Here is a 115343-nt window from a genome sequence, read left to right as displayed (position 1 = left end):
AATATTGTACCACTTCTTTTACTCTATCCAGCCATTCAGTTTTGATTTTTGCTGTTGCTGCATTTTCAAGATTCTGATTCCAAGAACACGGAATTCTGATCGCATTAAATCCGTTTGCTTTTACAGCATCAATTAAGGCTTTTGTCACTTTTGGATTTCCCCAAGCGGTTTCGCCTCCAGTTGCTTCTAAAGTATTTCCGATATTCCAACCTAATTTAATTTTTGCTGCCAATTCAACTGCAGAACTTCCCATTCCTGATGCATCGGCTGCAATTGGATTAGTGTTATAACTTGGATATAAACTTCCTGCTGCTTGAGAAACTGAAATTGCCTCAGAAGCAAGTTCACCGCCACTTAGTGTAATAACTGCATTTCGCAGAGCCGTAGTCGTATTTTCTAAAGCAGTAATTTTTACTACTGTTTGTCCCGATGTTCCAGTAGTCTGACTTAATTTTATCCAACTGGCAGAATTACTCAAAGTCCAAGTGACGCCATTAGAATTAATCGTTATTTCAATTGTATTTTCTTTGCTTTCAAAATCAATTTTGCTTGTAGTAGAAGAAAGCGTTTTTATAGTTGGAGGAGTCTCTTCTTTATCTGAACTGCAAGCTAAAACTCCTAAAAAAGCAAAGCACAGTATAAAGCTCAAGACATAATCTTTGATTGTTTTTTTCATTTGGTTTGGTTTAAGTTAAGTGTAAGTCTTTAAAATCAACGCCAGCTTTTTATGGGCTGGCGTTGAGAGTTTGGTTATTTTATAGCAACAACAATTTATTTAACTGTTACCTGAATTTCTTTTTTGATGTCTCTAGAAGAAGTTCCTACTTTAATAGTATATTTTCCTGGCTCAACTGTCCATTTTTTAGCAGCAACATCGTAATATGCTAATTCTTTTACTGGAACTTTAATGGTTACATTTTCTGAACCTCCAGCTTTAACAGCAACTTTTTTGAAACCTTTTAATTCTTGTGCTGCACGTGTAATTTTAGAATCTGATTTCGCAGTATATAATTGAACTACTTCTTTTCCGTCTACTTTTCCAGTATTTTTAACTTCAACAGAAACTTCAATTACATCAGTTTGAGCATATGAATCTTTATTCGATTTTGCATTATCAAGCGCGAAAGTCGTGTATGATAATCCGTAACCGAAAGGATATAATGGCGCTACGTTTTTAGTATCAAACCAACGGTATCCAATCAAAAGTCCTTCAGCGTAATTTACTGTTTTATCTCCAGGGAAACTGTTTGTTGCGTGTGCAGGAGAATCTTTTAATTGTTTAGGCATTGTCCAAGGTAATTTTCCTGACGGATTTACTTTTCCTAAAATAACATCTGCCAAAGCATTTCCTCCTTCAGATCCGTTAAACCAACTCCACACTAAAGCTGAAGTTTTTTGGCTCACTTCATTAATATCAAATGGAGCACCAGCAACCATAACTACAATAGTTTTTGGATTAACAGCCAATACTTGTTTGATTAATTCTTCTTGTCCAAATGGCAAGTGTAAATCTCTACGGTCTGAAGCTTCTGTTTCGTAATCACGGTTTGAACCCGCAAAAATAATCGCCACATCAGAGTTTTTAGCTGCTTCTACTGCTTCTTTAACTTTTGCTGGATCTAGTTCATCGATTGTAACCGGTCCATTAGCCGTAATATTTCCTAAATTTCCTCTGTTCTTCTTATCGTAACGCTCTAAATATCCTTCAGCATAATTAATTTTAATTGATGCAGGAAGTCTGTTTTTAAGACCTTCAAGAGGTGTAACTTCTCTTTTTGTTTTTACTCCAGCTCCAAATCCGCCAAGAGCATTTTTCTTTGTCGCATTGTTTCCAATCACTGCAATAGATTTTACTCCATCCAATTTTAACGGTAATGCATTGTTTTCGTTTTTCAACAATACAATTGCTTCAGCGGCAATTTTGTAGGCATCTTGGTAATGTGCTTCGGTTGCAATGCTTCCTTTTGCACGCTCGCCTCCGCCCATTGCTTTCACTTGGAATAAAACTCTTAAAATACGTTTTACATGCAAATCAATTTCTTTCTCAGAAACTTCTCCAGATTTAACTGCAGCGATTAATTTATCGGCCAAGAAAAATTCATTGAAAGGTTTTGGTGTTCCCATTTCAATATCTAAACCACTTTTCAAAGTTTTTGCTGTAGAATGAACCGCAGCCCAGTCTGAAACTACAACGCCTTTAAATCCCCATTCGTCACGAAGGATTTTATTCAGCATATAATCATTTTCACATAAATATTCCCCTCTGAATTTATTGTAAGCACCCATAATACTGTATGCTTTTGCTTCTTTAACCGAAGCTTCAAAAGCTGGAAGATAAATTTCGCGAAGTGTACGTTCATCAATTTGTACATCTACAAAATCGCGATTCGTTTCCTGATTGTTTGCTGCATAATGTTTTACACACGCCATTACATCTTTTTCTTGTAGACCTACAATCAAAGGCACCGCGATTTTTTTATTCAAAAATGGGTCTTCAGACATATATTCGTACGTTCTTCCTCCAAGCGGTGTTCTTACCATATTGATAGCTGGCGAAAGCAACATGTCTTTGTCTCTTGCACGTAATTCTTCTCCTAAACTGGTTCCGAAAGTATGCGCCATTTCAGCATTCCAAGTTGCTGCCAAAGCACCTCCCGCTGGATAATAGGTTGCAAAATCGTTTGTCCATCCGGCTGGAGCCCAATTATCTCTTGAGATTTCTTCACGAACTCCCAACGGACCGTCGGCCATTTTTAATTCTGGAATTCCTAAACGTTTTACACCTGCATTGGCAAACATGCTGTTTCCGTGAAGCATTCCAATTTTTTCTTCTAATGTCATTTGCGAAATCAATTTGTCGATTTCGGCATCGTGATCTGTGCTTATTTCTTTTCCAACGTATTCTTCGGTTTGCGCCGAATTTGAAGCTAAAGTTTGCGCATCATTTTTACAAGAAGTAAACAATGCAAAAACCAAAGCCGATGAAAGGAATATCATTTTGTTTTTCATAGATAGTTAGGTGTTTTTTGATTTAAAGATTTTTGATTCCTCACAAATCATCTTTAAATACCGTTAATACTATTTTTATGTTTGTGGTTTTCTCTTTATTATTGTTTAATTAAATTCAGCATTACAACATCATTTTCGTTGATTTTAAATTCTCTGCTGAAAGTTCCTTTTGCGTCAATTGTAATTTTTTCTGTTGAAATTGGCGCGCCGTTATTTTTTTCTTTTATGGAATTGACTTGCTCACGTGTTAACTGACTTGGTTTTTTCATCGACAGATAATCTGCGTAAGCGTCGTTTACTTTATAACCAACTTTGTAAATTTCTAAAAGATATTTTCCTTTCTGTATTCCGTCAATCTCCACTTTTACTTTTCCTTTTTCTTTTGATGGAAGATCCTGAATGTAATAAGTTTGGTTCCAAACTTTATCGCCGGGATGTGTATTCGTAAAATCCCATAATAAAACTTGTACATCGCCTTTTGCATTTTTGGAAGTCCAAGAAGCTTTATCACTGTTTTGAAGTTCTGTTTCTCCTAATTTATTCATTAAATAATAAGAGAAATATGCTGGCTTTTTAATTCCCTGCGTATTCAACAATCCGAAACCGCCGTGAAAAGGCGTGAATCTTGGTCCTGGTTCTTCAAAAACATCGGTAAAAACCCAATATGACATGGAGTTTGCCGCATTTCCAACTTGCTTGAGTTTTTGCAGAATGTAAGCTGCCGAATGATAACTGTCGTGAATTGGATCTGCTGGTGTATAAGAAGAACTCCACTCTGTGTAATGCAATTCTAAATTTGGTTTAGCCGAATTGGTAATCTGCTTACGCGAATTTATAACATCTCCGTTTACACTGTTTACATCTGGACTCAAAACTGTTCCAGAAGTTCCGAATTCATCCAAATATCCTTGGTTTACACCATAAGTATGTGTTGAGATAAAATCTAGGGGCACATTATTTTTAAAACAAAAATCAATTGTTTCCGGAACCCATCCAGCGCCTGCCGTTGCGGGTCCGCCGACTTTATATAATGGATTCACGGCTTTTACACCGCGAGCTGCATAATCATATAATTTGAAATAATCTTCCTGAGTTCCTGTCCAAAATCCTGGAGATAAATTCGGTTCGTTCCAAACTTCAAAGTACCATGTTTTTACTTCTTCGTCTCCGTAACGTTCCTTAAAATGTGCGGTTAGGTTTTTCACTAAATCTTCCCATTTTTTATAATCTTTCGGAGGCGTAACATTGCCGCGCCACCAAAAAATAGTTTCTTTTCCGCTTGCCAAAGCATTCGGCATAAAACCTAATTCAACAAACGGTTTCATTTTTAGACTCACAATATAATCGAACAAAACGTCTACATATTGGTAATTGTATTCTGGATTCCCTTTATTGTCTTCACGATAAACCGCCATATCATCCGACAATAAACCATGAAAACGGATGTATTTAAAATCACATTCTTTTTTCACCAATGCCAATTGCTGTTGCCAATCTGCACGAAGTCCTTCGTTTGCTCTTCCCGCACCGATGCATTCTTTGAACATGGTATTTAATTTTCCTGCTTCTTTTTTGAAATCTACTTTTATAATTCTGTTTTGAGAATCAGCGTTTGTTGTTTGTGCAAATGATTTAAAACTTGCCAAACCAACAAAAACAAATAGTATAATTAGACTTTTTTTCATGTTTAAGTTTTATTCTTTTACAATTATTTAGCTGAAATTTTCTTTTTCAGAAGTATGTTATCTGAAGAATTTCCTATCTGGATTTCGATTGTGTTTTTTTCAAGTTCGAACACTTGTTTAGCTGTATTCCAATATTCTAAATCTTTTGCTTTTACAATCAAATCAACATTTTTGGTTTCTCCAGCTTTAAAGAAAACTCTCTTAAATGCTTTCAATTCTTTTTCTGGCCGTTCCACTTTCGATTCTAATTGTTTTACGTAAAGCTGAACTACTTCGTCACCATCTTTATTTCCTGTATTTGTGATGGAAACTGTAACTTTTAATTCTTCATTTTTCGAAATAGTTTCAGAACTCGTTTCAATCGAATTGTATTTGAAAGTCGTATAACTTAATCCGTGACCAAAAGCATATAATGGTTTCTTTTTAAAATACATATAGGTTCTTCCATTTCGAATGTTATAATCCAATAATTCCGGAAGATCGGTAATATCTCTTACCCAAGTTTGCGTTAAACGTCCTGCAGGATTATAATCTCCAAATAAAACATCTGCCAATGCCGTTCCTGTTTCCTGACTATTCTGAGCCATGTGTACAATTGCTGGAACATTTTCCTGAGTCCAATTGATTGCATAAGGAAAACTGCTGATTAATGCGACCACCGTTTTCGGATTTGCCTGATAAACTACCTTGATCAAATCTTCTTGTTCTAAAGTTAGAGACTGGCGGTCAACCGCTTCTTTTCCTTCACTTGGAACTGGACAATTTGCCCATCCAGCATTACAAACAGGGTGATTTCCAACAATGACAATTACAAAATCTGCTTTTTTTGCTATTGTTGCTGCTTTTCCGTCAATGTTATTTTTTGCGACTAAAACTTCGACATTATTCCCCAGCTTCTTTTTTATTCCTTCCAAAGGTGTAATAACATAAGGAGGCGTTCCGCTGTACCAGTCTAAAAGCACTTCATCAGCCCGAGGTCCAATAACGGCAACTGTTTTTATTTTTTCCTTTTGCAAGGGCAAAAATCCCTTTTCATTTTTCAATAAAACAATAGATTTTTGAGTTGCCTCTAAAGCGATTTTCTTGTGCGCTTCTGTTTTCCAAGGATCGATTGTATCTTTATCTTTTCCGATTTTCGAATATGGATTTTCTTCTGAAGCATCAAGCATTCCAAGTTTTATCATTACTCGGTAATTTCCACGCAAAACTTCATCAAGATCTTTTTCTTTCAAATATCCATTAGAAAGAGCACCATAAATACCATCTATAAATTCATCCAAAAATTGGTTAATACCCGCTTTTACAACTGCAGCCGCTCCTAAATATTTATCTGCATAATATTTATGATCTGAAAGAAGCAATTTAAAAGCACCTCCATCGGTACAAATAATACCATTTTGGCCCCATTCTTTCTGCGTAATATTTTTAAGCATCGGATGTACCATTGCTGGAATTCCATTTACTTTGTTATACGCCGCCATATAAGCACGTGAGCCTCCTTCCACAACTCCCATTTGAAAAGGAAGTGCGTAATATTCTCTCCAGAGTCTTTCATCAAAATCAGATGATGTATAGATTCTTCCGTCTTCATTGCTGTTTGCCAAAAAATGCTTCATCAACGAAGCCGTTTGCCAGTATTTGGAGTTATTTCCTTGTAAGCCTTTTACAAAAGCAACTGTCATAATTCCGTTAAAAAAAGCATCTTCTCCGTAACTTTCTTCAGTACGTCCCCAGCGCGGATCTCTTGCAATATCTGCATTTGGAGCACGAACTACTAGTCCACCTCGATTGTATTTTTGCAAAGCAAAACGGGTTTCATAGCCTTCAACATTTGCAACTTTTTGAAGAAGTTCAACATCCCAAGTTTCTCCTAAACCATACGCTTGAGGGAAAGTGGTTGTTGTTAATGGCTTTTTATTTTTTCCTCCCCATTCACCTGGTCCGCCCAAAGCCAATCCATGTAATCCCTCTACATGACCTGTACCAATAAGTCCTAATCTTTTTACTGACGGATTTGTGCTTAGAGCCTGAACTTTTTCATCCAGCGTCATCAAAGACAGCAAATTGTCAATACGCTTTTCAGTATCTAAACTCGGATCCTGAAAAGGATATTGCTTTTGCTGTGATAACATCAAATTAGCAGATAAAAGAAAAAAGATATAAAGAATACTGTTTTTCATTTTTTGGAAGAAGGACTAATTTTTTTGGGTTGTGTTTTATAATACCTAACAGGTTTTAAAAACCTGTTAGAATATTCAAATCTCATCGTTGCGTAACGAAACCCGACAGGTTTTAAAAACCTGTCGGATTTTAGAAATTAATAATTACAATTTTTTAAATCTCACTGCTCCACCACCAGCTCCGCCTAATTTCAATTGTAATTTATCTGAAGCTTTTACTGTTTTCTTAGAAATTGCCACTGCTTCTGGATTATGCGTTTGATCTGTTCCTTCAGCATCTACATAAATCTGAGCTTCATAGGTTGCATTTGGATCTAAGAATGATAATGAAACCTCAACATTTCTTGGTTTTTCGTTGGTCAAAGTTCCTAAATACCAATCAGCGCTGTTTCTGTCTTTTCTTGCTGTTGTGATGTACTCGCCAATTTTTCCTTCTAAGATTTTAGTGTCTTCCCAATCTGTTGGAACGTCTTTTAAGAATTGTAAAGCTGGTTTTCCTTCATAATTTTCTGGAAGATCGGCTAACATTTGAATTGGAGAATAAATTGTAACATACAATGCCAATTGCTGTCCAACTGTTCCCTGAATTCTTTTTCCTGGATAGCCCTGTTTTACCTCAACATCAAAAATTCCAGGTGTAAAATCCATTGGTCCAGAAAGCAATCTTGTAAACGGAATAATACTTAAATGGTTTGGCGGATTTCCTTCGCTCCAAGCGTTATATTCTTGTCCACGCGCTGCTTCTCTCGAAACCATGTTTGGGAAAGTTCTTCTTTCTCCAGTATCTTTTATTGATTCGTGGTATAAAACCGCTAAATCGTATTGTGCTGCCTTTTCTAAAATGTATCTGAAATAATTTACTCCAAACTGTCCGAAGTGCATTTGTTTCATATTCAATTTAGAACCTACGTGACCGATTTTTACGGTATGGATTCCCAATTTTTTGTATAAAGCAAAACCTTCGTCAACTTCTTTTAAGTAGTTAATTAAGTTTGAACCTGTTTCGTGATATCCGATTAATTCCATGTTCTTTTTCTTTCCGTATTCAACCACTTTTTCTAAGTCGAAATTGTCTGCACTTTTTGTGAAACTGAACATGTGCATACGGTTTTCATACCAACCCGGTGTCCAGCCTTTATTCCAGCCTTCAATCAATAAATGGTTGAAACCTTCTTTTGCTGTAAAGTCGATATATGTTTCAGCATTTTTAGTTGTTGCGCCTTGTTTGTCGCTTTCCCAGAAAGTATATTTTCCAATGTGCATTCCCCACCAGATTCCTAAATACTTGTATGGTTTAAAATAGCTGTTTGTATTTTTTAATTTGTTTGGTTCATTTAAATTTAAAACCAAATAAGAAGTAATCAATTCACCTGGATTTTCTCCAATTTGAAGTGTTCTCCAAGAAGAAGTGAAAGTATCTTTTACACGAACTTTAACTCCGTCAGGCCAAGGCACCAAATCCGATTTTAGTTCTGTTCCTTTATTATTCACTAAAGTCATACTTGCAAAATCGATCAAGTTTGCTTCGTGAAAACTTAAAGCCAATCCGCTTTTGCTTTCAATTGTTAATGGCGTTAAAACGGTATCCAAAGTACTTACTGGCGCATCTTTAAAAAGATATTCGTCACGGTTTTCTCTGTTTGCGGGAATCCACCAAGCTTTTCCGTCTTCTTTTAAGTTAAAAGTTGTTTTTTCATCCATGATGAAAATACTGTCTTTTACATTTTGTTTTGGATACACATATCTAAAAGCAACTCCATCATCAAAAGCACGAAACTGAATTTGTAATTTTCTTTTGTTTCCTGTTTTTTGCTGTAAATCGACTACCAATTGATTGTAGTGATTTCTGATATTTTTCTTTTCTCCCCAAACTTGTTCCCAAGTTTCGTCAAACGTAGAAGTTTTTGCTCCTTTAATTTCAAAATTTGAACTTAAGTCTTCGTTTCCTTTCAATACAAATCCCATATCTGACGGAGAAATTACTTCAGTTTTTCCGTGAGAAACTGCATATTTTGGAGCATTTTTTACTAACTCAAATTTGATTTTGTTTTTTCCGTCTGGCGATGCCAATTCGTAAGCGTTTTTCGTTTTTTGACTGTAGCCTATTGCTATTGAAAACAATACGGCTGGGAGAATTAGATAGTTTTTCATGTTTTTTGGTATTATTTTTTTTGCCACAGATTAAAAGGATTTTTTTGTTTGCGGATTTTTTTCTCGCAGATTTGGCAGATTTTTGCAGATTTATTTTAATCTTTTTAATCCTTTAATCTGTGGCTTAAACTTTTTTAAACACATAGAATCATAACTCATTGGAAACTTAAAAAAAGGCGTTTCACTTGTTTAAACAAACATAGTTTCTATGTGTGAGAAACTAGTTTCTTTCCATTTTCCTTTTATTCACAAACAAAAACCTATGTTTCTATGTGTTTAAATATTTATTTTTTGCCACGAATTGCACCAATTATCACCAATTCAATTCGTGGAAATTCGTGTAATTAGTGGCTAACTTTTTTATTTTGCCCACTCGGTTTTAAAAGTGGTTTTTCCGTTTAATGGATTTGCAACTACATCGAAATTATTTCCATTTTTAGTAACTTTTATTTCTTGTACTGCGTCACCTTCTGGTAAAAATACTTTGGCTGTTGCCGAAGTAGTTTTATCGCTTGCGTAAACTTTCAAAGTCAATTTACTCCAATCCATATCTTTTGTAGACTGCGCTAAACCGATGTGTGGAATTGCAGTTCCATCTTTAATTAAAACGATAATTGGCACCTCGCCCGCTTTGATTTTATGCCAGCCTGACTGATACACTTTTTTAGTTTGATAATCGATCCAAGTTCCTTCTGGAAGATAAACGTCTCTTTCTTCAACCTCTTCAAAAAGCGGTGCAACCAACATACTCGAACCAAATAAATATTGATTATCTACTAACCAAGCTCCCGGATCGTTTGGATATTCTACAAAAAGAGCGCGCATCATTGGCAATCCTTTTTGAGAACTTTCTTTTGCTTGTGCGTAGATATATGGCATTAATTCGTAACGCATATTATCTGCTTTTCTAAATCCTTCTAAGAATTCTTTGCTGTACAACCAAGGTTCGCGAGGTGGTTCTCCGTGGCTTCTTACGTGCGAAGTAAACATTCCAAATGGTGTCCATCTTCTGTAAATATTCTCAGGAGATTTTGTTGCGAAACCTCCAACATCATGACTCCAGAAACTGAATCCGCTTAAACCTAATGAAAGTCCGCCGCGTAATTCTGCTGACATTGCTCCGTTTGAAGTTTCAGAATCTCCTCCCCAATGTAAAGGGTAACGCTGTGATCCTGCCCAAGTACTTCTTGCCCAAATTAAAGTGTATCCTTTTTCTTTTTGAGTGATTTCTGCAACAGCTTTATTGTAACGTAACGGATATAAATTGTGCTCATAGAAACCAGTTCTTCCAGAATGGTAAATTCCGTCTGGCGGTGCCGCTTCTCCAAAATCTACTTTGAAAACTGCAACGCCTTCATCAAATAATTTTTTCAATTTTCCTTGGTACCAAGTTACCGTTTCTGGATTTGAGAAATCTAAAACAGCGTCTTCGTACGGAAGATTTCCTTTTCTATCTCTTACCGCTAAGTTTTTATCCATGATTTCTGGGAACAAAGTATTCTTTGGCGTGAAATAAGGTAATTGCCATAAACAAACTTGGAAACCGTCTTTCTTTAAATCAGACATCATTTTTGTGGCATCTGGGAAACGAGATTTTGCAAACTCATAATTGCTTCTCCAATCTACATCAAACCAGCCTGTATCGAAGTGAATTACGTCTGTTGGGATTTTATATTTACGTAAATCTCTTGCTACTTCTCTTCCTTCTTTTTCAGAGAAATAAGTGATTCTACTCATCCAGAAACCGAAAGACCAAAGTGGCGGCATTGCAGCTTTTCCAGTCAAATTCGTGTATTGGTCTAAGATATCTTTTGGTTCTCCAATAAAGAAAAATAAATCTGCTTCGTCATCTCCAATGTACATTTCGTTGGCACTTGAAAAGTATTTCCCGAAGTCCACTGTAATTGGTGTTGAATGGTGCATGAAAACTCCGTAACCACGGCTGCTCATGTAAAACGGAATCGGTTTGTACATCGTTTCGTTTTGGATTCCATTTGCGTCATCCGTCCATAAAACTACTTTTTGTCCGCGTTTGTTGAATTGGGTAAATGATTCACCACAACCAAATATTTTTTCGTCTGGTTCTAAGCTGAAAGCTGCACCCATACTTCTTGAATAATCGCTGTTTCTGCGAACATAAGAAAACGGAAGTGTCGGCGTGTATGTATTTTTAAAATCGGTATCGTGAAGTGTGCTTGTCAGCAATTTTCCTTTTTCATCGTAGATTTTTACGTGCCAAGGTTTTGTCAAAATTTCAACTCTTCCGTGTTTACTTGTATAACTGTGACCGCCTTCAATTTTAGCATATTTCCATAATTCAGGATGATTTGGCGCAACGCCGTCAACCAACATTAAAGATGTTGCCTGTGGATGAAATTGCGGTCCAGAAGTCGTTTTGATTCTAACTGTTCTGTCTGAAACAAACTGAATTTCGAATGGCAAAACAGGAGATTCTGCATATTCTGTTGTTGGAAATTCGTTTGCTTTTTCAACATCTGGTTTCATCATCATGTTGTTGAAAGCCTGACGTGTTTTATAATTGTATCTCAAATATTTGATGGTTCCTTTTCCCGTTGCAGGATCAAAAGAAGCCAATTCGTCGGCAAAATAAAAAGTGTTCAGATAGTTCTGAAAATCTTTACTGATATCTATTGGAGCATTTAATACATCTGCATTTTGAATTTGAGCATTAGCATTTGGAACTGCTAAAAATCCAAACATAAGAGCAGAAAATAATGCGGTTAGTTTTGAGTTTTTCATTGGTTAATAATCTAGATGTTAGTTTATCCTAACAGGTTTCCAAAACCTGTTAGGTATTTATTTTTTTTAATATCTTAATTAAATATATTGATACCTAACAGGTTTTGGAAACCTGTTAGGATAGCGCAACTTATTATTCGGTTGTAATTACAATTGTGGATTGTTTCAATCCGTTTGCACTTGCGGTTAATTCCAATCTTCCTGATTTATCTCCAGATTGTACAATAACCAAGCATTTTCCAGCCAAAGCCGTATGTTTATTTCCTTTATACGATTCGTGACTAACTGGATCTCCACTGCAAACGCCTACGATTTTTCCGTTTCCTTTTAAAGAGAAGTTGATTTCGTTATTGGCATTTGGCGCTATCGTTCCATTAGCATCTAAAATATCTACAGTTACAAAAGACAAATCATTTTTGTCTGCTTTGATTGTACTTCTGTCTGCTGTCAGTTTTAATTGTGAAGGATTTCCAGCCGTTTTGATCTCTTTTTCTAAAACTACTTTTCCGTCTTTACGAGAAATGGCTTTTAAAGTTCCAGCTTCAAAAGGAATTCTCCACATTACGTGCAAATCGTCTCCTTTTTTACTTCTTTTTCCAACTGATTTTCCGTTTACGAAAAGTTCCACCTCATCGGCTTTATTGTAATATGCCCAAACATCAACAGTTTGTCCAGCTTTCCAATTCCAATGCGGGAAAATATGAAGAACGGTTTTATCTGTCCATTCGCTTTGGTACATATAATAAACATCTTTTGGGAAACCAGCTAAATCTACAATTCCAAAATACGAACTTACAGATGGCCATTCGTACGGAGTTGGTTCTCCGATATAATCGAAACCTGTCCAAACGTACATTCCTGCCAAGAAATCATATTTTTTGATGACTTTCCAAGTTGCTTCGTGTGTAGAACCCCAAGGTGTCTGTACTTGGTCATAAGCTGAAACCGTATTTCCAGGATTTCCTCCTTCAAATTTTTTATCCCAACTAACCGGCCATTTTTTGATGGTGTCTGAAACCGCATCGTAATAACCTCTTGTCTGTAAGCCTGAAGTGGTTTCAGTTGCGATAAAAGGTGTATTTGGGAAGTTCTTCAGATGATGTTCGAATGTCTGGTGCGCATAATTGTATCCAATTAAATCTAAAACTCCAGATCCAGCAAGCGGATTAATTGAAACATTCTTTTTCTCAAACTGCAAAGTCACTGCATCAATATTCATATTTACTGGCGGATTCATTCCCGCAGTAATTGGTCTTGTTTTATCATATTGACGTGTAATTGCCGCCAATTCTTTTGCAATTTCAATACCTGTTTCGTTCCACTGCTCTGGAATTTCATTACCAATACTCCACATAAAAATACTAGCATGATTTCGGTCGCGTAACAACTGATCGATTAGATCTTGTTTGTGCCATTTGTCCCAATCGTTAGCATAATCGTATTTAGTTTTGTTTTGTTTCCACATATCAAAAGCTTCATCCATGACAATGAAACCCATTTTGTCGCAAAGCTGTAAAAGTTCTGGAGCAGGCGGATTGTGAGAGGTTCTGATTCCGTTTACCCCCATTTCTTTCAAGATTTCTAACTGGCGTTCGATTGCACGCGTGTTGATTGCAGAACCCAACGGGCCTAAATCGTGATGCATACAAACTCCTTTTATTTTGACTTGTTTTCCATTCAAAATAAACCCTTTATTCAAATCGAATTTAAAATCTCTGATTCCGAAAGTGGTTTTGTATTGATCAATGATTTTATCGTCAAGCGAAATTTCGGTAACTGCTGTGTACAATTCAGGTTTTTCATCTGACCATAATGCAGGATTTTCAACTTCAGCTGATTGCTTTACAATTTGATTTCCATTTGCATTGATTGTTATATCTTGAGTAACCGATGTTACTTTGGTATCTTCTTTAAAAATAGTTGTCGTTACTTTTGCTTTTTTACCTTCTTTGTATTGATTTTTAATTGTTGTTTCAATACTTACAGAAGCTTTTTCAGCCGTAACTTTTGGAGTTGTAATATAAGTTCCCCATTGTCCAACGTGAAGTTTGTCTGTTGTTTCGATCCAGACATTTCTAAAAATTCCTGAACCCGAATACCAGCGTGAATTGGGTTGTTTTGAATTGTCAACCTTAACAATTATTTCGTTGTTTTTGTCTCCGTAGTTTAAGTACGGCGTAATTTCATATTGAAAACCAATGTATCCGTTTGGACGTTTTCCTAAATAATGCCCGTTTACCCAAACTTCGCTGTTTCTGTAAACACCGTCAAAAGTGATTGAAGTTATTTTTGTGCTGTCTTCTGCAGCAACTTTAAATGTTTTTTTGTACCAGCCTAAACCTCCGTTAAGAGATCCTCCGCCATAACCTGCAGGACTTTTTTCATCAAATTTCCCTTCGATGCTCCAATCATGCGGAACGTCTAAAGTTCTCCATTTTGTAGAAGTTCCAATAGTATCTTTATCTACAATACTATCATTTAGATGAAAGCTCCAATCTGCATTAAAAGAAACTTTTCGGTTTATAAATGCATCCTCCTTTTTTGAACAAGAATTCAAGAAAAAAACTCCAGCTGCAACTGCCCATAAACTTATGTTTTTTATGTTTTTTTTAATTTGCATAGGTACTTTTTTTGTTTTTGGAATTTGAAGATAGAAATAAAAATTGATTTCATTTATTTCTTAATAAAATAATTTAAGTCTCAGTCTTAAAGAACATTACAAAATGTTTTTAGGACTGAGACTTCAAAACTAACTAACTTACGATTTTGGCTTGTAATGGAATACAATTAAACAAACTCCTTCACCAGTTCTACTTTGATCTCTTACTACTGCTAATCTTAAAGATGTTTTAGTAATCTCAACCAATTTTACACTATACCAGTTACTGCAGTCTCCATAATAGTCTCCACCGTAAAGCATTTCGACACCACCATTAAAAACTAATTTATTATTTGCTATATCAAATGTGTATGTTCCAGTTTTAGTTGTTTGATTGTTGTTTGCAATCGCTGTTTGAGTAACAGATGTATTGTAATTTCCATTTAAATCAAAATACATTTCTCCCCAATTTTTATTTGGCATAACCCAAGAATTACTTGCGTAATCTGGAAACCAGTTCCAATAATCGCTTCCTGTTGGGTTGTAAGGATAGTCTAAACCAGCCCAGCCAATAGGATCAACAAAATCTAAAACCCATGTTTTTCCGTCAACTCCATTCGTCAACATTTCCCATTTAGGATCTTTAAAGTAAGTGTCATCATTTTCAGCGATATCAACCACAGTAGGAGCAGCTTCTACAGAACCTCCTCTTGTATAAGCCGTGAAATAAATAGTATATTTTCCAGCAAAAGGTAAAGTTACCTGATCACTACTTTTATTTGAGTGTCCTAATTCATTTCCAGCAGCGTCTACATATTTCCAATATGGAATAACTGTAGGGTCTTCGCTTTTAAGAATTACAATATTTTTGTTTGTTGCATCTTGAGTCACAGAATATTCAAGTGTTTCTGGTGTCAAGGTAACTGCTGGAAGGCTTTCGCGATCTTCGATAGCCTCGCAAGAAGCTAAACCTGAACTTATCGTTGCAGCAGTTAATAAAATATATAATATACGTTTCATAGTCATTTTGTTTTAAATTAATTCCAACCTGGATTTTGAGTTATAGAACCATTTGAAAGAATGATCTGAGATTGAGGTAATGGGAACCAACCTTGAGTCTCTGTTCTGAAAGTCACATTAAATTGAGAATCTCCCGTATTGTTGTCAATAGCAGATTTCATTGTAGTCATACCTTGTCTGATTAAATCAAAATAACGTAATCCTTCTAACGCCAATTCTAATTGACGCTCTTTCATGATATTCTCCTGAGTTGCAGTAATTCTATGAGACGTATTTTTAAAAGCACGATCACGTACTCTATCAAAATCTGCTTGTGCTACAGCTGGGCTCGATTGTAAATTCAATTCAGCAGCCATTAATAAAACATCTGAGTAACGAATAATAGCGTAATCTTGGTAGTTGTCAATTTGGAAGTTTCCTCCATTTGCTTCTACAACAGCTGTTCCTGCTTCGTTTGTAATTGGACAATATTTTTTCCAAGAATATCCAGTGTACTGACGTTGCTCTCTAGCTTGCGCATCAAAGTTTAATCCTTCACCAGCATAATCAATAAATGAAGCTGCTTTTCTAGTATCGCCTGCTTCATACAAGCTTACCAATTTAGGGTTTACAGTTGCTCCACCCCATCCAGTTGCATATCTTCCAATTGCTCCTCCACGTGGTGCGATGTTTACTTGGAAACGGTTTCCTTCGTGAAGATCCCAGTTTCCTTTTCCTGAACCATTAAAACGAACAGCCCAAACCATTTCTGTATTATCTTCTCCAGCAAAATTTTCAAGAGAAGCCGCTAACCAAAGATTAGCAAAATCAGAAACTAATGCGTGACCGCTGTTGTTTACAACATCATTAATATAAGTTGTTGCTTCCGCTTTTGTTACTACACCAGCTAAATCCGTTTTATTGTAAGTTCCTGTGTAAAACAAGAATGTTCTAGCTAAGTAAGCTTCTGCAGCCCATTTTGTAATACGACCGTAGTTTGCATTTCCTGCTTGTGAATAATTTTCGTTACCTAAATTATCAGCAGCAAATTTTAAATCGCTTGCAATTAAAGCGTAAGTAACTTCTGGAGCTTGTCTTGGCAATTCAAATTCTGTTGTTGAAACTGTATGATCCAATGGAATAATATCTCCAAACATTTTAGCAGCTGTAAAATGGAAATGCGCTCTTAAGAAACGTGCTTCAGCTTCGTAGCGCGTTTTCAAAGCCGTATCAGAACCCCAGTTTACATTGTCTAAATTTTCTAATAAAATATTAGCTCTGTAAATTCCTAAATAAGCGTTAGACCAAACATCTTTGTTCATGTCTTTATCTGAAACATATAAGAAACGATCCCATTCGATATCGGCTTGACCGTCAGCAATACCATAACCTCCAAAGCAGTTATCAGAAGCTTGTTCACTAATCAATAAAGGTCCGCCGTAAGCCTCGCGCTGTAAAACATCGTAAACCGCTACAAGACCTTCAAATGCATCAGAAGGTGTTTTATAAAAATTCTCAGTTACCTTATCTGTGTATGGTTCGTTTTCTAAAAAATCCTGCGAACAAGCACCTAAAACAAGTAAGCTTGAAAGGGCAAATAATTTTATATATCTTTTCATGGTTTTCAAAATTTAAAAGTTAACATTTAGACCCATCATGTAGGTTCTTGGCTGAGGATAGTATCCAACATCAATTCCTTTAGCCCAAGATTGATTTACGTTTCCGAAACCAATTTCCGGATCCATTCCTTTGTATTTAGTGAATGTGTAAATGTTATTTCCTGCCACATACAATCTAAATTTAGTGAAGAAGTTAAGCTTTGTTGTAAGCTTCGTTAAGTCACATCCAATTGTAGCATTTTTAATTCTGAAGAAATCTGAATCTTGAACATATAAATCAGAGAATTTAGTGTAATTCCCGTTTGCATCTGTTCCGTAAGTTACTCTTGGAACTCTGTTAGAAGATCCTTCAGTTGTCCATCTGTTCAACACGTCTGTTGTGTTGTTTGTGTAAGCACGAGTGTAGTCGTGAACTCCAAATACGTTTTGTCCTCCAGCGATACCGTAAGTATTAATAGAGAAATCAAAAGCTTTGTATGATAATTCTAAATTGATACCGTAGTTAATATCTGGATTTGGATTACCTACTTGCGTTTTATCGTTAGCATCGATTTGTCCGTCACCATTTAAATCTACAAAACGAACGTCTCCTGGCTGTGCATTTGGCTGAACACCCGCTGCAACTTCAGCCGCATTTTGAAAAATTCCGTCTGTTTTTAATCCGTAGAAATAACCCATTGGTTTACCAACTTCAACACGGTTCATCTCGTCTAAACCTTGGAATAAAACGTTTGTTTCTCCATGAATGATTCCTTCGTTGTTAGCAATTCTTAACACTTCGTTTTGGTTACGAGAAAGGTTTGCGTTGATTGCAAAATTCCAGTCTTTTCCAAAGTGTGTACGGTAAGCTAATCCAATTTCAAAACCTTTATTGCTTACGTCTCCACCATTAATGTAAGGTGCAGTTGCTCCAGCATAAGTTGGGATAGATGCCAATACTAACCAGTCTTTAGTTTTCTTGTCGTAGTAATCGAAAGTTAATGTAAAGTTATTGAACAATGTAGCATCAAAACCTAAATCTAACTGCTCAGAAGTTTCCCATTTCAAGTTACGGTTTGCTAATTGGTCAGGGCTTGAACCTACTAATAAAGTTTCGTCACCAGTTCCAAAGTGATATGTTTTATCTGTTGAGTTTACAGTTGACAAGTACGCAAATCTTCTACCAAATTGGTCGTTACCATTTTGTCCCCAGCTTGCTCTTAATTTGAAAGTATTTAAAACTTTGTTTTCTTTGAAAAAAGCTTCTTTATCTAAATTCCAACCCGCAGAGAACGATGGGAAAATAGCATATTTGTTATCTGGACCAAATTCTGATGAACCGTCACGACGAACTGTTGCAGAGAATAAGTATTTATTGTTGTAATCGTACAATAAACGTCCGAAGTAAGATTGAATAGAATAATCTTTACGATTTCCTTTTACCACATTTGATGTTGGATCTTTTGCGTTATCTAAATAAGCGTGTTCGAAATCATCAAAAATCAAATTTCTTCCTTGACCTTCCATATAATCTGCAGTATTCTGTTTTGCAGAAGTACCTACTAACACATCAAAATTATGAGAAGCAGCAATGTTGAATTTGTATTGAAGTGTGTTTTCAAAAATCCATCCTACAGATTTTGTTGAACTTTGAGTTACGCTAGAAACTGTATTATTATCATTTGAAGAAAGAGAATAAACAGGTCTGAAAGAACGGTAGTCACTATCTGTCATATCAACACCATAACTTGTTCTGAAAGTAAAGTTTTTTGCAAATTTTAATTCAGCAAAAATGTTACCTACATAACGATTTGTTTTCGTTTGGTTGAAGTTGTTATAGTATAAAGATCCAACTGGGTTGCTGATATCTTGAGAAATAATTGAATGAGCAAAATCGCCATTTTCATCATAAGCCTGATCAATTGGAGCTGCATTTAAGAAGCTTCTAATTGCGTTGCTATAAATACCATCATCTGCAACACCGCTTGATTTGATGTTTGATAAAGTAAAGTTTTCACCAATTTTCAAATGATCTTTAATTACTTCAGAAGTAGAGTTTACTGTAAAAGTAACACGATCATATTGAGACTGATTATTAGATCCTCCAATCATACCTTCTTGCCCGTAGTAAGATAAACCAGTCGCAATTGTAGATTTTTGGTCACCACCAGTAATCAAAAGAGAGTGGTTTTGTTTCATTGCACCTTCATTGAACAAATCATCTTGCCAATCGTGGTTTGGAAATGAAGCGATTTGAGCTTTAGTATATAATGGAGCATATCCAGAATTTACACGAGCTTCGTTCATAATTGTTGTATATTCCTGTGTATTCATCAAATCCAGTTTTTTAGCAATTTGCTGAAAACCTGTATAAGAGTTGAAAGACACATTCATTTTACCATCTTTACCTTTTTTAGTTGTAACCAAGATAACTCCATTTGCCGCTCTTGCTCCGTAGATAGAAGCTGCTGAAGCATCTTTCAAAACGTCTACCCTTTCAATAACAGATGGATCAAGGTATCCAATTCCGTTATCAACCACTACACCATCAACTACATAAAGAGGATCGCTATTTCCTGCTGTACCTGCACCACGAATATTTACCACCATATTCGCTCCAGGCTGACCAGAAGAAGAAGTTACAGAAACCCCTGAAGCCTGACCTTGTAAAGCATTTACAACATCAAGTGACGCTACTTGCTGAATGTCTTTTCCAGACACTAAAGAAGTCGCCGCAGTATTTACTTTCTTCTTTTGAGTACCGTAACCGATTACTACAATTTCTTTAAGTTCTGCAGTTTCTGGATGCAAAACCACATTCACTGTTTTTTGAGTTCCAACCGTAATATTTTGTGCTTTGAAACCCACAAAAGTAATTACTAAAACATCTCCTGTTTTAGCCTCCACTTTATATTTTCCATCAAAATCGGTAACTGTACTCGATTTTGTTCCCTGTACTTGTACAGTTGCTCCTGGAACTCCAAATCCGTCTTCGGAAGAGGTAATTGTCCCACTTACAGTTTTGGATTCTTGTGCAAATCCAAACTGCATCATAAATACGCTAAGCAGCACCGCCATTAAAAATGGAAGCTTTGTTGTTTTAATACAATTTTTGCTTTTCATAATAAGAATTGATTAAGTTTAAGTTATAGTTAGTAATTTCTACCCTAAGAGAAACTCCGGAAAACTTCCCAAGCAGGTCATGCCAAAAATGAGGGCCTGAATCTCATTTCTAACATTTAGTACTTGTCTGACTATAAGATGATGTTTTGAACATCAAAATCGACTCGAAAATCAATTTTTAAAAAAACATTTGTGGTAAGTTTAAGTTAAGTTGTAATTTCGCCTTTTTAAACTTATAGTCAATTTGAATTTATCTTATGGTAAATTTGACTACAAGTGTAAAACAAATTTTCTATATTAACAAAATATTAGGGTTATTTTTTTTCGATTCTAATAAATACTAATTCATTTTTATCAATGTTGTAAAATCTGAATTGAAATCGAAATAAAAAATATAGAAAAATCAACGTTTTATAAAATTGACAATCAGACGTTTAAGACTCACTTAAAACAAATACCATTTTCTGATGATTTTTAAACAGCTGATTCTCACAATTTTATTTCGTTAAAAAAAATATAAAGCTTTCAAGAAGGCTAATAATCATTTTATTTATTTAATTTGTCAAAATTTATCTCGAATATGGTTGAAAATGTAGATGACAAAACTGCTCCAAAAAATGAAAACAGTGCGATGAATGCCATCACAATTGACTGTGTTATTTTTGGTTTTGATAAGGGCAGCCTTGAAGTACTTTTGGTGCAGCATGGCGAAGGTATCAGCAAAGGAAAATGGGGTCTTCCTGGGGGATGGATTTATAAAAAAGAAAGCACAGACGATGCCGCTCATCGTTTATTGAATGAGCTTACGGGTCTTGACAACATATATTTGGAACAGCTAAAAGCATTTGGAGATCCAGATCGTTTTCCGTTGCGACGTGTTATCACAATTGGATATTATGCTCTCGTAAAAAGAGAAGACTATAATATTAAAGCAGGTTTCACGGCATCTGATGCTAAGTGGTATAAAATCAATAACATTCCAGATCTGATTTACGATCACAACGAAATTCTATCTTACAGTTTAAAAAACTTGCAAAACAGAGTTCGTCAAGCGCCAATTGGATTTAATCTGCTTCCTGAAAAATTCACTTTATTACAATTAATGCAGTTGTACGAAGAAATTTTAGGAATCGAAATGGACAAACCAAACTTTAGAAGAAAAATTCTTCACATGAAACTTTTGGCCGCTTTAGATGAAAAACAGCAGGATGTATCGCATAGAGCAGCGCAACTGTATAAATTTGATCCAGAAATCTATAAAAAACTAACCGAAAAAGGATTCAATTTTGAATTCTGATTTTCAGGTAAAATGAATTAAAAAAACCTTTTCGCATTTCGAAACACCATAATAAATTGACAGAAATAACTACTCATCATCAAAAACCAGCCGTAGACGGGATCACAATTGACTGTGTTTTTTTCGGATTTAACAAAGAGAGTCTCGAAGTTCTCTTAGTGCAGCACGCTCAAGGCGAAAGTAAAGGTAAATGGGGACTTCTAGGCGGATGGCTTCAATTGAACGAAAGTGCAGATGATGCTGCTCAGCGTATTTTACAAGAACTTACTGGACTTGAAGATATTTATTTGGAACAGCTAAAAGCCTTCACAAACCCGAAACGTGTTCTAGAAAGACGAGTTGTAACAATTGGTTATTACACTTTAGTCAATAGAGAAGATTATAATATTAAAGCCAGTTTACGAGTAATCGAAGCAAAATGGTATAAAATAAAAGATATCCCTGAACTGATTTTTGACCACAACGAAATTCTAGATTTCAGTTTAGCGCAATTAAGAAACCGCGTTCGTCAGGCTCCAATTGGTTTTAACCTTCTTCCAGAAAAATTTACTTTACTACAATTAATGCATTTGTACGAAGAAATTTTAGGAATCGAATTGGATAAATCTAATTTTAGACGAAAAGTGCTTCACATGAAATTACTCACAGCATTGGATGAAAAGCAAAAAGACGTTTCGCACAGAGCGGCCAAACTTTACAAATTTGACCCTGAAATGTACAAGAAATTAACAGAAAAAGGATTCAATTTTGAATTTTAATCCCGTTTTTAATTCTTTACGCTCAACTATCCTACATCAAGATTCCAGAATCCAAAACTTTGCGCTATCTTTGCGCCTTAATAACATGCTTTAAAGCAATTGCTTTAGGCCGTTTTACACCCAAAAAATACTAAAACTCGTTATAGAGAACTGATATATAAAATGAAGAAGATACGTAACTTTTGCATTATTGCACACATTGACCACGGTAAAAGTACATTGGCGGACAGATTACTAGGCGCAACACAAACCGTTACAGCTCGTGAAGAAAAAGCACAATTGCTTGACAACATGGATCTGGAGCGTGAGCGTGGAATTACCATTAAGAGTCATGCCATTCAGATGGAATATACTTATAAAGGTGAAGAATACATTCTGAACTTGATTGATACTCCTGGCCACGTAGATTTTTCATACGAAGTTTCAAGATCTATCGCTGCTTGTGAAGGAGCGTTACTGATCGTTGATGCTGCACAAAGTATTCAGGCACAAACGATTTCAAATTTATACTTAGCTCTAGAAAACGACTTGGAAATTATTCCGGTTTTAAATAAAGTTGATTTACCAAGTGCGAACCCAGAAGAAGTTAGTGATGATATTATCGATTTATTAGGATGTAAATTAGAAGATATTATTCATGCTTCGGGGAAAACTGGTTTTGGTGTGGAAAATATTCTCGCTGCCATTATCGAAAAAATTCCTGCTCCTAAAGGAAATCCGGAAGAACCATTACAAGCTTTAATTTTTGACTCGGTTTACAATCCGTTCCGCGGAATTGAGGTAATCTTTAGAGTTGTAAATGGGGAAATCAAAAAAGGCCAGAAAATTAAATTCATGGCTACGGATAATGAATATTTTGCGGACGAAATTGGAACTTTAAAATTAAATCAGGTTCCTAAAAATGTAGTTTCTGCTGGAGATGTTGGTTATTTGATTTCTGGAATTAAAGAAGCACGCGAAGTAAAAGTGGGTGATACAATTACGGATGCAAAAGTACCGACAACTAATATGATTACTGGTTTTGAGGATGTAAAACCAATGGTATTTGCTGGTATTTATCCTGTTGATACAGAAGACTACGAAGATTTACGTTCTTCTATGGAAAAACTGCAGTTAAATGATGCATCATTAGTTTTTACTCCTGAGAGTTCTGCTGCCTTAGGATTTGGTTTCCGCTGCGGTTTCTTAGGAATGCTTCACATGGAAATTATTCAAGAACGTTTAGAGCGTGAGTTTGACATGACTGTAATCACAACAGTTCCTAACGTTTCGTATTTGGCTTATACTAAAAAAGAGCCTGAAAAAGCATTAATTGTAAACAACCCTTCAGACTTACCTGAGCCTTCAAAGCTAGACAGAGTTGAGGAGCCCTATATTAAAGCAACAATCATTACAAAATCTGATTTCGTTGGAAACGTAATGAGTTTATGTATCGAAAAACGTGGTTTAATTACAAATCAAACATATTTAACAACTGAAAGAGTTGAATTGAATTTTGATATGCCTTTGGCGGAAATTGTATTCGATTTTTACGATCGTTTAAAAACAGTTTCTAAAGGTTACGCTTCTTTCGATTACTCTCCTATTGGAATGAGAACTTCGAAATTAGTTAAACTTGACGTTCTTTTAAATGCTCAAACAGTTGATGCACTTTCTGCATTGATCCACGAAGACAACGCTTACAACATCGGTAAAAAAATGACCGAAAAATTACGCGAGTTGATTCCAAGACAACAATTTGATATTCCGATTCAAGCAGCAATTGGAGCAAAAATTATCGCTCGTGAAACTATTAAGGCTCTTCGTAAAGACGTTACCGCAAAATGTTACGGTGGAGATATTTCGCGTAAGCGTAAACTTCTTGAAAAACAGAAAAAAGGTAAAAAACGTATGCGTCAGGTAGGAAACGTAGAGATTCCGCAAGAAGCATTTATGGCTGTTTTGAAATTGAATGACTAAATTTTAGTATTAAGATTTTAGTACTAAGTATTAAGATAGAACCCAATGACGAAAGTTGTTGGGTTTTTTATTTGTTTTTTATCTACCAAATTACAAAGTCATTACTTACAAAAACATTCAAATATTAACTCTAAAAATCGTTTTTTAACCCATTCGAGCAAACGCAAAGCCATTTTATAACAGAAAATGTATTTTTAATCTTACAACTTTAACATGTACGAACTATGAAAACCAAATTTTCTGTTATTTTAGCACTATTCGCATTCTGCTTTGCAAACGCTCAACAAGACCAAGTTGATGCAGAAATGAATTCTGCGAAAGGTGTCACTTTTCAAAAAGGTGATATGTTTTTAGAAGGATCTATCAAAATTAGTACAGGCGGAGACGCAGACTATTATGGCTTTAGCCCAAAGTTTGGCTATTTGCTAAATGATAAATTTGCCGTTGGAGCTAAACTAAATTACTCAAGTAACAAAGTGGAAACAACTCAAGTAAAAACTAATGTTTTTGGAATTGGAGCTTTTGCTCGTTACTATTTCTTAGAATTAGATAAAAAACGTTTTAAAACTTATGCCGAACTTGGTTTAGGTTACGGACAAAACAAAACTGAAATACCGCAAGTTGGCAGTGACACAGATAATAGCTTAACAGCTGATATTAATGTTGGTTTAAATTACTTTGTAACCAAAAACATTGCCGTTACTTTTGTTCTTGCGAATGTTTTGGCTTACAATAGCGTTTCTCCAGAAAATGGTCCATCGTCTGATACTTTTCAATTAAATATCAACTTATTTGAAAACATTTTCAATCAACCTCAATTTGGAGTTTTATATAGATTTTAATTTTTTTTTTTGCGATTTAATAATCGAAAGCTGTTTCAATTTGGAACAGCTTTTTTATTTGACAAGTAATTCTATTCGTTTTGGAATTTTCTTATGACAGAAGTGTTCCGCATATTCCTAATCCAATAAGCAAATATAATGCTCCAATAATAAAACAAACCTTTGCTCCATTGGGATGGTTTTTCTTAATTGCAAAACCAATAATTGCCATTAAAATTGGTGGTCCAACCATAATCGCTATAAAAAATGCGATCAAACCACCTAAATTACCTACTTCTAACGCTGTCATATTCTTTATATGTTAGTTCTTAATTCCTCTAATCTTTTTACTTTATCATCTCTGTAAAACAAATTCATGGTTTCAAAAGGAATTATTTTATTATCCTTATTGACAATATGAACACATGATTTTTTTATTGCTCTCACATCAAAATTATAAGCATCAATAAACTGCATTATAATAATTCGAAACAAATTGTCATAACCTAGTTCTGGCGCATCAATATTAGGAAGACAGCATAATATCGATTTCAAGTTTTCTTGCGCTACTTCTACAGAATTTCCTGTACTAAACAAATCTATCATTTTACCTCGAAGCACTTCATCCTGCTCATAAATAATAGTGTTTTTACTATTGTCCAATAAATCATTTGGATTAATATATCGCGTTAACGGAAAAACTTCGTCTCCTAATTTCAACGCATAACCCATTACTAGAGCGTCAGGATTACAAGGAACAGGAAGTAAATCATCTGAATTGAAAACTGTGGTTTGCTCCAGAATTTTTCTTCTTACTTCTGTTAATGTCATGCGATCGGTTTCTAAATTAAAGTTCTCCAATCTACCCGCTATTTGAGTCGGCTGAAATGTAACCCCTCGAACGCATTTTTGCTTTAGTGCAAACTCAACAATTTTACCTATTTCATGATCATTTAATCCTTTTTGAAGCGTAACAACCAAAGTTGTAGACAAATTAACTTCATTTAGATTTTCTAAAGCCTGTTTTCGTATTTCACTTAAATCGGCTCCACGCAATTCTTGCAATACACTATCTTCAAAAGAATCAAACTGAAGATAGATTTCAAAATCTGGAGCATAGCTTTTTAGCTTCTGAACGAATTCTCTGTCTTTTGCAATTTTAATTCCGTTTGTGTTTAACATTAAATGCTTTATCGGAATTGATTTCGCATAATCCAAAATTTCAAAAAATTCAGGATGTATGGTTGGTTCTCCTCCACTAATCTGCACTACATCTGGTTCTTTTTCGTTTTTAACAACCGTATCGAGCATTGCTTTTATTTCTTCGAGAGTTCTGTGTCTACCATAACTAGGCAATGAACCAGCATAACAAGTCGGACATGTTAGATTACAGCGATCTGTAACCTCAACAACTGTCAAGCAAGAATGCTGTTCATGGTCTGGACATAAACCACAATCGTATGGACAACCATAATGCGTTTTTGTATTAAAAGTATACGGCATCTCAGATGGTTTATTGTAGTTTCGGATATTCTTATAATACTGAATATCGTCAGCAATCAAAACCTTAGAACTTCCGTGTTCCGGACATCTTTTAAGCATGTAGACATTCTCGTCTTCAAAAACAATTTTAGCATCAATTCTCTTTAAGCATTCTGGACAAAGGCTTAATGTAAAATCATAATAAGTATATTTTCTAACTGGCATTTTTTACAAATAAATTTAAAATTGTTTTGTTATAATAAAGCAGACAAATCAAACATAAAATCTGAATTGAACTTATTTCGAAAATTAGGAAATAATTGGGTTTCAGAAATTCTACGAAAAAGCGAAATGTAAAATAGGCAATCATAAAATACTGAAATAGCAATCCGTTTTTTAATTTTTTGGTTTTCAATTTCTTCAAAAGAAAAAACAGAAAAATCAGAAAAATTAATTCGTATAAGGCAATTGGATGTCTTTTAATACTATCTCCAAGATTCATACCCATAAAAAAGGTCGTTTGTTTTCCATACGTAAACTCATTTGTGCCAGATAAAAAACAGCCAATTCTCCCGATAAAAATTCCTAAAACAATCGGAAAGGTAAACAAATCACCCGATGACTCTTTTTCTCCTATAATCTTCTTAGCAATTTCAACACCCAAAAGTCCGCCAAACAATCCTCCCATAATGGTCTTCGCATTGAAAAGGTCTAAAATTGATCTCGCATCAAGATGAAAAATAGGATTTTCTAGAAAGCCCATAATTCTAGAGCCTAAAAAAGCTCCAATTGCAGCTCCCAATATGATTGATAATCTATTGGAAGAAACAATAGTATCATTCGTTCTTTTTCTCAAAAAAACGTAATAACGATATCCTAAAAAAAATGCCAGATATTCTAAAACTAAATGGATATTGATTTCATAACCAAAAATAACTGGCTCAAAAGGAAACTTCATTTTTTACGCTAAGATTTAATACTATAATTCTGTAAAGATGCAAAAAAATGTTTAAATTCATTTGACTTATAAAGTAAAAGCTGTTCTAGTTTAGAACAGCTTTTTTTATTCTCTTTACTTTTTACATTTGTATCTTTGAATTAGCAAAAGACTTAGAATCTTAGCAACTCAGAACCTTAGAATCTTAAAAAAAATGCTTGACGAAACTCCAAAACGATTTGACCGAATTGTAGCTATTCTTATTCAATTGCAATCTAAAAAAATTGTGAAAGCACAAGAATTGGCCGATCGTTTTGAGTGCAGTTTGAGGACGATTTATAGAGATATTAGAACTTTGGAAGCATCTGGAGTTCCTATTTACAGCGAAGCTGGAGTTGGTTATGCGCTAATGGACGGATATCGGCTCCCGCCAGTTATGTTTACTCGCGAAGAAGTAAGCAGTTTTATCGCGGCGGAAAAACTAATGCAAAAGTTTACCGATCCTTCTTTGGGAACACATTATGCATCGGCGATGTACAAACTGAAATCGGTTTTAAGAAGTAACGACAAAGATTATCTTTCGAACATCGAATCGAGAATTGTAATGCAGGATGCGGAACCGATGTTTAATGATAATTCGCCCAATACTTTGGCCGTTCTTTTTGAAGGAATTGCAGAGAAAAAACAAATTCTTTTAACCTATAAAACTTTTGAAAAAGACGAAACCACTGAACGCAATCTTGAGCCTGTAGGAGTTTTTCATGACAATAATAATTGGTACTTTCTTGGATATTGTCATCTTCGAAAAGATTACCGTCAGTTTAGAACAGACAGAATTCAGGGAATTAAAAAAACAGATGCTGATTTTACGATCGAACACAATGCTCTAGAAACCTATTTAACCAAAACTGAAACCTGCCCCACAACAAAAGTTCGTATTTTAATTGACCGCAAAATAGCGAGATATTTAGCAACCGAGAGAAAATATCATGGCTTTATTTCGCAAAAAGATGTAGGTGAAAAAATCGAAATGACTTTTATGTCAAGAGATATTAATAATGCTTTTCCGAGATGGTTTCTTATGTATGGAGATTACGCAGAAATTCTCGAACCTGAAATATTAAAAACCAATGTCTTGGAATTATTGGAAATCAACAGAAAGAGACTTTTATAAAAAAACTCCTGAGAGTTGTATCTCAGGAGTTTTTTTCATTTATTTCTGTTTTACAACATTATAAAAATTGTAATCGGTGTTTGAAGCGTCTGTAATTCCGACATTTCGTCCCATGGTTACAATCTGGCCGCGATGATATGTTCCATGATTGATAACTTGGATTAAATATTCAGAAATTGGCAATTCACACTCAAACCACGGATTTACTATTTTAACTTCTTTCATTAAATCTTCTTCAGATAATGAGTTAATAAGATGTTTCAATTTTGTAGACGAATTTAATAATCCGGTAAATATTTCCTCTTTTGATAAATCGCTTTCTGCTTTCTTTTCTGATAATGAAGATTCGGAAATGACAGAAAACCAATATTCTTCAGTAGACCAGATATGATCGAGTGTTTTCATAATGGTAGAAAAACTCGAAGGCACTTCTGCATAAAGCAATTCATCTGACTTCGGCGAAAGCCAATTCACAAATTGTTGATTTACCCATAAATTATAATCTGCATAATTGGATATTATCTTCTTTAAACTCATAGTCTTAGTTTTAGATTTCAGATATTAAGTTAGTAAAAAATTATCAATTATCTCTCCCAGAAAAATGGCGGTTCGATATTTAAAGCTCTTAAATAAACATAAGCTTGTCCACGGTGATGCACTTCATTATCGATAAAATATAAGATATTCTGAATTACAGGAAATTCATATTGTCCAAAAAGATTAAAGGTTTCGCTAAAATCTTCAATCGATAATTGTTCCCAATATTTGTTGATTTCTGCTGTAGCCTCATCCCATTTTTCAAGATATTGTGCTTTAAAAATTAGTTTTTCAGCTCCTTCTGAGAATGGTGCAGTTTCTTTCGTTACAATTCCTTTTAAACCTGGAACTGCAATAGCCAAAAGCTCATCTACTAATTTTGAGAAAGGTCTCATTCCACCAATTGAAAATTCGAAGAAATCTTTCTCTGGAAAAATCTCAATTAAACGACGTGTAAGTGCTCTGTGTCCTTGCCAGTGTTTTAATAAATCTTCTGAAGTAATAACTTGTGCTTCTAATGTTTTCATGGTTTTAAAGTTTAAATATTTTTAATACTTCAAAAGTAAAATGGGCCGGTGACAACAGTTTGTCAGCAGCAAAAAAAAATAAATGAAATTTTTTTTTTTTTGCTGACAAACGTAGAGACGCACTGCAGTGCGTATACACACAGTATGTCTTAAACAATGAGTATATACAGGACGTAAGACGCACTGCGGTGCGTCTCTACAGAATAAAAAAACTTAGAACCTTAGCATCACAGAATCTTAGCATCTTTAAAAAAAACCTTTGTACCTTTGCACCTTAATAACTTTGGAACTTAACAGAAATGATAGAAGATAAAAATCAGCAGAGAACTAGTATAGCGCAATTAGGCGAATTCGGTTTAATTGACCATTTAACCAAAAACTTTGACGTTACTCAGGAATCTACTTTAAAAAGTATTGGCGATGATGCTGCTGTTCTTGATTTTAAAGACAAAAAAGTAGTAGTTTCAACCGATTTATTAATTGAAGGAGTTCATTTTGATTTGGCTTATATGCCGTTGAAACATTTAGGTTACAAAGCGGTTGTGGTAAATGTTTCTGATATTTGCGCAATGAATGCAAAGCCGACACAAATTACGGTTTCTGTTGCCGTTTCAAATCGTTTTCCACTTGAAGCTTTGGAAGAATTGTTTGCAGGAATTACACACGCAGCAAAAGAATACAAAGTTGATGTTATTGGCGGAGACACAACCTCATCTCAAAAAGGTTTAATTATTAGCATCACTGCAATTGGAGAAGCTGACGAAAATGAAATAGTTTATAGAAACGGAGCCAAACAAACTGATTTATTAGTTGTAACGGGAGATCTTGGTGCTGCTTATATGGGATTACAGGTTTTGGAACGCGAAAAACAAGTTTTCCAAGTTAATCCAAACAATCAGCCCGATTTAGATCCTTATACTTATTTGGTAGAACGCCAATTGAAACCTGAAGCACGAAAAGATGTTCGTACTTTGCTTCATGCTTTAGAAATTAAACCAACGGCAATGATTGATATTTCAGACGGATTATCTTCTGAAATTATTCATATCTGTAAACAATCTAAAGTAGGTTGTAATTTATATGAAGATAAACTTCCTTTAGATCCGCAGTTTATTTCTACTTGCGAAGAATTTAATATCGACAGCACGACGGTTGCCATAAATGGCGGTGAAGATTACGAGCTTTTATTTACAATCGATATTAATGATTTTGATAAAATAAAAGGAAATCCGAATTTCTCTGTTATCGGACATATGGCGGAAGAAAATGAAGGAATCCATCTTATAACTCGCGCCAACACAAAAATTGCTTTAAAAGCGCGCGGATGGGACGCTTTGACAGAATAGTTTGAGTTTTCAGTCACGGTCGCAGTGCGCAGCGGCAACATAAATTAAAAATCCTATCAGATTTTAAGAACCTGATAGGATTTTTTATTGCTAAATTTTGTTCTATAAATCTGAAATCTGAAATTTTAAAACAGCCCTTTACTTTTTGCTTCTTTGATCAAATCTTCATCAGAATCGTTTTTAATCTTTAGCAATTCCTTTAAATGTTTTTTTCGTTTCTCTACCGCATTTAAAGAAATCGGAATATTTTGCAGCATTTCATCTATGGTAGATCCTTTAGCTAAATGAATTAAAATCTGTTTGTCGTACTGATCAATTTCAATTGCATTGTGAGTAGATTGATTCAACATTTTCACAACCGATTGGCTATAGTATTTTTCGTTTTTCATTACTTTATCAAAAGCCAAAAGTAATTCATCAAAAGTAAGGTCATTTTTTATAATCAGACCATTTGGCTGAATTGTTCTAATAATCGTTTTTATTTTCAGCAATTCTGTATACATGGTCAAAAGAATAATCTTGCAAGAAGGCATTTTTTTCAAAAGCAATTTTGCCAAATCTTCACCAGAAAAAATCTCTCTTTCTTCGTAAGGCGGCATGCTGATATCTAAAAAAGCAATATCAAACGTAGGCGTGTTATCACTTTCAATTATATCATAACCAGACTGACAATCATGTCCTTGCGAAATTAAAAATTCATATTTCTTTGGATTATAACGTGTTATGGCATTTTTATATCCTTCAATAATAAATGGATGATCATCTACTATTAAGATATTCTTCTTAACTAATTGTGGAACTGAAGATGTTAAATCAAATGTCATTATTATGCAGGTTATGGTTTGGATCTATTGGGATTTTTATGGTGAGAATTGTTCCTTCACCCTTGGCAGATTTTATGGTAACTGTACCCTTACCTTCTGTTGCTCGATATTCTATGTTATGCAAACCTATTCCGTTTTTGGTCTTCTTGGTATTAAAACCAATTCCATCATCTTCTATAGTTAAAACCAAAATTTCATTTTCATTTCTAAGTTCTACTTTTATAATATCTGCTTTAGCATATTTATTACAATTTTGAAGTCCTTCCTGAATTATTCGGTACAAATTGATTTTCAAAGTATTACTTATCAATTCCCATTTTATATTAGGATCAAAAGTTGTAATTAGTTTAGAACTATATGTATTTCGCTGATCTTCAAATAGTTTACCTAGAATAGCAACAAAATTATTAATTAATTCGGATTTTTCTCTATTTAAATCGTGAGAAATTTCGCGAATGTCTTGCTCAATATTTTTCAGTTCGTTAAGATATTTTTTTCTCTTAGCAACTGCTTCTGTTTCATTAACCTTATCCAAACTGTCCAAACTAATTCTAATTCCAAACATACGGCCTAAAACTCCATCGTGCAGTTCCTGTGCAACTTTTTTCTTTTCTTTTATTCTCGCTAGCTCAATTTCGTTTTGCTGCGAAATCATCAAATTATAAATATTTTCATTTGCAATCTGCTGTTCCTGTTTAAAAAGCAGCTCACGGTTTTTAGCCTGCTGCGTTTTGTAAACATAAAAAAACAATCCGAGCAATGTACAAATACTAAAGACATAAACCAAAGTTTTATTTTTTTCCTGAAGATTCGAATTTTGGTCTTTTATTTCGTTGGTTTCATATTCGATTCGAGAGAATTTTTCTCCCATTTTGCGCTCTGTTTTCTGAAGTTTCTCATTGATTTGAATATACTCTTTAGAATATATTGAAGCATTTTTCGGATCAACTTGGGCAATTTGCTTTAAAGATTCCAATAAACTTGAAGGAGATTCACTAGAACGTGACAATTCTACTGCTTCTTTTGAAAATTTCAAAGCCTTAACCGAATCTTGTTTAAATGCAAAATATTTGGACAAATGTATTTTGTTCAAAATGACACCAGAGGTTAATCCAAGACTATCCCTAATTTTTAGGGCTTGGTAAAATTGTTCAGGAAGCCCGTCAGATTCTCGCATTCCAAGTTTTGCATAAGCCAGATTATCTAAAAGCATAGCATACAACTTTGTGTCGCCATGATACAAATTATCCTGTATTAATCCTTCATGAAAATAATATTTGGCTTTTCTGTAATTTTTCATTCCTAAGTAGACAAAACCTATATTATTAAGAGAAGTTGCTTCTAATTGTAGTTCTGCAGGAATCGATTTATCTTTTAATATTTCCAGTGCCTTATTATGAAACTCTAAAGCTTTATTGTACTCTTCTCTATCATTATAAAGTATTCCCAAAGTGTTATAACAATCGTACAATTGGTTACTTACATTTTTTAGTTTTTTTAAAATTTTTAAAGCCTTAAAAATTGTAACTTCACTTTCGAAAAGAGCACCTTCCTGATATTGAAGATTTGCTTTATTAGAATACGTTTTTGCAAGATTCAATTCATCATTAATACGAACATAAATCTTCTCAGCTGCATAATAGTTCATATATGCACTATCTGAAACAGACTTTAATAGATAATAATCTCCTAAATAAGTATATGCTTTTGCTAAATTAACCGAATCCTTACTCTTTTCTGATCTATCCAAAATCAGATATGAAGTGCTCTTATAGGAATCCCAGTCACTCATATTATAATATCTGTTGGCAATTTTAAAAAGATTTACTTTATTAAGAGAGTCATCTTTTTGGCCAATAATAATATTCAAAGCTTTTTTATTATATAACTGTTTTTCGTTATAAGAAAGGTTAACATCATTTGCCAACGAAAGGTATATAGATAGACTATCTGTTTGAACAGCATCACTATCATCAACACTCTTTTTTTTGGAACATCCAAAAAGAAGAATAAAAATTGAAGTAAGTATTAAGCATTTATTTTTCAATAGTCCTTTTGAATTTAATCAAAAGTACAAAACTAAAAGACATAAAAAAAGCTGCCAGAATTGACAGCTTATATTTTTTATTTAAACTATTTAATCAAGTTTAATATTTTTTCCAAATGATTGTCTATCAGAATTGAAAGATTTAGTTTCGTTAAAATCAGCATTGCTTGTTCCATAAACATCTAATTTCCTTCCATCTTGACTAGTTTTCTGACCGCCCTTACCATCTACTGGTAAAATTTTAATAGAATCGTTAGCCGCCAAATATGTTGGAACTTCTGTTGATGCAAAAGAAGTTGCTACTGCTACTAAAGAAAATAATCCGATTGTCAAAGCTGTTTTTTTCATGACCTGAGGTTTTAAGTGTTTGTTTAAATTTTTGGAGAATGACCGCTGTTTGCTAGCGAATCAGAGTGTAAAACTAACACCAAGGTCGAAAAGAATTTATACGAAAAAATGAGTTTGTGGTAAATCATACCCAATTGATAGTCAATGGATAGCAATTTTGTGTAAACGTCTAGTTTTTAGATTTCTAAGTAATTTCCAGTAGAAAAATCGGCAATAATCTGCTCGACATTTGCTTTATAAGTTTTAGAGAAAGGAATCTTTTTGCTGGAATTTTTAATGTAACAGATTGAGTTCCCGCTATGAATTCTTGAAATATAATTCCGATTAATTACATAGCTATTGTGAATACGAATAAACGGATAAGTCAAAACGCTTTCAAAATGCTTTAACGTTTTAAATGCTGTAATCATTTCACCGGTATTCAAATAAATATCTGTCGAGTTATTATCGGCTTGAAAATAGCAAATATCTTCAGCGTTGAGATATCGATAATCGCCATACGATTTTATACAAATCATTAATGGTTTTTCAATATTTTGAGGAATCGTAACGTTATTTACATTATCGATTACAATAGAAGTTGGTTCTTCTGTAAATGGAGCGGTTTTAGATTCTAAATGAGCTTTTTTAAGCTTCAAAATCGTTTTTAGAAGATCAATGTGCGCAACGGGTTTCAAAACATAATCAAAGACGCCATATTGAATTGCGTCGAAAGCCTTTTCTTTATGTTTAGTAGTGATAATGATTTTTGGGATTTCTTGAAAAAACCGATGCAGTTCGCTTATAAAAGCCAGCGATAAATGACTTGATACATCTTTAGGTTCAATTTCGAGAAAAATTAAAGCAGGTTTATGTTCTAAAACCAAATTTAAACCATCTTGAAAATTTGAAGCCGATGCTGCAAAAGCTAATTCTGAAAAACCTGAAGCGGTTGTTTTGGTTTTCAAAATACTCTCAGCGTCATCATCAATTATAATATAGGAATACTTTTTCAATTTTTGGTTTTGTTGCTTTTCTCACTTTGCAATCATAATCAAAAAATAATTTTAATTTGACTTATGGGTGAAAAAAATTGGTTTCGGTATTAATCCGATTTTAAAAATACGGATTTATAAATTTTAAACACTTCATTGTTAACACATTACAATAAAATGTTGATACAAAATGATGAAATGCAAAAAACATCGACAAAATGCGTGTTTTCTAAAATCAAAAATCCCAAACTCCTTTACGGAATTTGGGATCCTTATCTTAAATAGTAAAGATTACATTTTCATTAACCAGTTCTTCATCGAAACTTCGTTTTCGATAATACCTTTTAATTCCGTAATTTTTACACGATCTTGTTTCATTGTATCTCTATGACGAATTGTTACTGTTTCGTCTTCAAGTGTTTGATGATCTACTGTAATACAAAATGGCGTTCCTAAAGCATCTTGTCTTCTGTAACGACGTCCTACAGCATCTTTTTCATCATAAGCAACATTGAAATCCCATTTCAAATCTTCAATGATTTTTCTTGAAACTTCTGGTAAACCATCTTTTTTAACTAATGGTAAAACCGCCGCTTTAGTTGGTGCTAAAACTGCTGGCAATTTTAAAACTGTTCTTGTAGAACCGTCTTCTAATGTTTCTTCTTTTAATGAAGTTGCAAAAACTGCTAAGAACATACGATCTAAACCTACAGAAGTTTCTACTACATAAGGAACATAGTTTTCGTTTAATTCAGGATCAAAATATTGTAATTTTCTTCCAGAATATTCTTCGTGGGCTTTTAAATCGAAATCTGTACGAGAGTGAATTCCTTCCAATTCTTTAAATCCGAATGGGAAATTAAATTCGATATCAGCAGCTGCATTTGCGTAGTGAGCTAATTTTTCGTGATCGTGAAAACGGTAATTTTCTTTTCCTAATCCTAAAGATAAATGCCATTTTAAACGCGTTTCTTTCCAATATTCGTATGATTTCATTTCTTCTCCTGGACGCACAAAAAATTGCATTTCCATTTGTTCGAACTCACGCATACGGAAAATAAATTGTCTTGCAACAATCTCATTTCTGAATGCTTTACCCGTTTGAGCAATTCCAAAAGGAACTTTCATACGACCAGATTTTTGAACATTAAGGAAGTTTACAAAAATACCTTGAGCCGTTTCTGGACGAAGGTATAAATCCATTGCGTTTTCTGCTGAAGCTCCTAATTTTGTTCCGAACATCAAGTTAAATTGTTTTACCTCAGTCCAGTTTTTCGAACCTGTTTCAGGATCAGCAATTTCTAGTTCTTCGATCAAAGCTTTAACATCAGCTAAATCTCCGTTTCCTAAAGAACGTCCTAAACGCTCTCTAATTTCTTTTTCTTTAGCTAAATATTCAACTACACGAGCATTTGTAGTTACAAATTCTTGTTCGTTGAATGCATCGCCAAAACGAGCTTTTGCTTTGTCAATTTCCTTTTGTGCTTTTTGATGAATTTTTTCAGCATGGTCTTCAACCAAAACGTCAGCTCTATATCTTTTTTTAGAATCTTTATTATCAATTAATGGATCATTGAATGCATCAACGTGGCCTGAAGCTTTCCAAGTTGTTGGATGCATTAATATTGCCGCATCAAGGCCGACAATATTTTCATTCATCTGAACCATTGATTTCCACCAATATTCACGGATATTCTTTTTTAATTCGACACCGTTTTGTGCGTAATCGTATACAGCACTTAAACCATCGTAAACTTCGCTTGACGGAAAAATAAATCCGTACTCTTTTGCGTGCGAAACCACATTCTTAAATAAATCTTCTTGTTTTGCCATAGTGATGCAAAAATATAAAAAGTACCTTTAAAAAAAAGAAAAATAATAAAGTTTGAAGCATTGATTTTGTTATTTTTGTAAATAAAATCTTTCTTTTAGTGATTAATTATCTAATAAACCTATTTTTTCCAAAAGTCTGTGATGGTTGTCGTGGAATTTTACTTCAAAATGAAAATATTTTCTGTACAATCTGTCGACACGAAATGCCTCTTACTCAATATCATTTGAACCCAAAAAATGAAGCAATAAAAAAGTTTTACGGCAAGGTTGATATTCAATTTGCTTCGGCATTTTTGTATTTTAATAAAAAAGGAATGGTTCAGGAGCTCATTCACAACTTAAAATACAAAGGCCATCAGGAAATTGGAACTGTTTTAGGGCAATGGTATGTTGAAGATTTAAAAGAACTCCAAATGGAAGTGCCTTTTGATGCTGTAATTCCTGTTCCACTTCATAAAAAGAAATTTAAAGAACGAGGTTATAACCAAGTAACCACTTTTGGAAAAGCACTTGCATCGGGTTTTGAAATTCCTTTTGATGAAAACTTATTAATTCGAAAAGTATATTCTAAAACACAATCTAAAAAGAATCTTTTAGGTAGATCAGAAAATATCGAAAACATTTTTGATGTCGAATTTAATGAAACCAATCACAATAAACATTTCTTAATTGTTGATGATGTACTTACAACAGGTGCCACTATTGAGGCTTGCTCACGAGCTTTATTAAAAATCCCAGGAGTTAAAATCAGTGTAATTTGTATGGCAATGGCAAACTCTTAAAATGAAATTTTAAATAAAAAAAATCCAAATCCCAACTAGGTCTTGGAATTTGGATTTTAAATATTGATTTTTAAAAATCGTTAATTGATAATTATTTTTTTGACTGTTCTTCTTTCTCCATCTGCTACAGTAACTAGATAAACTCCAGCTGGTACATTTACTAATTGAATATCTTGAATAAAATATCCTGCACCTGAAAAAGTATTGCTGTAAACATATTTTCCTAAAATATCATGCACATACACTTTAATTTCTTTTAATGTATCTCTCTTGCATTGAATTGTAAATAAACCTTTGTTTGGATTTGGGTATAAAGCAAAATCCATGTTTTCGAAATCTGTGTCTCCTAGTGTAAATGTTTTATTGCAAATATTTACTGAAGCCGAATTTATAGTTCCAAACATACCTACAACAGCATCGCGAACTCTAAATGTCCAATTTCCTTGAGGATCTTCTCCATTAAAAGCACTTAAAGCGCTAGCAGGAATTACAATTTGGCTTGTTGTTGTACTGCAATTTAAAGCATTTCCGCTGTCATCAAATTGAAGTGTTAGAGTCGAATTTGTACTTCCACAACTTTTATTAAATAAAGAAACTACTGTTCCGCTTGGGCTTACAATCTGCATTTCAAGATCTTGAAATCTTTCGTGAGTAACATTAACCGAAACATTTACATCTGAAATAGTTCCTGTTGAAGCTGGCACTGTAACTGTTTTGGTAACATAAGATGAGCTTGTGCCAATTGAATAACCTCCATCAAAATTATAAGTCGAACAGCTAGTTGAAACAGAATATCCTACAGCAAAAGGTAAACGATTAAGAGCATAATAAATATTATTTACGGGCTGTATCATAAGTCTGCAATTTGTAGAAGCATCAATACCTGTTGGAACCAATACTGTTTCAGAACCATCATTTGGTGTATTAGCAGCTAAAGTGACAGGAAATGTTAAACCTCCGTCCAATGACAATTTTATATTAACCTCTGAAGATCCTTGCAATGTATTTGTATTATTTACACTCCAAGTAACAGTTTGCGTCGATCCTTTTGCCCAGCCAATATTTTCGACATTTTGTGAAGTCACAGCAAATGGTCCTGCAGCCGCACTTACCGTTACAACCATTGCATCTGTACTCGTTTGTGGTCCTTCCGCAGCGTTATCTCTTCCTGTCAAAGTAAAATTCATTGTCTTTGCAATTGAAGATACCGATTCCCAAGTTGTTGTTAATTGATTGTTTAGCACAGAACTTAATGCTGGCATATAACGAACTGGCGAAGTTGTTGGTGCAAAAGATCTAAACATTGGTCCGTCTGGCTTTGTTGGATAGGCAATACTATTTGCTCCAAAAGCTGTTGTTGCACTGTCAAATTGTTCCCAAGTATAAGTAATATCATTATTCTCAGGATCCGATCCTGTTCCTGTTAAAATAAAAGGTGTACTAATTGGAATCGTATAATTTTCTCCTGCACTAATCGAAGGAGGATTATTAGCAATTGCAGTTGTTACCGGACAGGTTTTTCCAGCTAAATTATTTTGTATTTGATTGATACTTCCATAAGAAAAATAATCGTCTGAGTTACTTTGCACATCATAATTTCGTGTAACACCAGCATATCCCATAATTGTTGAACCACTTCCTGGCTCATATTGCGTTCCTGTTCCTTCGCCTGAATGAGAAAATGTATGAGTTCCTCCAAGCTGATGGCCCATTTCGTGCGCAACAAAATCAATATCAAATGTATCGCCCTGAGGTATTGCATCTGCTGGTGAAGTATAAGCGCTTCCTTTTGCCAAAGGTTCATTTGAAGTTGGGTTTTCGCAAACACAGCCTATACAATTTGCATTTCCGCCGCCGCCAGAACCTCCAAATAAATGCCCAATATCATAATTAGCATTTCCAATTACGTTCGTTAAAGTTGTTTGAACTTCTTGTCCCCAAGTTCCTCCTGGGTCTGCTGTTCCAACTGCAGGACTAGAATACGGATCTGTCGCTGCATCTATATAAATAATCGCATCATTATTAGCAATTAAAACTAATTTTACAGAAAGGTCTCTATCAAAAACTCCATTTACTCTAGTTAATGTTGCGTTCATTCCTGCCAATGCAGCAGCTTTTGTCCCTCCAAAAAATGCTGCATATTGGTGAGTACAAGATAGAGCTAAACGAAATGTTTTTAATTGTTTAGTATTTGAAGCGGTTTTTGCAGTAGAAGAAGATTTTTTTTCTGAAACTAAATTGGATGTTTTACAATCTAAAAGCATTTTTGATCCTGCATTGTCTGCCGATTTAAACAAAACATACTCCGATTTGTCTTCTTGATTTTGTTCAATATATTCTGTTGGTTTAGCAACGCGAAATACCATTGTCTGCATTCCAATTGGCGCAACACTAAAATATATTTTAGCATTTTTATCATCTATCCCTCTTCCTTCATACGCTCTAATTTCAGGATATTTTGCTTGCAATTCTGGATCAAAATTTGAAGATTCCCAAACCGAAAAACGCTCCAAATTTCCATCAGTATTAGGAATAGTAATTTCTGATGTGGTACTTTTTGCCGTTTTACTTGATGCCGAAGCCAATTTTGAACTAAGAAGATCGGCATTTAATTTATAATATAATTTACCCGAATCAGAAGTGTTGGCTTTTCGCGAAAGCGAAGAAGAAGTAACTTTCTGCCACAAGATATCGCTTTGAGCATTAGCGCTCAGACAGCAAAAAACAAAAGATATATAAAGTAAAATTTTTTTCATTTTTCTGGGATATAATATCAAAATTAATTCAATTAATTTAAAATCATAACATATATACGACAATTAATACTTTTTCATCGACGAGTCATGTTATTTTTGCAAAAAGAAATTATACTACGAGTAAAATTCGATTTAGTATAGTATTAAATTTAAAAGAGAATAGTATAAATTTGCAGCATCTTAAATAATTTGTTTTGAAGCTCTTTCATTCTATAAACGATTTTCAGTCGACCAAGAAAACAATTTTAACTCTTGGCACTTTTGACGGCGTGCATATTGGTCACAAAAAAATTCTGGAACGAATTACACAAAATACTGAAAACGGAAAATACGAAAGTTTGGTTCTTACTTTTTTTCCGCATCCAAGAATGGTTCTTCAAGAAAAATCTGAAATAAGATTACTGAATACTATTGATGAAAAAGTAAAACTTTTGGAAGCTACTGGGATTGAAAACTTAATTGTTCATCCTTTTAACGAAAGTTTCTCAAGACTTACTGCCGAAGAATTTGTGCGTACTATTTTGGTAGAAAAATTTCAGATTCAAAAAATTATTATTGGGCATGATCATCGTTTTGGCCGTAATCGAACTGCAAATATTGACGATTTAATTGCTTTTGGAATTGAATATGGTTTTGAAGTAGAACAAATCTCAGCCGAAGAAATTCAAGATGTTTCTGTTAGTTCTACCAAAATCAGAAAAGCTTTGAATGATGGCAACATGGCTTTGGCAAACGAATATTTAGGATACACTTATTTCTTGAACGGAAGTGTGGTAAAAGGAAAACAACTTGGAAGAACAATTGGTTTTCCTACTGCTAATATTCACATTGAAGAAGATTACAAATTGATACCGAAAATTGGTGTTTATGTTGTAAAAGCAATTGTAAATCAAGAAACGGCTTATGGTATGATGAATATTGGTTTTAATCCAACTGTTAGCGGTGAAAAGCAAACCATTGAAGTTCATCTTTTTAATTTTGACAAAGATATTTACGATCAAAGTATTGAGGTTTCGCTTCTGCACTATATTCGTGAAGAACAAAAATTTAATTCATTAGATGCTTTAAAAGCTCAGCTTAACCAAGATCAAACTGAATCTTTGGCTTTTATAAATTCTTCTTTAAAAAATCTGACCGCATAGTTTTTACTGTTTTTAAATCATCGTAGTTATTTTTTTAGTAAATTTGATAGAACACTGTTTTTCAAATATTTACTATTAACTTCTTAAAAAATAACCACTATGAAACTACCTAAAGAAATTACCAACGGGTTTTTGATTTTTCTCGGAATTGGCATTTATTTTTTATTGATGAATGTATTAGGTTTAGCAGATTTGTTTTATTTAAGAGTACTCAACGTTTTCTTTATATTCTATGGTGTTAACAGGACAATGCAGATGAACATTCATGAAGGAGAAACCAATTTTGTATCTAATGCTGTTTCTGCCATGACTACTTCTGTAGTTGGTGTATGTATGAGTGTATTTGGCCTTTTGGTTTATAGCTATGCTCGAGGCGGAGATGCCTATGTAAAAACTTTATCTGAAACATTTTTGTTTGGAGGAAATCCATCAGTACCAACTTGCTGTATTTGTTTATTGTTTGAAGGAATCGCTTCATCAGTAATTGTTACTTTGATGATGATGCTTTATTGGAATAATAAATTGGCTGCAGATTGATATTTTGAAATTCTCAGATTAACTCTTTTTAAATTCGATTACATCAAAATTTTAGCTAAAAGAGTTCATTAATCTCATTAAATATTTTTAAATTGCTTATAACATACAGAGTTATAAGCAATTTTTTTTTAGTAAAATGAAGTTAAATCAAATTGAAAGGGTGAAAAAAATCTCAAAAGCTGATTTTGTTTCCCAATATGTAAAAAAACAAATTCCTGTTGTTATCGAAGAATTGACCGAAGACTGGCCAGCTTACAGCAAATGGAAATTATCTTATATGAAAGAAATCGCAGGAGATTTGGTCGTTCCATTGTATGACGACAGGCCTGTAAATCACGAAGACGGATTTAATGAGGCTCATACCACAATGAAAATGAGCGATTATATCGAATTGCTGGAAGAAAAGCCAACCAACTACCGTATTTTTCTTTATAATTTAATGAAAGAAGTTCCATCATTAAAAGACGACTTTTTATGGCCAGATATTGGCTTAAAACTAGTGAAGCAAATGCCAATGTTGTTTTTTGGCGGAGAAAATTCGAAGGTTTTTATGCATTATGATATTGACTATTCGAACATTCTTCATTTCCATTTTCATGGAGAAAAACAATGTATGATTTTTGCTCCTAGTCAGTCAAAATTTATGTATAAAGTACCTCACGCTTTGATTTCGCGAGAAGACATCGATTTTGATAATCCTGATTACGAAAAATTCCCCGCACTTAAAAATATAGAAGGCTACATCACTAATCTGAAGCATGGAGAAATGCTTTATATGCCAGAAGGTTATTGGCATTACATGAAATATTTAACGCCGGGATTTTCAATGAGTTTGCGTTCGTTTCCAAAAAACATTGTCAATTTATCAAAAGCCGCCTATAATGTTTTCATTATGCGTCACTTTGATATTATGATGCGAAAAATTCAAGGTCAAAAATGGATTGACTATAAAAATGAAAAAGCGATTACAAATACGCATGAAAATTTGCAACGCTCATTTTAATTAAATAAAAAAGCGGTTGAGTTTTAAAATTCTCAACCGCTTTTTATTATTGGAAAATTATCTTTTTCGAGACGGTCTTCCCATCTTCCGTAGTTATTTTTAAGAGCAAGACCTGAGGTCCCGATTGGAAATTTGTAATTGTCCATTCCCTATTATTAATGCCTTTCTTTTGATATAACAATTTTCCTCCAGCATCATAAATAGCAGTTTCTTGGAGATTTTCTTGATCTAAAGTAGACTGTAATTTTATATTTTTATCTCTTACAGAAACTATAATTCTGTTATCAGAACCTTCAAAATCATCATTCCCTAAAACAATTTCAGGGTTAATATATCGCAACATAAAACGATCAGGAAAAACTCCTGTAGTTGTCGAAAATGTGTAGCCACCAGATCTAAGATTATGTATAATATTTGCTGTCTTATCTTCAAGATAGATGTCTTGGGTACTCAAATTATCGTCGCTATTGTGTATTGCAATTGTGAAATCTCCTTGAATCGCCGATCTATATCCTAAAGTTACAGTGTCTGTTACAACAAAAGGAAGTGCACGACCTTGAATTACAAGTTTTTTACCTTCATTAATACTGTAAAAATCTAGGTAAGGATTTGCATCCATAGATAATGCATCGAAATTATTATCCCAAGAATTTGTTGCTCCAGCGGCATAACCTATTAGCAATTGTTTAAAAGCGCCTTGTGTATTGGTCATATTTAACCACACACGATGTCTTTCGATTGCCGTTACAGCCGAAGATTTATAAAATTGAGTATTACGACCCGGGACACGCATTGAGTTTGTAAAAACAACGCTTTGATTGGTTCTTGCTTTTGCAAAAAATCCTTGTCCAGCCGCTATGTAACCCGAAGGTGCTTCTTGATTTCCAGGAGTGGTTGCGCCTACACCTGTTAATCCGCCAACTGTTGTTTCTCCTGAAAGATTATAAATCGCAAAATCATCATTGCTATAAGAATAAACGTTAGATCCTGGACTTGCACTAGGAGGTGTATTATGTGTCCAAAAATATAAAGTCCCATAGATATTAGCTGCGTTATCATGTATAAACTGATCAGCATAAATTGCTGATGGATATGGATTTCCAAATAAATTAGATTTTTCTGCTACAGCAGCTGGCCCAGAAATAGTTCCATTATTAGGGACTCCAACAAATTCAGCTGTATAGATTTGAGTTGAATTTATATCATAAATTTGAGGAGCTCTAACATTGTATCCATTTCCTTTAACCATCTCTTGAGTTCCATTATAATTTATTATCCATCTTGCTACTGGATCATATTTATAAAATTTGTCATAAAGTGTATTTGGTGACAAATCATGTAAAGTAAACGCTGGCACACGAGTTATCGGAGAAGACCAATAGGTAAGATCATAACGTCTAACTGGTTTTGTATTTCTTCTATAGGTAATATTTCCAGTATTTACTGCATCTGAAATTTGAACTAAACTAGAATTGTTTTCAAAAATAAAAACTCCGTTTCCTACTACATTTACTTCATTTGTTACTGTAAGTGTGTTGGTGCTTTCTACTACTAAATAACCATTATTCTCAATAGTTATTCTATTAGCAAAAAAAGTTCCATCTGTTCCAGAAATAATTGGATTGGTTGCTACATCTGGAATTTCAACACAGTCTGAAGCAAGAGGAACTCCAGCTGGAGTCCAGTTTGCGGCATTTCCCCAACTGGCATCTACATTTCCATTCCAAACTTTACTAATTAATGGATTAATAACAATTGGAGTGGACGGCGATTCGCAACCTGATGCATTATTTTTCACTTTTACCGTATAAGAACCCGCCGCTAAACCTGTAAATATTCCCGAAGTATTACTAAAATCTACTCCATCAATACTATAAGAATAACCTGTTCCAGATGCTGGTGATGTCACGGTTATTATACCAAAATTATTCTGGCAACTTGGCTGTTGTGTTGCTGAAGCCGTTGGCGCAGCAGAAACAGCATTTACAGTTAAAGAAACTGCTTGATTTGCTGGACATCCATTTGCGGTTACAATTGTCATAACGCCATTATAAGTTCCAGCTGGCGTATTTGCCGGAACATTTACATTTACAATGTTTCCTGATCCTGAGCTAAAAACGAAAGGTGTAGTTCCTTGATCTGTTAAAGCAATCCAATCAATCGAATAACTTATTGGCGAATTAGTTGTTGCAGTATAAGCTAAAGAAGTTGTTTGAGCTGATGAACTTTGACAGACTGGAGTAAACGTTCCTGATGTTGTTATAGTTGGAACAGCATTGATTGTTAAAGAAACCGCTTGTGTTGCCAAACATCCATTTACTGTCGAAATTGTCATTACACCACTATAAGTTCCGGCAGGTGTATTTGCAGGTATATTTATATTATTTATACTGCCTGCCCCAGAAGTAAATGCAAAAGTTGTTGCTCCTTGGTCGGCTATAGTTGCCCAATCAATTGAGTAACTGTTTGGTGATCCAGTTGTCGCTGAATATACTAAAGAGGTAGTTTGTGCCGATGTACTTTGACAAGATACGGTCAAAGCGCCCGACGTTGTAATAGTCGGAAGAGGATTAACTACAATTGTAAATGTATTGACTGCTGAAACACATCCATTAGCATTTCGAACCGTTAAATTTCCTGTATATGTGCCTGCCGTTGTTCCTGCTGGAACTGCAATACTTATTGGACTTGCTGATAAAACTGCATTGGTAACGGCTGCAAAACTATTAGTAGGACTTGCATTCCATGTAATACTGTAAGTTGTTGGCGAATTTGTGGTAGCGCTATAACTAAGATTTGTTGTTTGTGCAGAAGCATTTTGACAAACTGCTCCTGCCGTTCCAAGTGTAATAGTCGGTAGTGGATTGACTGTAACCGTAAAATTATTAACTGTAGAGACGCATACATTTGCATTTTTTACTGTTAAGGTTCCTGTATACGTTCCTGCTGCTGTCCCTGCCGGAACTGCAATACTAATCGGACTTGCTGTTAATGCCGCATCTGTAACTGCTACAAAACTATTCGTCGGACTTGCATTCCAAGTAATGCTATAAGAAGTTGGAGAATTTGTGGTAGCGCTGTAAGTTAAATTTGTAGTTTGTGCAGAAGCATTTTGACAAACTGCTCCTGCCGCACCCAACGTAATTGTCGGTAGCGGATTGACGGTAACTGTAAAACTATTTCCAGCAGATACACATCCGCTTGCATTTTTTACTGTTAATGTTCCTGTGTAAGTTCCTGAAGCGGTATTGGCAGGTACAGAAATACTGATCGGACTTGCTGTTAATGTCGCATCTGTAACGGCTGCAAAACTATTTGTCGGACTTGCATTCCAAACAATACTGTATGTTGTTGGCGAATTCGTTGTCGCACTGTAAGTCAGATTTGTTGTTTGTGCCGAAGTGCTTAAACAAACTGCGCCAGCCGTACCCAATGTAATAGTCGGTGGCGGGTTGACCGTAACTGTAAAATTATTGATTGTAGAGACACATCCATTTGCATTACGGACAGTTAAGTTTCCTGAATAAGTTCCTGCTGCTGTTCCTGCCGGAACTGCAATACTAATCGGACTTGCTGTTAATGTTGCATTAGTAACCGCTGCAAAAGTGTTCGTTGGACTCGCATTCCAAGTAATGCTATAAGTCGTTGGTGAATTTGTCGTAGCACTATAAGTCAGATTTGTTGTTTGTGCAGAGCTATTAAAACAAACTGCTCCCGCTGTCCCTAATGTAATAGTTGGCAAAGGATTAACAGTTACTGTAAAACTATTTCCTGCAGATACACATCCATTGGCATTTTTTACAGTTAATGTTCCCGTATAAGTCCCCGCAGCTGTATTAGCCGGTACAGAAATACTGATTGGACTTGCTGGTAACGCAACGTCTGTAACGGCTGCAAAACTATTTGTCGGACTTGCATTCCAAACAATACTGTATGTAGTAGGCGAATTTGTTGTCGCACTGTAAGTCAAATTTGTTGTTTGTGCCGAAGTGCTTAAACAGACTGCTCCAGCCGTACCCAATGTAATAGTCGGTGGCGGATTAACTGTAACTGTAAAATTATTGACTGTAGAGACACATCCATTTGCATTACGGACAGTTAAGTTTCCTGTATAAGTTCCTGCTGCTGTGCCTGCTGGAACTGCAATACTAATCGGACTTGCTGTTAATGCTGCATTAGTAACCGCTGCAAAAGTGTTCGTTGGACTCGCATTCCAAGTAATGCTGTACGTAGTAGGCGTATTTGTCGTAGCACTATAAGTCAGATTTGTTGTTTGTGCAGAGCTATTAAAACAAACTGCTCCCGCTGTTCCTAATGTAATAGTTGGAAGCGGATTAACTGTCACTGTAAAACTATTTCCTGCAGATACACATCCATTGGCATTTTTTACGGTTAATGTTCCTGTATAAGTCCCCGCAGCTGTATTAGCAGGTACAGAAATACTGATTGGACTTGCTGGTAACGCAACGTCTGTAACTGCTGCAAAACTATTTGTCGGACTTGCATTCCAAACAATGCTGTATGTTGTTGGTGAATTTGTTGTAGCACTATAAGTCAGATTTGTAGTTTGAGCTGAAGTGCTAGAACAGACTGCTCCCGTTGTTCCAAGCGTAATTGTTGGCAAGGCATTGACTGTAACAGTAAAACTATTGGTTGCAGATACACAGCCATTTGCATTTCTAACCGTCAATGATCCTGTATATGTTCCTACTGGCGTTGCGGCAGGAACGGCAATACTGATCGGGCTAGAGGTTAACGTTGCATTCGTGACTGCTACAAAACTATTAGCAGGAGATGCATTCCACGTTATGCTATAAGTTGTAGGCGTATTTGTAGTTGCACTATAACTCAAATTAGCCGTTTGTGCTGATGCATTAAAACAAACCGCTGCCGTTCCCAAAGTAATAGTAGGAAGCGGGTTAACTGTTACTGTAAAATTATTAACTGCAGATACACATCCATTTGCGTTTCGTACTGTTAAGCTTCCTGTGTAGGTGCCAGCTACCGTTCCCGCTGGAATTGGAATATTGATTGGGCTTGACGGTAACGCTGCATTTGTAACAGCTGCAAAAGTATTTGTCGGCGATGCATTCCATGTAATGCTATAAGTTGTCGGCGAATTTGTCGTTGCGCTATAAGGCAATGTTGTACTTTGTGCACTTGCACTTGTACATACGGCAGTAGTAGCACCTAACGTTATTGTGGGTAAAGGATTTACAACAACAGTAAAATTATTTACCGTAGATACGCATGCTACATTGCTTACAGTAAGCGATCCTGTATAAGTTCCCGCAGCAGTTCCTGCAGGAATAGCAATATTGATCGGACTCGATGGTAAAGTTGCATTAGTAACAGCTGCAAAACTATTGGCTGGACTTGCATTCCAAGTAATGCTATAGTTTGTTGGCGCATTAGTAACCGCACTATACGGTAATGTTGTACTTTGTGCACTAGTACTCGCACATACCGCCGTAGTAGCACTTAAAGTAATTGTTGGCTGTGCTGATATTGCAATTTGAGTTGACATACCTATTGAAGAGGTACAATCTACTGATGTTAAAGTATTCACTACAATAGTACTATTCCCTGTATTGGTAAATCCTGTCGCAGTAAAACTTCCAGATCCTGCTGTTGTTACGACCATCGTCGCTGTTAAATTATTAGCAGAAGGGCTGCTTCTATGATAGCTTACCGTATATGTCCCAACTGGTAAACCAGCGGCTGTACTTGTCAATTGCACTTGAGAACTAGTTCCTATAGCCGTACAAACATTTGTAGCTGATAGTGATGTTATGCTGTAGGTTTTACAGGTATAAGTAACATTAACAGAACCTCTTGCACCACTTCCCCCAATCTGTGAAACATTAGCACTTACCGCTCCGCCTCCGCCTCCGCCGCTAGCTGCACCACTAGTTCCTGCTAAATCTGTTAATATTACGGTTGATTGCGCAACTCCTCCAGCTCCTCCTCCTGAACCAAAATTAGCTCCGTTTCCACCAGCACCCGACGTAAGAAGTAAGCTTAATGCTGCACTATTTCCATTTGTACCATTTGCTCCTGCGGCTGTTGCTAGATTTCCAATAGCTCCAGTACCTCCAGCTCCACCAGTTGGAGTAGAAGTCGTTGTGGTATTACCATTTCCTCCCGACCCCCCTGGCGCATTAAAAACCCCTGTAAATCCTGTTATATAAGACGGTCCTCCTGAAACCCCATTACCGCTTCCTCCTGAGGTAGCTGGTGCAACTACAACATCCAAACTTGAAAGTCCTGTTGTCGTAATAGTTCCTCTTGCGTAAGATCCTCCACCGCCTCCACCACCGCTTCGTCCTACTAAGGGTGTCACATTTGCTCCACCTCCAGCACCTCCAGCGCCCCAAGCTTCAACAGTAACGACATCCATACCTGCAGGAAGAGGAAGAGATCCGCTAGCTGTTAATGGGTGAGCAATTTGCGCGTTGGAAGTAGTATAAAAAATTGAGAAAAATAAAATTAGAAGAAATTTAAACTTCCAACTGGAATTTAATGTTTTCCCAATGTAAGTTCTTAAAGTTGAAATGCTGAAGAAATTCAGTGTAGTAAGTAAATCTTTTTTCATCTTGTGGCATTTTAGTAATTGAAAAATAAATTCAAACTCAAACAAGATTAATTGCTCACTCAGAAGGATTAAGGTTTTTTATAGAATTAAAGAATCCCTCCAATATTAGAATTAAACTTAGGCAGATAAAAAAACAGTATTAAAACTGCTATTGTAGAAGAAAAAAAATAGTATAAAACGGCTTGTACAAGTAAACATTTAATCGACATAAATTACTTTTAATCGACAAAATATCATAACAAGGTACGATTTTATTTACATTGAAATTCATCTTGTAGTATTAAACATATAATTTTAACACTCAAAACTTGAAATTCACAAAAAATAAGAAAAAACTGTTAATTTGAATTTTTAACAACAATAATTGCTTAATTATCAATATTTTACGCAATAAATACTGAATTTACAAAAACCTTTCACAAAATTTTGCGAAAGGCTTTAATGCGAACTTGTTCTATGGTTTAAAAAATCACTTTTTTTGAAGTTGAACTTCCATTTTCAAAAAAAACTTTAACTAATAAAACCTGATGAGAAGAAAACAGATTTTGAATAGAAAATTTATTTGTTTCGAGATTTTCTTTTCTATACAATTGGTTTCCCGAAATGTCAAATATTGCAATTTCCTTAAAATTCTCTTTGAAAGATTCAATCTGAATGGTTCTATTTTTAACTGAAAGTATTAGATCATTCAAATTCTTTTCAGGAGCTTTATTTCCTAAAGTATTATTGGCATAAATGATTAAAAAGCGACTATTAAAAGTTCCTATATCAGAGTCAAATTGATAAGCGCTTTCGCTAAGGTTATGAAGTTTATTTAAAGTTTTATCTACTAAAAATATAATTATTCCATTAAAGAATTCGTCTTCATGATCAAGCTCTAGTTTCAAACTGCCTTTAACGGTGCTTTTATACCCCAAAACAATAGAATCGTTTTCTGTAAATGGCCAAGCCTTGCCTTGAATGACCAATCTTTTATCATCAACAATACTATAAAAATCAACAACCTGATCTGAGCTTAAATAATTTGCATCATAATTTAAATCCAAACCATTTGAAGCGCCTTTTGCATAGCCAAGTAATATTTGCTTAAATGCCATTTCATCATTTTTTAGGTTCAGCCAAAAACGCTGTTTACTAGCTTCATCCTCAATTTTTGAATTTTTAGAAGGCTTAAAAAAAGCTCCATTGCGACCAGAAATTCTCATGCTATTATTAAACTCAACAAAACCAAGCATATTATTCTGCACAAAGAATGCCTGTCCCGAAGCTATCGTGCCATCTGGAGCATCGTTACTAACACCAGAATTCAAAGCCGGAGTTGTGCCAACACCACCTAAAAGGCTATATACTGCAAAATCATCTCTTGAATAATGATAATTTGCTGGTGGAGTATTGTGTGTCCAAAAATATAATCCTCCCTTAATTTTCTGAGAATTTTGCTTCAAGAATTCATCTGCACTAATCGCAGATGGATAGGGATTTCCAATTAAATAAGCTCCATTTTCTTTTATAAATTCAACTTCTACTTTGCCATTATTTGGAACTCCTTTAAACACTCCTTCAAATATTTCTCTTTCTGTTATCGAAAAATTCTGAGGAGCTCTTATGTTATATCCTTGTCCCGGAGCCATAACCATTGTCCCATTATAATTTATGTTCCAACGCGTATAGGGATCATACCAATAGAACTTATCTACAAGTGTATTGGGTGAGAAATCTATCATTTTTTGATTGTTTACTGGAGAAGACCAATAAGTGAGATCATAACGTATAACAGGTTTTGTTTTTCTTTTTAAATGAATAATTCCATTATTTACCATATCATCATCTGACTGATATAAACTAGCAGAATCTTCCAAAACCAGAGTACCAAAACCTGTGTAAGCAAATTCAATTCCTAAAGTATTTTTTTCTAACAATGTTACTGTTTTACCTTGGTCAATATTGCAACCGCAAACGGTAGTTGTAGTTAAATTAGGAAAGTTCTCTTTAAAATATACATCTTTTCCAGCAGAAGGAAATCCATTTGACCAAGAAGTTCCGTTCCAAATTGTCGTATTTACGCAAAGTTTTAAACGAGCAATTCTATGCTTTGAAATTCCATTAACTGAATTAAAATTTCCGCCAATTATCAATCTATAATCCTCAGAAAATTTCATTGCAAAAAGTGTATTGTTCAAAGGTGCGGTAAATGATTCATCACAAATTCCCGACGGAAGTAATCGCATCAATTTTGAACATTTGACATTTTTATAAGTTCCCGAAAATGCACCTCCAAGTAATATTCTATCATCAGGCTGTATCAAAATAGTGCGCACATCTCCTTTGGAAAAACCCGAACCTGAATCGAATGTTGTATCAAGGCTTCCGTTACTATTTAACCGAGTAATTCTCTTTTGCGAAACACCATCAAAAGTTAAAAACGAGCCTCCAACAATAATCTTTTGATCCGATTGTAAAGCAATGGCATAAACATACTTATCAAAACCGTTTCCGATATTAAACCTCTGATCAATACTTCCATCGTAATTTAGACGGACTAATCCCGCAAATGGCAATCCGTTAAAAAATTTAAAGTGACCGCCTAAAAGAATTTTTCCATCAGCCTGTACAACCGCTGTTTCAATAATATCATCGGCACCAGAACCAATATTAAACTGTAAATCTTTTGATCCATCGGGAAGGAGTCTTACAATTTTATTTGCATTTTCTTTTGATCCATTATACTTTGCAAATTTCCCTGCTACAATTATTTTTTGATCAGGCTGTATGGCTATTGTATAAACCTGCTCATCAAATCCTTCGCCAGCTCTGAAAGAATCATCGATTTGTCCATCTGCAAAAATCCTAACGATTCTATTATGAATCATATCATTGTACTTTTTAAATTTTCCTCCAATAATTATCTTTCCATCATCTTGCAATGCGGCTGCTTTCACCAAATTATCTGCACCTGAATTTCCAACATTAAAAGATGCATCTAAAGAACCGTCTTCTAAAAGACAAGTTATTTTTGAAACTGGCGCATCATTAAACTTATTAAAATTTCCTCCAATGATTATTTTCTTATTTGGAAGTGGTAAAATGCTAAGTACAGAATTATCAAAACCAATTCCTGAAGATAAGTAAGCAATATCATGTTCTCCATCATTACCAATTTTAGCTAATCTGCCCTGATTTTGTCCATTAAAAACAGAAAAAGATCCTCCAATGAACCAATTCCCTTCTTCGTCAAATTCTAGGCTCAAAACAGAAGCGGAACCTGGTCCTGAACCAATATCAAAATCTGATTTTAAAGTGCCATCTGCATTAAGAAAAACCAATCTATTAACTTCAGCACTATTATAAAAACCAGTGAAAGAACCTCCGACCATTAAGTCGCCATTTGAATTAATTTTTATTACCTGAACCCCTGCTTTACTAAAACCTGATCCTGATAAAAAGCTTTCATCTTTTGTTCCGTCGGCGTTTAAACGAATAATTCGATTGGCTGGACTACCATTAAAACTTGTAAAATTTCCACCTAGAATAATTTTATTATCCGATTGCAAAACAATAGCATTAACGTCATCGTCAAATCCGCTTCCAATATTAAAACTAGCGTCAAAACTTCCATTAGGATTCAAACGTATGATTCTATTTGTCGGAGTTCCATTAAAGGAAACAAAGTTGCCAGTAAGAATTATTTTTTCATCAGAAGTAATCTTTGCATGTGTAATATTTAATAGCGATCCATTGCCTGTAGAAAATGAAGAATCGAGTGTTCCATTTGGAAATAAACGTGCCACTCTATTTACAGTAACATTTGTGTATTTTGTAAAGCTTCCAACGATAATTATCTTTCCGTCAGATTGCAATGCAATATCATAAATGATTCCAGTTGTAGCTCCGATTGAGGTATTGAAAGTAGGATCATAAGTTCCATCTGGATTTAATCGAATTATTCTTCCTGCGTTTATTCCATTATAACTCGTAAAGTTTCCAGCTAAAATAATTTTACCGTCTTCCTGCAAATAGGAGGCATAAATTTTACCATTAAAACCAGTGCCTGTATTAAAAGTATCATCTATTGATCCGTCGGGAAATAAACGGGTAATATAAGAGACCGGATGCCCGTTTAAACTTGAATAATCACCGCCAACAATTAAATTACCATCTTTCTGTAAAAGAAGAGTTCTAACGGGATCACTGAAACCATCTCCATTTTGTCCATCATCAATCACATTAAAAGTATTATCTAGCTTTCCTTGCTGCGCTAATATCTGATTGCTCGCTAATAAAGGAAGTAGAATTAGAAAGCTGAGTAACTTTTTAATCAAAACAATATAATTAAAGTTAATATTTGTAAGAATTAAACTAAAATTAAAAAGTCTTAATAGTTTACACAATACCAAGATTTAGGGATATTTCAACCATAAAAAAGCCCATTCTAAAAAAGAATGGGCTTCAAAAAATATATTTAAAATTTATTATTTCAAGTTCGAAAAAATAGCTTTTTTAGTAAATGTATATCCATTTTCTAAAGTCACTTTTACTAAGATTACTTGATCAGTAGAATGTAAATTTGTAATCTGTAATTCTGATGCGTTCACTTTGTTTTTGCTGTATAACAATTGTGCTCCAATATTATAGACATTTACTTCTTTTATTGTTTCTTGAGAAGAAGTGATTTTTACTACTTGATTTTTTACAGAAACTAAAACACTGTTTTCAAGATTCTCAAACTCTTCATTCCCTAAAGTTTTATTGGTGTACTTAAGCGTAAAACGATCCGTGAAGGTTCCAATAGCTGTATTGAAAGTATAATTTCCGGCACGAAGATCGGTTACCGTTCCCGCTGTCTTATCTTCCAGATAAACTTCCTGGGTGTCAAAGAATCCGTCCGCCTGGTCAATTGCGATTGTCATATCGCCCGCAATGGCTGATTTATATCCCAGCGGAATCACTTCCGTATTGTCAAAAGGAAGCGCGCGTCCTTGGATAGTCAGTTTCTTTGTTCCGTTGATGGTGTAGAAGTCAACATAAGAATTTGATCCCATCGTTGCCGCATCGTAGTTGACGTCAATATCGTTTGTCGCTCCCTGCGCATAGCCAAGCAGAACCTGTTTGTAGGCCCCTTCGGTATTGCTCAGAGTCATCCAAAGGCGGCTCTTCTCCACACTCTCTGTTTTTGCAGTTTTGTAGAACTGCGTGTTATTGCCGTCCACACGCATTACATTGGTGAAGTTCAGAGTCGCAGTGGTCGGCTTGCAGATGAATCCCTGTCCCGCCGCTATGTATCCCTGGAACTGCTGCCCGTCAAGCTCTGCGCCTCCAGCACCCCCCAAAAGGTTGAAGACTGCAAAATCTGCACTGGCATAAGTGTATACATTGCTTCCGGCCTGTTTTGTAGGAGTCGAGTTATGCGTCCATAAATACAGCGCGCCTAAATCGGTATTGGCGTTTATTAAAGCCACTGCATCCACAGCAGAAGGATATGGATTGCCCACAAGGTTCCATTTTCCCTGAGAAACCGGCGCAGGTATGTCTCCGTTGTTTGGAATACCTGTAAACTCTCCTGTGAAAACTGACGGACTGTTGATGTCAAAAGTCTGAGGGGCTCTTATGCTGAATCCTCTTCCTATTGCCATATCCATTTTTCCGTTGTAATCGATCACCCATTTTAGATCGGAATCATAATAGTAGTATTTGTCATAAAGGGTGTTTGGCGAAAAATCGTGCAGGGTGAAGTTTGATTTCGTAACTGGGGTTGACCAGTATGTAAGATCATATCGACGCACTGATGTCTCTCTTTTGTAGACAATCTCTCCGGTGTTGACCGCATTGGTAGTCTGGATCAGACTTGAGTTATGTTCAAATATCAGCTGTCCGTTTGTTGTTACAGCATTTGTAATTCTTAAGGTTAATCCAGTTGGAACTGTAACTATTACTCCTGGATCAATTGTCAATGAACAACCATTTACAACTGGCGTAACAGTTGAGAAAGGCTGATTAGGAGTAACTGATGCAATTACAATACTTTTAGTGCTATCTGGATCTCCTTTAGACCAAGTATTACCATTCCAAACAGTTGAAGAGTTGTCTCCTATTACTACTGATCCCGTTGGGTTTGATACACAAGTAGTACTTGTTTCAACTGTAAAAGTATACGTTCCCTCGATTAATCCTGTAATAGTATAAGATGATCCAGAATTATTAATAGTTCCATTTACTGTTCCAGATTGATTGATTTTCCATGTTCCTGAAGGAAGACCGCTTAAAACTACAGTGCCTAAATTTGAACAATTTACTGCTGTGATTGTTCCAACTGTTGGAGTAGTTTCGATTTCGTTTATTGACATATTGATAGCATTCGATGTAGCTGGACTTCCTGTCAAACATGGTGATGCATTTGAGGTCATTACAACTGTAATTGAATTGCCATTTGCTAATGTTGTACTCGTATAAGTTGAGTTTGTAGCTCCAGAAATAGCTGTTGCACCATTATACCATTGGTATGTTGGAGTAGTTCCGCCATTGGTTGGTGTGGCTGTAAATGTTACTGAAGTTCCCGCACAGATCGCTCCGCTTGGTGAAGCTGCAATGCTTACGCTTGCTGGAATATTTGGATTTACTGTCATATTAATGGCATTCGATGTAGCTGGACTTCCTGTCAAACACGGTGATGCGTTTGAAGTCATTCTAACTGTAATTGAATTGCCATTTGCTAATGTTGTGCTTGTATAAGTTGAATTTGTAGCTCCAGAAATAGCTGTTGCACCATTATACCATTGGTATGTTGGAGTAGTTCCGCCATTGGTTGGTGTGGCTGTAAATGTAACTGAAGTTCCTGTACAAATCGCCCCGCTTGGTGAAGCTGCAATGCTTACGCTTGCCGGAAGATTTGGGTTAACAGTCATATTAATGGCATTAGATGTAGCTGGACTTCCTGTCAAACACGGTGATGCGTTTGAAGTCATTACAACTGTAATTGAATTGCCATTTGCTAATGTTGTGCTTGTATAAGTTGAATTTGTAGCTCCAGAAATAGCTGTTGCACCATTATACCATTGGTATGTTGGAGTAGTTCCGCCATTGGTTGGTGTGGCTGTAAATGTTACTGAAGTTCCCGCACAGATCGCTCCGCTTGGTGAAGCTGCAATGCTTACGCTTGCTGGAAGATTTGGATTAACAACTACAGTTATGGTAGTACCAAAGCTCGTACAACTTGCACTACTAACACTAAATGCCGCCGTATATGTTCCTGCAGCAACATTCGCAGGTACATTAATAGCGTTAGAAATTGAACCTGCTCCACCTCCAGAAGTAAAGCCTGGACTAGGCACAACATTCGTTTTATTTGCAAATCCAGCAGAAATTGCTGCAGCATCCCAAGCTATACTGTAATTTACAGGACTTCCAGTAGTTGCTGAATAACCAATTGCTACATTAGTGATAGCAGAAGGTTGACACATAGTAGAACTAAGTGTAGCTGGTGTAACTGTAACAGAAGTTGTATTATTTATTACGACTGGAGTTCCACAAGCAGTCTCTCCACATGCATTTTTATATTTAACATAATAAGTAGTATTCGCCGTCGGAGTTACTGTAAATGAACCGTTAGCCAGTGTTGATCTTCCGACCAAAGTACCGTTACAACTTCCTGAAGTCCATTCTGCATACCCTCCTGTATTTGTTCCCATATTACCTCCATTCACAGTTAATGTAATTGGTGTACCCGCACAAATAGTACTGGCAGTTGTTGATGCCGAAGTTGGAGCTGATATTTCTGCTAAAGTATTGGTAACTACAATAACAATAGTCTCATCCGAATAAATTCCAGATGTAACAGTTCTTCTATAAAAAGTTTTTTGATTAACTACTCCTGTAATGGTATAATCTTTTCCATTATTTACACCAGGAGCGGCAGTATATCCAGTAAGTGCACTAGTCGTACTTACTTCCCATAAATAGCTATAAGACCCATTACCTCCTGTTGGTGTAGATCCTGTAATAGTCCCAGGATTTGTTCCTGCACAAATAGGAGTAGAATAAGTTGCAACAACATAATATTTCTTTTCAATTCCATAACAAGGATCTCCAAATGTTGCATTATAAGAACCTGATGAAGGAATTGTTGCAGATGTATTACCCAATAAATCAGTAGTTACAGAACGGCTATTATATGCGTGACATGAACCAATAGTAAAATTTGGTGCTGTTCCATTTGGAAGACCATAACTTGCAAATTTCACATTGATAAAAATACTTCCAATAGGAGCACTTAAAGTTAATAATCCCTCATACTCACCTTTTACACCCGTTACTTGTCCAGTAGTACCATAAGATGCATAATTATTATCAATTGCTGGATATGGTGGTGTACCTGAAACTGTTATTCTACCTGTATTTCCTGTAGAGAAAAAAGTATCATTTGTATTTACAGCAGTTGGGTTTGAAGAAGTACTTCCCCATGTAGAAGTTAAAGGTCCAACACCAGCTAACGTCAATACTCCTGCAGTATGTGAATAAGATCCCAAAGCTGCTTTTGCACCTTTAGAAACAGACCAAAGTCCTGCCACATTCGTTGCCGCAGTAAAAGTTAATGTTCCTGAACCAGAGATTGCTAAATTATAAAAGCTAGTAACATTTGTTGATTGGTTTGTTCCGTTGAAAGTTACTGTTCCTGCTGTTCCAGGAGTAAATGTTCCGTTATTTGTAAAATTCCCGCTTACATTTAATAAAGCACTTGTACTATTAGCCATCGTTAGTGTTGCACCACTATTGATCGTTAAATTTCTAGTCAAAGCTGTTGTTGATGCAGCAATTGTAGGTTGATATGTTGTTCCTGATGGAATAACTACATCTGTTGTTGCCGTTGGTATTGTATTTCCACACCAGTTTGACGCTGTATTCCAATCTGTACTGGTAGCACCAGTCCAATAACCAGCTGTACAACTCGCTGTATTTACATTTAATATCCCAGTTGCACTCGTACCAAAGTAGGTACTATTTTTAAAAGTTGCTGCACTAACTGTACTTCCGTATGAGCCATTATTTTGCCCTGTTCCATTAAGTGTTAACGTTCCTGCAGTATGTCCTGTATTTGTATTTAAGTTGGCCAAAGTTCCAGAAGCAATTGAAAGATTGCCTGAAATTGCAACCGCTGAAGTAGGGAAAGTTTTTGTTCCTCCTCCTGAGAATACAAGATTATAAAAGTTAGTAACATTGAAAGATTGGTTTACACCATCCAAAGTAACAGTTGCTGTTCCAGGTGTAAAAGTTCCTGCATTTGTAAAATTCCCATCAATTACCAAGTTATTAGATCCTGCTGTAAGACCTCCTCCTGTAATAGATAAATTTCCATTTATTGTCAATCCAGTTCCTAATGTCGTTGTTCCCGAACTTACCGTTAGATTATTGAATGTTGTAAATATTGTTGTTGGTAAGACATATGTTCCTGTTAATTGCACTGTACCTGCTCCTGAATTAAAAGTATTACTTCCTCCATTTGCAACATAAAGACCTCCAGCAATTAAAGTTCCACCACTGGTCATAGTTATAGTTCCTCTACGATTATTATTACCAGCTCTACCAATAGTTACTAAATTTGTAACCGTTAACTGAGAACCACTATTAAATTGTAATAAAGCTATACCATTTCCATTTCCTACTTGAAGTGTGCTTGCAACTGCATTACTTACATTTACAGTAACTGTAACACCATCGCTTATGATAACATCATCTGCAGCAGTTGGAATAGGATTATTACCCCAAGTTGCCGTACTACTCCAATTACCGCTTGAAGTTGCAGTTCGCGTTGCCGCATTAGCAAAAGAAAACACAAAAAACATCATCAGGCAAAATAGCCCTAAACTTGGCGTATATGATCTTTGGGGAAAAGATCTTGAAAAATGGGACAATAAAAACGAGTAAAGTAGTTTTCTCATCATATGAAGTAGGTATTTGTATTAAATTTGTTTTTGGGTTGCTTAAAAAGCAGAAAATGGCATTTCTTCATCTCAAAAGAGAAGTACAACTTCTAATTTTAAACCTGAATCAGAATGTTAAAATGTTGACTTTTAGGCCAATCTGAAACTGTTAAAATCACATACAAAAATATTTAAATTAGCCTAACACGCAAGGTTATAATTTATTTCTTTTGTTTATTTCTTAACAAATTTTAGAATTATTTTACAACTAATTGACAATTACTACAATTAAACGTTAAAACACATGAAAAAACCGACGAATAACACTTTTACTCCCAAAGAAGCGCTACAAAAACTTGAACATTTTTGTGCCTACCAAGAACGATGTCATGAAGAAGTTATTGCAAAATTATATAGCTTAAAAATGACGCCGGATGAGATTGAAAGTATTGTCGTACAACTGATCGAGGGAAATTTTCTAAATGAAACTCGTTTTGCCTGCAGCTTTGCAAGAGGCAAACACAGAATCAAAAGTTGGGGAAAAATTAGAATTACAAACGAACTTAAAGCAAGGAACATTTCCTCGACGAACATCACTTTGGCTTTAAAGGAAATTACCTCTGAAGAATATTTTGAAACCTTTGAAAATCTTGCTGAAAGATGCTGGAATAATTTATCAGAAAGTGATACTCTAAAAAAGCGTAAAAAGTTCTGTGACTACATGCTACGTAGGGGTTTTGAAAGCAATTTGGTTTATGAAAAAGTGAAAGAATTGGAAGAAAATTAGCTTTCATTCTTATTTTTAAAAAGCTTCTCTACTAACTCTTTTAAAATCAAATATATCGATCTTGAAAATTATAATAAAATCTACTATTTCCTAAAACAACTTTTGGTTATAAATTATTCCCATTTTGCAGAATTTATAGCAAATCTGACGTTTTTTAGTCTAAAATCTCAAAAAACAGTCTAAAAAAACATCTTTTCTTGCGATTATTCTTATAATATTTTTTAACATTTTATAAGAAATATTGACTAATATTAAATTTTTCAATGTAGTTCATCGAGTTTTTTAACAATTCATCGATTATATATAGGTTATCAAAACCCTAACTATTCCCTGCTCGTAGATGTATCTATCTTTGCGACGGCTAAAAAATCTTATGCCAGCATAACAAACTGATAGAAAACATTTAACATGAAGAGAACTCTACTTTTATTTTTTTTATTGCCTTTTTTCGCGTTAGCTCAAAATGTTGATTTAGTAAAGTGGGATCAACCTAGTGGCTTTGCTCCAAACGTCTTAGTTTCGAACATTACTTCAGCTAATATGTCTGGAACCCATTTGACTACGCTTAACTATGCTGGTTTTACTGGAACAAACTGGCCTGTTGGAAATTTTATTAGTTCATCCGAATACATTCAAATTTCTGTTACAGCAAATGCTGGTTACAAAATAGATTTAGCCACTTTAAAATATGCATATAACACTTATGACGGAAGTAGCGGGCCAAGAAAATATCAAGTAAGATATTCTAAAGACAGCTCATTTCCTTCAAACGGAACATTATTGCTAGACGATCAAAGTCCAGTGCTTTCATCAAAAACCAACGTAACATTGTCATTCCCAACAGGAGTTGTTGTTCTACCTGGTGAAACAATGTACATTCGTTTTTATGGGTACGACCGAGGAAATACAGGGTGGAGTGATGCTAGATGGGCATTAATGAGTTCACATACAGACATTAATTCTGGAGGTACATATACAGTGCCAACAATAAATGGGAAAGTAAGCGCCTACGTTCCTACGTTGCAAGCTTATAACGATACTGCTACAACTATTCAAAACAATTTTACTTTTATTAATGTTTTGGCTAATGACATTCAGGCTAACAGCCCGATATCATCAGTAGCAATTGCAACTCAGTCAGCAAACGGAACTGCTGTTGTAAATTCAGATAATACAATAAAGTTTACACCAGCAACTGGTTTTACTGGATCAACTTCTTTTACTTACACGATTGGCGACGGAACAAACACTTCTACAGCCACAGTAAATGTAACGGTTACAGCGCCTGTAATATCTGATTTGGTTAAATGGGAAGGCACGACAACAACTACACCAACCATTTATGCATCTACAGATGCAGTGAGCGCAGAAAATTTAACGGGTGGCTCAGGTATAACTTTACAAGCTTTAAATGATGAAGGGTTTAAGGGAACTTCATGGCCAACTCAATTTAGCATTGACGAAAGCAAATATTTCCAATTAACAGCATCTGCTAAAACAGGCTATAAAGTTAAGCTAGCAAAATTTAATTTTACGTATAATGGCGACAGCAATCTTTACGTTCAGAGATATCAAGTGCGTTATTCTAAAGACAATTTTGCTACAAGTAATTTACTTATTGACGAAGCAACTAGCAGTGGTAAAGTGACTAAATCTTTAGATTTATCTAATATCACATTGTACGCTGGCGAAAAATTGACATTGCGTGTTTATGGCTATAAATTGAAATCTAATACAGATAATGGTTCTCCAATATTTTTAGCAAATACAAATACAAAAAGCACTGGTACTGTTCCTACAATTACGGGAACTGTTTTAAAATATGACACAACTGATTTAAATGCAAATGACGATATTGTTACTACACAAGAAAAAAGAGCTATTTCATTTAATCCATTAACGAATGACACGAATACAGCTGGCGCAACTATAACTTTCACACAGCCTTCGACGGCTGCTGGAACTGTTACTAGAAATAATAACATTTTCACTTTTACACCTGCAACAGCTTTCACAGGAACTACTTCATTTACGTACACTTTAACAAACGGAACTAAAACTGCCACTGCAACTGTTGTAGTATATGTTACTGAACTTAGTCCAAAATTAATTATTTGGAATGGTGCGTTGCAACAGCCTAAAGCTGTAGTTACAGATTCTAATATAATTGGAAATGATCTTACCATAACTGGCACAAACTGGAGTATGGGTATTTATAGCAATTACTTTAATTTAAGTGGATTGCAAAATAATGGCTCAACAGCAATTGATTACAACAGATATGTCCAGATGAGTGTTACGCCTAAAGCGAATTACAAACTGACACTTACACAATTCAAATTCATCTATTTCTCTCCTGCAGGAAACGGGAATGGGAATGGAAACGGGAACGGAAATGGCGCGAACAATGAAGGAGCATCTATGATCCAAGTGCGTTATTCTACAGACCCAACTTTCGCTGACAATGGTACAGTTTTATTAGGCGCAACAGCAACGGTAAAAGGAACCGATACAACAGTAACTCTAAACTTCCCTACTGGAACAACTGTTTCAAGTAGCACTAATCAAACATTTTACATCAGAATCTATCCATATGCAGTATCAAATCTTTATAATGGATATTTCAATATAAAAAATGATTATGGCGGAGAAGTTGGACCAACTCTTAGCGGTGTTGTAGAACCTTCGAACTTAATAACTGCTAATCCAGATACGGCATCTACAAATTCGAACACAGCTATTAATATTCCGATTTTATCAAATGACGAAAATTACACTCCGTTAGCATCAATTACAGCAACACAGCCAACAACTGGAGGAACTGTACAAGTTAATGGAACAACTAATATTACATTTACGCCAACACCTGGTTTTACAGGAACTGCTACATTTGAATATACAATTTCAAATGGTACAAATTACTCAACTACAACTGTAACGGTTAATGTGACTACTCCGCCATGTGCGCCGACTGGAGATCAAGTTGCTTTTGGAGCAAATCTTTGGAATGGATATGTTTATAAAATAGTAGATAATGCCGCTTTACCGCCAAGTATTACTTTCCCTGATTTACCAAGCAGCAGTATTGCCACTTATATTGGAACTGTAACTGAAAGTAAAAACTTTGATAGAAATAATGGAAGTGGCGCTATTTCGGGTGTAACTACAAATTTTGCCTGCGATACTGCTCCTTCAGATAGATTTTTTGTGCGATACAAAATGACTGCAACAATAACCGAAGCAGGTTTATATGGTTTTAACTTAGGAAGTGATGATGGTATTAGACTGTATATCGATGGTGTGCAAGTTTTTGCAAGATGGAATGGACACGGTTATGTAAATGACTATTTCACATCAAATTTAAGTGTTGGTGATCATCAATTTGTGCTTGAATACTATGAAGACGGAGGCGATTCAAGAACTACTTTTTACTTTGGTTTACCAAAAGGTGACCCAACTCAATACGGGGATAAAGTTTGGAATGTATATGGCTATGTTGGTAATGATTTAACTTTGACAAATGTTAGATATGCTGGAAATTATGTTGATCCGCATTTAAACATTTACTCAACTGCTTATTGGACAAGAGATAAATCTCCTTCATCTGCAACAATTTGGGAAGGAGCTCAAGTACCAAATGACAACTTTACAACGGTTTACAAACGTAAAGGTTTTGTTTGCGGACAATATCAAATAGAACATAGCAATCATGATGATGCTGTTGAAATTTATATCGATGATGTTTTGATATTTTCTCAAGACGGATGGAATAACGCTTCATTCTTAGTAAATTCTGGACAGCTTTATGCTTTAAACAGTAATTCAAGAGTAGAAATTCGTTTGAGAGAAGATGGTGGTGATGCTAATCTTGGATTTAACTTTATAAAAACTGATGCTGTTTATAACGGAACAGGAACTATTCCAAGCGGAAGTACTCTGGTAATTAACGGAAATACCACACTAAGTTCAGACATTTCAGTTTGTTCTTGTACTGTTAATGCAGGATATACGCTAACAGTTCCAACTGATGTAACATTGACTGTTGATGAGGATATCATTGTTGGAACAGGCGCAAAACTACTTATACAGAGTGGCGGAGCACTTCTTCAGACTTCTACAAGTAAAACTATGTTTAGTGGAGAAGCAACTGCTTTTGAATATCAAAGAACTATAAATGTAACTCGTTATGATTTGACTTATTGGTCATCACCAGTAGACAATCCAAGTTTTACATTGCATGATTTCTCACCAAACACCCTGTATGACAAATATTACTATTGGGATTCTAAATGGATTACCAATTACAACGGAACCATGGTTATGGGTGTTGGAGAAGGTTATAGTGTAAGAGCACCACAGACTTTTGATATCAATACACCAGCTGATTTTACAGGACAATTCTATGGAACCCCTAATAATGGAGATATTTCTGTTAATCTAGCAGCTGGAAAATCGAGCTTTATTGGAAATCCATACCCATCTGCAATAAATGCTTACGATTTAATTTCGAATAATGATGGTCTAGGAGCATTATACTTCTGGACACACAATACACCACCATCAAAAGCAGAAGGAAGTAATGTGTATACTTACGATAGTGCCGATTTCGCAACCTATAGCAAAATGGGTGGAGTTCAAGCAAATTCGGGAGGTGCTACACCAACAGGATATATTGCAGCTGGCCAAGGATTCTTTGTAAAACCAACGATAAGTTCTGTGTTATTTACAAACGACTTACGTCTTAAAGCAAATAATAAAACATTCTTTAAAACTACTGAAAGCTCTGAAAGAAATCGTTTATGGCTAAATTTAAAAAATAGCGAAAGTGCTTTTAAACAAACTTTAATAGGATATGCAGAAGGCGCAACAAACGGATGGGATATTGATTATGATGCAGCGACTTTAAACAGTAATACTTACGTTGATTTTTATAGTATTAATGAATCTAAAAAATTGACAATTCAAGGACGCGCGCTTCCATTTGACAATACAGAAGTAATTCCGTTAGGATATAAAACAACTATTGCTGGCGAATTTACAATTGCTATTGATCACGCTGATGGATTTTTTGACACACAAGCTGTTTATTTGGAAGACAAAACAACTGGAATCATAACTGATTTGCGTAGTTCAAATTATACTTTCACTACGGCTACAGGAACTTTTACAGATCGTTTTACTCTTAAATACACGAATAAAACTTTAGGCACTGATGATTTTGAAAATCTTGAAAACAGTGTTTTAGTCTCTGTAAAATCAAAAGTTGTAAAAGTAACCTCTTCTGAAAATATAGAAGAAGTACAGATTTATAACATTGGAGGTCAGTTGTTATACAACAAAAGTAAAATCGATTCAAACGAATTGCAGATAAGCAATTTACAATCGAGCAATCAAGTTTTATTAGTAAAAGTTATTTTAGAAAATGGCCATACTGTCACGAAAAAAGTAATTTTCAACTAATGAGATTATAATCATAATCAAAAATCCGACAATTAATCACTGTCGGATTTTTACATATCAAAACAATAATAATTAAAAAAAAGCTTACCAAAAAGAGACCCTTTATCAACTAATCTTAACCAACTTCATGAGCACAAAAAAGCCATCGAATTCTCGTTCTTTATTATTAAAAAAAATTAGTATTCTCGTTTTTCTGATATCTTTAAAAGTAACTAGTCAAAGTAACACGATCACCAGAATTCATACTGACTGGAATAAAAGTGGAACCAATTACTGGACTTCCAATGCAGCAACAGGAGTAGGAAACCGTCCTGATAATGTTAATAATTTACTAGCGTTTGAGTGGAGAGGAAAAACCTTTTCAACTGGTGTAGATGATAGCAAATTAACTGCTAACGCTGTTACTTTTGAAGCACAAAATTTTAGAGCCTTAAAAATTCAAACTTTAGGAGCAACTACAAATACATATTTTCTCCAAGGTTCAATGATAGATGGATCGGCAACTGCAACTGTGCTGACTCCTCCACTAGCAGGAACTGTACCTACTGGAAGCGAAAGAGCGTCAAGACTTACAGATGGCAATAATGGATTAAGCCTTGGAACAGGAATCGCAAATATTCCAAGTGGTTCTTCCGAATTTAAAATTGGAACAAACAATTTAAATTTAGTTGGAATAAATGATAATATTCCAGATATAATTGTTACTCAGGTTGCAGACACGGGAGGATCAGCAGACATTTTTAAATTTGTTGATGCTTCTGGCAATACTGTTGGTAATCAAATATCTGTTAATTTTAGTTCTGTTTCGGTTATTGGAACTTACAGTTTAGATTTATTTAGAGCAACTGATGGTGCAGTGTCTTTTACACCTGCAGCAACAAGAGATATTAGAATGCTGGGAATCGAAACGAGTGCGTTTGGTATTACTTCAGCAAATGCAGCACAAGTTGATCGTTTTGTAGTTGTCTTTTCAGGAAGTTCTGATTGCGCTTTTATTGCTTTCAATACAAGTTCACTTAAAATTGCTGATTTAAGTATGGTAAAAAAAGCTACATTATCATCATGCGGTAAAGCTGGCGATCAAATAACTTACAGTTTCGATATAAAAAATACTGGACAAGTTCCAATTACTAATATCAGTGTTTCAGATCCACTGCCCGGAATTGTATTTTCGAGTAATTTAATTTCTTCTCTAGCAGTTGGTCAAACAGCAACAATAACTGCAACTTACACCATTACTGCAGCAGATGTTGCAGCAGGAAGAATTATTAATTCGGCAACAGTTACTGGAACTGATCCCTCTTTAAATACCGTTACAGATATTTCGGGAGATGATTACAACAATAATAATGCGACTATAACTATTTTACTTGCACCTCCTACTGTAAGTGCTACTCATAATGTAACCTGTCCTAGTGCAGGAAGCGTTGATTTAACTAATCTTCCGGCTTTAGGAACTTGGCAGATAACACAAACTGGAACTGCTTCTGCAACTTATAATGGTAGCGGAACCACGTTTACAGTTCCAAATTTAGCTGTTGGATCTTATGCGTTTAGAGTGAGTGTTGGCGGTTGTAATTCTCCAACTACATCTAGCGTAACAATAAGCAATGAATCTACAACTACTTGGAACGGATCAGCATGGTCAAGTGGTGCTCCAGATTTAACCAAAAGAGCTATTATTGCATCAACAACACCAAATCAACCTTTTACAGCAAGCACTTCTATGTGTGCCTTAACTGTTAATTCTGGTGCTATTGTTACAATTCATACAGGCGTAACTTTAAGAATTACAAATGCTGTAACAACAAACGGACAGCTGATATTTGAAAACAACTCAAGTCTGATCCAGACTACCAATGCAGTCAATACTGGAGAGATTATCTACAAAAGAGAAACATCAGTTCGCCGATATGATCTTACATACTGGTCAACCCCAGTTACGAAATCAAACTTCACCCTGCACGATTTTTCGCCAAACACCCTTTATGACAAATACTACTATTATGATTCTGATCTAAAATGGGTGATCGATTACAACGGGAAAATGGATATGGCAATAGGAAGAGGATTCAGCATAAGAGCCCCTCAGACTTTTGACATCAACAGTCCTTCAGTTTTCACAGGGCAGTTTACAGGTATTCCAAACAATGGAGATATACCTGCGCCGGTTTCTCAAGGGAAATGGAATCTTGTGGGCAATCCATATCCTTCTGCTGTGGATGCAGTGGCTTTAATAAATGCCAATACCGATTTAGGCGCGCTATATTTATGGACGCATAACTCGACTCCGACAAAACAGGCAGGAAGCAATGTGTACACTTACGCCAGTGCAGATTTTGCAGTCTTCAACCTTTTGGGAGGTGCCGGAGGCGCAGAGCTTGACGGGCAGCAGTTCCAGGGATACATTGCGGCGGGACAGGGATTCATCTGCAAGCCGACCACTGCGACTCTGAACTTCACCAATGTAATGCGTGTGGACGGCAATAACACGCAATTCTACAAAACTGCAAAAACAGAGAGTGTGGAGAAGAACCGCCTGTGGATGACTCTGAGCAATACCGAAGGTGCCTACAAACAGGTTCTGCTTGGCTATGCGCAGGGAGCGACAAACGATATCGACGTAAACTACGATGCGGCAACGATGGGATCAAATTCTTATGTAGATTTCTACACCATCAATGGAACAAAGAAATTGACTATTCAGGGACGCGCGCTTCCATTTGACAATACGGAAGTGATTCCGCTGGGATATAAATCAGCCATTGCGGGCGATATGACAATTGCAATTGACCAGGCGGACGGATTCTTTGACACTCAGGAAGTCTATCTGGAAGACAAGACAGCGGGAACGGTAACCGATCTTCGTGCCGGAAATTATACTTTCAATACAGCTATTGGAACCTTCACAGATCGCTTTACCCTTAAGTACACCAATAAAACTTTAGGGAATGAAGAGTTTGAGAATCTTTCTGATGGAATAACAGTTTCTGTAAAAAACAAAGTAATCAAAGTTTCTTCATCAAAAGAATCGATTAATGATGTGGTGATTTACAATGTTCTTGGTCAAGAAATCTTTAGCAAAAAGAAAATCAACAGTACCGAATTACAGATTTCTAATTTACAAACAGGAAATCAGGTTTTATTTGTAAAAGCCAATCTCCAGAATGGCTACGTTTCTAAAAAGAAAATTATACTTCATTAATATTTTTAGCTATAAAAAAACCCATCTTAATGATGGGTTTTTCTTTTTTATTCTTCTTTCAATTCGTCAATTACTTTTTTTATTTCTTTGGCATATTTTCCATAAAACTTTTGAACCCACCATTCTAAAGAAATTCCCATAGATAGCACTGTAAAAACAACAATCGCAAAGAAACCTATTAATTGTCCATTAGAAAATTCAAAATTTGATAAACCCGAAGTCTTAGAGAGACCGTAAAAATAAAATCCTAATAGATAAATAACCAAAAAGGGAGTTAGCGAAAACCCAAATGTTTTATACAATTCCATATTTAGTCTAATATCAAAATAAGTCTCATACAAACTGTCTTTTGTTTTCAAAGTTGTTGCATTTAACCGTTTAAAAAAGAAATATAATTTTACTAAATAATAAACGCAAACCGCCAAAAACAAACTATAAATCAAATAATACAAAAAAAACATTTGTGCATTAAAATGACAAATCAGCGGAATAGTCCCCAAAAAAAACATAGATATTATTTGATAAACAAATTCATTTTTAAGATTTCTTCTGATTTTATCCAATGGCATATTGGCCGATTGAATCTTTTCTAAATTTTTTGGTAGAATAACGTTTTCTGGCTTTTCGTTATTCCATGCATTTTGTATATCGTTAAAATCCATATCCCTGATTTTTTATAATTTCTTTTAATTTTTCCTTGGCTCTATTAAGTTTTACTCTCGCATTTCCTTCAGAAATTCCTAAGTTCTCTCCTATTTCTTTATGAGAGAAACCTTCTAACTGATAAAAAATTATGGCCTTATCTATTTTTTCGAGTTTCTGTACCGCTTTGTAAAAATGATCCAACTGACTTTCTTTTATATGAGAATCACCTTCATCATCTTTAACATTCTCCGAAGTAATTTCATATTTATCTACTTTCCGTTTTTCTTTTTTCAGAAAGACAATTGCTGTATTTACTGCCACTCTGTACATCCAAGTCGAAAACTGGCTTTCATTTCGAAAAGACTCATAAGATTTCCAGAGCTGGCATACAATTTCCTGAAACAAATCCTGCTGGTCATCAGAATTATCCATATACATCTTAGAAACTTTATACAAAATTCCTTTATGGCTTTCTATCCGATTTAAAAACTCTTGTTCTTTCTCTCTCAAAACAGATTTAATTCATTACAGGTTTTACAGTATATCCTTCTTTTCTCAATAAATTAATAACTCCATACTCACCTCCTAAATGCGCCGCTCCAACTGCTATAAAAACACTATTTTGCTTTGTTAACTCCGGTATTTGTTTTACCCAGTTTAGATTTCTGTTATCAAGAATCTGCTTTTTAGTTTTTTCACTTGTAAATCGTTTATCTGTACTAACTGCATACATGGCTTCGATATTTTCATTTTTATAAGCATCGACCAATTCAACTGTTTCATCAGGAGTTGATTCTTCTAAAAGCGCCAGCATTTCATCATTAGAATAAGCATTTTCAAAAATTTCAAATTGAGATTTAACAGATTCTAATCCCGCAATAGAAACATTTCTTTTTTTGGCTGCATCCGAGAATTCCATTTCATAAAACTTTAAATCTGTACAGCCAAAACTCTTAATAGAAATCAAACTCAAAACAGTCAAAAGGCTAAAACTATCTACTTGCTGAACCGACATTCCTGTACTCTTTTTCAAAATTGAATCTAGTTTAGCCAGCTGTTCTGGAGTTAGCTTTTTGCTCAACGGCTCTTTTCCCATCGCCAATTGCTGCATTTGGCTCATTTCGTTCGGGTCTGTAAAGTTGATTTCTAAAAACAATTTATCCGATTTTTCAAAAGCGTTTTTGGCTTTTTCAGATAAAAAATAATCTTTTGAACAGATCATATGAATTGTTCCGTACAAATAAGAAGATTTTTGAAGTCCTTTTCCCGAAACCTCCCAAAGAAGAGAATTTTCAAGTTTTGGAGTTTTTGTTTGGGCTGAAATAACACAAACAAAGAAGAATGCAAGTACTGTAACTATAAATTGAAATCTGGTTTTCATGATTTAATGTGGTTTATTTGATTACAGCTTGTAAGTAATCGAATAAACGAAACGTTACAAAAAACTTTACTCTTTTTTCAAATTAAAGTTTTGGAAAAATCAGAATTTAAAAAAACAAAGTCTCTAACTAATTCTAAAACCTGATTAATTTCTTCCTGAGAATTATAACTGTGGATACAAAAACGAAGACGCTCCTGGCCCTCTGGAACAATTGGCGAAAGAATCGCCTGCACATCGAATCCTTTATCTTGAAGTTCCTGCGCTAACTTTTTTACGTTTTCATTTCCTGGAACTATAGCAGAATGTATTGGAGATTTACTATGAACGAACATTGGTTTTAAACCCAGCAAATTTTTCTGCTGATTAAAAAACACAATATTCTGACGCAGCTTTTCTCTTGTTTCTTTTTCAATTTCTAATTGCTGATAAGCTGTAAAAATTGTTGCGACAGAATGTGGAGATAAACCTGTACTGAAAATAAAGCTTCTTGCAAAATTCACAAGATATTCTTTTAGTTCTACAGATCCTAAAACAGCCGCGCCTTGACATCCTAAACCTTTACCAAAAGTCACTATTCGAGCAAAAAAACGATCGTGCAATTGTAAATACTGCGTCATGCCTTCTCCTTTTTCTCCAAAAACGCCTAATGCATGGGCTTCATCAACAACCAAATAACAATGGTACTTTTCTGAAAGCTGAATCAGTTCTTCTAAATTCGGACTATCACCGTCCATCGAAAAAACAGTTTCTGTTACAATGTAAATATTGGTAGTTGGGAATTTAAGAATAAGACGTTCCAAATCTTCAATATCATTATGGATAAAATGGTGCGATTGAGCGTTCGACATTGCAATTCCATCTTTTATTGAAGCATGACATAATTCATCATACAAAACAACATCATTTTCTTGCGGTACGGCGCTAAAAAAACCTAAATTGGCATTGTGTCCCGAATTAAAAATTAAAGTAGCTTCTGCATCATGAAATTGCGCTATATAATTTTCTGCAATTTGATATAGAGAGTGGTTTCCTGTAATCAATCTTGAACCTGTTGCTCCATTTTGCAGCATTTCATTTTCTAGTAAATAGGCATGAGTGTGCTTGAAAATAATTTCTGATTTAGAAAATCCGATATAATCATTTGAAGAAAAATCTACCAGATTAGTAAAAACAGGCAGTTTCCTAAAAAGGTTATTCACCTTTCTATTTTCGATTTTCTGGTTAAGATTTTCAGGTATTTTCATAAAACAAAGTTATGCAATTGAAATTACAACAAAATAAAACAGCGGATACTATTAAGATCCGCTGTATAAATTTAAGATTTAAATTGCACTAATAAAAGGTGATTGTCTGATATAATGTGATTCGATCATCTCTTTCACTATGAACCTCGAAATATCAAAAGCTGAAATCTTTTCTCCCAAACAATCTTCCAAGTTTACAGAGATTTGAGCAGTTTCATCTGAAAAAATGATTAACGGAACTCGAACTTGCGTCCAATCTATTTTACTTTCAACCAAAAGATCATAAGTTAATTGTCGGTCTTTTTGGATTTCAGGAAAATTCGTTTTCATCCAATCAGTCGCCATAATTGTTTTCGGACTTTTTTTATCAAATGGCGTATCAATATTCAGTCCTGCCAGCAAAACATATCTTTGAATATCATATTTGTCCATCGCTTTCAGAATATTTTTCGTCGCCTGGCTTGCCACCATTGGCTCTCCAGGCCTTTGTCCAATTGTACTCAATACGGCCTGACAATCCTTAAGCAATACATTTATAGATTCTTCATCAATAGCATCACCTTTTATAATTTCTATTTTTGAATTTTGAATAGTAAAGTCGTCTGGATTTCTTAATAGCAGTTTTACACTAAATCCGTTTTCTAATAACTGGTTTACAAGATATTTTCCAGTTCTTCCGCCGCCGCCAAGAACAGCAACTTTTGATATATTTTTCATATATATTCTTTATAAAATTTGACATAAAAAATTATGCTTCATTTTCTAATCATGAAGCAAAACTGTAAAAGCTTACTGAGCTCTTACTATTGACCAAATATTTTATAAAGAGATTTTAATACTTCAAAAGTAATAAAATAAAAAAGCCAAACAAAACGTCTGACTTTCAATTTATTGTGTTTTTTCTTTTTCTACCCATTTAAAGTTTCCTTTCTCAGTAGCATCTAGTAAATTAACCTGCAAACCATCTGCTATTTTTAATGCATAACTAAATGCAGATTTCAAATCTAAATGAACAGAGATCGACTTTTTCTTTGTTTCAGATAACCATATATATATTTCAAAGTCGCGATCTGAATGATTTTTATATACCGATATGTATTGTACATTTTTAAAAACAGAATCTTTACATAATGGAATCTTAAACAGAGTAAAATTAAATCTAACTGTCTTCAGTTTGGAACTTGTATAAACTCTTTTTGTAAAAGTCAGTCCTGCCGCACAGATTAACATAAAAAATGTTGCCAAAACAAATTTCAGTACTTCAATTATTTTTCCTGACGAAAAGAGATCCAAGGTTTTAAAAATCATTGAAATTGAAAAATAATATAATGGCAATGCAATCAGAAAATGCCAAAAAGGTCTTTTCGAAACATAAATCAATTGATCAAATTCTAGTTCTTCCATTTGCCAAAAATAAAAAAAGCCAGACTTTAAAATCTGGCTTAAAATATATTTACTTAACTAAATTTTAAACAATTTAATTAATCGTATAAGTCACCGTATTACTTGTTGTGCTATTAATAGTATATTGAGTGGTAGCAGGATAGCCACGTTTCGCAATATCGCGCTCAACTGCAGTAAGTGGTGACTCACAGCAGATCCCTAACCAAGGTGCAGTATAAGTTGGACCAAATTCAACATTTACAGCTTCTGCTGAAATCTTAATAATACTAGTAGAACTCGAAGCAAAAGACATTGTTCCAAATCCTAGTGCTAACAATAGCATTCCTAAAAAAACTCTTTTCATAATAAGTGGTTTAAATGTTAATAGAGCTACAAATATATATTATATTAAATAATTTCTTACTTATTTTTCAAAGTATATTATTTATATTACAAAATACATAAATCTCTATGGCAAAAAATAGTATTACAGTATCCACTTTCTTAAGTTCACAAAAATAAAAAGCCAGACAATACTGTCTGGCTTTTTAGCTTATTTTGAAATTGTTTTAGTCAACTAATACAATTATCTTATTGTTTTTCATTTCGATTGTTCCTGACTTAATCTCTAAAGTATAAGTTTGGTCATTAACTCTCGTGAATTTATCAGCAGCCTCTTTAGAAAAATTGAAGCTTGGAGCTGCAATTTTAATAGTTCCTTCTTCTAAGATAGAAACAATTGGCGCGTGATGATTTAAAATCTGAAAGCTTCCATTAACTCCTGGTAAGCTAACCGAAGTTACCTCTCCTGAAAATAATTTCGCTTCTGGTGATACTATTTCTAAAATCATTTTTTTTGAGTTATGAGTTATAAGTTATGAGTTATAAGTGAGTAGAAACTCATAATTTATAACTCATAATTCATAATTTATATTAAGCTTCAGCCAACATTTTCTCTCCAGCTTCGATTGCATCTTGAATAGAACCTTTCAAGTTGAAAGCAGCTTCTGGAAGGTGATCTAACTCACCATCGATAATCATGTTGAATCCTTTGATAGTATCTTTAATATCAACTAATACACCTGGGATACCTGTAAATTGCTCTGCTACGTGGAATGGCTGAGACAAGAAACGTTGTACACGACGTGCTCTAGATACTGCAAGTTTATCTTCTTCAGATAACTCCTCCATACCTAAGATCGCGATGATATCTTGTAATTGTTTGTATTTTTGAAGAATTTCTTTTACTCTTTGCGCACAATCGTAGTGCTCGTTTCCTAAAATTTGAGGAGTCAAAATTCTTGAAGTTGAATCTAATGGGTCAACCGCAGGATAAATACCTAACTCAGCAATTTTACGTGACAATACAGTTGTTGCATCTAAGTGCGCGAAAGTTGTAGCTGGCGCCGGGTCAGTTAAGTCATCCGCAGGAACGTAAACCGCTTGTACAGATGTAATAGATCCTTTGTTTGTAGATGTAATACGCTCTTGCATAGCACCCATCTCAGTTGCTAATGTTGGTTGGTAACCTACCGCAGATGGCATACGCCCTAAAAGTGCTGATACCTCAGAACCTGCTTGTGTAAAACGGAAGATGTTATCAACGAAGAATAATACGTCTTTTCCTTGGTCTGATCCAGCTCCATCACGGAAGTACTCAGCGATAGATAATCCTGAAAGTGCCACACGTGCACGAGCTCCAGGTGGCTCATTCATTTGTCCGAAAACGAAAGTAGCTTTAGACTCTCTCATTCCTGGCATATCTACTTTAGATAAATCCCATCCTCCATTTTCCATAGAGTGCATGAAATCATCACCGTATTTAATAATTCCTGACTCTAACATCTCACGAAGCAAGTCATTTCCTTCACGTGTTCTTTCACCTACTCCTGCGAATACTGAAAGTCCACCGTGACCTTTTGCGATATTGTTGATCAACTCCTGAATCAATACTGTTTTACCAACACCTGCACCACCAAACAATCCAATTTTTCCTCCTTTTGCATAAGGCTCGATCAAATCGATTACTTTGATACCTGTAAATAAAACTTCAGATGAAGTTGATAATTCTTCAAATTTTGGTGCTGGTCTGTGAATTGGCAGACCGTTCTCTCCAGTTTTTGGCAATTCGCCTAAACCGTCAATGGCATCTCCAACAACATTAAATAATCTTCCATATACATCTGGACCGATTGGCATTTGGATTGGATTTCCAGTTCCAACTACTTCATATCCTCTACTTAAACCGTCTGTTGAATCCATAGAAATGGTACGAACAGTGTTTTCACCAATATGAGATTGTACTTCTAGAACTAAAATAGTTCCGTCTTTTTTAGTGATTTCTAGTGAATCATAAATTTTTGGAAGTTCAACATCTTTACCGTTGAAAACTACGTCTACTACTGGTCCAATGATTTGAGCAACTTTTCCTATTACTTTTGACATTACTTATGTATTTATTAAATAGCTATTTAGGTTTATCGAAAATACCTCTTTTTTCAGAGCGCAAAGATAATTTTTTAAAATATAAAATCAATTTTTTTTTCATAAAAAATACCATGATTTTGTTTGATTCATAAAACTTGCCTAAAAAATAACAAAAACAGCATTTTTTTTACTAAAAGAAAAAACCGCTGCATCTTAAAAATGAGCGGTTTTTAAAGTTAAAAAAATAGCTTTAATTATAATGTAGCAGGAAATAAAACCGGATAATTACCAATATTAACTCCTTTTAAGTTCGAACCATATTTCGCATTAATTGCTTCTATAAATTTATTAGCAATAAAAGCATACCCCCTTGGAGAAGGGTGAACTCCATCTAAAGAAAACATACCTCCAGTAACAAATGTTGATTTTAATGTAAAATTGTTTGCCGTAATTCCGTTTGACGAATTTAATTGATCCATAAGTGTTTTAGCATCAACAAAAGCCAAACCATTTGCTTCTGCCGCTGCCTCAATTACCAAATTGTAAGCTATTGTAGCCGCTTCTATCTCATCTACTTCAGAAGGCAATAAAACATATCTGTCTGGCAAAGGGAAAGTAATTCCTAATTGTGACAAAGAAGGAGAAGGAGAAGCAATTCCGTCTGCTGGCACGCTCGGAGCTTTACCTATTCTAGAAGAAGCACCTAAACAAATTAAATCTGTAGATACCGCTTGTCTTGCTTTTCCAAAAATCTGTCCCATTACTGTAGCAGTTGTAGCATCTAATCCACCGCCCATTAATACCGCTTTTAGATTTGCAGAAAGATCTGGCAAGTTTTCATCAACAATTAATAACGGATTATTTTCTGTTGTAGACAAAAGCTTAATTCTATCTCCTTGCCCTAAATAGGCTAACGCATTATGCAAAGGACCATATAATTGAGCATTTAAAGCCGCAACCATATTAACTCCTTCAACCGTTAAATTTGCTTGAGTAAGCTGATTATATACAATTACATGAAAATGAGGAAGAGTTGTTATATTCGGAAGATTAGCAATAACTCCTTTTCTTCCGCCAGCAACAAGCTGAGCAACCAAGCCTTTATATGCCGCTTCAAAAGTTGCAGGAGGCGTTAAAGGATTCACAGCAGGATCTCCACCAGCAGTTGCATAACCTAACTCATCGTTTCCTCCAATCCAAAGCGAGAAAAAAGTAGGATTCTGACTTAAAGCATCTGCCAAAACAGTTGTTGTTGCACTCGACGCAAAACGAGCAAAATATGGATTTGCCTTTCCTAAAGCAACTCCAGCAACATCGCCATAACCAGGAGCTAGCAAATGAAAACTTTTAGCTCCAGGAACCCCTAAGTTATTAAATGTTCCCGATAAATGTGCTGTAACCTCAGTCGTTGGCACTCCTTCAACTGGAACTGGCGTACCGTTAAGATACAGACGTGGTCCACTTATAACATTTCCTCCCAATAATAATCCTCCAATATTATCATTTGCAAAAGGCGTTTTAAACTCACCCCCTCCCACTAAAGCAAACTGCTGCGCCAAAATATTTGGATACGCTCCCTCTTGTCCTTTTATAAACAGAGCATTATCACTAAAACCTGCAGCAAAAGAATCACCTAAAGCAACATACTTTGAAAAATCAGCACTACCCGCAGTCAAAGGTTTACCATCAGACGACTCGACAACAGGAGCTACATCGTCATCACTATTACAAGCCATAAAGGTTAACGAAACCAATAAAAGCCATTTGAAATTTTTTATCATAACTTAATATTTTTATAATTACCTGTTTCCAAATTTTATATTAAGAAACATCAATAATGAATTTGACTTAGAATTAATAATTATGGGTTAATAGTCCAAGAAGCAAAATATTGCTGTCCGATTAATCCAGCTCCAATAACTTGGTAGTATTCTTTACCGCCAATATTAGCCGCTCCTAATTTTACAACAGATTTCAACTTTGGAATTCCATAGTTTATCTGAGCATCAATTACCGTAGCAGATTTAATTATACCATCAGCAAAACCAGCCTGCCATAAATATTCACTGTTCCATCTTCCGCTAACATTAAATCCGAAATTTTTAAACAGCTTATCATTTCCAACTGACATTTTAATTCTATGTTTTGGCGTATTAAATCCAGGCTCAAAACTTGGATCTTTTGCTTGATCAAAATCAAATTGAGCATAGTTGTAATTCACCCCTAATTCAAAGTCGGCAATTATTTTTCTAGAAAGCCCAACTCCAAATCCTAATGAATGTATTTCTACATCTGAATTTGTATACAATTGATACGCTCTATATTCTCCGTTTTGAAGCGCTCTAATTGACTGAACACCTGGATCGGAAACACCTGCCGCTATATTCGGATTATCCTGAGCAGTTCCATAGAAAGGAGAAACTACATTTAAATTACCAATAAAGTCGTTGTAAATATTATAGTATCCATTAAGATCTATTGATGTACCTTCAAAAATAGAACGATAACCCAATTCAAAAGCTTTTACTTCTTCAGGTTTTACATAATTAGCTCTAGATTTTTTCAACAACGCCGCAGCTGCAACTGGGTCTGTTCCCGCCATTGCTGAAAATGCAGTTACCGAACTTGCTATATAAGAATTCCCATAAGCATCGTTACCATTCATAACTTTTGTTGGACTTCCTACATATGCCTGCCCTTCTGCGCTAAGAGTAAAAGTTTCATTGAATCTAACCAAGTTATCTGGAGCAGAACCAAGCAGTACTGCATTTCCAATATTAAAACCTATATACTGATCTTGAGTTGTTGGATTTCTAAAACCTGTTTGAAAAGACCCTCTGAAATTGTGATTTCTTTTTTCTCCAGCAGAATATACAAGAGATAAACGTGGAGAATAATTACCATCAAAGTTTTTAGATTTATCATAACGAAGAGATCCTGTAAACTTCAATCTGTCGTCCATAAATTTTTTCATCAATTGTGCATACGCTCCATACTCATTATAGTTAATTGGGCTATCAGCATCAGTATAAATTCTTCCGTGTGAGTTAAGTTCGTATGCTCTGAAAGAACCTCCAACTTGAATTTCAGCAAATTTTATAATATCTCTAAAATTATAATTTGCATCAGAATGATACATTTTAGAATTATCTACCAATCTTGATCCGCTAAGAACATCTGGATCACTTATAACTTGATTAAACGCATTTTTAAATTCAGGTGTTCCTGGCAAGAAACGACCAGTATCTGCTGTAGCTCTAGCAGTTGCATGAGCCTGTTGCGGTGTCATACCTGCCAAAGTTCCTTGAATATAAGCTCCAGCATATTGACCAAACCAAGTATTATCATCTTTCCATTTTCTGTTTACGTTAATACCTGTAAAAACCATATCATAAGAATGTCCTCCATCTTCTGCAGTCATATACCCTCTTACGAAAAAGTTTTTCCCTTTAAATTCTAATTTATGCTGTTGCATAAAAAAGTCATTTAAATAATATCTGTTTGCACCTTGATAAACGGCATTACCTGTACCAAATTTACTTTGCCAGATAATTTCCAATCTTTCGTCTCCAAAAGGCCTTCCATGCAAAGAGAAATCTACCTTCTTATTCGCAGCTTTATTATCTGTTAAATCAATCTCATTATACCCCGTTCTACTAACAGTTGAATTTGGCAAAAGGTTAGATGCACCAGCTGGAATCAACCCCATTGCCTCTAGCTTTAAACCAACACCTTTAATGTTTGTAGAAGCCTCATCACCATATACGTTTATACCATCATAACTAGGATCTGTTCTATCGAGACCGCCTCTTGTTTTATCGTTATAATTTGTTGCGTACCAATCTGTAGCCTGCATATAGGTAAAGTTCGCTTTTGCAGCAAAGTATTTATTGAAAGCATGAGCCAATCGAATACCAAAATCATAATACCCATTTGTACCTGCCGCCTCTTGCGAAGTTGCTCCATATTTAAAATAAGTTGAAATACCTGGATTTGTAAACGGACTTTTACTTGTCATAAATAAAATTCCATTGAAAGCATTTGCTCCATATAAAGCAGATGATGCCCCAGGAAGCAATTCCACGCTTTGAACATCAACTTCCGAAACCCCAATCATATTTCCTAAAACAAAGTTCAACAAAGGAGACGAGTTATCCATTCCGTCTACCAACTGCATGAAACGAGTATTCGCAACAGTTGCAAATCCTCTAGTGTTGATTGACTTGAATGACATACTACTAGTGTTCATCTGCACCTCTTTCATATTTTCTAAACCATCATAAAAAGAAGGCGAAGCTGTTTTTTTGATTTCCTGAACCCCCATTCTTTCAATTGTTACTGGAGATTCCAGAACTCTCTCTGGTGTTCTAGATGCAGAAACTACAATTTCATCTAATTTGTTTTCTTCATCTGTTAAAATAACACTTAACTTCTGATTTGTTGATGTCACACTAATTGTTTTAGACACAAATCCTACTGCCGAAACTTTTATTGAAAAAGGCAGTTTAGAATTGGTCGTCAATTTAAATGAACCATCAAAATCAGTGGAAGTACCACTATTTTCTCCAACAACGACAACATTAGCTCCTGGAATAGATTGTTTGGTACCATCTGTAACCGAACCTGTAATTGTATTCTGCGCAAAAGATATTCCGCTGAATAACAACATAATTAGCAAGTAGACTCTCATTTGGGTAGTTTTTTCGTTAGTATATGTAGCCAAAATACATAAATATTTTAATATGCATAAAAAAACGTTAAATAAAATTGATATTTTTCATCAATTTGTACAATATTTTAACTATTCATCAATTCAATTTATTAAAATAAAAACAAAGAAATACAAAAGAAAAATCAATATACTATGCATACATATAATTTTTTATCAAATTTTTGAAAATTTCATAAAAATACATATCCAGAAAAAAATTTCTGATAATAAAAAAAAGCGAGACCTAAATCTCGCTATTTTAACATTTTTAAACTTTTAAACTTACTTAGAGTTTAGTTTAAGAGTTTAGTTTAGTTTAACTTTATTTGGTCGTTTTTATAAATTTTATAATTAACATAAATCATAAGACATAAAAAAAAGCGAGACCTAAATCTCGCTTTTTAAAACTATTATATCTGGATAAATAAATTTATTCTACAGTAACCGACTTCGCTAAGTTACGAGGCTGATCAACATTACAACCTCTCATTACAGCAATGTAATAAGAAAGTAATTGCAACGGAATAGTAGTAACCAATGGCGATAATGCATCTGAAGTTTCTGGAATTTCAATTACATAATCTGCCAATTCGCGTACTTGAGTATCTCCTTTTGTAACAACTGCAATGATTTTACCGCTTCTTGATTTAATTTCCTGAATGTTACTTACAATCTTGTCATAGTGCCCTTGTTTAGGAGCAATAACAATAACTGGCATAAATTCGTCAATTAAAGCAATTGGGCCGTGTTTCATTTCGGCAGCTGGATATCCTTCTGCGTGTATATAAGAGATCTCTTTTAATTTTAAAGCTCCTTCTAAAGCAACTGGAAAATTATATCCTCTACCTAAATAAAGACAGTTTGGAGAGTCTTTAAAAGCAGCAGCAATTTCTTTTGCTTTATCATTCGTTTCTAATGCCTCAGATACTTTCTCAGGAATGATTTCTAATTCTTGAAGGTAAGTATGGAAATCTGTATTTGATAAAGTTCCTTTAGCTTTTCCTAATCTCAAAGCAATCATGGTTAAAACAGTGATTTGAGTAGTAAAAGCTTTAGTAGAAGCTACTCCAATTTCTGGCCCTGCGTGCGTATAAGCACCTGCATGACTTTCTCTAGAAATAGAAGATCCAACTACGTTACAAACTCCAAATACAAACGCTCCGTTTTCTTTAGCCAATTTAATTGCAGCCATAGTATCTGCAGTTTCACCAGATTGTGAAATCGCGATTACTACGTCATCTTTATTGATAATTGGATTTCTGTATCTAAATTCAGAAGCATATTCTACTTCAACAGGAATACGCGTAAACTCTTCAAAAATATATTCTGCCACTAGACCTGCGTGCCAAGAAGTTCCGCAAGCCACAATTAGAATACGTTTTGCATTTAAGAATTTCTCCAGATTGTCTTCGACACCAGCCATCTGAACAATTCCTTCATTTGCATGAAGTCTTCCTCTGTATGTATCTTTAATTACACTTGGCTGCTCGTAGATTTCTTTAAGCATGAAGTGATCATAACCACCTTTTTCAATCTGCTCCAAATTCATTTGAAGTTCTTGAATGTAAGGATCAACTAAAGAATCATCGTGGATTTTTCTAATTTTAATCGGTTTATGTAATCTGATATTAGCCATTTCACCATCTTCTAAATAAACTGCATTAGAAGTATATTCAATAAATGGTGATGCATCAGATGCTACAAAATACTCGCCTTCTCCAACTCCAATTGCCAACGGACTTCCTAATCTAGCCGCAACAAGTTCGTTTGGATTTTTTTTATCAAAAACAGCAATAGCATAAGCTCCAACTACTTGGTTTAATGCAATCTGAACCGCTTTTCCTAATTTAATATTTTCTTTCTTCTGAACTTCTTCTATTAAATTAACTAAAACCTCAGTATCTGTATCCGATTTAAAAGAGTAACCTCTTTTGATCAGCTCCTCTTTTAGAGGCGCATAATTTTCAATAATTCCGTTATGGATGATAACTAAATCTCCTGAATTTGAAAGATGAGGATGCGAATTCACATCATTTGGAACTCCGTGTGTTGCCCAACGCGTGTGCCCAATTCCGATACTTCCATTTGTTGTAAAACCTTCACTCGCTTTAGCTTCCAGATCAGAAACTTTGCCTTTTGTTTTACAAAGTTTGATACCTGCCTCTTCGTCATATAACATAACGCCGGCACTATCATATCCTCTGTACTCGAGTCGCTTTAATCCCTTAATAACAATGGGATAGGCCTCTCTATGACCGATATATCCAACAATTCCACACATATATATTTATTAATTTGGTTTCGTGTAGTAAACCTCAAGTCGCACTCTTTTATCTTCTGCAACAGATGCTTTTGAACCATATAAGATTGTGCCTAGAGGACTCATCACCGATGCTCTCGGTGCTTGTGAAATAGTTTCGTTTTTAAGTTTCAATACATTTGAAGCACTTACGTTAATGCTTTGAGAAACCACTAATCCTAAATCAACATTTTTTGCTGTCGCGTCTTTAATAAGATTACGAACATGATCTGTAATTCTAATTTTATACGTTTTTCCTCGTTTATTAGAATCCAGATTAATTATACCTCCGAAAACATATTTCGAAAGTCCTGGCTGAAGAGTATTAGATGTTCCGTCAGAATAATAATCTACTAAAGGAGTATTATTTGTTAAATCATAAAGATAAACTCTATTAGGCTCTACTAATCCAGTCATTTTATCAGCATCAATAGTAAAAACTAAATTTGCTTCATTTACTTTCCAATTACTAGCTCTAATTGTTTCCAATTGAGAAGCAAAATCTGTAAGACGAATAACAGATAAAGATCCCTGACCTCCTTTTAAGTAAAGTCTTTCGTCTCCTTCTGTTTTATTTACATTTGTTGTTATTGCACTTTCATAATCTGGTTTTCGAACCGTTTGAAGAAAACTTGCTGTACTTGCTACACCCGTACTATAACCGCTCTTTAGCAGTAAAGTAATTGTTTTATCCTCAGTAGTGCTATCAGCATCTGTCGTAATAGCTGTTTTAGCTTTGTATTTGATAATAATTTTACCTCCAGAAAAATCAATTAATGCCATATTAGCAGGACTGCTTCCAGATCTTTCAACATTAAAATACAACCCTCTAAAATATTCCTGAAAAATATCTTCTGTAGATAGTTTTGAAGCAACTGCATCTAATATTTTATCTTGAAAAAAATCTTTGTCAAGACTTAAAGTCATCGCTGGAACACTTCTATCAACTGTTTCTACTTTAGTATCAGGATCAGTAGTTTTTACGGTGATTTCTTCTGAACTAAAAAAGAATTCATCATTTTCTAGTGCGCCTCCATTATTTAATCTCTTAGGGTTGGGTCCCATCGCATTAAAAAAATCAGTACTTTGGTCTGTATAATAGAACTGAGGCAATTGAGATCCATTATTAAAATAACTGTTTCTCATCTGCATCTTAGACTCATAAATACTTAATTTTAATTTCCCGTTTTTATCTCCATAAATAGAATCTAATTCATAAGTATGGCTTCCATCAGTATTAGTCGTTTTTAACGTATTAAAATAAGGAATACTAAGAGTAACACTTTCAATTACTGGAGATTCCCCAATAGTTGGTGCATAAGTTTCAAGTCCTATTTGAGTTACAAAGTTTGCAGTTGTAGTTCCAAAAACTGGGTCATCATAAATACCCAACGCATTGGTAGCCAAATTATTTGACTGAATAGGAGTTACTTCTTGATTAAAAGCCACAACATCATATTTTTCAGACTCAAGTCCAAAATGATCATCACCAACTAAACCATCACCAAGCGCATTAAAATCTTTGTCGCAAGAATATAAAAAAACAGCAATTACAGCTAAAAAGATTTTTTTAACAAAAGAAGTATTATACATGTTTTATAATAAAGTTAAAAATTTAAAGTCCAAAAGTTCTATAGAAATCTGTATAAGCGTCAGCAAATGCATCTTTCGTGGCGAAAGGTAAAAAAGGTTTTCCTGAAGATTCTATAAATTTTGTTAAACTTGGCGAAACATTTTCTGACGCAATGATAACACCGTCCGAATGTAAAATACTAGCTTTTAACACATTCTCGTAATTTGGAACTTCTAAATCTGATACAGCATCATGAGGAACACCATCAAATTTAACTTTATTAATCATTTCCAAATCTAAATTTTCATCAAACGACTGTCCGTAAACAGAAGTAATAATTTTAGTTTCAGAAAACAATGCTTCATGTTTGTAATAATGTTTCATGTAAATTGGTAACATTGCCGCCAGCCATCCGTGAACATGTATAATGTCCGGAACCCAGTTTAACTTTTTTACAGTTTCGACAACACCTTTTGCAAAGAAAATTGCTCTTTCGTCATTATCAGGATATAAAACACCCTCTTCATCCGCGAAGGTTGCTTTACGTTTAAAGTATTCATCATTATCAATAAAGTAAACCTGAATTCTTTCTTTCGGAATTGAAGCTACTTTAATAATCAACGGCATATCTAAATCATTCACTACCAAATTCATCCCTGAAAGTCTGATCACTTCGTGTAACTGGTGTCTTCTCTCGTTGATATTTCCATATCTTGGCATGAAAATTCTTATCTGACCGCCTTGATCATTAATCATTTTCGGAACGTCATAAGACATTAAAGAAACCTCATTTTCAGCCAAATAAGGCACGACTTCAGATGATACATATAATATCCTCTTATCTTTCATAATAGTATTTTACTTAATTTTGGTAATAAAAACGTCGCAAAATTACAAAAATTTATGCAGTTTATAACTAATATATTATGTTTGCATAAATTTTAATAATACCTCAATGCATATTTTCTACAGTAAAGCAGCTTTGATAGCCTATCTTAAAACTATCAAAACCGCAAATTCAACTATCGGATTTGTACCAACAATGGGCGCTTTACACCAAGGACATTTGGCTTTAATGCAACGTTCGCTAAAAGAAAACAACGACACAGTAGTTAGCATTTTTGTCAATCCAACGCAATTTAATAATCCAGAAGATTTAGCAAAATATCCTAGGACGCTAGAAGAAGATGTTAAGAAAATGCGTACATTAAGTGATAAAATTATTTTATACGCTCCTTCTGTCGATGATATTTATGAGGGAAATACCGTTTCTCAAACTTTTGATTTTGACGGATTGGAAAATCAGATGGAAGGAAAGTTCAGACCTGGACATTTTAATGGAGTCGGAACAATCGTGAAACGTCTATTCGAGATCGTAACTCCAACTAATGCTTATTTTGGAGAAAAAGATTTCCAACAGCTTCAAATTGTTAAAAAACTGGTCGAAAAAACACATTTACCAGTAAATATTGTGGGCTGTCCTATTTTTAGAGAAGAAAATCAGCTTGCAATGAGTTCACGCAATGAACGTCTTACTGCAGATGAACGCAAAGAAGCTGCAATTATTTATAAAATTTTGACCGAAGCAAAAGACTTTTTTCAAAATCATAGTCCGCAAGAAACTGTCGAATTCGTAGAAAATTCTTTCAAAGACAACCAAGAATTTGAACTTGAATATTTTGTTATTGCTGACGAATCCACACTTTTATCTATCGATCAGAAAGAGAATGACAAAAATTACCGAGCATTTATAGCGGTATTTGTTAATTCTATAAGACTGATTGACACCATTTCATTAAATTAATCTAACTTTGCAGCATGCAAATTCAAGTTATAAAATCAAAAATTCATCGTGTTAAAGTAACGGGAGCCGATTTAAATTATATTGGCAGCATTACTATTGATGAAACTCTACTAGAAGCTTCAAACATCATTGAAGGCGAAAAGGTATCTATTGTTAACATTAATAATGGCGAGCGTTTTGAAACTTACGCTATTAAAGGTGAAAAAAATTCAGGCGAAATCACTTTGAATGGTCCTGCAGCAAGAAAAGTACAAAAAGATGATATCATCATTATCATTTCTTATGCGACCTTAGATTTTGAAGAGGCTAAAACCTTCAAACCTTGGATTATTTTCCCTAACGAAAATGACAATTCTTTAACCTAAGATTTTCTTTTTCTTACCGAATTACCCTACTTTGTCAAAAGCTAATTTTGAACAAAAAAACTCTTCTTTTGTCTCAATCCAAAATGATTAAGACGATAAAACACTGTGCTTCAATTTTTAATCTACTTAACAAAGAAGCAAATAAAATAGTATATTGCCACACTATTTTCAATACTTTTTAATTCACTGAAATGCCACAAATCATGAAAAAAGTTTACCTGCTAATTTTATTAATTTCAATTTCGTCGTTTGCACAAAAAACGTTCGACAACATTAAATCAGAAAAACTAGGAGAAGAACGAAGAATCACAATCGGACTTCCTGCTTCTTACGAAGCAAACAAAGACAAAAAATATCCAGTTCTTTATTTATTGGATGGCGATTATTTATTTGACCCGTTTTCTGGAGCTATAAGTTATGGCACTTATTGGGATGACATTCCAGAAATGATTATCATTGGAATTCATCAAAATAAAGACGGAGAACGTTTTGATGACACAACAATCGACCAAAATGAAGGGCTTCCTTTTGAAAAAGGAGCAAAATTTTTCGAGTTTATCGGAGCTGAATTAATTCCATATATCGAAAAAAAATATCGCACATCGCCTTTCAGACTTATTGCAGGTCATGATTTAACGGCAAGTTTTGCTAATTTTTATTTGTATAAAGAAATTCCGCTTTTCGATGCCTACATCTGTTTAAGTCCAGAACTAGCACCAAAAATGGAAGTGCGTGTTGCTGAAAAGTTTGCTAAAATCAAAAAACCAGTGTTCTATTATCTTTCTGCTGGAGAAGGCGATATTAAGAAAATAAAAGAACCAATTGAAAAATTAAACGGAAATATTAAAATTGCTAATAATCCGTTAGTGAATTATAAATATGACGTATTCAAAGGTGCTACGCATTATACAGAAGTATTACACTCTATACCAAGTGCACTGTACCAGATTTTTGAAATATACAGACCAATAAATTCTGCCGAATACAACGACAAGATTGCGGTTCTTCAAACGGGTTATGCAGAATATTTAGAAAAAAAATATACAGCGATGTCTGAGGTTTTAGGAGTTCAGATTCCTGTTAGATATAGTGATTTTAAAGTAGTAGAAAATCTTATTTTAAAAAGAAACGCCTACGATGAATTAAGTAAAATGGCTGAAATTGGAAATGTAAATTATCCAAAAGCCATGTTAGGAGAATATGAATTAGGCTTGATGTATGAAAAAATGGGCGATCCTAAACATGCTTCAAAAAAATATCAAAATGCTTCGCAAATGGAACCAATTGGCGATTTGAATAAAGATATGATGTATGAGAAAATTGACGAAATGAATACGCTTGCTAAAAAAACCAAATAATGTCAAAAGTTAAAACTTCTTTTTTTTGCCAAAACTGCGGAACCCAATATGCCAAATGGCAAGGGCAATGCAACGCGTGCAAAGAATGGAATACGATTGCCGAAGAAATTATTCAAAAACAAGACAAAGTTGCCTGGAAAAGTGAGTCGGCTCCAGTTAGCAAAGCGCCAAGACCTTTAAAAATTACTGAAATTGATTCTGCTCAGGAAGTTCGTATGGACACTACTGACAGCGAATTGAATCGTGTTTTAGGAGGCGGACTTGTTCCTGGATCTTTGACGCTTTTGGGCGGTGAGCCCGGCATCGGAAAAAGTACACTTTTACTTCAAGTTTCTTTAAAATTACCCTACAAAACTTTATACGTTTCTGGAGAAGAAAGTCAGAAACAGATAAAAATGCGTGCAGAAAGAATTACACCAAACAGCGACAACTGTTATATTCTTACTGAAACCAAAACGCAGAATATTTTTAAACAAATTGAAACCATTCAGCCTGAAGTGGTCATAATCGACTCGATTCAGACTTTACATACTGATTATATCGAATCGACTGCGGGAAGTATTTCGCAAATTCGTGAAACCACAGCTGAACTTATAAAATTTGCCAAAGAAAGTAATATTCCTGTAATCTTGATTGGACATATTACAAAAGACGGAAACATCGCTGGACCAAAAATTCTAGAACACATGGTTGATACCGTTCTTCAATTTGAAGGCGACAGAAATCATATTTACCGAATTTTGCGTTCGCTAAAAAACCGTTTTGGTTCAACATCTGAACTTGGAATTTACGAAATGTTGGGCAGCGGATTACGAGAAGTTAGCAATCCTTCTGAAATCCTGATTTCTCATAAAGACGAAGAATTATCTGGAACTGCAATTGCGACAACTTTAGAAGGTATGCGTCCGTTGATGATCGAAATACAATCTTTAGTGAGCACAGCTGTTTATGGAACGCCTCAAAGAAGTACAACAGGTTACAACGCTAAAAGACTAAACATGATTTTGGCTGTTTTAGAAAAAAGAGCTGGATTTCGCTTAGGCGCAAAAGACGTTTTCTTAAATGTAACTGGAGGTATTTCTGTTGATGATCCTGCAATTGACTTGGCGGTTGTGGCTGCGATTTTATCTTCAAATGAAGATATTCCTGTTGGAAAAGGTTTCTGCTTTGCTGGCGAAGTTGGTCTTTCTGGCGAAATTCGTCCTGTAAATCGTGTTGACCAACGCATTCAGGAAGCTGAAAAACTAGGTTTCGATACTATCTTTGTTTCAAAATACAACAAAATTGCTTTAAAAAATACTGGAATTAAGATTGAGCTTGTAGCAAAAATTGAAGATGTTGCAAGTATCCTTTTTGGTTGATTTCTAAAACATTCCCTCTTATGAATTTCCCAAAACAAAAAATATACAAAGCATTAAAAATACTAGGAATAGTAATCGTAGTGCTTTGCATCGGACTTTACTATTTTCGTGATTCGCTTTTAAAACAGGCTATCGCAAAAGTCACTCATAAAATGGCCGTGCAATACAACAGCAACTTTTCTGTAGAGTCGGCTTCATTTGATGGTTTATCTACCATAAAACTGACAGACGTCGTTTTAGCACCAATAAATGCTGACACGCTTTGCAAAATTAAGAATGTCGAAACTAGCATCAGTTTAAGTAATTTACTAATTGGCGATGTTCAGCTTGGAACTTTAAAAGTTGATAACGGTTATATTCAATTGGTCAAAAAAGGCAAAAAACGAAATTTTGATGCCTTTTTAAAAAGAGACAAAGAGGAAACAGAATCGAACGAAAAACGCAAATATGCTGCTTTTGCATACAGAATCATTTCAAAAGTGCTGAATTTGGTTCCAACCGATATGGATTTGAAAAACTTTCAATTCAAAATCGACGATAACGGAAAACAAACTTCTATAGGCGTAGATAAACTCGTTTTAAACAACAAACAGCTCGAGACCAATCTTCATGTCCAAGCAAAAGATTTTGATCAGCGCTGGAACATTAAAGGATTTGCTGATCCGAGAAATAAAAAAGCCGATATTCGGTTTTTCAATTTAGATACTGGCGCTATTCGCGTTCCGTATTTAGATCAGCGTTATAACTTAAAAGCAAGTTTTGATTCTATTCGTCTGAATGTTCAAAACATTGACAAAAGCGGCAGCGAACTTCATATCGACGGTTACACTTCTATCGCAAATCTTAAAATCAATCACCCCAAAATCGCGAGCAAAGATGTGGTGATAAAAAATGCCCGTTTTGATTATCGCTTTTTATTAGGCGATAGTTTTATCTCTATCGACAGTTCTTCGACGATGCAGTTGAACAAGATTAAAGTTCGTCCTTACATTTCTTATGATACTGAAAAAGACACGGTTTATACTTTGAAAGTTGATATTCCGAAAATGAAAGCGCAGGATTTTATCGTTTCGCTTCCTGACGGATTATTTACACATTTTCAAGGAATGCAGGCAACTGGAAATTTCGATTATAAATTGGATTTCAAATTCAACAAAAACAAACCAAACACTCTTGTTTTTGATAGTAAATTAAATAAAGAAGATTTAAAAATCACCAAATATGGCGAAGCCGATTTAAATAAACTAAATGGCGAATTTGTGTATCGTGCGATTATTCAGAATGTACTGCAAAGACCTGTTTTGGTCGGAAATGCAAATCCAAATTATACACCTTTGGACCAAATTTCTCCATATTTGAGAAAATGTGTTTTAACAACCGAAGATCCGTCTTTCTTCTCACATCGCGGATTCATAAACGAAGCGTTCAAACAATCGATTCTTAAAAATATTCGAACTAAGAAATTCTCTCGCGGTGCTAGCACAATCAGCATGCAGTTGATTAAGAATGTATTTTTAACTCGTGAAAAGACGCTTTCGCGAAAGCTTGAAGAAATCCTTCTGGTTTACATTTTAGAAAACAACCGAATTGTAAGCAAGGAAAGAATGCTAGAAGTATATTTCAATATTATTGAATGGGGTCCAAATGTGTACGGAATTGGCGAAGCGAGTCATTTCTATTTCCAAAAAAGCCCTTCGGCTTTAAATGTCGACGAATGTTTATACTTGGCAACGATTATTCCGAAACCAAGAAAATTCATGTATCAGTTTAATGATGAAGGTAACTTGAAAGATTACGCTATTAAAAACCAAAAATTCCTAAAGAATTTAATGTTCAGAAGAGGCCTTTTAACTCCTGAAGACACAATTGGATTGTTGCCTGTTTATATTTCAGGAAATGCACGTTCTTTAATAAAAATTAAAGTTCCAGATTCTACAGCAATCAAAACAGATTCTTTATCTGTTGATGATGAATTTGATTTGTAATTTTTTGCCACGAAGGCACTAAGACACAAAGTTTTTTTGTTTTTAATCTCGCAAAGACGCAGTCCCGAGGCTTCGGGAGCAAAGTTAAATTTTTAAGTTCAATTGCGTCCAGCTTTAGCTGGATGGAAATATAAACGCAAATCTAAGGGCTTTAGCCAAACTTTATAAGTTTGGCTAAAGCCCTTTTCTATTTCGATCTTATTCCCCTAGCTAAAGCTAGGGACTATTCAAAAGACTTTGCGTCTTTGCGAGATTAAAAAACTTTGTGCCTTAGTGCCTTTGTGGCATTAGCAAAAAAACTATTTAAAGTTCTTCAAAAACTCTTCTTTGTAAGTTGGCGAAACTTCAATTTCAGTTCCGTCGTTTAATGTTACTATTCCGCCTTTATTATACGATTTCACGCAATTGAGATTGATGATATGTGATTTATGAACGCGAATAAAAGGCAAAGGCAAAATCTCCGAAAAATGCTTCAGAAATCGGCAGACCATTTTCTTGGCTCCATTATTCAAATACAAATCGGTAAAATTTCCGTTTCCTCGAAGACGCACGATATCTTCCATTTTTACGACTTCAAAACCTTCAAGCGTTGGAAGAATGACTTGTTGTTTTTCTGGTTTTTGTTCGTGGAAATTCTCAACAATGATTTTATTTCGATTGAATATTTCATGATTTAAAATCTGATGATGCACTTTGTTTACCGCAATAATCAATTCTTCGATACTGATTGGTTTTAAAAGATAATAAGCCGCACTTTGATTTAAAGCACGAAGCGAATATTCAGAAAAAGCAGTTACAAAAATAGTCTCAAATTGAAGATCTTTGCAAGCTTCCAAAACATCAAAAGCATTTCCGAAAGGCATTTCTACATCTAGAAAAACCAATTGCGGTTTAATTTCATGCAACAACGGAACGGCTTCTTTGATATTCTGCGCTTCGCCAACAACCTCAACTTGCGGACAATATTTGCTCAAATAATTTTTAAGCACTTCGCGCGCTGCCAATTCGTCTTCAACGATTACACTTTTTATCTTCTGCAAAGTCATCATATTTTGTCAATTAATGGAAAAACAATTTGAACAATCGTGCCTGATTCTGGTACTTCTTTTTCCGAAACAGTAAATGAAATATCCTTTTTGTACAATTCGTTCAAAAGGTCAATTCTTTCTTTGGTATTGTTCAAACCGCGCGATTCATAGATTTTCTGATTAGTCGTTTTGAGTTCTCGGCTTTTGGTTAAACCAATTCCGTTGTCTTCAATTATCACATTGATTTTTCCGTTTTTAAACTCAAATCGAAGTGACAAAAAGCCTTTTTTATCCAAATAACGTAATCCGTGCCAAATGGCATTTTCTAAATGTGGCTGCATAATCATATTTGGAACAAAAACTCTTTCGGTATCGAGAGACTCGTCAACCACAATTTCAAAATCGAATTTATCCTGAAAACGCAAATGTTCTAAATCCAGATATTTCTTTAATTGTTCCACTTCTTTATCCAATGAAATAAAATCTTTATTAGAATTTTCCATCATATTTCGCATCAGATTCGAATAGGAAGTCAAATATTTATTGGCTTCCAATTCTTTATTTTCGGCAATAAACTGATTTACGCTGTTCAAACTATTAAAAATAAAATGCGGATTCATTTCGCGACGCAATGATTGCAAAGCGATTTCCTTATTTTTGATTCTGATCGAATAAAACGCTTTTACAATGAAGAAAAACAAAAGCAGTAACAAACCAATTGAACCTAAAAGGAAATAATTGAAGGAGTTTTTCTTCGAAATCAATTCGTCTTTTAAAACCTTTTCTTTTTCAAGCTGACGAATTTTATCTTCTGTAACCTGAAAAGTTTTAGCATCAATTAAAGTCGTATCGGATTTGATTAATTGTTCGAAATTATTAAAAAACTGTTCGTACAAAGCCATGCTTTCCTTGTCCTCGCCTTTTGTTTTATAATATTTGATTAATGAAGATAAACTCTTTTTGGCTTCCGATGAATTTCCTTTCTGAAAAGATAAATCGTAAGCTTCTTTTAGGGAAGAAATTGCTTTTTCTGGCTCTTTCTTTTCAAAGTAAAGCGAAGCCAGCGATTGCAGCTGTTTTATTTCGGTAGTAAAATCGTTATTGGTTTTGGCATCAGCAAGCAGTTTTTCATTAATGGCAAGCGCTTTATCAAATTGATTGTCTGCTACGTAAACTTTTGCAATTTCATTTTTGATTTTAACTTCTTCTGGTTTGTCTTTCGCATATTTTAAAGCTTTTTTATAACTTTCAATTGCTACTGCTTTGTCCTTTAACTGCAAAGAATTCTCTGCTTTCTGAATATAAGCTTTACTAACTTCTTCGGTTTTTTTTTCTTTTTTTAGCAATTCAATATTAGAATTCAAATAATCTGTCTGACTTGCAGGATTAGATTGATTTTTGAGTCGGTTGGCATCGTTAAGATTGATTTTCTCTTCAGATGCGTCTTTTGTTAGTGAACCTGCAGCTTCGTAATTTTTTATAGCAGAATCGAAGTTTTTCTGATTTTCCTGAACTTTAGCCAAACTTCTTGTAACGCGCGTTTTATCATCGGTCAGTTTTAATTTGGTAAAAGAGTTTAAAGCTCTTTTAAAATATTCTTCTGCTTTTGCATTATCGCCTTTGCTTAAAAAATCATTAGCCAGCTTTTCATAGTTTTGAGCAATTTTCGATTCATCGTTTTCATCTAATGATTTAGATAATTCTTCAGCGGTTTTACTTATTACGGCTTTACTCTTTTTTTCACTTTTTTCAGGAAGTGACTGCGCTATTATTTCGTGAGGAAATAAAAACGCTAAAAAAAGCAGACTAAAAACAATTAATACATGACGTTTCACAAACAAGTTATTTAGAAAGTGTAAAGTAACTTAATTTCAAATTCCTATCCTATCACATTCACCAAGTCAAACGGCCTGTTGACCCATTCTCTCAAAAATACGTTTTTTCGATCAATACTTTTACCTCATAATCTTAAAAACCATCATTATGAAAAAACTATTTTACTCCTCTTTCATCCTTTTTTCTCAGTTTATTATTGGACAAGTTTCTGGAAATGTCAATTATCAGAATCAATATACTGATAATAATGCTATTGATATTAGTTTCTCTTCTAGCGAAGGAATTATAGCAAGTGTAAAAGGGCTTGCCAATGTCAAAGCAGATTCTTACACAGCAATTTTCAGTACGACTCAAACGGGTAAAACAACTAAAGAAGTCAATGAACTAATTGACCAGAGAATTGAACGTTCGTTAAGCGAAATCAAACTCAAAAAAGGCGTTGAGATTTTCGTCGATATGATTTCTTTTGTTCCGGTTTATGAATATGAAGTAGAGAAAAAGATTTTTAGCCGTAAAACTTACAATGAAGTTCCTGTGGGATTTGAGTTGAAGAAAAACATCCACATAAAATATTCCGATCCAAATCATCTGAATGATTTTATTTCGATTTTATCTAATCATGAGATATACGATTTGGTTCGAGTTGATTACTTCTCAAACTCATTGGAAACCATAAAAAAAGAAATGATGAACAAAGCCAAACTGCTGATTCAGGAAAAAATCAAGAACTATGAACTTCTTCTTGGAGAAACATTCACAAACGTTGAAAAAAGAATTACCGATGATTTTGTTGTGAATTTACCTGTCGAAATGTACAGATCTTATGAAGCGTACAATAGTTCTTCTTTAAACTTAAAAAAATCAGAAAATGTCAATCAAGCCAGTAAATCGACTACGCTTTATTATCAGCCTGTATTTAGTAAAGAATTCGATTTCATCATTAATCCTTCGGTTTTGGAACCTGTTATTCAGGTACAATATGAAGTAAAGATTTTCATTAACAGAGAAAAAGAAAAAAAACAAGTTGCCAAAACAGACAAAGAATTTATTCTGATTACTCCAAATGGCGATTTAAAACCTATTAATGTCAATTCTCCAAAACCAATCAATTAAAACATAATTAAAAACACAATACTTTGACGCGGATAAAACAGATTCGTTATCTGCGTTGTAATTTATCTAGTCAATCCCATAACTATTTTACCAAGTCAAAAGACTGTTTCACCATTTGTCCCAAAAACGTGCTTTTTTAGTTTCTAAGTTTGATCTGTAATCATCCAATTAAAAACTAAAATTATGAAATCAAATCTTTTTATAACTGCACTTTTAGCGGCGTCAATTTCTTTTGTTGCGTGTAATTCATCTAATGCAAAACCAGTAAAAAACACTGAAATCGAAAAACCGGATTCAGGTGAAACGGCCAAAATTCAAGTCGCACTTTTATTGGATACTTCTAACAGTATGGATGGTTTAATCGATCAGGCGAAATCGAGATTATGGAACATTGTAAACACTTTGACTACTTTAAAATACGAAGGAAAAACGCCAGATATCGAAATCTCTTTATATGAATATGGAAATGACGGTTTATCTGAAAAGTCAAATTACATTCGACAAGTCACGCCTTTATCGACAGATTTGGATTTGATTTCAGAAAAATTATTTGCTTTAAGAACCAATGGCGGAAGTGAATATTGCGGTGCAGTAATTCAGGATGCGACCAAAGGATTAAAATGGTCAGCAGAAAACAACAGCATGAAACTGATTTACATTGCAGGAAATGAAGGATTCGATCAGGGAAAAATCAGTTATAAAGAAACAATTAGCGATGCTTTGAAAAATAATATTTATGTGAATACTATTTTTTGCGGCAACAAAACGGAAGGTATCGGTTTATTTTGGAAAGACGGCGCTGATCGCGGAAAAGGAAAATATTTCAACATTGATTCAGACAAAGCGGTTCAATACATTGCAACGCCTTATGACGATGAAATCGCTAAATGTGACGAAAAAATAAACAAAACGTACATCAATTACGGCGCTAAAGGTGCAGATAAAAAAAGAAACCAAGTAATGCAGGATCAGAATGCTAAAATGGTTTCGGCTTCCAATTATACCGATCGCGCGGTAAGTAAATCGAAAGCGGCCTATAAAAACGAAAGTTGGGATTTGGTAGATAAAGTAAAAGATGATGCAGGCGCTATTTCTAAAATTCAGAAAGAAGAACTTCCGGCAGAACTTCAAAACAAAACTACTGCTGAAATTCAGGTAATCGTAAACGAAAAGAAAAAAGAAAGAGAAACAATTCAGAAAGAAATTACTGTCTTGGCAAAAAAGCGTCAGCAATATATTGATACTGAAGCTAAAAAAACTAAAACGCAAGACGATCTTGGAAATACGATAAACTCTTCTATTCTAGCTTTCGCTAAAGTAAAAGGCTATACGGTTGAGAAATAAGAATTCCAATAAAAAAGAAAATCTTCTTTCTGCTCTTTACGGCGATTCCGTTGATTTGTTTGAGCTGTGAAAATAAAAAAGAGAAAACAAAAGATACAAGAACTACAAAACCGATTTATTCCTATGAAAAGAAACTAAAAAGTGAAATTGCTGAAATAAGAAGCTTCTTGGGGAAATCTTCAAAATACAATTCAGATGTTGCGCTATTTTTAGTCATGAAGATAGAATCTGGAAGAAATAGGTTTTTTATTTATGATTTGAAACACAGCAAATTGCTAGATAAAGGTTTGGTTGGACATGGTTCTGGTTCGGAAACAGGAATTCCAGGCGAGTTAAAATTCAGCAATATTAAAAATTCCAATTGCAGTTCGTTAGGCAAATATGCTATTGGTAGTTCTTATTTTGGAACGTTTGGAAAAGCCTATAAATTATATGGTTTAGACAAAACCAATAGCAATGCTTTTGATCGAAATATAGTGCTTCATAAGTATTCTGAAATTCCATTTGATGAACAACCCTATCCAATTTGCAATAGTCTTGGATGTCCAATGGTAAACGAAAAGTTCTTCGGCGTTCTCGAAAAACTGATTGACAATTCTAAAAAGAAAATCATTTTGGTTATGTATTATTAATTCAAAAAACAAATCCCGATAATCAAGATTATCGGGATTTTTGTATTGTCAGTCTGAAACCTAACAGGTTTTTAAAACCTGTTAGGTTTGATTGTGTACATTTTTTAAGGAGCCGGATCTGGAATTATAGCCTGAACTGCATCAATTTCTGCTAAAATTTGTTTAGAAAGAACCACATCAATTGTGTCGATGTTTTCTTTTAATTGTTCCATAGTTGTCGCTCCGATAATAGAACTTGTCAAGAATGGCTGTTGCAACACAAATCCCATTGCCAATTGCGTTAACGTTAAACCATGTTTTTTAGCGATTTCCAGATACAATTTAGTCGCTTCGGTACATTGGTCGCTATTGTAACGTTTGTATTGCGGAAAAAGATTAATTCTCGCTTTCGGGTGACTTTCTCCAGTTAAGAATTTTCCAGTCAAAACTCCGAATGCTAAAGGCGAATATCCTAATAAACCAACATTTTCATATTTTGAAACTTCTGCAGAATTCACTTCAAATAAACGGTTCAATAAAGAATACGGATTTTGAACAGTTTTGATTCTTGGAAGATTGTTGTATTTGCTTTCTTCCAAAAGGCGCATCATTCCCCAAGCATTTTCATTAGAAACTCCAATATGTTTGATTTTACCTTCTTTAATTAATCCGTCGAAAGTTTCAAGAATTTCTCTGAAGTTATCTTCCCAAACATCATCATGTCCGTGAAAAGCACGCTGTCCAAAATTATTCGTTTTTCTTTCTGGCCAGTGCATTTGGTACAAATCGATATAATCGGTTTGCAGTCTTTTTAAGCTATTTTCAACCGCATATTTAATACTTGCTGGAGAAAAATCCAATTTCTCACGCATATAACCAAAATTCGGATTCGGACCCGCAATTTTAGACGCTAAAATAACTTTATCTCTATTTCCTGATTTCTTAAACCAAGTTCCAATAATTTTTTCTGTGCTTCCGTAAGTCGCTTCACTCGCAGGAACCGAGTACATTTCGGCAGTATCAAAGAAATTAACTCCTCTTTCAAGAGCATAATCCATTTGTTCGTGTCCTTCTGCTTCTGTATTCTGCTGCCCAAAAGTCATTGTTCCAAGGCATATTTTACTAACTTTTATATCGGTGTTAGGTAATGTAGTGTATTTCATTTTTTTTCTAAAAGGTTCAAAGTTGCAAAGGGACAAAGGTACAAAGGGATTTTTCAAATCAGGATTTGAAAAAGGTTAAAAAAAGTACAAGTTTTTTTACTGATACCTTCCTGAAAGGTTTTTCAAACCTTGTAGGAACAAAAAAGGCTCAAAGAAAAACCTTTGAGCCTTTGTACCTTAGAACCTTTGTTTCTAGATTTATTTTAAACTTTTTAATGGATTTTGAAATGCATTGAAAATCCTAACAATGAAAACAGAATCATCTTTTATTTGATATAGAATTTTAAAATTTCTGACCACAATTCTACGGCAATCTATCCTATATTCATCGAATTGAAACTGCTCTGCAAAAACGATATTATTCGCACTATTAAATAATTCGTCTCTAACTTTTAATGCGGTTACTTTCGAATATTTACTTTTAAGCTCAAAATAAATTTCCTTCAAATCCAATTTTGCATTTTCTGACCAAAAAACTGTTGGTTTATTCATTATCCCAATCTTTCATTTCTTTTGACAAATCTTCACTGGAAATTATTCGATTATATTTAATATCCTCTAAACCTTCTTCTACTTTATTATGATAATCAGTTAATGTCATGGGATTTCCTTTCGCATCATACGAAACCACTTCATTTAAATAATTATCAAATACGGAAGAAACAATTCGCAGAACTCTTTCATCAGCCAAATCTAATTGATTTTTTATTTTCTCTTTTAATTCTGGAAGCCCCATAGCCTAAATTTTTGAAATCCAAAGTTACGAAAATAATAAAAGAAAAATTCCAATTTGAAAAATCCAAATTCGAAAACTAAAGCTTCAAATCTAATAAGAAACTTTCAAGGTTTTGGGAATCTTGCAGGAACAAAAAAGGTTCAAAATAAAACTTTGAACCTTTTTAAAAATCTTAGAAGCTTAGCATCTCAGAACCTTAGAATCTTTAATTAATACTATTAAGCATCTCCGCAATCTCATCTAATCTTGGTGTCAAGATAATTTCGATTCTACGGTTTTTAGCTTTTCCTTCTGGCGTTGTGTTACTTGCCAAAGGAGAGAATTCGCTTCTTCCCGCTGCTGTTAGTTTTTGTTTATTGATTTTTGGGTTTTCGCTCAAAATTGCAACAATTGCTGTTGCTCTTTTAGTCGATAAATCCCAGTTGTTTGCAATTGGTCCAGAACCTGCGTATGGATCATCGTCTGTATGTCCTTCAATTAAAACAGAAAGATCTGGATTGTCACCTAAAACTTTTCCAAGTTCTACAACCGCTTTTCTACCTTCTGTTCCAACTGCCCAGCTTCCTGAATTGAAAAGTAATTTGTTTTCCATAGAAACATAAACTTTTCCGTTTTTATGTTCAACTGTTAAACCTTTACCTTCAAAACCAGTTAAGGCTTTAGATAAAGTCTCTTTTAGTTTTCGCATTGCTTCTTCTTTCGCTGCGATCATATCTTCAAGTTCTTTCAAACGACCTGCTGTTTTGTCCAAACGAGCTTGTTCATCTGCAAGAGCTTTACCTTTTGCTTCTAATTGCGCTAACAATTCACGGTTTTTAGCCATGTTTTTCTCCAATGCATCATTGCTGTTTTTCTCTAACGCATTATAAGAATCTTGTAATACTTTATATTTCTTTTGTTCAGCAGCAAGATCAGCTTTTTGTTTTGCCAAATCATCTTTTGTGCTTGCCAAATCTTTAGTCAGTTTATCGCGATCTAGTTCTAACTGATTTTTTGCTTGCTTTAAACTTTCATTTTCATCAGCAATAGAACGATTCTCTTTTTTCAAATCAGAATATTTCGTTTCTAAATCATTATAAATTTTCTTAGAAACACATGACGTTGTGGATAAAGCTATTGCCAGCAATCCAATAGAGGCTTTTTTAATCATCTTACTTAATTATTTTTATGGGGGCGTTTAACAAATCAAAACTTTTAGTCAAATTCCAAATTTTAAATTCCAAACTCCAAAAGCAAGAATCTGAATTCATACTTGAAATTTAAACTGCATTTTACTTTACAAGAACAATACCAAAAATTAATCAATCTCGACTAAAATCGGACAATGATCTGAATGCATAGCGTCTGGTAGTATAACAGCTCTTTTTAATCTGTTTTCTAGCGCATTGCTTACCAAATTATAATCGATACGCCAACCTTTATTGTTTCCTCTCGCTCCTGCACGGTAACTCCACCAAGAATAATGATGCGGTTCTTTATTGAAATGACGGAAACTGTCTATAAATCCAGATTTCATAAAAGCATCCAACCAAGCGCGCTCTGCAGGAAGAAATCCAGAAACCGTTTTGTTACGAACTGGATCGTGAATATCAATTGCTTCGTGACAAATATTATAATCGCCACAGATAATTAGATTTGGCACTGTAAGTTTTAATTCATTTATATAATTCTGAAAATCATCCATAAACATAAACTTATGATCCAATCTTTCAATATTTGTTCCAGATGGAAGATAAAGACTCATAACAGAAACATCGTCAAAATCTGCACGAAGATTTCTGCCTTCAAAATCCATATGATGAATTCCTGTTCCGTAAACTATATTATTTGGCTTTGTTTTAGAAAGAATAGCAACTCCGCTATATCCTTTTTTAGTCGCTGGATAGTAATATTGAAACGGATAACCCGCTGCTGTAATATCGTCTACTGGAATTTGATCTTGTGTAGCTTTTATTTCCTGAAGGCAGATAACATCAGGATTTGCTTGTTGCAGCCACTCGATAAAACCTTTGTTTATTGCAGCTCTAATTCCGTTTACATTATAAGAAATAATTTTCATCAGTGATTTTTTTAAGGATTTCAAATGTAATAAAAAAGTGCAAAGTTTATCTTGGAAACAATGAAAAGTAGACTTTTTTGTTATCTTTGTTCGCTGTTCTAATAATTTAAAAGTAGTACATGGGTTTAGTTACCGCGAAAGAAGTTGCAAAAGCAATAAATGTTGAAAAGTACGGAGTTTTCGGTACATTTTCTGGCTGGATTCTTATGAAGGTTCTTAAGATCTCGACCCTTAATAAAATTTACGACCGTAATAAACACCTGGAAGACCTTGCGTTTTTGAACGGAATTTTGGACGAAATGGAAATTAAGTTCGAAATCCCAGAAGAAGATTTGAAGCGTCTGCCAAAAGATGGTGCGTATATTACCATTTCAAACCATCCGCTTGGAGGAATTGACGGAATTTTGCTTTTGAAATTAATGCTTGAAAGAGAGCCAAATTTTAAAATCATTGCCAATTTCTTGTTACATAGAATTGTTCCGATGAAAAAATACATTATGCCGGTTAATCCTTTTGAAAATCATAAGGATGCAAAGTCGAGTGTAATTGGTATTAAAGAAACTTTACGTCATTTAAGCGACGGAAAACCTTTGGGTATTTTCCCAGCTGGTGAAGTTTCGACTTATAAAGATGGTAAATTAGTAGTTGATAAACCTTGGGAAGAAGGCGCACTGAAATTAATCAGAAAAGCAAAAGTTCCTGTAGTTCCTATTTACTTTCATGCCAAAAACAGTAAATTATTCTACTGGCTTTCTAAAATTGATGATACTTTACGTACTGCAAAATTACCTTCTGAACTTCTAACGCAGAAAGATCGTGTAATTAAAGTTCGTATCGGAAAACCAATTTCTGTATCTGAGCAAAATGAGATTGAATCTTTTGAAGAATATTCAGAATTTTTGAGAAAGAAAACCTATATGCTTGCCAATCCGTTTGAGAAAGACACTAAACTGATTGACACAGCTAGCTTAAAAATCACAAAAGCACCTAAAAAAATTGTTACTCCTGCAAACGAATCAAAATTAATTGATGAAGTTCAGGCTTTAAGAAACAGCGACAGCAGATTTTTGCAAAGTAAAAACTATGAAGTTTTCTTTGCCAGCGCAAAAGAAATTCCGAACATTTTACATGAAATTGGTCGTTTACGTGAAATTACTTTCCGTGAAGTTGGTGAAGGAACAAATGAATCTATCGATTTAGACGAATACGATCAATATTATCACCATATGTTTTTATGGGATGATGAAACCAAAAAAATCGCTGGAGCATACCGTATGGGATTAGGTTCTGAAATCTATCCAAAATACGGAATTGAAGGTTTCTATCTAACTGATCTTTTCAGATTTGAGCCGGAACTTCACGATATGATGCACAAATCGATCGAAATGGGTCGTGCATTTATCGTAAAAGATTATCAGCAAAAACCAATGCCTTTGTTCTTATTATGGAAAGGTATTATTCATACCACTTTGCGCCATCCAGAACATAAATATTTAGTTGGTGGTGTAAGTATTAGTAATCAGTTTTCAGATTTCTCTAAATCGTTGATGATTGAGTTCATGAAATCTAACTATTACGATCCGTATATTGCGCAATACATTCACCCGAAAAAAGCCTACAAAGTAAAACTGAAAGACGCCGATAAAGATTTCATTTTCGACGAAGCAGAATCTGATTTGAACAAATTTGACAAAATCATTGACGAATTAGAACCAGGAAATTTACGTTTGCCAGTTTTAATTAAGAAATACATCAAACAAAATGCAAGAGTTGTAGCTTTCAACGTTGATCCATTATTCAACAATGCAATTGATGGTTTAATGTACATTAGAATTGCAGATATTCCAGAAAGCACAATGAAACCTGTTATCGAAGAATTTCAGATTGAATTGGAACGTAAATTATCTGAGAAAGAAGATTAAGTTTATCTTTTGATATAATATAAAAATAGAAAATCCCATTTGCTTAATTAGTAAATGGGATTTTTTTTAATTTAACTCAACTGAAATTATTTGTTTTTCTCTTATAACTGCAATTATATAAGTTTCACCAACTTCATTACCGTAAGCTAATTGAATATTAGGAATATCACATTTCTCCTCAAAAAACAGGGAAAATGAGATTATGTAAAGATTTTTAAAGACAATAATATCAGCATCAATAGGCAACTTCTCTTGGATACCTAGCTTGATATTATCCACGTTTTGTTCAAGCCATGATAAATTTTCTTGGATGGAGAAAAATACTTGAGTAAAATATTCATTACTACATTTTTCTTTAAAAAAAACACCAGATCTATATGTAACATCTTTTAATGCATAATTAAACCCAAAAAAATTATCATAAAGTCTATCAAAATCCTCTATTGTTATCATATCTAATTGTATTACTTTATTTTGAGTTCGATAGCGCGGATTTGCAATCCGTGCCCGCAAAGAGTATCTCAATAAATTGGAACGGGCACGGATTACAAATCCGCGCTATCGTGCGCTATAACGATATCTCAATCTAGCCACCATTCGTTTTCTTCATTCAGACAAAGTTTTTCCATCAAACACATTCCCCCAACCTTTATTATCTTCAATAGAAAATTTAAAAAAAATCTCAATTTTAGGCAATTCCACATTTAACTCTTTTGTCATAATTACAATTTCATTTAAAACTTTCAAACTAGTATCCCCAAAACCCGATAGCGCGGATTTGCAATCCGTGCCCGCAAAGAGTGTCACAATAAATTGGAATGGGCACGGATTGCAAATCCGCGCTATCGGGGTTTTTTACTATCTAGAAAAATCAAGAATTTGTTTTTTTAACACTTCAGTATCTGAGGTTTGCCAATTCTGATTTGATATTTCTCGAAGTGTCTTTCTAGCAGCTTTTAAAAGTTCCTTCTTTAGATTTGATTCAGAACATTTTATTGTGCAAATACAATCTTCAAAATCAATATATGATCTAATAAACACCATCTCAAATTCATTGCTTTCATTTTTTTTAGCCTTTACTTTCAATGGCCCATCCATAAATAACATTTCAAAACTACCGTCATTCAATGCATGGAAATTTTTAAAAGCGTATAACCACCAGTTTAAAATTACAATTACGAAATCATTCCATCCTTCTTCTGGAAAGAAAAATTCATTTATTTTAAAATAAATTTCACCTGTAATTGAGTCTAATCTACTCTTATTAAAACTTTCTGGATTTACAATTATTTCTATTAATTCCAACATTTAGCTTATTTTTCTTTTATACTTCCTGATAGCGCGGATTTCAAATACGCACTATCATTTTTAGCATAAATATATTCTTTAAACCACTTCATTTCGCTCTAAATTGAATATTTCCTCTCCTATGCTATCAAGTTTACTTAGTATAGCTTGTGAGCCAGATTCTTTTATTACCTCCAGTTCTCTCTCCGAAACTGGCACAATCCATAAAAAAGAGATATTTGATTTGGCATAACTAGTTAAGTTCATTTGAGGCAAAACTTTTAATTTATTAGTAAGAACTGCATACTTAAATTTCTCACTAATATTTGTTTCAAACCCTACCGTATGTCCTTCTGATAAAAATGTAATATACTCCCATGGTATCATTGTAATTCCACTTACAATACCTGCAACGTCGTTTAATTGCTCATTTGTCAATCCCGACTTTAAAATAACTCCAAGTTCTATTCTATTGACTTCATCAGGATTTTCATAATACATCTCTACTTTTGGCTGTGGTCGCAATGATACTGCCACGGTTGCAAAAACAGTTTTTTCATTTCCTTCAAGCACATACAAACCTTTTGGAGGTCCTTCTGGTCCGTCAATAGCAAAATACTTTTCGCTTTTACCAAACATTTCATCATAGTACTTTAAGATTTCAGGCTGTACTAATTGAAAAGGATTAACGAATCTTTCCCATTCTCTAAAAAATTCAATAGCATTTTGAACACGTTTACGCATTTCATTATCTTCAGAAAGTTCCCAAGCAAAATCGCCGGTTCCTTTACAATCTCGAGCGTATCCGTAAAAACCGCCATCGCCTCCCCAACTCGGAATCACACATAAAATCTTTCCGTTTTCCAGTAATGCTGCACCATCTCCTTCTTCCAACCAAACAATCTCCAACTTATCAGCATTAAGCGCTTCTTGACCTTTCGGAAATTTGCAAAACTCTTTGGTTAACATAGGAGGAACACCTTTTTCCATCAATTTTGTTTCTAATTTTTCTGGTGCTTCAATTAAATTTCTAACCCAACAGCTTTTTACACCAAAATCTTCGTTATCTCCAAACAAATAAAAATAAACAGTTCTATTATCCTGTTCTACAATTGCTGTTATTGGACAACTATGGCTTCTTAATTCAAGAAGAACTTCGGGTTTTTCAATCTTATTGTTTCTGCTAAATAATCCCATATTTTATATTAAAATTTAATTATAATAGACTAACGTTTTAGTAAATAACATTAGTCTTAAATACAAATGAAGATTTTTTCTTTCTATGTCGCAAGTTTAAAATCATCTTTTAAGGAGAAAATTCATAAAAAAATCCCATTTCAATAATCAGAAACGGGACTTCAATTATAATTTTTTAAAACTAATTAAGATCTTTCCCCAATTCTCTTAAATATTCCATTTCATCTATAGGATCTTCGCCATACCTATTTGTGCCTTCATCACCTCCTGTGCATATCAATATGACATTATAAAATGGAATTAAGGCATACAAACTGCTTTTGCCAACATCATGCATTCTTCTTACCGTTGCTCCAATTAAAGGAATCAATGCAAATAGATTGTATATTAATCCTAAAGCTCCTATTTCCGCTTCTTCAAAAGTCAATTTGGCAATATTATCTATTTTATTCAAAATGACTACTAGAAGAATGTGCGTTAAAATAAAAGCCAAGTATTCTTTTCTTCGTATTCTTCCATTAAAGCTTGCATAATTATGCAGAACTACCTTTTTATATATTTCGATCATTATTAAAGCTTTTATTGATTAGACAACATAAACTTCATTAAAACAAAAAATCCCAATCGTTACTGAAAGGGATTTTTTTATTTTAATCTTAGAACCAAGGTTTTTTTCCAACTTGATACGTTTGATAAAACTCATCATCAGATTTTGTTAAATAGATGATTCCTTCAACAAACCCAACCATACCACCTAAACCACAAGTTACTAAAGTAACTACAAGTTGAATAATTCCTTCTTTTTGATAACCTAAATAGAATTTATGCGCACCAAATGATCCTAATACAATTCCTAAAATTCCTGCAGTTACTTTTTTATTCTCTACCTTTCCTGAATTTAAATTTGTGTTTTCCATTTTCTAAATAATATTTTTATCTGTTATGACTTAAATGAGCATATTTTTTGTTTCTAGAATGCTCCTAAAAAGTCTGCAATATTAGTCAGCTTAAAGCCAAACATTAAGCCTTAAAAGTTTTTATTATAACATAAAAAGACAATTTACTTCATAAAAAAATCCCATTCAGAATTGAATGGGACTTCTAGTTTTATGTGCGTTTTTCTCTTAAAACCAGCCTTTTTTACCAACTTGGTAAGTTTGGTAAAACTCTTCATCTGATTTTGTCAAGTAAATGATTCCTTCAATAAATCCGATTATACTACCAATTCCGCAAGTAACTACACTAATTACGATTTGTATAATTCCTTCTTGAGTATAACCAAGTACAAATTTGTGAATTCCTAAAGATCCAAAAAGAATACCCATAAGTCCAGCTAATACTTTCTTATTTTCCTGTCTTGGTTGCGACGGTGTGTTCCAGCTTTCTGGTTTTGTTGTTTCCATTTTTTATATTATTTAGTTAATTATTAATTCCAATTTCATCAATTTCTTCTGTTGTACTTTTTGGATCTGGACCATAATAGTTTTCTCCAAACTCTCCTTCTGTAATCAACAAAACTAACATCCAAATAGGTCCAGCGAACGGAATTAAAGCAACTAAAATTGTCCAGCCACTTTTGCCCAAATCATGCATTCTTCTAACTGTAACCGACAAAGACGGAATTATAGATGCAAGCATGTAAAGAAAAAATAGAACTCCCACAATTGAAAGACCTACTGTTGGGCCTAAAATTGTAGATAATATTATCGCTAAAAAAGCAAATGCAAAAAAGAGAATCCCTGTCGCAAGGCGAAAATACCAATATTCACTTCTTCTAGCTCTTCCGCTAAAGTTTGCATAGTTCTGGAACATGGCAATTTTATACCATTCAATCATATTTAAAATCGTTAGCTTTTCCCTACTCTTTTTAGGATTTTCGGTATGCTCCAAGCTTCGGCAAAACAAGTTATTTAGACTCATTCTTTGAAATTCGGAAACAATATTATTAAAAATTAACAAATAAAACTAATCTCACTAAATAAAATTCACAAGAAAAACCTCGTTATTAAAATCTAAAGCCTGTACGCTATTTTTTGTTGTAAACTGCTTTAATTTTATCGACAATTACCTGAGCTAGACGTTCGTGGCTTTCAAAAGTCCAACCTGCAATATGAGGCGTCAGTAAGACATTTTTGGCTTCCAAAAGATACTGAAAGGCTTCTGGCGTGTTTTTATCTTGAAAGAGCGTTTCGAACGAAAGTTTTTCATACTCCAAAACATCTAAACCTGCGCCTAGTATTTTTTTCTCTTTCATCGCTTCAACCAAGTCTGCTGTCACTATGTTTTTACCACGAGAAGTATTGATGATCCAAAAAGGCTTTTTAAACGCATTTATAAAGTCGCTGTTGACCATTTTATCTGTTTCTGGTGTCCAAGGAAGATGAAGGCTTAAAACGTCTGTTTTTTCACGTAATTCTTCTAATGAAACTTGTTTGGCATTTTCATCCCCAACATTATCCAAAATATCGTAGCATAAAACTTCCGTGTCAAAACCTCTTAGTTTTTTAGCGAAAGCTTTTCCCATATTTCCGTAACCAATAATTCCGACTGTTTTTAAATCCAGTTCATGACCGCGATTGCTTTCGCGATTCCATTGTCCCGCTTTAACCTCTGCGTCTGCTTGGTTTAGATTATTAAATAAAGATAAAATCACGCCAAGCGAATGTTCTGCAACAGCATTGCGATTACCTTCGGGAGCTGCAATGAGATGGATTCCTTTCGAAGAAGCATAGTCACAATCAATACTTTCCAAACCTGCGCCAACTCTTGCAATAAATTGCAACTTTGTTGCAGCATCTAAAAAAGTCTTGTCAATCTTGAAACGGCTGCGAATTACGATTCCGTTATAGTCTTGAATTTTTGCTTCAATTTCTTCTTTTGAAGATTTGAAATCAGCGTGATTTTCGAAACCAGCTTCTTCCAATTGATTCCAAAGAATTGGATTATTGCTGTCGATATGAAGAATTTTTATACTCATTTTTTGTTGAATTTTATAAAAAACAAAAATACGGTTAATTTAATCTAATGGATAACATTCTGAATAAAAAGCATAATGCTCTTGCCATCGATTATTAATAAAAAAGCCATCATCATGAATATAGTTAACAATTAATTTCCTGTTTGATTCTTTTATATTCGAAAGATCTGATACTCCTGAAATTTCAAATTGGCGTATAATTTTTCCTTTTTTATCTAATACAAATATTACTGTAGAAAAAAGATGTTTTGACGAGAGATTTTCGAGAATTATTGAAAGTATAAACTCTCCGTTAGCCCTTTTCAATCCTACTACATTTTCAAAAGTCGAAGCGATTTTACAATTCTTAGGAAACTTAATTTTAATTTCCCATAAATCTATTTCATTGACATTTTTAGTAAATATTATTTCATTAGGTTTAGAATCTAAAGTGTTTATACTGAAATAGCAATTTTCATCTGTGTCCCAATAAAAAATCTTAGAATCTAACAACGTACTGCTATTTCCTCTAGTGTTATAAGCTGTATTGTTATTATTCTCCAGATTATCATTATCGTCTGCCAACTCTTTTTCTAACATTTTCTCTTCCAAAGGCGTTGGCTCACGATGAACTCTGTCGTAGTATGGAGTCCGTTTATCTGAATGATCTTTTATTATTTTCAAATCTTCATTAACTATAAATCTTTGAAGAGTCTTAGTTGTAAATAAATCTGTTTCTTTAATTTTTATTCCATTTATATAATATGAATTATCCATATACAAAGTAATACCGTTTATAAAAGTATTTTCATATCCTTCAAAAACATTTAAATTCAATAATTTGAAGTTTTTGTCTAGTATTGCTATAAAAGGGAATTCTTTCTGATTCTTTCTTTTTGCATTACCATTTATAAAAATTTTGTCTCTTAAATAATAGATTGAAAATAAATTTGCTTCTAAATTAAAACCTTTATCGATTATAGGTTTTAGTAAAACATCTCTAATTGATATACTTTCAGAGACATAACCAGAACCTTTCTTTTTAAATGTCATTTTCTCAATCTCATATCTTGTGTTTTGTAACTCATCATCAGTGCCCATTAATTCTCTATTGGTAAGATTTACACCTTTTCTAACATAAATAGTAAATCCAACATCATAATTATCAGCAATCCAGGATTCATGAAAATCATACTTTGAAACTCCATCTCCAATATTTTGTTTGTATAATTTATTGCCCTTTTTATCAAGCACTAATACAAACGGAATGTTCTTTTCGTTTTTTACAATACTAATTATATTTCCATTGGTTAAAACATTGAAAGCGACTAGCTCTGATTTTTCTAATTCAGTTTTATATCTCCATAACTTTGGAGAATTGTATTTGCTAGAATATTGAATAACCGATTTTGCTTCCAGTTTCTCATTACTATCTATAGTATCGTCCTTTTGATAAGTCTTATCAATTTTTACAGGTTTTTGGGAATATGCTATCGTTTTGTTCGAAGATTTTTTTTCACAAGAAATCTGCGAGAAAACAAAAAACATAATTACAACTGTAAATAAAAGTCTGATAGAAGTCATCTCTAATTATTAATAAATTATGTGCAAAAATAAAGAATATTCTTATATTTAAGAGTGCTGAAATTTAATTTAAATTACTCACACAAACCCATACAAAACTCAAACTTTTTATTAGCCAGATTTTTTTCTAACTTTGAAAGAATAAGAATTTTCAAATTCTAACTTCAATACTCCAGAAAATCTTCTGCAATGAAATTAACCAAGACTTTTACAGCCTTTTTTGAAAACGAAAAATCGGGAGGAATTATCTTGCTCTTAGTCACGATTTTATCTCTCTATCTTGCCAACTCAACGGTTCAAATTCCGTATGTGGCATTTTGGGAAAAAGAAATTGTGGGACATTCTATAACCCACTGGATCAACGACGGATTAATGACCATCTTCTTCCTTTTAATCGGTTTGGAGCTGGAACGCGAGATTTATCATGGCGAATTATCGAATTTTAAAAATGCTTCTTTGCCAATAATGGCTGCTTTTGGCGGAATGCTTGTTCCTGCCGCAATATTTTTAGTTTTAAATTACGGAACGACCACACAAAACGGAGCAGGAATTCCGATGGCAACCGATATTGCTTTTGCAATTGGAATCTTGTCACTTCTAGGAAATAAAGTTCCAGCTTCATTAAAAGTGTTTTTAACTGCTTTGGCCGTAATTGATGATTTGGGTGCTATTATCGTGATTGCGATTTTTTACACCACTTCAATTTCTTTTCTAAATCTCGGAATTGCACTTGGAATTTGGTGTCTTCTTTTTGTTTTAAACCGAATGAAAATTCACAACCTAATTCCGTATCTCATTGGCGGAATCATAATGTGGTATTTTATGCTTAATTCTGGCGTTCACGCAACAATTACTGGTGTGATCTTAGCATTTGTTATTCCTTTTGGAGATGGCGGAGAGAAAACGTCTTCATACAAGTTACAGCATTTTTTACACAAGCCCGTTGCTTTTTTTATTCTGCCGTTGTTTGCGATTGCAAATACTGCTATAACAATTACCGAAAACTGGCATGAAGGCTTAAATCATGCCAACACTTACGGAATCATTCTCGGACTAGTCGTTGGAAAACCACTTGGAATTTTGCTTTTCTCTTCTGTCGGCGTAACGTCAGGTTTGTGCACTTTACCAAAAAATTTAAAATGGGCACATATTTTAGGTGCAGGAATGCTGGGCGGAATTGGTTTTACAATGTCAATCTTCATTACAGTTCTTGCTTTCAAAAATCCAGAAATTATTGTTTTTTCTAAAATAGCTATTTTGATTGCATCATTTTTGGCGGGACTTATGGGATTTGTTTATTTGAAATACACGCTGAACAGATTGAAATAAAATTCCAATTTAGTAAGTTTAATAAATGAAAAGAATCAGACAAATACTTACGATATCAATATCACTTATAATATTGCTTGCTGGTATTATCTTTTATCAAATAAAATACAATCCTTCACGCCCAAACTTAGATCCTCAAATGCCCGTTCCGTTTTGCGGAACCCAAGCTTTTGAATTAATAGGAGATGCTTCCAAAGGAAAAGAGATTTTTAATTCCAATTGTGCAGCTTGTCATAAATTAGATGCCAACAGTACAGGACCTTCACTTAGAAATTTAGACTCATTGGTTTTTGTCAAATGGATGCTAAGGAAAAACCATAAAATCGACAGCACTAAAATTGAGAATTTAGGAATCGATTATCATCGTACAATGTTTAAAGACGTTCTAGATGAAAACAATCTTCCTTTCGTAATCAAATATTGTTCGAGAATAATTGATTAAACTTAAAAACAAAAAATCCCAAACCCCAACAAGAATTGGAATTTGGAATTTATCCCGAAGCTTCGGGATTGGAATTTCTTTAAAAACTAACCTTTAATCTGTTTCAAAGAAGTTTTAATCCCTTTAATTAATGATGAACTGAAGCCATTGTGTTCCATTTCATTTAAACCTACAATTGTACAACCTTGAGGTGTTGTTACACGGTCAATTAATTGTTCTGGATGCACACGTTCTTCTAAAAGCATTTTTGCAGCTCCTTTTACAGTTTGTGCTGCAATTGCTAAAGCGGTTTGAGAATCAAATCCAATTTCGATTCCTGCTTGCATAGACGCGCGAATATAACGTAATGCATACGCTGTTCCGCATGCACCTAAAACGGTCGCTGCATCCATCAATTTTTCGTCGATTACTGGAGCTGTTCCTAAATCTTGGAATAAATCAACAATTGGCGAAGCATTTGCCGCATATTTTTCTGGGAAAGAAATACAAGTCGCCGATTCTCCAAACTGCGCCGCAATATTTGGCATAATACGTACAACTGGATATTCGTAGTTTGTTTTGGTTTGAAGCACATCCAAAGACAATCCGCTTACTGCTGAAGCAATTGTTTTGTTTTGAATAACTGGCAAAATTTCAGCCAAAACAGTATCTACCTGATACGGTTTTATAGTTAAAATTACAACATCAGCTTCCTGGATGTTGTGTTTATTATCGTTTGAAACAGCAATTCCATATTCAGATAAATATTGAATGCTTGCTATGTTTCTTCGTGTGACAGTAACTTGGTTGTTTTTCGAGAATTTAGCAATTCCCAAGGCAATAGAAACCCCAAGGTTTCCTCCTCCAATAATGTGTACTTTCATTTTGGTTGGCTTTAATTATTCGTAACTGATAAACAGCATTTTTTCCGCCTGTAAATTACGTAGATTTTAGAGATCTTAAATCACTGTAATCTGCTAATTTGTGGCAAAAATCTAAAATCCAAGAATTAAGTTTGCTACACCAAAGTAGAGCATAATTCCAAATACATCATTGGTTGTTGTGATAAACGGACCAGTAGCAATTGCGGGGTCAATTTTATTTTTGTTCAAGAAAAGCGGTACTAAAGTTCCTAAAGTTGCTGCAAAAAGAATTACTACAATCATCGAAATTGAAATCGCAAATCCTACCAAATATTGCTGATACATAATAGAATGGTATCCTAATAAAAGCAAAGAGATAATACTTCCCGATATCATAGAAACGGTAATTTCTTTAGTAAAATAAGCACGGCTGAAATCTTTCAGCGTTCCGTTTGCCAAACCTTGTACCACGATTGCCGAAGCCTGAACTCCAATATTTCCTGCAGTTGCAGAAAGCAAAGGCACAAATATGATTAAAGTAGAATATTTTTGAAAAGTTGCTTCGTTTCCTTTCAAAACAAAAGAAGCTACAATTTCGATCACCATTCCAATTAAAAGCCAAGGCAAACGTGCTTTTGTCAATTCGTAAACGCTGTCATTCGATTCAACGTCTTGCGTGATACCCGCCGCTAACTGGTAATCTTTATCGGCTTCTTCCTTGATTACGTCTACAATGTCATCGATGGTAATTCTTCCCACCAAACGCCCTAATTCGTCAACCACCGGAATAGCCTCTAAGTCGTACTTCTGCATGATACGAGCAACCTCAACGTCTTCAGTATCAACTTTTACAAAATTTAATTTTCGGATATAAACATCACCAATTTGCGTTTTGGTAGAAGAAGTCAATAAATCTTTAAGTGATAATCTTCCTTTTAAACGGTTTTCATCGTCAACCACATAAATTGAATGTACTCTAGAAACATTCTCGGCCTGAATTCGCATTTCTTTTACGCAGGTCAAAACGTTCCAGTTTTCATTCACTTTTACAAGCTCTTTACCCATCAAACCACCAGCAGTGTTTTCGTCGTAACGCAAAAGATCAACAATGTCTTTGGCGTGTTCAACATCGACTAATTCCGAGATTACTTCTGCCTTTATTTCTTGCGAAAGTTCGGCAATAATGTCGGCAGCGTCATTAGTTTCAAGCTCATCAAGCTCTTCCGCGATTTCCTTTGGTGAAAGTCGGCTTAAGATGTTTTCACGCAGATCTTCCTCTAATTCAAGAAGAATTTCGGCAGTTTTATCACTATCTAAAACCTTAAAGATGTAAGTTGCCTCATCAAAATCTAATTCTTCTAAGATTTCGGCAATATCGGCGTGGTGCAGATCATTAAGTAAAACTTCAAGTTCGTTGTCGTTTTTCTTATTGATAAGTTCCTCTAACTGGTGTATAAATTCTCTACTAACTTTGAACTCCATCGGTTTCTATTTTTTGAGTTAGTTCAATAAATTCATCAACGCTAAGTTGCTCCGGACGTTTATCAAAGATAGTGTCTTCTCGCAAATTGTCTGATAAATTTAATGTTTTCAAACTGTTACGTAATGTTTTTCGTCTCTGCTGAAAAGCAGTTTTTACAACTGTAAAAAACAACTTTTCGCTGCAAGGAAGACTATAATCTTCCTTTCGGGTCATTCTCATCACACCCGATTTCACCTTGGGCGGAGGAATAAAAACGTTTTCATTAACCGTAAACAGATACTCGGTATCATAGAAAGCCTGAGCTAAAACTGATAGTATTCCGTAGGTTTTTGAGCCTTTCTTTTCACAGATACGCTCAGCTACTTCTTTCTGAAACATTCCAGAAAATTCTGGAATCTGGTCTCTAAGCTCTAATGTCCTAAAAACAATCTGAGAAGAAATATTGTACGGAAAGTTACCAATTATGGCAAATTGTTTATTTTGGTAAACTTCATTTATATTATACTTCAGGAAATCCTGAGAGATAATTTTATCTTTTAATTTTGGATAATTGGCATCCAAATATGCCACAGATTCTGTGTCGATCTCAATAACGTGTGTGTTAACTGGCTTTTCAAGTAAGTACTTAGTAAGCACACCCATCCCTGGTCCTATTTCTAAAACCTCATCATATCCCTTAAAAGTCAAAGTATCAGCAATAGCTTTTGCGATACTTTCATCTTTAAGAAA

81 protein-coding genes (2 of these 81 only partly in view) are annotated in these 115343 nt (G+C 34.4%); 24 read left to right on the top strand and 57 right to left on the bottom strand.

Features of this window, described 5'->3' with window-relative positions; all coding sequences use genetic code 11:
* The 10 genes from V6624_RS11150 to V6624_RS11105 form a co-directional block, all read right to left on the bottom strand.
* On the bottom strand, positions 1–676 hold the start of the coding sequence (locus tag V6624_RS11150) for a cellulase family glycosylhydrolase (protein WP_111287366.1). The gene continues 815 nt to the left of window position 1, outside the view; the window shows 676 of its 1491 coding nt (coding positions 1–676); its start codon is at positions 674–676; its stop codon lies off the left edge, out of view.
* A gap of 95 nt (positions 677–771) precedes the next feature.
* Positions 772–3009 carry a glycoside hydrolase family 3 C-terminal domain-containing protein gene (locus tag V6624_RS11145; protein ID WP_338841788.1) on the bottom strand — a complete coding sequence of 746 codons (2238 nt, stop codon included), beginning with the start codon at positions 3007–3009 and terminating at the stop codon, positions 772–774.
* Between the two features lie 98 nt (positions 3010–3107).
* On the bottom strand, positions 3108–4694 hold the full coding sequence (locus V6624_RS11140; RefSeq protein WP_338841787.1) for a GH39 family glycosyl hydrolase: 1587 nt from the start codon (positions 4692–4694) through the stop codon (positions 3108–3110).
* A 23-nt stretch (positions 4695–4717) separates the two neighbouring features.
* Entirely contained in the window at positions 4718–6874 is a 2157-nt protein-coding gene (locus V6624_RS11135) for a glycoside hydrolase family 3 C-terminal domain-containing protein (protein ID WP_338841786.1), read from the bottom strand.
* 144 nt (positions 6875–7018) lie between these two features.
* On the bottom strand, positions 7019–9025 hold the full coding sequence (locus V6624_RS11130) for a glycoside hydrolase family 97 protein (protein WP_338841785.1): 2007 nt from the start codon (positions 9023–9025) through the stop codon (positions 7019–7021).
* Between the two features lie 360 nt (positions 9026–9385).
* Positions 9386–11785, bottom strand: coding sequence for an alpha-xylosidase (locus V6624_RS11125; RefSeq protein WP_338841784.1), 2400 nt, complete (start codon positions 11783–11785; stop codon positions 9386–9388).
* A gap of 133 nt (positions 11786–11918) precedes the next feature.
* Positions 11919–14405: a glycoside hydrolase family 2 TIM barrel-domain containing protein gene (locus V6624_RS11120; protein WP_111287378.1), complete on the bottom strand. Its 2487-nt coding sequence runs from the start codon at positions 14403–14405 to the stop codon at positions 11919–11921.
* 138 nt (positions 14406–14543) lie between these two features.
* Complete coding sequence (locus V6624_RS11115) at positions 14544–15404, bottom strand: hypothetical protein (protein WP_111287380.1); 861 nt, start codon at positions 15402–15404, stop codon at positions 14544–14546.
* A gap of 17 nt (positions 15405–15421) precedes the next feature.
* Positions 15422–17002, bottom strand: coding sequence for a RagB/SusD family nutrient uptake outer membrane protein (locus V6624_RS11110; RefSeq protein ID WP_338841783.1), 1581 nt, complete (start codon positions 17000–17002; stop codon positions 15422–15424).
* A 12-nt stretch (positions 17003–17014) separates the two neighbouring features.
* A complete protein-coding gene (locus V6624_RS11105; protein ID WP_111287384.1) occupies positions 17015–20104 on the bottom strand; it encodes a SusC/RagA family TonB-linked outer membrane protein in 3090 nt (1029 codons plus the stop codon).
* A 580-nt stretch (positions 20105–20684) separates the two neighbouring features.
* On the opposite strand from V6624_RS11105, the gene V6624_RS11100 reads away from it, so the two are divergent.
* The 4 genes from V6624_RS11100 to V6624_RS11085 all read left to right on the top strand — a co-directional run bounded on the left by V6624_RS11100 (position 20685) and on the right by V6624_RS11085 (position 24960).
* On the top strand, positions 20685–21401 hold the full coding sequence (locus V6624_RS11100; RefSeq protein WP_111287386.1) for an NUDIX hydrolase: 717 nt from the start codon (positions 20685–20687) through the stop codon (positions 21399–21401).
* 56 nt (positions 21402–21457) lie between these two features.
* Positions 21458–22159: an NUDIX hydrolase gene (locus V6624_RS11095; protein ID WP_338841782.1), complete on the top strand. Its 702-nt coding sequence runs from the start codon at positions 21458–21460 to the stop codon at positions 22157–22159.
* A gap of 162 nt (positions 22160–22321) precedes the next feature.
* Positions 22322–24118, top strand: coding sequence for a translation elongation factor 4 (gene lepA / locus V6624_RS11090; RefSeq protein ID WP_232681706.1), 1797 nt, complete (start codon positions 22322–22324; stop codon positions 24116–24118).
* Between the two features lie 224 nt (positions 24119–24342).
* A complete protein-coding gene (locus tag V6624_RS11085; RefSeq protein ID WP_338841781.1) occupies positions 24343–24960 on the top strand; it encodes an outer membrane beta-barrel protein in 618 nt (205 codons plus the stop codon).
* Positions 24961–25051: 91 nt separating this feature from the next.
* On the opposite strand, the gene V6624_RS11080 is transcribed toward V6624_RS11085, so the two are convergent.
* From V6624_RS11080 to V6624_RS11070, 3 genes are read right to left on the bottom strand one after another with little or no spacing between them, the layout of a single operon-like run.
* Complete coding sequence (locus V6624_RS11080; RefSeq protein ID WP_338841780.1) at positions 25052–25249, bottom strand: hypothetical protein; 198 nt, start codon at positions 25247–25249, stop codon at positions 25052–25054.
* Positions 25250–25254: 5 nt separating this feature from the next.
* Entirely contained in the window at positions 25255–26646 is a 1392-nt protein-coding gene (locus V6624_RS11075) for a radical SAM protein (protein WP_338841779.1), read from the bottom strand.
* Complete coding sequence (locus V6624_RS11070; protein ID WP_338841778.1) at positions 26636–27379, bottom strand: prolipoprotein diacylglyceryl transferase family protein; 744 nt, start codon at positions 27377–27379, stop codon at positions 26636–26638. The genes V6624_RS11075 and V6624_RS11070 overlap by 11 nt, the downstream gene beginning before the upstream one ends.
* Before the next feature lie 193 nt (positions 27380–27572).
* Here V6624_RS11070 and V6624_RS11065 point away from each other — a divergent pair, with 193 nt between their 5' ends.
* On the top strand, positions 27573–28532 hold the full coding sequence (locus tag V6624_RS11065) for a helix-turn-helix transcriptional regulator (protein WP_111287398.1): 960 nt from the start codon (positions 27573–27575) through the stop codon (positions 28530–28532).
* 39 nt (positions 28533–28571) lie between these two features.
* Here V6624_RS11065 and V6624_RS11060 read toward each other — a convergent pair whose 3' ends face one another.
* Complete coding sequence (locus V6624_RS11060) at positions 28572–29069, bottom strand: DinB family protein (RefSeq protein ID WP_111287400.1); 498 nt, start codon at positions 29067–29069, stop codon at positions 28572–28574.
* 47 nt (positions 29070–29116) lie between these two features.
* Positions 29117–29596 carry a DinB family protein gene (locus V6624_RS11055; protein WP_111287402.1) on the bottom strand — a complete coding sequence of 160 codons (480 nt, stop codon included), beginning with the start codon at positions 29594–29596 and terminating at the stop codon, positions 29117–29119.
* Positions 29597–29895: 299 nt separating this feature from the next.
* On the opposite strand from V6624_RS11055, the gene thiL reads away from it, so the two are divergent.
* Positions 29896–30942 (top strand): thiamine-phosphate kinase, encoded by a 1047-nt coding sequence (gene thiL / locus V6624_RS11050; protein WP_111287404.1) that lies wholly within the window; start codon positions 29896–29898, stop codon positions 30940–30942.
* A 125-nt stretch (positions 30943–31067) separates the two neighbouring features.
* Here thiL and V6624_RS11045 read toward each other — a convergent pair whose 3' ends face one another.
* From V6624_RS11045 to V6624_RS11025, 5 genes are all read right to left on the bottom strand, one after another.
* The gene (locus V6624_RS11045; RefSeq protein WP_338841777.1) at positions 31068–31766 is read right to left on the bottom strand and encodes a response regulator; all 699 of its coding nucleotides are present in this window, start codon (positions 31764–31766) and stop codon (positions 31068–31070) included.
* Positions 31756–33813: an ATP-binding protein gene (locus V6624_RS11040; RefSeq protein ID WP_338841776.1), complete on the bottom strand. Its 2058-nt coding sequence runs from the start codon at positions 33811–33813 to the stop codon at positions 31756–31758. The genes V6624_RS11045 and V6624_RS11040 overlap by 11 nt, the downstream gene beginning before the upstream one ends.
* A gap of 90 nt (positions 33814–33903) precedes the next feature.
* Positions 33904–34161 carry a hypothetical protein gene (locus V6624_RS11035; protein ID WP_111287408.1) on the bottom strand — a complete coding sequence of 86 codons (258 nt, stop codon included), beginning with the start codon at positions 34159–34161 and terminating at the stop codon, positions 33904–33906.
* A 176-nt stretch (positions 34162–34337) separates the two neighbouring features.
* The gene (locus V6624_RS11030) at positions 34338–35156 is read right to left on the bottom strand and encodes a LytR/AlgR family response regulator transcription factor (protein WP_338841775.1); all 819 of its coding nucleotides are present in this window, start codon (positions 35154–35156) and stop codon (positions 34338–34340) included.
* Between the two features lie 270 nt (positions 35157–35426).
* Positions 35427–36968, bottom strand: a complete 1542-nt coding sequence (locus tag V6624_RS11025; RefSeq protein WP_338841774.1) for a glycine--tRNA ligase — start codon at positions 36966–36968, stop codon at positions 35427–35429.
* A 98-nt stretch (positions 36969–37066) separates the two neighbouring features.
* On the opposite strand from V6624_RS11025, the gene V6624_RS11020 reads away from it, so the two are divergent.
* Positions 37067–37750, top strand: a complete 684-nt coding sequence (locus tag V6624_RS11020) for a ComF family protein (protein WP_338841773.1) — start codon at positions 37067–37069, stop codon at positions 37748–37750.
* A gap of 80 nt (positions 37751–37830) precedes the next feature.
* Here the strand turns inward: V6624_RS11020 and V6624_RS11015 are convergent, their stop codons facing one another.
* Positions 37831–40506 (bottom strand): reprolysin-like metallopeptidase, encoded by a 2676-nt coding sequence (locus V6624_RS11015; RefSeq protein WP_338841772.1) that lies wholly within the window; start codon positions 40504–40506, stop codon positions 37831–37833.
* A gap of 194 nt (positions 40507–40700) precedes the next feature.
* On the opposite strand from V6624_RS11015, the gene V6624_RS11010 reads away from it, so the two are divergent.
* The 3 genes from V6624_RS11010 (at position 40701) to V6624_RS11000 (ending at position 43188) form a co-directional block, all read left to right on the top strand.
* Entirely contained in the window at positions 40701–41648 is a 948-nt protein-coding gene (locus V6624_RS11010) for a bifunctional riboflavin kinase/FAD synthetase (RefSeq protein ID WP_338841771.1), read from the top strand.
* Between the two features lie 99 nt (positions 41649–41747).
* Positions 41748–42185, top strand: a complete 438-nt coding sequence (locus V6624_RS11005) for a hypothetical protein (protein ID WP_338841770.1) — start codon at positions 41748–41750, stop codon at positions 42183–42185.
* A gap of 136 nt (positions 42186–42321) precedes the next feature.
* Entirely contained in the window at positions 42322–43188 is an 867-nt protein-coding gene (locus tag V6624_RS11000) for a cupin-like domain-containing protein (RefSeq protein WP_338841769.1), read from the top strand.
* A gap of 46 nt (positions 43189–43234) precedes the next feature.
* On the opposite strand, the gene V6624_RS10995 is transcribed toward V6624_RS11000, so the two are convergent.
* From V6624_RS10995 to V6624_RS10985, 3 genes are all read right to left on the bottom strand, one after another.
* Complete coding sequence (locus tag V6624_RS10995) at positions 43235–49783, bottom strand: T9SS sorting signal type C domain-containing protein (RefSeq protein WP_338841768.1); 6549 nt, start codon at positions 49781–49783, stop codon at positions 43235–43237.
* A gap of 461 nt (positions 49784–50244) precedes the next feature.
* On the bottom strand, positions 50245–54102 hold the full coding sequence (locus V6624_RS10990) for a T9SS sorting signal type C domain-containing protein (protein WP_239455542.1): 3858 nt from the start codon (positions 54100–54102) through the stop codon (positions 50245–50247).
* A 150-nt stretch (positions 54103–54252) separates the two neighbouring features.
* Positions 54253–59607, bottom strand: coding sequence for a T9SS sorting signal type C domain-containing protein (locus tag V6624_RS10985; RefSeq protein ID WP_338841767.1), 5355 nt, complete (start codon positions 59605–59607; stop codon positions 54253–54255).
* A 391-nt stretch (positions 59608–59998) separates the two neighbouring features.
* Here V6624_RS10985 and V6624_RS10980 point away from each other — a divergent pair, with 391 nt between their 5' ends.
* The 3 genes from V6624_RS10980 (at position 59999) to V6624_RS10970 (ending at position 69146) form a co-directional block, all read left to right on the top strand.
* Positions 59999–60481, top strand: coding sequence for a regulatory protein RecX (locus V6624_RS10980; protein WP_338841766.1), 483 nt, complete (start codon positions 59999–60001; stop codon positions 60479–60481).
* Between the two features lie 408 nt (positions 60482–60889).
* Positions 60890–65941 carry an Ig-like domain-containing protein gene (locus V6624_RS10975; protein ID WP_111282909.1) on the top strand — a complete coding sequence of 1684 codons (5052 nt, stop codon included), beginning with the start codon at positions 60890–60892 and terminating at the stop codon, positions 65939–65941.
* Between the two features lie 127 nt (positions 65942–66068).
* Positions 66069–69146, top strand: a complete 3078-nt coding sequence (locus V6624_RS10970) for a DUF7507 domain-containing protein (RefSeq protein WP_338841765.1) — start codon at positions 66069–66071, stop codon at positions 69144–69146.
* A 47-nt stretch (positions 69147–69193) separates the two neighbouring features.
* Here V6624_RS10970 and V6624_RS10965 read toward each other — a convergent pair whose 3' ends face one another.
* The 14 genes from V6624_RS10965 to V6624_RS10900 form a co-directional block, all read right to left on the bottom strand.
* A complete protein-coding gene (locus V6624_RS10965) occupies positions 69194–69808 on the bottom strand; it encodes a hypothetical protein (protein WP_338841764.1) in 615 nt (204 codons plus the stop codon).
* On the bottom strand, positions 69798–70301 hold the full coding sequence (locus V6624_RS10960) for an RNA polymerase sigma factor (protein WP_338841763.1): 504 nt from the start codon (positions 70299–70301) through the stop codon (positions 69798–69800). Before V6624_RS10960 ends, V6624_RS10965 begins: the two co-directional genes overlap by 11 nt.
* A gap of 7 nt (positions 70302–70308) precedes the next feature.
* Positions 70309–71172, bottom strand: coding sequence for a TraB/GumN family protein (locus V6624_RS10955; RefSeq protein ID WP_338841762.1), 864 nt, complete (start codon positions 71170–71172; stop codon positions 70309–70311).
* Positions 71173–71249: 77 nt separating this feature from the next.
* Complete coding sequence (locus V6624_RS10950) at positions 71250–72416, bottom strand: pyridoxal phosphate-dependent aminotransferase family protein (RefSeq protein ID WP_338841761.1); 1167 nt, start codon at positions 72414–72416, stop codon at positions 71250–71252.
* Positions 72417–72494: 78 nt separating this feature from the next.
* Positions 72495–73133 carry an NAD(P)-dependent oxidoreductase gene (locus V6624_RS10945; protein WP_338841760.1) on the bottom strand — a complete coding sequence of 213 codons (639 nt, stop codon included), beginning with the start codon at positions 73131–73133 and terminating at the stop codon, positions 72495–72497.
* A 171-nt stretch (positions 73134–73304) separates the two neighbouring features.
* Positions 73305–73724, bottom strand: a complete 420-nt coding sequence (locus V6624_RS10940) for a hypothetical protein (protein ID WP_338841759.1) — start codon at positions 73722–73724, stop codon at positions 73305–73307.
* Positions 73725–73893: 169 nt separating this feature from the next.
* Positions 73894–74163: a hypothetical protein gene (locus tag V6624_RS10935; protein WP_338841758.1), complete on the bottom strand. Its 270-nt coding sequence runs from the start codon at positions 74161–74163 to the stop codon at positions 73894–73896.
* 205 nt (positions 74164–74368) lie between these two features.
* Positions 74369–74650, bottom strand: a complete 282-nt coding sequence (locus V6624_RS10930) for a FoF1 ATP synthase subunit delta/epsilon (protein ID WP_111284968.1) — start codon at positions 74648–74650, stop codon at positions 74369–74371.
* Positions 74651–74732: 82 nt separating this feature from the next.
* Positions 74733–76244 (bottom strand): F0F1 ATP synthase subunit beta, encoded by a 1512-nt coding sequence (atpD, locus tag V6624_RS10925; RefSeq protein WP_111284967.1) that lies wholly within the window; start codon positions 76242–76244, stop codon positions 74733–74735.
* 236 nt (positions 76245–76480) lie between these two features.
* Positions 76481–78007: an SGNH/GDSL hydrolase family protein gene (locus V6624_RS10920; RefSeq protein WP_338841757.1), complete on the bottom strand. Its 1527-nt coding sequence runs from the start codon at positions 78005–78007 to the stop codon at positions 76481–76483.
* An 80-nt stretch (positions 78008–78087) separates the two neighbouring features.
* On the bottom strand, positions 78088–80916 hold the full coding sequence (locus V6624_RS10915; RefSeq protein WP_338841911.1) for a TonB-dependent receptor domain-containing protein: 2829 nt from the start codon (positions 80914–80916) through the stop codon (positions 78088–78090).
* A 451-nt stretch (positions 80917–81367) separates the two neighbouring features.
* Positions 81368–83218, bottom strand: coding sequence for a glutamine--fructose-6-phosphate transaminase (isomerizing) (glmS, locus tag V6624_RS10910; RefSeq protein ID WP_111284964.1), 1851 nt, complete (start codon positions 83216–83218; stop codon positions 81368–81370).
* A gap of 9 nt (positions 83219–83227) precedes the next feature.
* Positions 83228–84829 (bottom strand): DUF4270 domain-containing protein, encoded by a 1602-nt coding sequence (locus V6624_RS10905; RefSeq protein WP_338841756.1) that lies wholly within the window; start codon positions 84827–84829, stop codon positions 83228–83230.
* Positions 84830–84851: 22 nt separating this feature from the next.
* Entirely contained in the window at positions 84852–85658 is an 807-nt protein-coding gene (locus V6624_RS10900) for a glycogen/starch synthase (protein WP_111284962.1), read from the bottom strand.
* A 106-nt stretch (positions 85659–85764) separates the two neighbouring features.
* Between V6624_RS10900 and panC the strand changes: the two genes are divergently transcribed.
* The 5 genes from panC (at position 85765) to V6624_RS10875 (ending at position 91682) form a co-directional block, all read left to right on the top strand.
* Complete coding sequence (gene panC, locus V6624_RS10895) at positions 85765–86613, top strand: pantoate--beta-alanine ligase (RefSeq protein WP_338841755.1); 849 nt, start codon at positions 85765–85767, stop codon at positions 86611–86613.
* 14 nt (positions 86614–86627) lie between these two features.
* Positions 86628–86978 carry an aspartate 1-decarboxylase gene (gene panD, locus V6624_RS10890; protein WP_008465481.1) on the top strand — a complete coding sequence of 117 codons (351 nt, stop codon included), beginning with the start codon at positions 86628–86630 and terminating at the stop codon, positions 86976–86978.
* Between the two features lie 203 nt (positions 86979–87181).
* On the top strand, positions 87182–88336 hold the full coding sequence (locus V6624_RS10885) for an alpha/beta hydrolase (RefSeq protein ID WP_338841754.1): 1155 nt from the start codon (positions 87182–87184) through the stop codon (positions 88334–88336).
* On the top strand, positions 88336–89697 hold the full coding sequence (gene radA, locus V6624_RS10880) for a DNA repair protein RadA (RefSeq protein ID WP_111284960.1): 1362 nt from the start codon (positions 88336–88338) through the stop codon (positions 89695–89697). Before V6624_RS10885 ends, radA begins: the two co-directional genes overlap by 1 nt.
* Before the next feature lie 20 nt (positions 89698–89717).
* Positions 89718–91682, top strand: a complete 1965-nt coding sequence (locus tag V6624_RS10875; RefSeq protein ID WP_338841753.1) for a biosynthetic peptidoglycan transglycosylase — start codon at positions 89718–89720, stop codon at positions 91680–91682.
* 299 nt (positions 91683–91981) lie between these two features.
* Here the strand turns inward: V6624_RS10875 and V6624_RS10870 are convergent, their stop codons facing one another.
* Complete coding sequence (locus V6624_RS10870) at positions 91982–92728, bottom strand: LytTR family DNA-binding domain-containing protein (protein WP_338841910.1); 747 nt, start codon at positions 92726–92728, stop codon at positions 91982–91984.
* Positions 92728–94545, bottom strand: a complete 1818-nt coding sequence (locus tag V6624_RS10865; protein ID WP_338841752.1) for a tetratricopeptide repeat-containing sensor histidine kinase — start codon at positions 94543–94545, stop codon at positions 92728–92730. The genes V6624_RS10870 and V6624_RS10865 overlap by 1 nt, the downstream gene beginning before the upstream one ends.
* A 148-nt stretch (positions 94546–94693) precedes the next feature.
* Between V6624_RS10865 and V6624_RS10860 the strand changes: the two genes are divergently transcribed.
* From V6624_RS10860 to V6624_RS10850, 3 genes are all read left to right on the top strand, one after another.
* Positions 94694–95659, top strand: coding sequence for an SIMPL domain-containing protein (locus V6624_RS10860; RefSeq protein ID WP_338841751.1), 966 nt, complete (start codon positions 94694–94696; stop codon positions 95657–95659).
* A gap of 183 nt (positions 95660–95842) precedes the next feature.
* The gene (locus tag V6624_RS10855) at positions 95843–97003 is read left to right on the top strand and encodes a hypothetical protein (protein ID WP_338841750.1); all 1161 of its coding nucleotides are present in this window, start codon (positions 95843–95845) and stop codon (positions 97001–97003) included.
* 50 nt (positions 97004–97053) lie between these two features.
* On the top strand, positions 97054–97635 hold the full coding sequence (locus V6624_RS10850) for a murein L,D-transpeptidase catalytic domain-containing protein (protein WP_422389340.1): 582 nt from the start codon (positions 97054–97056) through the stop codon (positions 97633–97635).
* 104 nt (positions 97636–97739) lie between these two features.
* Here V6624_RS10850 and V6624_RS10845 read toward each other — a convergent pair whose 3' ends face one another.
* The 5 genes from V6624_RS10845 to V6624_RS10825 form a co-directional block, all read right to left on the bottom strand.
* On the bottom strand, positions 97740–98777 hold the full coding sequence (locus V6624_RS10845) for an aldo/keto reductase (protein ID WP_111284953.1): 1038 nt from the start codon (positions 98775–98777) through the stop codon (positions 97740–97742).
* A 198-nt stretch (positions 98778–98975) separates the two neighbouring features.
* Positions 98976–99269 (bottom strand): type II toxin-antitoxin system RelE/ParE family toxin, encoded by a 294-nt coding sequence (locus V6624_RS10840; RefSeq protein ID WP_111284952.1) that lies wholly within the window; start codon positions 99267–99269, stop codon positions 98976–98978.
* Positions 99262–99513, bottom strand: coding sequence for a hypothetical protein (locus V6624_RS10835; protein WP_111284951.1), 252 nt, complete (start codon positions 99511–99513; stop codon positions 99262–99264). The genes V6624_RS10840 and V6624_RS10835 overlap by 8 nt, the downstream gene beginning before the upstream one ends.
* 205 nt (positions 99514–99718) lie before the next feature.
* On the bottom strand, positions 99719–100663 hold the full coding sequence (locus tag V6624_RS10830) for an OmpA family protein (RefSeq protein WP_111284950.1): 945 nt from the start codon (positions 100661–100663) through the stop codon (positions 99719–99721).
* 147 nt (positions 100664–100810) lie between these two features.
* Positions 100811–101572, bottom strand: coding sequence for an exodeoxyribonuclease III (locus tag V6624_RS10825; RefSeq protein ID WP_338841748.1), 762 nt, complete (start codon positions 101570–101572; stop codon positions 100811–100813).
* 119 nt (positions 101573–101691) lie between these two features.
* Here V6624_RS10825 and V6624_RS10820 point away from each other — a divergent pair, with 119 nt between their 5' ends.
* Positions 101692–103494, top strand: coding sequence for a GNAT family N-acyltransferase (locus V6624_RS10820; protein ID WP_111284948.1), 1803 nt, complete (start codon positions 101692–101694; stop codon positions 103492–103494).
* A 66-nt stretch (positions 103495–103560) separates the two neighbouring features.
* Here the strand turns inward: V6624_RS10820 and V6624_RS10815 are convergent, their stop codons facing one another.
* The 9 genes from V6624_RS10815 to V6624_RS10775 all read right to left on the bottom strand — a co-directional run bounded on the left by V6624_RS10815 (position 103561) and on the right by V6624_RS10775 (position 110518).
* The gene (locus tag V6624_RS10815; protein WP_338841747.1) at positions 103561–103947 is read right to left on the bottom strand and encodes a hypothetical protein; all 387 of its coding nucleotides are present in this window, start codon (positions 103945–103947) and stop codon (positions 103561–103563) included.
* A gap of 405 nt (positions 103948–104352) precedes the next feature.
* A complete protein-coding gene (locus tag V6624_RS10810; RefSeq protein WP_338841746.1) occupies positions 104353–104802 on the bottom strand; it encodes a hypothetical protein in 450 nt (149 codons plus the stop codon).
* 78 nt (positions 104803–104880) lie between these two features.
* Positions 104881–105978: a suppressor of fused domain protein gene (locus tag V6624_RS10805; protein ID WP_338841745.1), complete on the bottom strand. Its 1098-nt coding sequence runs from the start codon at positions 105976–105978 to the stop codon at positions 104881–104883.
* Between the two features lie 181 nt (positions 105979–106159).
* Complete coding sequence (locus tag V6624_RS10800; RefSeq protein WP_338841744.1) at positions 106160–106546, bottom strand: DUF805 domain-containing protein; 387 nt, start codon at positions 106544–106546, stop codon at positions 106160–106162.
* An 88-nt stretch (positions 106547–106634) separates the two neighbouring features.
* On the bottom strand, positions 106635–106895 hold the full coding sequence (locus tag V6624_RS10795; protein WP_338841743.1) for a TM2 domain-containing protein: 261 nt from the start codon (positions 106893–106895) through the stop codon (positions 106635–106637).
* A 207-nt stretch (positions 106896–107102) separates the two neighbouring features.
* Positions 107103–107381 carry a TM2 domain-containing protein gene (locus tag V6624_RS10790; protein ID WP_111284944.1) on the bottom strand — a complete coding sequence of 93 codons (279 nt, stop codon included), beginning with the start codon at positions 107379–107381 and terminating at the stop codon, positions 107103–107105.
* A 16-nt stretch (positions 107382–107397) separates the two neighbouring features.
* Positions 107398–107898 carry a DUF805 domain-containing protein gene (locus V6624_RS10785; protein WP_338841742.1) on the bottom strand — a complete coding sequence of 167 codons (501 nt, stop codon included), beginning with the start codon at positions 107896–107898 and terminating at the stop codon, positions 107398–107400.
* Between the two features lie 106 nt (positions 107899–108004).
* Positions 108005–108955 carry a 2-hydroxyacid dehydrogenase gene (locus tag V6624_RS10780; protein ID WP_338841741.1) on the bottom strand — a complete coding sequence of 317 codons (951 nt, stop codon included), beginning with the start codon at positions 108953–108955 and terminating at the stop codon, positions 108005–108007.
* A gap of 39 nt (positions 108956–108994) precedes the next feature.
* Positions 108995–110518 (bottom strand): hypothetical protein, encoded by a 1524-nt coding sequence (locus tag V6624_RS10775; protein ID WP_338841740.1) that lies wholly within the window; start codon positions 110516–110518, stop codon positions 108995–108997.
* A 189-nt stretch (positions 110519–110707) separates the two neighbouring features.
* Here V6624_RS10775 and nhaA point away from each other — a divergent pair, with 189 nt between their 5' ends.
* Both nhaA and V6624_RS23720 read left to right on the top strand, forming a co-directional pair.
* Positions 110708–111847 (top strand): Na+/H+ antiporter NhaA, encoded by a 1140-nt coding sequence (nhaA, locus tag V6624_RS10770; RefSeq protein ID WP_338841739.1) that lies wholly within the window; start codon positions 110708–110710, stop codon positions 111845–111847.
* Between the two features lie 25 nt (positions 111848–111872).
* On the top strand, positions 111873–112289 hold the full coding sequence (locus tag V6624_RS23720) for a c-type cytochrome (protein WP_422389339.1): 417 nt from the start codon (positions 111873–111875) through the stop codon (positions 112287–112289).
* Between the two features lie 86 nt (positions 112290–112375).
* Here V6624_RS23720 and proC read toward each other — a convergent pair whose 3' ends face one another.
* From proC to rsmA, 3 genes are all read right to left on the bottom strand, one after another.
* Positions 112376–113152, bottom strand: coding sequence for a pyrroline-5-carboxylate reductase (proC, locus tag V6624_RS10760; protein ID WP_338841738.1), 777 nt, complete (start codon positions 113150–113152; stop codon positions 112376–112378).
* Positions 113153–113263: 111 nt separating this feature from the next.
* Positions 113264–114613 carry a magnesium transporter gene (gene mgtE, locus V6624_RS10755; protein WP_111284939.1) on the bottom strand — a complete coding sequence of 450 codons (1350 nt, stop codon included), beginning with the start codon at positions 114611–114613 and terminating at the stop codon, positions 113264–113266.
* A protein-coding gene (gene rsmA / locus V6624_RS10750; protein WP_111284938.1) for a 16S rRNA (adenine(1518)-N(6)/adenine(1519)-N(6))-dimethyltransferase RsmA crosses the window boundary here: on the bottom strand, positions 114597–115343 show its 3' portion. Its footprint extends 39 nt past the window's final position; 747 of the gene's 786 nt are visible here — the last part of the coding sequence; its start codon lies beyond the right edge, outside the window — the gene reads right to left on this strand; it ends in the stop codon at positions 114597–114599. Before rsmA ends, mgtE begins: the two co-directional genes overlap by 17 nt.

The sequence above is a fragment of the Flavobacterium ginsenosidimutans genome, from assembly GCF_037478105.1.
Lineage (GTDB): Bacteria > Bacteroidota > Bacteroidia > Flavobacteriales > Flavobacteriaceae > Flavobacterium > Flavobacterium ginsenosidimutans.
Note: the sequence above shows the minus strand (reverse complement) of the source record. Positions and strands in the feature narration are given on the sequence as shown.

What these genes read in the sequence shown, in the direction of transcription:
- V6624_RS10840 (WP_111284952.1), bottom strand. Translation starts at nt 99,269, where the DNA reads ATGAATAAACCAACAGTTTTTTGGTCAGAAAATGCAAAATTGGATTTG.
- V6624_RS10805 (WP_338841745.1), bottom strand. Translation starts at nt 105,978, where the DNA reads ATGGGATTATTTAGCAGAAACAATAAGATTGAAAAACCCGAAGTTCTT.
- V6624_RS10870 (WP_338841910.1), bottom strand. Translation starts at nt 92,728, where the DNA reads ATGACTTTGCAGAAGATAAAAAGTGTAATCGTTGAAGACGAATTGGCA.
- V6624_RS10825 (WP_338841748.1), bottom strand. Translation starts at nt 101,572, where the DNA reads ATGAAAATTATTTCTTATAATGTAAACGGAATTAGAGCTGCAATAAAC.
- V6624_RS11125 (WP_338841784.1), bottom strand. Translation starts at nt 11,785, where the DNA reads ATGAAAAACTCAAAACTAACCGCATTATTTTCTGCTCTTATGTTTGGA.
- V6624_RS11080 (WP_338841780.1), bottom strand. Translation starts at nt 25,249, where the DNA reads ATGACAGCGTTAGAAGTAGGTAATTTAGGTGGTTTGATCGCATTTTTT.
- V6624_RS10780 (WP_338841741.1), bottom strand. Translation starts at nt 108,955, where the DNA reads ATGAGTATAAAAATTCTTCATATCGACAGCAATAATCCAATTCTTTGG.
- V6624_RS10855 (WP_338841750.1), top strand. Translation starts at nt 95,843, where the DNA reads ATGAAATCAAATCTTTTTATAACTGCACTTTTAGCGGCGTCAATTTCT.
- V6624_RS11100 (WP_111287386.1), top strand. Translation starts at nt 20,685, where the DNA reads ATGGTTGAAAATGTAGATGACAAAACTGCTCCAAAAAATGAAAACAGT.
- V6624_RS10815 (WP_338841747.1), bottom strand. Translation starts at nt 103,947, where the DNA reads ATGATAACAATAGAGGATTTTGATAGACTTTATGATAATTTTTTTGGG.
- V6624_RS10820 (WP_111284948.1), top strand. Translation starts at nt 101,692, where the DNA reads ATGGGTTTAGTTACCGCGAAAGAAGTTGCAAAAGCAATAAATGTTGAA.
- proC (WP_338841738.1), bottom strand. Translation starts at nt 113,152, where the DNA reads ATGAAAGTACACATTATTGGAGGAGGAAACCTTGGGGTTTCTATTGCC.
- V6624_RS10835 (WP_111284951.1), bottom strand. Translation starts at nt 99,513, where the DNA reads ATGGGGCTTCCAGAATTAAAAGAGAAAATAAAAAATCAATTAGATTTG.
- V6624_RS11000 (WP_338841769.1), top strand. Translation starts at nt 42,322, where the DNA reads ATGAAGTTAAATCAAATTGAAAGGGTGAAAAAAATCTCAAAAGCTGAT.
- V6624_RS11105 (WP_111287384.1), bottom strand. Translation starts at nt 20,104, where the DNA reads ATGAAAAGCAAAAATTGTATTAAAACAACAAAGCTTCCATTTTTAATG.
- V6624_RS10940 (WP_338841759.1), bottom strand. Translation starts at nt 73,724, where the DNA reads ATGATTTTTAAAACCTTGGATCTCTTTTCGTCAGGAAAAATAATTGAA.
- V6624_RS11075 (WP_338841779.1), bottom strand. Translation starts at nt 26,646, where the DNA reads ATGCCAGTTAGAAAATATACTTATTATGATTTTACATTAAGCCTTTGT.
- V6624_RS10945 (WP_338841760.1), bottom strand. Translation starts at nt 73,133, where the DNA reads ATGAAAAATATATCAAAAGTTGCTGTTCTTGGCGGCGGCGGAAGAACT.
- V6624_RS10930 (WP_111284968.1), bottom strand. Translation starts at nt 74,650, where the DNA reads ATGATTTTAGAAATAGTATCACCAGAAGCGAAATTATTTTCAGGAGAG.
- V6624_RS10875 (WP_338841753.1), top strand. Translation starts at nt 89,718, where the DNA reads ATGAATTTCCCAAAACAAAAAATATACAAAGCATTAAAAATACTAGGA.
- radA (WP_111284960.1), top strand. Translation starts at nt 88,336, where the DNA reads ATGTCAAAAGTTAAAACTTCTTTTTTTTGCCAAAACTGCGGAACCCAA.
- mgtE (WP_111284939.1), bottom strand. Translation starts at nt 114,613, where the DNA reads ATGGAGTTCAAAGTTAGTAGAGAATTTATACACCAGTTAGAGGAACTT.
- V6624_RS10905 (WP_338841756.1), bottom strand. Translation starts at nt 84,829, where the DNA reads ATGTATAATACTTCTTTTGTTAAAAAAATCTTTTTAGCTGTAATTGCT.
- V6624_RS10775 (WP_338841740.1), bottom strand. Translation starts at nt 110,518, where the DNA reads ATGACTTCTATCAGACTTTTATTTACAGTTGTAATTATGTTTTTTGTT.
- V6624_RS11060 (WP_111287400.1), bottom strand. Translation starts at nt 29,069, where the DNA reads ATGAGTTTAAAGAAGATAATATCCAATTATGCAGATTATAATTTATGG.
- V6624_RS23720 (WP_422389339.1), top strand. Translation starts at nt 111,873, where the DNA reads ATGAAAAGAATCAGACAAATACTTACGATATCAATATCACTTATAATA.
- V6624_RS10810 (WP_338841746.1), bottom strand. Translation starts at nt 104,802, where the DNA reads ATGTTGGAATTAATAGAAATAATTGTAAATCCAGAAAGTTTTAATAAG.
- V6624_RS11045 (WP_338841777.1), bottom strand. Translation starts at nt 31,766, where the DNA reads ATGACATTTGATTTAACATCTTCAGTTCCACAATTAGTTAAGAAGAAT.
- V6624_RS10860 (WP_338841751.1), top strand. Translation starts at nt 94,694, where the DNA reads ATGAAAAAACTATTTTACTCCTCTTTCATCCTTTTTTCTCAGTTTATT.
- V6624_RS11085 (WP_338841781.1), top strand. Translation starts at nt 24,343, where the DNA reads ATGAAAACCAAATTTTCTGTTATTTTAGCACTATTCGCATTCTGCTTT.
- panD (WP_008465481.1), top strand. Translation starts at nt 86,628, where the DNA reads ATGCAAATTCAAGTTATAAAATCAAAAATTCATCGTGTTAAAGTAACG.
- lepA (WP_232681706.1), top strand. Translation starts at nt 22,322, where the DNA reads ATGAAGAAGATACGTAACTTTTGCATTATTGCACACATTGACCACGGT.
- thiL (WP_111287404.1), top strand. Translation starts at nt 29,896, where the DNA reads ATGATAGAAGATAAAAATCAGCAGAGAACTAGTATAGCGCAATTAGGC.
- V6624_RS11015 (WP_338841772.1), bottom strand. Translation starts at nt 40,506, where the DNA reads ATGAAAAAAATTTTACTTTATATATCTTTTGTTTTTTGCTGTCTGAGC.
- V6624_RS10800 (WP_338841744.1), bottom strand. Translation starts at nt 106,546, where the DNA reads ATGATCGAAATATATAAAAAGGTAGTTCTGCATAATTATGCAAGCTTT.
- V6624_RS10975 (WP_111282909.1), top strand. Translation starts at nt 60,890, where the DNA reads ATGAAGAGAACTCTACTTTTATTTTTTTTATTGCCTTTTTTCGCGTTA.
- V6624_RS10915 (WP_338841911.1), bottom strand. Translation starts at nt 80,916, where the DNA reads ATGAGAGTCTACTTGCTAATTATGTTGTTATTCAGCGGAATATCTTTT.
- V6624_RS10995 (WP_338841768.1), bottom strand. Translation starts at nt 49,783, where the DNA reads ATGAAAAAAGATTTACTTACTACACTGAATTTCTTCAGCATTTCAACT.
- V6624_RS10790 (WP_111284944.1), bottom strand. Translation starts at nt 107,381, where the DNA reads ATGGAAACAACAAAACCAGAAAGCTGGAACACACCGTCGCAACCAAGA.
- V6624_RS11110 (WP_338841783.1), bottom strand. Translation starts at nt 17,002, where the DNA reads ATGAAAAGATATATAAAATTATTTGCCCTTTCAAGCTTACTTGTTTTA.
- V6624_RS10830 (WP_111284950.1), bottom strand. Translation starts at nt 100,663, where the DNA reads ATGATTAAAAAAGCCTCTATTGGATTGCTGGCAATAGCTTTATCCACA.
- V6624_RS10845 (WP_111284953.1), bottom strand. Translation starts at nt 98,777, where the DNA reads ATGAAATACACTACATTACCTAACACCGATATAAAAGTTAGTAAAATA.
- V6624_RS10980 (WP_338841766.1), top strand. Translation starts at nt 59,999, where the DNA reads ATGAAAAAACCGACGAATAACACTTTTACTCCCAAAGAAGCGCTACAA.
- V6624_RS10935 (WP_338841758.1), bottom strand. Translation starts at nt 74,163, where the DNA reads ATGAAAAGAGTTTTTTTAGGAATGCTATTGTTAGCACTAGGATTTGGA.
- V6624_RS10965 (WP_338841764.1), bottom strand. Translation starts at nt 69,808, where the DNA reads ATGGATTTTAACGATATACAAAATGCATGGAATAACGAAAAGCCAGAA.
- panC (WP_338841755.1), top strand. Translation starts at nt 85,765, where the DNA reads ATGCATATTTTCTACAGTAAAGCAGCTTTGATAGCCTATCTTAAAACT.
- V6624_RS10900 (WP_111284962.1), bottom strand. Translation starts at nt 85,658, where the DNA reads ATGAAAGATAAGAGGATATTATATGTATCATCTGAAGTCGTGCCTTAT.
- V6624_RS11055 (WP_111287402.1), bottom strand. Translation starts at nt 29,596, where the DNA reads ATGAAAACATTAGAAGCACAAGTTATTACTTCAGAAGATTTATTAAAA.
- V6624_RS11115 (WP_111287380.1), bottom strand. Translation starts at nt 15,404, where the DNA reads ATGAAACGTATATTATATATTTTATTAACTGCTGCAACGATAAGTTCA.
- V6624_RS11120 (WP_111287378.1), bottom strand. Translation starts at nt 14,405, where the DNA reads ATGCAAATTAAAAAAAACATAAAAAACATAAGTTTATGGGCAGTTGCA.
- nhaA (WP_338841739.1), top strand. Translation starts at nt 110,708, where the DNA reads ATGAAATTAACCAAGACTTTTACAGCCTTTTTTGAAAACGAAAAATCG.
- V6624_RS11065 (WP_111287398.1), top strand. Translation starts at nt 27,573, where the DNA reads ATGCTTGACGAAACTCCAAAACGATTTGACCGAATTGTAGCTATTCTT.
- V6624_RS10785 (WP_338841742.1), bottom strand. Translation starts at nt 107,898, where the DNA reads ATGAGTCTAAATAACTTGTTTTGCCGAAGCTTGGAGCATACCGAAAAT.
- V6624_RS11145 (WP_338841788.1), bottom strand. Translation starts at nt 3,009, where the DNA reads ATGAAAAACAAAATGATATTCCTTTCATCGGCTTTGGTTTTTGCATTG.
- V6624_RS11140 (WP_338841787.1), bottom strand. Translation starts at nt 4,694, where the DNA reads ATGAAAAAAAGTCTAATTATACTATTTGTTTTTGTTGGTTTGGCAAGT.
- V6624_RS11025 (WP_338841774.1), bottom strand. Translation starts at nt 36,968, where the DNA reads ATGGCAAAACAAGAAGATTTATTTAAGAATGTGGTTTCGCACGCAAAA.
- V6624_RS11135 (WP_338841786.1), bottom strand. Translation starts at nt 6,874, where the DNA reads ATGAAAAACAGTATTCTTTATATCTTTTTTCTTTTATCTGCTAATTTG.
- V6624_RS10950 (WP_338841761.1), bottom strand. Translation starts at nt 72,416, where the DNA reads ATGAAAATACCTGAAAATCTTAACCAGAAAATCGAAAATAGAAAGGTG.
- V6624_RS11035 (WP_111287408.1), bottom strand. Translation starts at nt 34,161, where the DNA reads ATGAAAAAAACAGCTTTGACAATCGGATTATTTTCTTTAGTAGCAGTA.
- V6624_RS11130 (WP_338841785.1), bottom strand. Translation starts at nt 9,025, where the DNA reads ATGAAAAACTATCTAATTCTCCCAGCCGTATTGTTTTCAATAGCAATA.
- V6624_RS10795 (WP_338841743.1), bottom strand. Translation starts at nt 106,895, where the DNA reads ATGGAAAACACAAATTTAAATTCAGGAAAGGTAGAGAATAAAAAAGTA.
- V6624_RS10955 (WP_338841762.1), bottom strand. Translation starts at nt 71,172, where the DNA reads ATGAAAACCAGATTTCAATTTATAGTTACAGTACTTGCATTCTTCTTT.
- glmS (WP_111284964.1), bottom strand. Translation starts at nt 83,218, where the DNA reads ATGTGTGGAATTGTTGGATATATCGGTCATAGAGAGGCCTATCCCATT.
- V6624_RS10920 (WP_338841757.1), bottom strand. Translation starts at nt 78,007, where the DNA reads ATGATAAAAAATTTCAAATGGCTTTTATTGGTTTCGTTAACCTTTATG.
- atpD (WP_111284967.1), bottom strand. Translation starts at nt 76,244, where the DNA reads ATGTCAAAAGTAATAGGAAAAGTTGCTCAAATCATTGGACCAGTAGTA.
- V6624_RS11005 (WP_338841770.1), top strand. Translation starts at nt 41,748, where the DNA reads ATGAAACTACCTAAAGAAATTACCAACGGGTTTTTGATTTTTCTCGGA.
- V6624_RS10885 (WP_338841754.1), top strand. Translation starts at nt 87,182, where the DNA reads ATGAAAAAAGTTTACCTGCTAATTTTATTAATTTCAATTTCGTCGTTT.
- V6624_RS11070 (WP_338841778.1), bottom strand. Translation starts at nt 27,379, where the DNA reads ATGAAGTTTCCTTTTGAGCCAGTTATTTTTGGTTATGAAATCAATATC.
- V6624_RS10970 (WP_338841765.1), top strand. Translation starts at nt 66,069, where the DNA reads ATGAGCACAAAAAAGCCATCGAATTCTCGTTCTTTATTATTAAAAAAA.